The sequence below is a fragment of the Actinoplanes ianthinogenes genome, from assembly GCF_018324205.1.
GTDB lineage: Bacteria > Actinomycetota > Actinomycetes > Mycobacteriales > Micromonosporaceae > Actinoplanes > Actinoplanes ianthinogenes.
In genome coordinates this window covers 3,622,470-3,734,669 of sequence record NZ_AP023356.1, presented here as the reverse complement: position 1 = coordinate 3,734,669, position 112,200 = coordinate 3,622,470, and the positions used below count along the sequence as shown (strand labels likewise).

Annotated in this window: 111 protein-coding genes and 1 tRNA gene (2 of these 112 running past the window's edge); 66 read left to right on the top strand and 46 right to left on the bottom strand. The window is 71.3% G+C overall.

Annotated features, from left to right (window positions below):
* From Aiant_RS16680 to Aiant_RS16670, 3 genes are all read left to right on the top strand, one after another.
* A protein-coding gene (locus Aiant_RS16680; protein WP_189328626.1) for a S1C family serine protease crosses the window boundary here: on the top strand, positions 1–1,219 show its 3' portion. Its footprint begins 359 nt before the window's first position; only the last 1,219 of its 1,578 coding nucleotides appear in the window; its start codon lies off the left edge, out of view; the stop codon is at positions 1,217–1,219.
* Between the two features lie 234 nt (positions 1,220–1,453).
* Positions 1,454–4,621 (top strand): cyclic nucleotide-binding protein, encoded by a 3,168-nt coding sequence (locus Aiant_RS16675; protein ID WP_189328627.1) that lies wholly within the window; start codon positions 1,454–1,456, stop codon positions 4,619–4,621.
* 16 nt (positions 4,622–4,637) lie between these two features.
* Positions 4,638–4,853: a hypothetical protein gene (locus Aiant_RS16670; RefSeq protein ID WP_189328628.1), complete on the top strand. Its 216-nt coding sequence runs from the start codon at positions 4,638–4,640 to the stop codon at positions 4,851–4,853.
* A 9-nt stretch (positions 4,854–4,862) separates the two neighbouring features.
* On the opposite strand, the gene Aiant_RS16665 is transcribed toward Aiant_RS16670, so the two are convergent.
* Both Aiant_RS16665 and Aiant_RS16660 read right to left on the bottom strand, forming a co-directional pair.
* A complete protein-coding gene (locus Aiant_RS16665; RefSeq protein WP_189328629.1) occupies positions 4,863–5,210 on the bottom strand; it encodes a thioredoxin family protein in 348 nt (115 codons plus the stop codon).
* Positions 5,192–5,575 (bottom strand): MerR family transcriptional regulator, encoded by a 384-nt coding sequence (locus Aiant_RS16660; RefSeq protein ID WP_229829824.1) that lies wholly within the window; start codon positions 5,573–5,575, stop codon positions 5,192–5,194. Before Aiant_RS16660 ends, Aiant_RS16665 begins: the two co-directional genes overlap by 19 nt.
* Before the next feature lie 76 nt (positions 5,576–5,651).
* On the opposite strand from Aiant_RS16660, the gene Aiant_RS16655 reads away from it, so the two are divergent.
* A complete protein-coding gene (locus Aiant_RS16655) occupies positions 5,652–6,506 on the top strand; it encodes a patatin-like phospholipase family protein (protein ID WP_189328957.1) in 855 nt (284 codons plus the stop codon).
* Complete coding sequence (locus Aiant_RS16650) at positions 6,506–7,543, top strand: 1-acyl-sn-glycerol-3-phosphate acyltransferase (RefSeq protein WP_189328630.1); 1,038 nt, start codon at positions 6,506–6,508, stop codon at positions 7,541–7,543. The genes Aiant_RS16655 and Aiant_RS16650 overlap by 1 nt, the downstream gene beginning before the upstream one ends.
* Here Aiant_RS16650 and Aiant_RS16645 read toward each other — a convergent pair.
* Positions 7,540–8,340, bottom strand: a complete 801-nt coding sequence (locus tag Aiant_RS16645) for an SCO4651 family lipoprotein (protein WP_189328631.1) — start codon at positions 8,338–8,340, stop codon at positions 7,540–7,542. The genes Aiant_RS16650 and Aiant_RS16645 overlap by 4 nt on opposite strands.
* Positions 8,341–8,515: 175 nt before the next feature.
* On the opposite strand from Aiant_RS16645, the gene Aiant_RS16640 reads away from it, so the two are divergent.
* Positions 8,516–9,664: an FHA domain-containing protein gene (locus tag Aiant_RS16640; RefSeq protein ID WP_189328632.1), complete on the top strand. Its 1,149-nt coding sequence runs from the start codon at positions 8,516–8,518 to the stop codon at positions 9,662–9,664.
* A gap of 305 nt (positions 9,665–9,969) precedes the next feature.
* On the opposite strand, the gene rocD is transcribed toward Aiant_RS16640, so the two are convergent.
* From rocD to Aiant_RS16620, 4 genes are all read right to left on the bottom strand, one after another.
* A complete protein-coding gene (gene rocD / locus Aiant_RS16635; RefSeq protein WP_189328633.1) occupies positions 9,970–11,184 on the bottom strand; it encodes an ornithine--oxo-acid transaminase in 1,215 nt (404 codons plus the stop codon).
* Positions 11,181–11,975: a dimethylargininase gene (gene ddaH / locus Aiant_RS16630; protein WP_189328634.1), complete on the bottom strand. Its 795-nt coding sequence runs from the start codon at positions 11,973–11,975 to the stop codon at positions 11,181–11,183. Before ddaH ends, rocD begins: the two co-directional genes overlap by 4 nt.
* Before the next feature lie 290 nt (positions 11,976–12,265).
* Positions 12,266–12,841 carry a hypothetical protein gene (locus Aiant_RS16625; RefSeq protein ID WP_189328635.1) on the bottom strand — a complete coding sequence of 192 codons (576 nt, stop codon included), beginning with the start codon at positions 12,839–12,841 and terminating at the stop codon, positions 12,266–12,268.
* A gap of 115 nt (positions 12,842–12,956) precedes the next feature.
* Entirely contained in the window at positions 12,957–13,562 is a 606-nt protein-coding gene (locus tag Aiant_RS16620) for an ATP-dependent Clp protease proteolytic subunit (RefSeq protein ID WP_189328636.1), read from the bottom strand.
* Between the two features lie 169 nt (positions 13,563–13,731).
* Here Aiant_RS16620 and Aiant_RS16615 point away from each other — a divergent pair, with 169 nt between their 5' ends.
* Positions 13,732–14,547 carry an Fpg/Nei family DNA glycosylase gene (locus tag Aiant_RS16615; protein WP_189328637.1) on the top strand — a complete coding sequence of 272 codons (816 nt, stop codon included), beginning with the start codon at positions 13,732–13,734 and terminating at the stop codon, positions 14,545–14,547.
* Here Aiant_RS16615 and Aiant_RS16610 read toward each other — a convergent pair.
* Positions 14,537–15,925 carry a polysaccharide deacetylase family protein gene (locus tag Aiant_RS16610; RefSeq protein WP_212847094.1) on the bottom strand — a complete coding sequence of 463 codons (1,389 nt, stop codon included), beginning with the start codon at positions 15,923–15,925 and terminating at the stop codon, positions 14,537–14,539. The genes Aiant_RS16615 and Aiant_RS16610 overlap by 11 nt on opposite strands.
* 139 nt (positions 15,926–16,064) lie before the next feature.
* The gene (locus Aiant_RS16605) at positions 16,065–17,225 is read right to left on the bottom strand and encodes a carboxylate-amine ligase (RefSeq protein ID WP_189328638.1); all 1,161 of its coding nucleotides are present in this window, start codon (positions 17,223–17,225) and stop codon (positions 16,065–16,067) included.
* A gap of 69 nt (positions 17,226–17,294) precedes the next feature.
* Between Aiant_RS16605 and Aiant_RS16600 the strand changes: the two genes are divergently transcribed.
* The 5 genes from Aiant_RS16600 (at position 17,295) to Aiant_RS16580 (ending at position 23,452) form a co-directional block, all read left to right on the top strand.
* Positions 17,295–17,567, top strand: coding sequence for a DUF6412 domain-containing protein (locus tag Aiant_RS16600; protein ID WP_189328639.1), 273 nt, complete (start codon positions 17,295–17,297; stop codon positions 17,565–17,567).
* Positions 17,568–17,720: 153 nt separating this feature from the next.
* The gene (locus Aiant_RS16595; protein ID WP_189328640.1) at positions 17,721–18,419 is read left to right on the top strand and encodes a YidC/Oxa1 family membrane protein insertase; all 699 of its coding nucleotides are present in this window, start codon (positions 17,721–17,723) and stop codon (positions 18,417–18,419) included.
* Between the two features lie 949 nt (positions 18,420–19,368).
* On the top strand, positions 19,369–20,781 hold the full coding sequence (locus Aiant_RS16590) for a carbohydrate-binding protein (protein ID WP_189328641.1): 1,413 nt from the start codon (positions 19,369–19,371) through the stop codon (positions 20,779–20,781).
* Between the two features lie 168 nt (positions 20,782–20,949).
* Positions 20,950–22,227, top strand: coding sequence for a chitinase (locus Aiant_RS16585; RefSeq protein ID WP_189328642.1), 1,278 nt, complete (start codon positions 20,950–20,952; stop codon positions 22,225–22,227).
* A gap of 28 nt (positions 22,228–22,255) precedes the next feature.
* Positions 22,256–23,452 carry a glycosyl hydrolase family 18 protein gene (locus tag Aiant_RS16580; RefSeq protein WP_189328643.1) on the top strand — a complete coding sequence of 399 codons (1,197 nt, stop codon included), beginning with the start codon at positions 22,256–22,258 and terminating at the stop codon, positions 23,450–23,452.
* Here the strand turns inward: Aiant_RS16580 and Aiant_RS16575 are convergent.
* A complete protein-coding gene (locus tag Aiant_RS16575) occupies positions 23,436–24,092 on the bottom strand; it encodes a DedA family protein (protein ID WP_189328644.1) in 657 nt (218 codons plus the stop codon). The genes Aiant_RS16580 and Aiant_RS16575 overlap by 17 nt on opposite strands.
* Positions 24,093–24,164: 72 nt before the next feature.
* On the opposite strand from Aiant_RS16575, the gene Aiant_RS16570 reads away from it, so the two are divergent.
* From Aiant_RS16570 to Aiant_RS16530, 9 genes are all read left to right on the top strand, one after another.
* Complete coding sequence (locus Aiant_RS16570; protein WP_189328645.1) at positions 24,165–24,512, top strand: PadR family transcriptional regulator; 348 nt, start codon at positions 24,165–24,167, stop codon at positions 24,510–24,512.
* Complete coding sequence (locus tag Aiant_RS16565; RefSeq protein WP_189328646.1) at positions 24,509–25,510, top strand: hypothetical protein; 1,002 nt, start codon at positions 24,509–24,511, stop codon at positions 25,508–25,510. The genes Aiant_RS16570 and Aiant_RS16565 overlap by 4 nt, the downstream gene beginning before the upstream one ends.
* Positions 25,503–27,149 (top strand): alpha-amylase family protein, encoded by a 1,647-nt coding sequence (locus Aiant_RS16560; protein WP_189328647.1) that lies wholly within the window; start codon positions 25,503–25,505, stop codon positions 27,147–27,149. The genes Aiant_RS16565 and Aiant_RS16560 overlap by 8 nt, the downstream gene beginning before the upstream one ends.
* Positions 27,150–27,202: 53 nt before the next feature.
* Positions 27,203–27,967: a 3-oxoacyl-ACP reductase FabG gene (gene fabG, locus Aiant_RS16555; RefSeq protein WP_189328648.1), complete on the top strand. Its 765-nt coding sequence runs from the start codon at positions 27,203–27,205 to the stop codon at positions 27,965–27,967.
* A 48-nt stretch (positions 27,968–28,015) separates the two neighbouring features.
* Entirely contained in the window at positions 28,016–28,435 is a 420-nt protein-coding gene (locus Aiant_RS16550) for a hypothetical protein (protein ID WP_229829825.1), read from the top strand.
* An 8-nt stretch (positions 28,436–28,443) separates the two neighbouring features.
* Positions 28,444–28,998: a hypothetical protein gene (locus tag Aiant_RS16545; protein WP_189328650.1), complete on the top strand. Its 555-nt coding sequence runs from the start codon at positions 28,444–28,446 to the stop codon at positions 28,996–28,998.
* The gene (locus Aiant_RS16540) at positions 28,995–30,461 is read left to right on the top strand and encodes a glutathionylspermidine synthase family protein (RefSeq protein ID WP_189328651.1); all 1,467 of its coding nucleotides are present in this window, start codon (positions 28,995–28,997) and stop codon (positions 30,459–30,461) included. Before Aiant_RS16545 ends, Aiant_RS16540 begins: the two co-directional genes overlap by 4 nt.
* A gap of 122 nt (positions 30,462–30,583) precedes the next feature.
* Complete coding sequence (locus Aiant_RS16535; RefSeq protein WP_189328652.1) at positions 30,584–30,961, top strand: hypothetical protein; 378 nt, start codon at positions 30,584–30,586, stop codon at positions 30,959–30,961.
* A gap of 89 nt (positions 30,962–31,050) precedes the next feature.
* The gene (locus Aiant_RS16530; RefSeq protein WP_189328653.1) at positions 31,051–32,037 is read left to right on the top strand and encodes a calcium-binding protein; all 987 of its coding nucleotides are present in this window, start codon (positions 31,051–31,053) and stop codon (positions 32,035–32,037) included.
* 9 nt (positions 32,038–32,046) lie between these two features.
* Here Aiant_RS16530 and lepB read toward each other — a convergent pair whose 3' ends face one another.
* Positions 32,047–32,664, bottom strand: a complete 618-nt coding sequence (gene lepB / locus Aiant_RS16525; protein WP_229829826.1) for a signal peptidase I — start codon at positions 32,662–32,664, stop codon at positions 32,047–32,049.
* A 42-nt stretch (positions 32,665–32,706) separates the two neighbouring features.
* Positions 32,707–35,223 carry a valine--tRNA ligase gene (gene valS, locus Aiant_RS16520; RefSeq protein ID WP_189328959.1) on the bottom strand — a complete coding sequence of 839 codons (2,517 nt, stop codon included), beginning with the start codon at positions 35,221–35,223 and terminating at the stop codon, positions 32,707–32,709.
* Between the two features lie 104 nt (positions 35,224–35,327).
* Here valS and Aiant_RS16515 point away from each other — a divergent pair, with 104 nt between their 5' ends.
* The gene (locus Aiant_RS16515) at positions 35,328–36,359 is read left to right on the top strand and encodes a glycoside hydrolase family 18 protein (RefSeq protein ID WP_189328655.1); all 1,032 of its coding nucleotides are present in this window, start codon (positions 35,328–35,330) and stop codon (positions 36,357–36,359) included.
* On the opposite strand, the gene Aiant_RS16510 is transcribed toward Aiant_RS16515, so the two are convergent.
* A complete protein-coding gene (locus Aiant_RS16510; protein ID WP_189328656.1) occupies positions 36,349–37,098 on the bottom strand; it encodes an isocitrate lyase/PEP mutase family protein in 750 nt (249 codons plus the stop codon). The two genes, Aiant_RS16515 and Aiant_RS16510, sit on opposite strands and share 11 nt — an antisense overlap.
* 59 nt (positions 37,099–37,157) lie before the next feature.
* Here Aiant_RS16510 and Aiant_RS16505 point away from each other — a divergent pair, with 59 nt between their 5' ends.
* Positions 37,158–38,138: an ArsR/SmtB family transcription factor gene (locus tag Aiant_RS16505; protein WP_189328657.1), complete on the top strand. Its 981-nt coding sequence runs from the start codon at positions 37,158–37,160 to the stop codon at positions 38,136–38,138.
* Here Aiant_RS16505 and Aiant_RS16500 read toward each other — a convergent pair.
* Positions 38,092–39,546 (bottom strand): serine/threonine-protein kinase, encoded by a 1,455-nt coding sequence (locus Aiant_RS16500; RefSeq protein WP_189328658.1) that lies wholly within the window; start codon positions 39,544–39,546, stop codon positions 38,092–38,094. The genes Aiant_RS16505 and Aiant_RS16500 overlap by 47 nt on opposite strands.
* 102 nt (positions 39,547–39,648) lie before the next feature.
* On the opposite strand from Aiant_RS16500, the gene Aiant_RS16495 reads away from it, so the two are divergent.
* Positions 39,649–41,280: a CocE/NonD family hydrolase gene (locus Aiant_RS16495; RefSeq protein WP_189328659.1), complete on the top strand. Its 1,632-nt coding sequence runs from the start codon at positions 39,649–39,651 to the stop codon at positions 41,278–41,280.
* Here the strand turns inward: Aiant_RS16495 and Aiant_RS16490 are convergent.
* A complete protein-coding gene (locus tag Aiant_RS16490) occupies positions 41,237–41,605 on the bottom strand; it encodes a nuclear transport factor 2 family protein (protein WP_189328660.1) in 369 nt (122 codons plus the stop codon). The genes Aiant_RS16495 and Aiant_RS16490 overlap by 44 nt on opposite strands.
* A gap of 230 nt (positions 41,606–41,835) precedes the next feature.
* Here Aiant_RS16490 and Aiant_RS16485 point away from each other — a divergent pair, with 230 nt between their 5' ends.
* Entirely contained in the window at positions 41,836–42,294 is a 459-nt protein-coding gene (locus tag Aiant_RS16485) for a hypothetical protein (RefSeq protein WP_189328661.1), read from the top strand.
* A 2-nt stretch (positions 42,295–42,296) separates the two neighbouring features.
* Here Aiant_RS16485 and Aiant_RS16480 read toward each other — a convergent pair whose 3' ends face one another.
* The gene (locus Aiant_RS16480; RefSeq protein WP_189328662.1) at positions 42,297–42,626 is read right to left on the bottom strand and encodes a winged helix-turn-helix transcriptional regulator; all 330 of its coding nucleotides are present in this window, start codon (positions 42,624–42,626) and stop codon (positions 42,297–42,299) included.
* Between the two features lie 69 nt (positions 42,627–42,695).
* Here Aiant_RS16480 and Aiant_RS16475 point away from each other — a divergent pair, with 69 nt between their 5' ends.
* Both Aiant_RS16475 and Aiant_RS16470 read left to right on the top strand, forming a co-directional pair.
* The gene (locus Aiant_RS16475) at positions 42,696–43,505 is read left to right on the top strand and encodes an alpha/beta hydrolase (protein WP_189328663.1); all 810 of its coding nucleotides are present in this window, start codon (positions 42,696–42,698) and stop codon (positions 43,503–43,505) included.
* Positions 43,506–43,576: 71 nt separating this feature from the next.
* On the top strand, positions 43,577–45,139 hold the full coding sequence (locus Aiant_RS16470; RefSeq protein ID WP_212847093.1) for an MDR family MFS transporter: 1,563 nt from the start codon (positions 43,577–43,579) through the stop codon (positions 45,137–45,139).
* Between the two features lie 115 nt (positions 45,140–45,254).
* Here the strand turns inward: Aiant_RS16470 and Aiant_RS16465 are convergent, their stop codons facing one another.
* The gene (locus Aiant_RS16465; protein WP_185037655.1) at positions 45,255–45,611 is read right to left on the bottom strand and encodes an STAS domain-containing protein; all 357 of its coding nucleotides are present in this window, start codon (positions 45,609–45,611) and stop codon (positions 45,255–45,257) included.
* A gap of 288 nt (positions 45,612–45,899) precedes the next feature.
* On the opposite strand from Aiant_RS16465, the gene Aiant_RS16460 reads away from it, so the two are divergent.
* Positions 45,900–46,895, top strand: coding sequence for a helix-turn-helix transcriptional regulator (locus tag Aiant_RS16460; protein WP_189328664.1), 996 nt, complete (start codon positions 45,900–45,902; stop codon positions 46,893–46,895).
* 190 nt (positions 46,896–47,085) lie between these two features.
* On the opposite strand, the gene Aiant_RS16455 is transcribed toward Aiant_RS16460, so the two are convergent.
* Positions 47,086–47,445: a hypothetical protein gene (locus Aiant_RS16455; protein WP_189328665.1), complete on the bottom strand. Its 360-nt coding sequence runs from the start codon at positions 47,443–47,445 to the stop codon at positions 47,086–47,088.
* A gap of 305 nt (positions 47,446–47,750) precedes the next feature.
* Between Aiant_RS16455 and Aiant_RS16450 the strand changes: the two genes are divergently transcribed.
* Positions 47,751–47,939, top strand: a complete 189-nt coding sequence (locus tag Aiant_RS16450; protein WP_189328666.1) for a hypothetical protein — start codon at positions 47,751–47,753, stop codon at positions 47,937–47,939.
* A 49-nt stretch (positions 47,940–47,988) separates the two neighbouring features.
* Here the strand turns inward: Aiant_RS16450 and Aiant_RS16445 are convergent, their stop codons facing one another.
* Complete coding sequence (locus Aiant_RS16445; protein ID WP_189328667.1) at positions 47,989–48,885, bottom strand: Gfo/Idh/MocA family protein; 897 nt, start codon at positions 48,883–48,885, stop codon at positions 47,989–47,991.
* An 80-nt stretch (positions 48,886–48,965) separates the two neighbouring features.
* Here Aiant_RS16445 and Aiant_RS16440 point away from each other — a divergent pair, with 80 nt between their 5' ends.
* The 3 genes from Aiant_RS16440 to Aiant_RS16430 all read left to right on the top strand — a co-directional run bounded on the left by Aiant_RS16440 (position 48,966) and on the right by Aiant_RS16430 (position 51,450).
* Positions 48,966–49,331 carry a hypothetical protein gene (locus tag Aiant_RS16440; protein ID WP_189328668.1) on the top strand — a complete coding sequence of 122 codons (366 nt, stop codon included), beginning with the start codon at positions 48,966–48,968 and terminating at the stop codon, positions 49,329–49,331.
* Between the two features lie 205 nt (positions 49,332–49,536).
* Positions 49,537–49,938, top strand: a complete 402-nt coding sequence (locus tag Aiant_RS16435; RefSeq protein ID WP_189328961.1) for a hypothetical protein — start codon at positions 49,537–49,539, stop codon at positions 49,936–49,938.
* Between the two features lie 276 nt (positions 49,939–50,214).
* Positions 50,215–51,450, top strand: coding sequence for a sigma-70 family RNA polymerase sigma factor (locus Aiant_RS16430; protein WP_189328669.1), 1,236 nt, complete (start codon positions 50,215–50,217; stop codon positions 51,448–51,450).
* A 45-nt stretch (positions 51,451–51,495) separates the two neighbouring features.
* Here Aiant_RS16430 and Aiant_RS16425 read toward each other — a convergent pair whose 3' ends face one another.
* From Aiant_RS16425 to Aiant_RS16400, 6 genes are all read right to left on the bottom strand, one after another.
* Entirely contained in the window at positions 51,496–52,431 is a 936-nt protein-coding gene (locus Aiant_RS16425; RefSeq protein ID WP_189328670.1) for a nucleotidyl transferase AbiEii/AbiGii toxin family protein, read from the bottom strand.
* Positions 52,428–53,033, bottom strand: a complete 606-nt coding sequence (locus Aiant_RS16420) for a type IV toxin-antitoxin system AbiEi family antitoxin domain-containing protein (protein ID WP_229829827.1) — start codon at positions 53,031–53,033, stop codon at positions 52,428–52,430. The genes Aiant_RS16425 and Aiant_RS16420 overlap by 4 nt, the downstream gene beginning before the upstream one ends.
* Positions 53,034–53,360: 327 nt before the next feature.
* Positions 53,361–54,077: a creatininase family protein gene (locus tag Aiant_RS16415; RefSeq protein ID WP_189328963.1), complete on the bottom strand. Its 717-nt coding sequence runs from the start codon at positions 54,075–54,077 to the stop codon at positions 53,361–53,363.
* Positions 54,078–54,480: 403 nt separating this feature from the next.
* A tRNA-Arg gene (locus Aiant_RS16410) sits at positions 54,481–54,552 on the bottom strand.
* Positions 54,553–54,617: 65 nt separating this feature from the next.
* The gene (locus tag Aiant_RS16405) at positions 54,618–55,271 is read right to left on the bottom strand and encodes a DUF305 domain-containing protein (protein ID WP_189328964.1); all 654 of its coding nucleotides are present in this window, start codon (positions 55,269–55,271) and stop codon (positions 54,618–54,620) included.
* Positions 55,271–56,080, bottom strand: coding sequence for a thioredoxin-like domain-containing protein (locus Aiant_RS16400; RefSeq protein WP_189328671.1), 810 nt, complete (start codon positions 56,078–56,080; stop codon positions 55,271–55,273). The genes Aiant_RS16405 and Aiant_RS16400 overlap by 1 nt, the downstream gene beginning before the upstream one ends.
* 86 nt (positions 56,081–56,166) lie before the next feature.
* Here Aiant_RS16400 and argS point away from each other — a divergent pair, with 86 nt between their 5' ends.
* The 5 genes from argS (at position 56,167) to thrC (ending at position 62,010) form a co-directional block, all read left to right on the top strand.
* Positions 56,167–57,828: an arginine--tRNA ligase gene (gene argS, locus Aiant_RS16395; protein ID WP_189328672.1), complete on the top strand. Its 1,662-nt coding sequence runs from the start codon at positions 56,167–56,169 to the stop codon at positions 57,826–57,828.
* A gap of 3 nt (positions 57,829–57,831) precedes the next feature.
* Positions 57,832–59,217, top strand: a complete 1,386-nt coding sequence (gene lysA / locus Aiant_RS16390) for a diaminopimelate decarboxylase (RefSeq protein ID WP_189328673.1) — start codon at positions 57,832–57,834, stop codon at positions 59,215–59,217.
* The gene (locus Aiant_RS16385; RefSeq protein WP_189328674.1) at positions 59,214–60,512 is read left to right on the top strand and encodes a homoserine dehydrogenase; all 1,299 of its coding nucleotides are present in this window, start codon (positions 59,214–59,216) and stop codon (positions 60,510–60,512) included. The genes lysA and Aiant_RS16385 overlap by 4 nt, the downstream gene beginning before the upstream one ends.
* On the top strand, positions 60,512–60,883 hold the full coding sequence (locus Aiant_RS16380) for a VOC family protein (RefSeq protein ID WP_189328675.1): 372 nt from the start codon (positions 60,512–60,514) through the stop codon (positions 60,881–60,883). The genes Aiant_RS16385 and Aiant_RS16380 overlap by 1 nt, the downstream gene beginning before the upstream one ends.
* A 77-nt stretch (positions 60,884–60,960) precedes the next feature.
* Positions 60,961–62,010 (top strand): threonine synthase, encoded by a 1,050-nt coding sequence (gene thrC, locus Aiant_RS16375; protein WP_189328676.1) that lies wholly within the window; start codon positions 60,961–60,963, stop codon positions 62,008–62,010.
* Here thrC and Aiant_RS16370 read toward each other — a convergent pair.
* Positions 61,996–62,406 carry a MarR family transcriptional regulator gene (locus tag Aiant_RS16370; RefSeq protein WP_229829829.1) on the bottom strand — a complete coding sequence of 137 codons (411 nt, stop codon included), beginning with the start codon at positions 62,404–62,406 and terminating at the stop codon, positions 61,996–61,998. The genes thrC and Aiant_RS16370 overlap by 15 nt on opposite strands.
* A 173-nt stretch (positions 62,407–62,579) precedes the next feature.
* On the opposite strand from Aiant_RS16370, the gene Aiant_RS16365 reads away from it, so the two are divergent.
* The 6 genes from Aiant_RS16365 to Aiant_RS16340 all read left to right on the top strand — a co-directional run bounded on the left by Aiant_RS16365 (position 62,580) and on the right by Aiant_RS16340 (position 72,280).
* Positions 62,580–65,825 (top strand): efflux RND transporter permease subunit, encoded by a 3,246-nt coding sequence (locus tag Aiant_RS16365; protein WP_189328678.1) that lies wholly within the window; start codon positions 62,580–62,582, stop codon positions 65,823–65,825.
* 93 nt (positions 65,826–65,918) lie between these two features.
* The gene (locus Aiant_RS16360; protein ID WP_189328679.1) at positions 65,919–67,169 is read left to right on the top strand and encodes an MFS transporter; all 1,251 of its coding nucleotides are present in this window, start codon (positions 65,919–65,921) and stop codon (positions 67,167–67,169) included.
* A gap of 25 nt (positions 67,170–67,194) precedes the next feature.
* Positions 67,195–68,139 carry a homoserine kinase gene (thrB, locus tag Aiant_RS16355; protein ID WP_189328680.1) on the top strand — a complete coding sequence of 315 codons (945 nt, stop codon included), beginning with the start codon at positions 67,195–67,197 and terminating at the stop codon, positions 68,137–68,139.
* Between the two features lie 297 nt (positions 68,140–68,436).
* Positions 68,437–70,431 (top strand): transcription termination factor Rho, encoded by a 1,995-nt coding sequence (gene rho, locus Aiant_RS16350; protein ID WP_189328681.1) that lies wholly within the window; start codon positions 68,437–68,439, stop codon positions 70,429–70,431.
* 133 nt (positions 70,432–70,564) lie between these two features.
* Entirely contained in the window at positions 70,565–71,734 is a 1,170-nt protein-coding gene (locus tag Aiant_RS16345) for a nitric oxide synthase oxygenase (RefSeq protein WP_189328682.1), read from the top strand.
* 9 nt (positions 71,735–71,743) lie between these two features.
* Positions 71,744–72,280, top strand: coding sequence for a hypothetical protein (locus tag Aiant_RS16340; protein ID WP_189328683.1), 537 nt, complete (start codon positions 71,744–71,746; stop codon positions 72,278–72,280).
* Here Aiant_RS16340 and Aiant_RS16335 read toward each other — a convergent pair.
* The 4 genes from Aiant_RS16335 to Aiant_RS16320 form a co-directional block, all read right to left on the bottom strand.
* Entirely contained in the window at positions 72,277–72,897 is a 621-nt protein-coding gene (locus Aiant_RS16335) for an RNA ligase family protein (RefSeq protein WP_229829830.1), read from the bottom strand. The two genes, Aiant_RS16340 and Aiant_RS16335, sit on opposite strands and share 4 nt — an antisense overlap.
* A gap of 1 nt (position 72,898) precedes the next feature.
* Complete coding sequence (locus tag Aiant_RS16330) at positions 72,899–73,795, bottom strand: phosphatase domain-containing protein (RefSeq protein WP_189328684.1); 897 nt, start codon at positions 73,793–73,795, stop codon at positions 72,899–72,901.
* Positions 73,792–74,862, bottom strand: a complete 1,071-nt coding sequence (locus Aiant_RS16325; protein WP_189328685.1) for an RNA ligase — start codon at positions 74,860–74,862, stop codon at positions 73,792–73,794. Before Aiant_RS16325 ends, Aiant_RS16330 begins: the two co-directional genes overlap by 4 nt.
* A 107-nt stretch (positions 74,863–74,969) precedes the next feature.
* Positions 74,970–75,809 carry a helix-turn-helix domain-containing protein gene (locus tag Aiant_RS16320; RefSeq protein ID WP_189328686.1) on the bottom strand — a complete coding sequence of 280 codons (840 nt, stop codon included), beginning with the start codon at positions 75,807–75,809 and terminating at the stop codon, positions 74,970–74,972.
* A gap of 253 nt (positions 75,810–76,062) precedes the next feature.
* Between Aiant_RS16320 and rpmE the strand changes: the two genes are divergently transcribed.
* Together rpmE and prfA are read left to right on the top strand one after the other, a co-directional pair.
* A complete protein-coding gene (rpmE, locus tag Aiant_RS16315) occupies positions 76,063–76,287 on the top strand; it encodes a 50S ribosomal protein L31 (RefSeq protein ID WP_189328687.1) in 225 nt (74 codons plus the stop codon).
* 83 nt (positions 76,288–76,370) lie between these two features.
* Positions 76,371–77,462 carry a peptide chain release factor 1 gene (gene prfA, locus Aiant_RS16310; RefSeq protein WP_189328688.1) on the top strand — a complete coding sequence of 364 codons (1,092 nt, stop codon included), beginning with the start codon at positions 76,371–76,373 and terminating at the stop codon, positions 77,460–77,462.
* Here the strand turns inward: prfA and Aiant_RS16305 are convergent.
* The 4 genes from Aiant_RS16305 to Aiant_RS16290 are packed head-to-tail and all read right to left on the bottom strand — an operon-like array spanning position 77,446 to position 82,813.
* Positions 77,446–78,750 carry an outer membrane protein assembly factor BamB family protein gene (locus Aiant_RS16305; RefSeq protein ID WP_189328689.1) on the bottom strand — a complete coding sequence of 435 codons (1,305 nt, stop codon included), beginning with the start codon at positions 78,748–78,750 and terminating at the stop codon, positions 77,446–77,448. The genes prfA and Aiant_RS16305 overlap by 17 nt on opposite strands.
* A gap of 26 nt (positions 78,751–78,776) precedes the next feature.
* A complete protein-coding gene (locus tag Aiant_RS16300) occupies positions 78,777–80,063 on the bottom strand; it encodes an outer membrane protein assembly factor BamB family protein (protein ID WP_189328690.1) in 1,287 nt (428 codons plus the stop codon).
* Entirely contained in the window at positions 80,060–81,316 is a 1,257-nt protein-coding gene (locus tag Aiant_RS16295; protein ID WP_189328691.1) for a PQQ-binding-like beta-propeller repeat protein, read from the bottom strand. The genes Aiant_RS16300 and Aiant_RS16295 overlap by 4 nt, the downstream gene beginning before the upstream one ends.
* The gene (locus Aiant_RS16290; RefSeq protein WP_189328692.1) at positions 81,317–82,813 is read right to left on the bottom strand and encodes a GGDEF domain-containing protein; all 1,497 of its coding nucleotides are present in this window, start codon (positions 82,811–82,813) and stop codon (positions 81,317–81,319) included. It abuts the gene before it with no gap.
* A gap of 83 nt (positions 82,814–82,896) precedes the next feature.
* On the opposite strand from Aiant_RS16290, the gene prmC reads away from it, so the two are divergent.
* The 4 genes from prmC to Aiant_RS16270 are packed head-to-tail and all read left to right on the top strand — an operon-like array spanning position 82,897 to position 86,001.
* Positions 82,897–83,757: a peptide chain release factor N(5)-glutamine methyltransferase gene (gene prmC / locus Aiant_RS16285; RefSeq protein ID WP_189328693.1), complete on the top strand. Its 861-nt coding sequence runs from the start codon at positions 82,897–82,899 to the stop codon at positions 83,755–83,757.
* Positions 83,758–83,781: 24 nt separating this feature from the next.
* Positions 83,782–84,426, top strand: coding sequence for an L-threonylcarbamoyladenylate synthase (locus Aiant_RS16280; RefSeq protein WP_229829861.1), 645 nt, complete (start codon positions 83,782–83,784; stop codon positions 84,424–84,426).
* A 34-nt stretch (positions 84,427–84,460) separates the two neighbouring features.
* Positions 84,461–85,024, top strand: coding sequence for an arsenate reductase/protein-tyrosine-phosphatase family protein (locus Aiant_RS16275; protein WP_189328967.1), 564 nt, complete (start codon positions 84,461–84,463; stop codon positions 85,022–85,024).
* A complete protein-coding gene (locus Aiant_RS16270; protein ID WP_189328694.1) occupies positions 85,021–86,001 on the top strand; it encodes an L-threonylcarbamoyladenylate synthase in 981 nt (326 codons plus the stop codon). Before Aiant_RS16275 ends, Aiant_RS16270 begins: the two co-directional genes overlap by 4 nt.
* Here Aiant_RS16270 and Aiant_RS16265 read toward each other — a convergent pair.
* Both Aiant_RS16265 and Aiant_RS16260 read right to left on the bottom strand, forming a co-directional pair.
* Positions 85,998–86,372, bottom strand: a complete 375-nt coding sequence (locus tag Aiant_RS16265) for a RidA family protein (RefSeq protein ID WP_189328695.1) — start codon at positions 86,370–86,372, stop codon at positions 85,998–86,000. The two genes, Aiant_RS16270 and Aiant_RS16265, sit on opposite strands and share 4 nt — an antisense overlap.
* Positions 86,369–87,829 (bottom strand): SDR family oxidoreductase, encoded by a 1,461-nt coding sequence (locus Aiant_RS16260; protein ID WP_189328696.1) that lies wholly within the window; start codon positions 87,827–87,829, stop codon positions 86,369–86,371. The genes Aiant_RS16265 and Aiant_RS16260 overlap by 4 nt, the downstream gene beginning before the upstream one ends.
* Before the next feature lie 82 nt (positions 87,830–87,911).
* Here Aiant_RS16260 and Aiant_RS16255 point away from each other — a divergent pair, with 82 nt between their 5' ends.
* From Aiant_RS16255 to Aiant_RS16190, 14 genes are all read left to right on the top strand, one after another.
* Entirely contained in the window at positions 87,912–89,201 is a 1,290-nt protein-coding gene (locus tag Aiant_RS16255) for a serine hydroxymethyltransferase (RefSeq protein WP_229829831.1), read from the top strand.
* Positions 89,198–89,656 (top strand): hypothetical protein, encoded by a 459-nt coding sequence (locus Aiant_RS16250; RefSeq protein WP_189328698.1) that lies wholly within the window; start codon positions 89,198–89,200, stop codon positions 89,654–89,656. The genes Aiant_RS16255 and Aiant_RS16250 overlap by 4 nt, the downstream gene beginning before the upstream one ends.
* 277 nt (positions 89,657–89,933) lie before the next feature.
* Entirely contained in the window at positions 89,934–90,095 is a 162-nt protein-coding gene (locus Aiant_RS16245) for an AtpZ/AtpI family protein (protein WP_229829832.1), read from the top strand.
* A gap of 15 nt (positions 90,096–90,110) precedes the next feature.
* Entirely contained in the window at positions 90,111–90,896 is a 786-nt protein-coding gene (atpB, locus tag Aiant_RS16240) for a F0F1 ATP synthase subunit A (RefSeq protein WP_189328968.1), read from the top strand.
* 77 nt (positions 90,897–90,973) lie between these two features.
* Entirely contained in the window at positions 90,974–91,210 is a 237-nt protein-coding gene (locus tag Aiant_RS16235) for an ATP synthase F0 subunit C (RefSeq protein ID WP_189328700.1), read from the top strand.
* Between the two features lie 36 nt (positions 91,211–91,246).
* Positions 91,247–91,792 carry a F0F1 ATP synthase subunit B gene (locus Aiant_RS16230; RefSeq protein ID WP_425322699.1) on the top strand — a complete coding sequence of 182 codons (546 nt, stop codon included), beginning with the start codon at positions 91,247–91,249 and terminating at the stop codon, positions 91,790–91,792.
* Positions 91,792–92,613 (top strand): F0F1 ATP synthase subunit delta, encoded by an 822-nt coding sequence (locus Aiant_RS16225; protein WP_189328702.1) that lies wholly within the window; start codon positions 91,792–91,794, stop codon positions 92,611–92,613. Before Aiant_RS16230 ends, Aiant_RS16225 begins: the two co-directional genes overlap by 1 nt.
* A gap of 76 nt (positions 92,614–92,689) precedes the next feature.
* Positions 92,690–94,255: a F0F1 ATP synthase subunit alpha gene (atpA, locus tag Aiant_RS16220; protein ID WP_189328703.1), complete on the top strand. Its 1,566-nt coding sequence runs from the start codon at positions 92,690–92,692 to the stop codon at positions 94,253–94,255.
* A gap of 2 nt (positions 94,256–94,257) precedes the next feature.
* The gene (locus tag Aiant_RS16215) at positions 94,258–95,190 is read left to right on the top strand and encodes a F0F1 ATP synthase subunit gamma (RefSeq protein WP_189328704.1); all 933 of its coding nucleotides are present in this window, start codon (positions 94,258–94,260) and stop codon (positions 95,188–95,190) included.
* A complete protein-coding gene (gene atpD, locus Aiant_RS16210) occupies positions 95,190–96,632 on the top strand; it encodes a F0F1 ATP synthase subunit beta (RefSeq protein WP_229829833.1) in 1,443 nt (480 codons plus the stop codon). The genes Aiant_RS16215 and atpD overlap by 1 nt, the downstream gene beginning before the upstream one ends.
* 130 nt (positions 96,633–96,762) lie before the next feature.
* On the top strand, positions 96,763–97,953 hold the full coding sequence (locus tag Aiant_RS16205; protein ID WP_425322698.1) for an LCP family protein: 1,191 nt from the start codon (positions 96,763–96,765) through the stop codon (positions 97,951–97,953).
* Between the two features lie 74 nt (positions 97,954–98,027).
* Positions 98,028–98,309: a F0F1 ATP synthase subunit epsilon gene (locus Aiant_RS16200; RefSeq protein WP_014694384.1), complete on the top strand. Its 282-nt coding sequence runs from the start codon at positions 98,028–98,030 to the stop codon at positions 98,307–98,309.
* 8 nt (positions 98,310–98,317) lie between these two features.
* Positions 98,318–98,785, top strand: a complete 468-nt coding sequence (locus tag Aiant_RS16195; RefSeq protein ID WP_189328706.1) for a DUF2550 domain-containing protein — start codon at positions 98,318–98,320, stop codon at positions 98,783–98,785.
* A 57-nt stretch (positions 98,786–98,842) separates the two neighbouring features.
* Positions 98,843–99,703 (top strand): PhzF family phenazine biosynthesis protein, encoded by an 861-nt coding sequence (locus Aiant_RS16190; protein ID WP_189328707.1) that lies wholly within the window; start codon positions 98,843–98,845, stop codon positions 99,701–99,703.
* A 55-nt stretch (positions 99,704–99,758) separates the two neighbouring features.
* Here Aiant_RS16190 and Aiant_RS16185 read toward each other — a convergent pair whose 3' ends face one another.
* Complete coding sequence (locus Aiant_RS16185) at positions 99,759–100,334, bottom strand: cob(I)yrinic acid a,c-diamide adenosyltransferase (RefSeq protein WP_189328708.1); 576 nt, start codon at positions 100,332–100,334, stop codon at positions 99,759–99,761.
* A gap of 265 nt (positions 100,335–100,599) precedes the next feature.
* Between Aiant_RS16185 and murA the strand changes: the two genes are divergently transcribed.
* Entirely contained in the window at positions 100,600–101,889 is a 1,290-nt protein-coding gene (gene murA, locus Aiant_RS16180; protein ID WP_189328709.1) for a UDP-N-acetylglucosamine 1-carboxyvinyltransferase, read from the top strand.
* Here the strand turns inward: murA and Aiant_RS16175 are convergent.
* Positions 101,886–102,227, bottom strand: a complete 342-nt coding sequence (locus tag Aiant_RS16175) for a hypothetical protein (RefSeq protein WP_189328710.1) — start codon at positions 102,225–102,227, stop codon at positions 101,886–101,888. The genes murA and Aiant_RS16175 overlap by 4 nt on opposite strands.
* 119 nt (positions 102,228–102,346) lie before the next feature.
* Between Aiant_RS16175 and Aiant_RS16170 the strand changes: the two genes are divergently transcribed.
* A complete protein-coding gene (locus tag Aiant_RS16170) occupies positions 102,347–103,195 on the top strand; it encodes a 3-hydroxyacyl-CoA dehydrogenase family protein (RefSeq protein WP_189328711.1) in 849 nt (282 codons plus the stop codon).
* A gap of 327 nt (positions 103,196–103,522) precedes the next feature.
* Here Aiant_RS16170 and Aiant_RS16165 read toward each other — a convergent pair whose 3' ends face one another.
* The 4 genes from Aiant_RS16165 to Aiant_RS16150 are packed head-to-tail and all read right to left on the bottom strand — an operon-like array spanning position 103,523 to position 108,879.
* A complete protein-coding gene (locus Aiant_RS16165) occupies positions 103,523–104,287 on the bottom strand; it encodes a hypothetical protein (protein ID WP_189328712.1) in 765 nt (254 codons plus the stop codon).
* Complete coding sequence (locus Aiant_RS16160; RefSeq protein ID WP_189328713.1) at positions 104,274–106,880, bottom strand: FtsK/SpoIIIE domain-containing protein; 2,607 nt, start codon at positions 106,878–106,880, stop codon at positions 104,274–104,276. The genes Aiant_RS16165 and Aiant_RS16160 overlap by 14 nt, the downstream gene beginning before the upstream one ends.
* A gap of 47 nt (positions 106,881–106,927) precedes the next feature.
* Positions 106,928–108,262: a hypothetical protein gene (locus tag Aiant_RS16155; RefSeq protein ID WP_189328714.1), complete on the bottom strand. Its 1,335-nt coding sequence runs from the start codon at positions 108,260–108,262 to the stop codon at positions 106,928–106,930.
* Entirely contained in the window at positions 108,259–108,879 is a 621-nt protein-coding gene (locus tag Aiant_RS16150) for a DUF4126 domain-containing protein (RefSeq protein WP_189328715.1), read from the bottom strand. Before Aiant_RS16150 ends, Aiant_RS16155 begins: the two co-directional genes overlap by 4 nt.
* 60 nt (positions 108,880–108,939) lie before the next feature.
* Here Aiant_RS16150 and nucS point away from each other — a divergent pair, with 60 nt between their 5' ends.
* The gene (gene nucS / locus Aiant_RS16145; RefSeq protein WP_189328716.1) at positions 108,940–109,599 is read left to right on the top strand and encodes an endonuclease NucS; all 660 of its coding nucleotides are present in this window, start codon (positions 108,940–108,942) and stop codon (positions 109,597–109,599) included.
* Here nucS and Aiant_RS16140 read toward each other — a convergent pair.
* The 4 genes in view from Aiant_RS16140 to Aiant_RS16125 are tightly spaced (at most 13 nt apart) and all read right to left on the bottom strand, a layout consistent with a single transcriptional unit that may run on beyond the window.
* The gene (locus Aiant_RS16140) at positions 109,586–110,014 is read right to left on the bottom strand and encodes a hypothetical protein (RefSeq protein ID WP_189328717.1); all 429 of its coding nucleotides are present in this window, start codon (positions 110,012–110,014) and stop codon (positions 109,586–109,588) included. The genes nucS and Aiant_RS16140 overlap by 14 nt on opposite strands.
* 13 nt (positions 110,015–110,027) lie before the next feature.
* Positions 110,028–111,521, bottom strand: a complete 1,494-nt coding sequence (locus Aiant_RS16135) for a DUF6297 family protein (protein ID WP_189328718.1) — start codon at positions 111,519–111,521, stop codon at positions 110,028–110,030.
* Positions 111,518–112,156 (bottom strand): ABC transporter ATP-binding protein, encoded by a 639-nt coding sequence (locus tag Aiant_RS16130; protein ID WP_189328719.1) that lies wholly within the window; start codon positions 112,154–112,156, stop codon positions 111,518–111,520. The genes Aiant_RS16135 and Aiant_RS16130 overlap by 4 nt, the downstream gene beginning before the upstream one ends.
* A gap of 9 nt (positions 112,157–112,165) precedes the next feature.
* On the bottom strand, positions 112,166–112,200 hold the 3' end of the coding sequence (locus Aiant_RS16125; RefSeq protein ID WP_189328720.1) for an aldehyde dehydrogenase family protein. The gene runs 1,459 nt beyond the window's last position; 35 of the gene's 1,494 nt are visible here — the last part of the coding sequence; the start codon falls outside the window, past its right edge — the gene reads right to left on this strand; its stop codon occupies positions 112,166–112,168.

The window sequence follows — 112,200 nt, the reverse complement described above, 5'->3', positions numbered from 1 at the left end:
TTACCAGCCCTATCAGCAGCCGCACTGGGGGCAGCCGGGCTGGCCGCAGACCCCGCCCGGCGCCACCCCGCCCGAGGGCGTCGTCCCGGTCTGGGCCCAGTCGCCCGCCGGCGAGCCGCCCCGCAACGGGCGCAGCCGCAAGTTCCTGCTGGCCGGCGCCGCGGCGGTGCTCGTCGCGCTGCTGTCCGGCGGGGTCGGCGCGGCCACCGCGCTGGCGCTGCACGACGACAGCGGCACCCCGGCCGTCCAGTCCGGCAACTCGTCGGTCACCCGGGTGGTGGACCGCTCGTCGCTGGCCCAGATCGCCTCCGCGGTGCAGGACAGCGTCGTGTCGATCACCACCGAGTCCGGTGAGGGCTCCGGCGTGATCCTCAGTGCCGACGGCTACATCGTGACCAACAACCACGTGTTCGCCAGTGCCACCGGCAACACCGTGAACATCATCTTCGCGGACGGCAAGAAGGCCTCGGCCACCATCGTCGGCACCGACCCGCGGACCGACCTGGCCGTGGTCAAGGCCACCGGGGTGAGCAACCTGAAGGCCGCCACCTTCGGCGACAGCTCGAAGATGGAGGTCGGCGACACCGTGCTGGCGCTCGGCAGCCCGCTGGGCCTGGAGGGCTCGGTGACCGCCGGCATCATCAGCGCCAAGGACCGCACCATCGAGTCCGGCGGCGAGGACGACCAGCAGGGCCAGGGTCAGGATCCGTTCGGCCAGTCGCAGCAGCAGCGGCAGTCGGGCACCACCACGATGACCGGCCTGTTGCAGACCGACGCCCCGATCAACCCGGGCAACTCCGGCGGCGCGCTGGTCAACACGAACGGCGAGGTCATCGGGATCAACTCGGCGATCGCCACGTCCGGTCAGAACTCCGGGAACATCGGCCTCGGCTTCTCCATCCCGAGCAACAAGGCGAAGGCGGTGGCCCAAGCGCTGATGGCGGGCAAGAAGGTCAGCCACCCGGCGCTCGGCGTCAGCGTGACCACCGCGGAGAACGGCGGGGCCCTGGTCAGCCAGGTGGTGGCGAACAGCGCCGCCGGCAAGGCCGGTATCCAGAAGGGCGACGTGATCACCAAGGTCGACGGCAAGGAGATCGCCCAGTCCGACGACCTGGTCGCCGCCGTCCAGGCCGGCGAGGTGGGTCAGAAGATGACCATCGACTTCACCCGGAACGGCGCCGCCAAGACGGTGACCGTGACTCTCCAAGAGTCCCAGTAAGCCGCAGTCCCTTTCGCTACGGCGGGTGACGTGACCAGGGGTGGGCACGTCACCCGCCGTATTCCTATCTATGCCGTGATTCTGGACTTTCCCGACGAACGGCTAGGTTTCGTCAGCGGGGACTCGCGTTTGCCCAGGCTTCCTTCTAATCTCCTTTCGCCATGGGCAGCGCCATGCCGGTGGCGCGGTTTCGCTTCGGCGGAGTGAGAGGCGCGGAGTGAGAGGCCCAGCGAGTTGACGTACGTCGAGACCCGGACCAGTGTCTGGGAAGCCCTGGCCGGCCGGTCCCCGGGAGCCCCGGCGGGCCCCGCCGACTCCGGCCTCTGGCACGCCGTCGCCGACCGGCTGAACCCGGCCAGCGCCCGGCCCGAGCTGCGCGGCGGCATCGAGGTCCGGCACCGCACCACGGTCCGCGGCGGGCGATACGTGATGCTCCGCTCGCCCGAGGACGGCGGTCGCAGCTGCTATCTCCGGCTCACCCCGGAGGAGTACCAGCTCGCCCTGATGATGGACGGCGCCAGCACGGTGGCCCGGCTGGTCGCCGAGTTCGCCCGGATCGCCGGCCGGCTCGCCCCGGACCAGGTCCGCCGGGTGGTCGCCGACCTGGCCGGCAACCGGATGCTGGAGGACCTCCCGCGGGACGCCTTCCGCCCGCTGCGCGAGCTGCACCAGGAGCCGTTGCCGAAACGGGTCGGCGGCTCGGTGCTGTCCGCCGTGCGCGGCCGCCGGGTGCTGTCGCTGCCCGCCGACGGCGCGCTCACCGGCCTCTACAACAGCGCCGGCAAGCTGCTCTTCACCCGTCCGGCGGTCTGGATCGGCACGCTGCTGGCACTGACCGGCGCGGTGCTGTTCCTCGGCACCTGGCAGCGCGGCAGCCAGGCGCTGTTCCTGGCGGGTGACTCCTACCTACTCGGTGCGATCGCCTTGTTGTTACTCAACGTGGTCGCCCAGGGCCTGTACGAGCTGGGGCACGCGCTGGCCGCCAAGCGGGTCGGCCGCGAGGTGCCGTCCGCCGGGCTGATGCTGCACTTCGGCCTGCCCGCCGTCTTCGTCGACACCAGCGACGTCTGGATGGCCGGCCGCCGGGCCCGGATCGCGGTCACCGCCGCCGGCCCGGCCACCGGGCTGGCCCTGGCCGGCCTGATCCAGCTGATCGGCCTGGCCGTGCCTGCCGCCGGCGGCCTCGCCTTCAAGCTGGCCTTCCTGTTCTACCTGCACGCCTTCTTCAACCTGAGCCCGTTGCTGCCGCTCGACGGGCAATACCTCCTGATGGACTGGCTGGAGATCCCGGACCTGCGGGCCCGCGGCCTGGCCTGGCTCGGCGGGCGGCTGCGCCGGCGCGGCCCGCGCTGGTCGACCCTGGACCGGGAGGGCCGCCTCATCGGCCTGTACGGCCTGCTCGCCCTCTTCTGGCTGGTCGCCGCCGTGGCCCTGGGCTACCGCCTGTGGACCGACCGGGTGCACGGTCTCGTCGTCGGCCTCTGGTACGAGGGCGCCGCCGCCCGCGTGCTGCTCGCCGTGATGCTGCTCGGCCTCACCGCCCCGCCGCTCTACTTCCTGCTCGGCCGTCTCGGCGCGGGCTGGCGCCGGTGGCGGCAGCGCGCCGCCGAGCGCGACCAGGAGAAGGACATGCCCCGCCGGATGGCCGCGCTCTACGCGTCCGACCTGGGCGGCCTGCCCGAGCCGTCGCTCCAGTCGCTGGCCGCCCGGGCCCGCTGGGAGCACCCGCCGACCGGCCGCCACCTGGTCCTGGCCGCCGAGCACCAGGGCGCGGTCTACGTGGTGGTCGAGGGCGCCCTGCACGGCCGCCGCCCGGGTGACCCGGGCGGCAGCATCCGGCACCACGCCGGCCCGGGCAGCGTGGTCGGCCTGGCCGCCGCGCTCACCGGGCGTACCGCCAGCCTGGACTGGCACGCCGCCGCCGGCGCCACCCTGCTGGCCGTGCCCACCTCGACGGTGGCCACCGTGATCGGCCCGCTGCCCGGCCCGCCGCCGATGGAGCGGGCCGAGGCCGAGGCGCTGTTCGCCGACACCCCGGCGCTGGCCGGGCTGGAGGAGGACCAGCAACTCGCGCTGATCGCCGCGGCCCACCCGGTCGACCTCGACCCGGGCGCCCCGGTGATGCTGCACGGACCCACCCACGCCGTGGTGGTCGAGTCCGGGGTGATCGCCATGGCGGACGGCACCGAGCTGCGCCGCGGCACCCTGGTCGGCCCGGTCGGCGACGGCAACCCGGGCATGGTGGCGCAGAGCCGGACCCCGGTCCGGCTCTGGATCATCCCGGACGCCTCCGACCTGCCGCCGCTGATCGGCCTGGAGGCCCGCCCCGGCGCGCCGATGCCGAGCGTCCGGCCCAGCGCCCCGCTCGCGGTCCGGCCCGGCGCGGTGCACCCGCCGCTGGCCGTGCCGCCCGGCCCGCCGCCGGAGGGCGACGACGAGTTCGACGTCGACCGGCACTTCGAGAAACGGATGTGGGTCTTCGTCAGCCTGGTCGTGGTGGTCCTGGTCGGCGGCCTGGCGCTGGACCTGGGCGCCGGCCCGGCCTGGGCGGAGATGCCCACCGAGCGGGCGCTGCTCACCGTCGACCGCGGCACCGCGGTGGCCACGGCGAGCGGCAGCGGCGCCGTGACCCTCGAGGCCGGCGATCAGCGCTACCTGGGCTCCGGCGCGCAGGTCGTGGCGCAGGGCAAGGGCCGGGCCCGGCTCACCTTCCCGGGCGGCGGCGCGGTGCTGCTCTGCCCGGGCGCACGGGTCACCCTGAACGCGGCCGCGGTGGCGACCGGCCGGGAGTCGGTCCCGTCCGGGCGGCTGACCCTGGAGAGCGGGCGGGTGCTCGCCGCCACGGGGAGCACCAGCGGGGCGTACCGGCCGCTCGGCCTGACCATCGGCCGGGTGCAGGGCGACGTCACCAGCACCGGCAAGGCCTGGTACGCGGTCGACCTGGCGGCGATCACGGTGGCCGACGGCACGGTCACCGCCGGCGGCGTGGCGAGCGAGCCCACCGGCGGCGACCTGAACTGCGGCGACGGGGTCAAGGTGAGCCCGCCGGCGGTCACCGAGGGCGACCAGCCGTCCGAGGCGCCGTTCCCGTCCGAGACGGCCGCGCCGGTCACCAGCGCGCCGAGCGCCGCACCGAGCAGCGCGTCGCCGAGCCCCTCCGCCTCGTCGAGCACCAGCGCCACGCCGACGGCCGGCGTGACCACCACGCCGAACAGCCCGACCACGAGGACGGCCAGGCCGACGACGAGACCGACCACCAGGCCGACCACCAGACCGACCACGACCACGGCGCCGACGTCCGTCCCGACGACGACCACCGCCTCGACGCCGACCTCGGCGCCGACCACGACGACGGTGCCGGAGCAGACCACGTCGCCGACGGACGGGACGACGACGGGCTAGCCCGGGGAGGGGCTGCATGCTGTGCTGGTTCTGCGCCGAGGGGGCGCGCGCCGCCTGCCGGTTCTGCGGGCGGGGGGTGTGCGCGGAACACGCACGGTTCGGGCCGTACCTGCTGGAGATCAGCCGGTCGGTGCTGCGGGACCGGGCCGAGGCGCTGGTGGTGGAGGACGCCGTGCAGTGCGGCACCTGCCACCCCAGGCCCCAGCCGGTCGCCATGCCCGAGCTGGATTAGGGCGTCGTCTCAGACATTCGCGTACGGCGTGAGCGCCCCGGCCAGCGCCGCGCGCAACATCGACTTCGGCCGTGCGCCGACGATCGACCGGGTGACCACGCCGTCCCGGAAGAACAGCAGGGTCGGCATGGCCATCACCTGGTAGGCGCGCGTCGCCACCGGGTTCTCGTCGGCGTCCAGCGTGCCGATCACCAGCCGCCCGGCGAACTCCGGCGCCAGCTCGGCCAGCAGCCGTGACATCGGGCCGCACGGCGGGCACCACTGCGCCCAGAAGTCGACGACCACCGGCAGCGTGGCCCGGCGGACCAGCTCGTCGAAGGTGGCGTCGGTGATGGTGATCAGGGCGTCGTCCGGCATCGCGTCTCCCGGTGCTCGAGGGCCTGGCTCAGTTGGTCGTGCAGCCGCTCCCGGACCGCGGTGAGCTGGCCGAGGTAGTCGTCCACCTCGGCGATCTTGCGGCGGAGCACCGCCACCGAGTCCGGGCAGACGTGACCGGCGCTGTTGCCGGCGCGCAGACAGGCGACGAAGGGCCGGATGTCGTCCAGGCCGAAGCCGGAGGCCAGCAGGGTGCGGATCTCGTGCACCACGCGCAGCTCGCCGTCCTCGTACTGCCGGTACCCGTTCGCGTCCCGGGTGGCCCGGACCAGCCCGTGCTCCTCGTAGTAGCGCAGCGTGCGGGGACTCGTCCCGGCCAGCTCCGCCAGCTCTCCGATCAGCAGCATGGCGCCGACGGTATGCCTTGACACCGGCGTCAAGGCAACCCCGGTGTCACGGCAGCACCGTGACAGCATGGACGGCATGGTCGACGGTCCGGTGGCGTTCGTGCTCGGCGGCGGTGGAGTGCTCGGGGCGGTCGAGGTGGGAATGCTCCGCGCCCTGTTCCGGGCCGGTTTCCGCCCCGACGTGGTGGTCGGCACGTCGATCGGCGCGGTCAACGGCGCCCTGGTCTGCGCCGAGCCGGGCGAGGCGGTCACCGACCGGCTGGTCCGGCTCTGGGCGTCCCCGGAGGCGGCGGCCGTCTACGGCGACTCGATCGGCCGGCAGCTGCGCCGGTTCGCGGCCCGCACCCACCTGCACTCGCCGCTCCCGCTGCGCCGGCTGCTGGAGGGTGAGCTGGGCGAGCACGCCACGTTCGCCGACCTGAGGGTGCCGTTCCACTGCTGCGCGGCCAGCATCGAGCGGGCCGCCGAGCACTGGTTCGACAGCGGGCCGCTGGTCGACGCGGTGCTCGCCTCGTCGGCGGTGCCCGGCCTGCTGCCGCCGATGGAGATCGGCGGGGAACACTTCGTTGACGGCGGGATCGTAAACTCGATCCCGATCAGTGAAGCGGTCCGGCTCGGCGCGAAACTCATCTTCGTGCTCCAGGTGGGCCGGGTGGAGCGGCAGCTCAGTGTGCCCAGACGGCCGTGGGAGGTGGCACAGGTGGCGTTCGAGATCGCCCGTCGCCATCGGTTCGCGCGGGACATGTCCTCGCTGCCCGACGGCGTCCGGGTGCACGTGCTGCCCAGCGGCGGCGGCGAGAGCGGTGACGACTCGCCCTGGGCCTATCGGGACATGGCCCTGGTCGGCCGCCGGATCAGCCGGGCCTACACCGCCTCCCGGCGCTATCTGACCGCCAATGTGCATCCGCTGCCGGAGCCGGGCGGCCGCTGATGGGATTGCCGCCGGTCTGGGCCCGCCGTCTCGTGATCGCCCCGGCCGTCGTGCTGCTCGCCGTGACGTTGCTCACCACCCTGCCGATCTGGCTGCTCTTCGCGCTGGCGGTGTCCCCGCTGGTCCCGGGCCGGCTGCGGGTGCCCCGGCTGGTCTTCCTGCTGATCGTCTACGTGGTTTGGGACGCCGCCGCGCTGATCGTGCTGGGCGTTCTCTGGCTGGCGTCCGGCTGTGGCCGGTGGATCCGCGGCCCGGTCTTCCAGCGCGCGCACTACGTGGTGACCGGCTGGTTCCTGCGCACCCTGTTCTGGTTCGCCCGGTGGTCGCTGCACCTGGCGATCGACGTGGTCGGCACCGACCCGGACACCGCGCAGCCGGGCCGGCCGGAGATCGTGGTGAGCCGGCACGCGGGGCCCGGCGACTCGTTCACCCTCATCCACGCGCTGGTCAATTGGTTCGCCCGGGAGCCGCGGATCGTGCTGAAGGCCGCGCTCCAGTGGGACCCGGCCGTCGACGTGCTGCTCAACCGCCTGCCGAACAGGTTCATCTCGCCGGGCCGGACCACCACGGCGACGCTGGAGGAGCAGATCGGCGACCTGGCCACCGGCCTGGACGAGAACGACGCCTTCGTGATCTTCCCGGAGGGCGGCAACTTCACCCCGCGCCGCAAGCTCACCGCGATCGCCCGGCTGCGGGCCAGCGGCCTGGAGGAGATGGCGGTCAAGGCGGAGAACCTGCGTAACCTGCTGCCGCCGAAACCCGGCGGCCTGCTCGCCGCGATCGACGCGGCCCCGGACGCCGGGGTGATCTTCGTGGCGCACACCGGGCTGGACCGGATGATCACGGTCGGCGACGTGTGGCGCGAGCTGCCGATGGACAAGCGGCTGGTGATGAGGTTCTGGAGTGTCCCGCCGGAGGAGGTGCCGGTCGGCGAGCAGGAGCGGATCGACTGGCTCTATGCCTGGTGGGCGCGGATCGACGGCTGGATCGAGGAGAACAAGCCGGCGCCGCGCCCACTGTGGATCGACCGCTCCTAGCTGCCGCCCAGCGCCTGGTAAACGCTGGCCGGCGCCTCGGTGATCTGGCCGGCCGGGGGCCGCTGCACGGTCACCGGCTGCCCATACCCGGAGTATTTGATCACCAGCGGCTGCGCCTCCCGGTTGTCCACCGCGGGCAGCCGCAGGGTGAGCTGCTCCAACCGGTCCTGCGAGTCCAGGATGGCCTCGAACGGCACCCGCTGGGCGTCCGCGCCGTACCCGTCGACGGTCACCTTGCTGATCCCGGCCACGCCGGCCGCCTTGGTCAGATCCAGCGTCCCGGAGTACGAGCTCTCCCCGCTGCGGCGCACGTCGGTGGTGGCGCGCAGCAGGTCGGCGGTGTTCGCCGGGTCGATCTGGCCGGGCTTGAGGCCGATGTTCGCGCCGTCCGGCAACCGGGCCATGTCCAGGTGGGTCCAGGTGTTCGCCTGGGTGACGCCGGGGATCTGGGCGTACAGGTCCTGGCCGAGCAGCAGCGTCTTGACGGTGAGCGAGGTGTTCGCCCCCTTCGCCGCCATCTCCGCGGTCCCGGCGCCGTGCGGCGCGTCGAGGTTCGCGGTCAGCTGGAAGCCGGCGCCGCTCGTCATGGTCATCGTGAAGCTGGTGCTGCCGAGCGTGGCGGCCGCGTCCGAGAGCGCCTGGACCGCGGCCGGGTCGGCGCTGGTCGAGGGAGCGGCGGCGGAGGCCGGCGCCGAGCTCGCGGAGGTCGCGGGTGTGTCCGCCGAGGCGCAGCCAGCCACCGCGAACGCGGCCGTGGCCGCCGCGAGGCCCAGTCCGGCGAGCCGTGGTGTCCGCATGATCGCTCTCCTTTTCGTCAACGCCTGTCGATAGCGGGAGTTCCCGATCGTGGGACTCGGCAAACGGACACCCACGGGCAAACCATGGCGTGCCGCACGCCCGGTTGGCCGCGCAGATCATGGCCGGGGCATGATGAGTCGGGTATTCCGCGCACGCACGACAGGGGGAGGACTCGTGAGATTCGAGGTCAGCAAGGTCCTCGACGCCATCGAGGCCCGGCTCACCACCGACCCGGCGCTGGCCCGGGCCGTGGTCGATCTGTCGGAGGTGGTGCGATACGCCGACCTCGACGGTGGTCGCCCGGCCAGCCTGGTCCGGCTCGGTCTGTTGGTCGACGCCCTCGGCCGCTACGTCGCCGAGGAGAACGTGCCGGTCTACGTGATCGCCCCGCGCGGTCTGCTCTCCGACACCGACCTCACCTCGAACGAGCGGATGGTCGTCCGCCGTTGGGCCGACGACGGCAAGGTCGAGGTCGTGCCGCAGATGGAGGACCGGGTGCTGGAGGTGGCCGAGATGCTCGGCCTGCCGGTGCTCACCCGCGACCGCGAGGACCGGTTCCGCGCCGGCCGCCCGTGGGTGGCCGAGCCCGGCCGGCTGCTCGCCCTGGTGTCCCAGCAGGGCGGCCCGACGCTGGTGGCCCGGGTCGGCCGGGGCGAGGCGGTTCCGCCGACCCCGCGTTCGCCGCTCGGTGAGCGGCTGCTCGCCCGGATCTGGAAGTGCCCCGACTTCAACTGCACCACGTTCGGCACCGGCGGCGACTCGGACAGCCCGTTCGCCGACATGCGCACGTTCACCAGCCCGGTCGCCCAGCCGCCGCCCGCCCTGCGCGCCGGCGTGCCGACCTGCCCCCGGCACGGCGAGCGGCTCAAGGACGCCGGCCCGCGCCCGGCCACCGAGGTCCTCTCGGTGCGCATCGACGGCGTCATCCGCCAGCGGTTCACCGTCTCGGAGGACCAGCCGGTGGTGGTCGGCCGGGCCCCCGAGGGCGGCGGCGGGGTGATGCTCGGCCAGTGGCTCACCCAGGACGCTCGCAAGTGGATCAGCCGCGGCCACGTCCGCTTCGCGCTGCGCGCCGGCGAGATCACCGCGAAGGACATCAGCACCAACGGCACCGGTGTCCGCCCGGGCGGCTCACCCGACGACGACCAGCGGATCACCCTGCACCGCGACGAGAGCCGCGTGCTGGCGCCGGACGACATCGTCGAGCTCTACGCCAACGTGCACGTGGGCCGCGCCAAGCTCTGGTCCAACGGCGGCGTCGTCCAGCCGCAGTCGGTGATGGCCGAGGCGCCCACCATGGCGATTCGACCCGTCGGCCGCTGAAAATCCTTCATTGACGCAGGTCCGCCGGGGTGCGGATCGCATGCTCCCGCGCGGGCCGGGCGGGCTGATCTGGCCGCTGGCGCGTCCAGGGCGATCAGCCCGCCCTTCACGGTCCGCGGCTGGTCACCGAAAACCCGAAGGCGCCACTGCCGACCCGGCGAAGGGTCCCGGCGGTGGCGCCTCGGTTCGGGTGGTTCCCGGTCAGGGTTTTCCACAGTTCCGGGTTGTCCACAGGCTCCGTGCGGGAGCCGGCGGATCCGGGTCACACTGAGCCGGGGTCAGCCCCCAGGGCGGGTGGGGACTGATCAGGCGGCGAGGACGGCGGCGAGCTGGGCGACCGCGTGGTCCAGGTCGGCCTCGGTGATCACCAGCGGCGGGGCGAGGCGGATCGTCGAGCCGTGGGTGTCCTTGGCCAGGACGCCGCGTGCGGCCAGCCGTTCGCACGCCTGGCGGCCGGTCATCAGCGCCGGGTCGATGTCGACGCCGGCCCACAGGCCGCGGCAGCGGACCCCGGCCAGGCCTTTGCCGATCAGCGCGGACAGGCCCGCCTCCAGCCGCTCGCCGAGGCGCGCGGACCGCTCCTGGAACTCGCCGGTGCGCAGCAGGTCGACGACCGCGGCGCCGACGGCGCAGGCCAGGGCGTTGCCGCCGAAGGTGGAGCCGTGCTCGCCCGGCTTCAGCACGCCGAGCACGTCGCGGTTCGCGGCGACCGCGGAGACCGGGACGATGCCGCCGCCGAGCGCCTTGCCCAGCACGTACATGTCCGGGACGACGCCCTCGTGCTCGATCGCGAAGGTCTTGCCGGTCCGGCCCAGGCCGGACTGGATCTCGTCGGCCACCAGCAGCACGTTGTTCTCCGTGCAGGCCTCGCGGACCGCGGCGAAGTACCCGGCCGGCGGGATCAGCACGCCGCCCTCGCCCTGGATCGGCTCCAGCAGCACCGCGACCGTGTTCGGCGTGATCGCCGCGGCCAGCGCCGCCGCGTCGCCGTAGGGCACCACCACGAAGCCCGGCGTGTACGGCCCGAAGTCGGCCCGCGCCTCCGGGTCGGTGGAGAAGCTGACGATGGTGGTGGTCCGGCCGTGGAAGTTGCCGTCCGCCACGATGATCTCGGCCTGCCCGTCCGGCACGCCCTTGACCTGGTAACCCCACTTGCGGGCCACCTTGATGGCGGTCTCCACCGCCTCGGCGCCGGTGTTCATCGGCAGCACCAGGTCCTTGCCGCACAGCTCGGCCAGGCCCTTGCAGAACGTGGCGAACTGGTCGTGCACGAACGCGCGGCTGGTCAGCGTGAGCCGGTCGAGCTGGGCGTGTGCCGCGCCGATCAGGCCGGGGTGCCGGTGCCCGAAGTTCAGCGCCGAGTATCCGGCGAGCATGTCCAGGTAGCGGCGGCCGTCGACGTCGGTGACCCAGGCGCCCTCGGCCTCGGCGACGACGACCGGCAGCGGGTGGTAGTTGTGCGCGGTCCAGCGCTCGGCGTCGGCGAGAGCCTCCGGCGTACGAAATTCAACAGTCGTCACGAGCGCACCTCCAACGTGCAGCACTTGGGTCCGCCGCCGGCCTTGCGCAGCTCGGAGACGTCGACCCCGATCGGGTGGTAGCCGGCCTTGCGCAGCTCCTCGGTCAGGTGCGTGGCCTGCACCGGCAGAACCACGTTACGGCCGTCGCTGACCGCGTTGAGGCCGAGCACCTCGGCGTCCTCCGGCGTCGCGATGATCGCGTCCGGGAAGAGCTGCCGGAGCACGGCCTGCGAACCGGGGGAGAACGCCGACGGCAGGTACGCGATGTTCCGCTCGTCCAGCACGCAGAGCGCGGTGTCCAAGTGGTAGTACGCCGGGTCGACCAGCTGGAGAGTGATCACCGGGCGGCGCAGGAACTCCTGGGTCTCGGCGTGCGACGCGTGCGCGGTCCGGAACCCGGTCCCGGCCAGCAGCAGCCCGCCGGCCAGCAGGATGTCGCCCTCGCCCTCGTTGTCGTGCTTCGGCATCGTCACCTCGAAGCCGTTCTCCCGGAACCAGGCAGCGTACGCCGGAGCCTCGTCGGCCCGCTCGGCGTCGCGGAACTGCACGCCCAGCGCGCGCCCGTCGATGATCGTCCCGCCGTTCGCGGCGAAGACCATGTCCGGCAGGCCGGGCAGCGGCTCGACCAGGTCGACGGTGTGACCGAGGTCGAGGAATGCCTGGCGCAGCGTCTCCCACTGGCGGACGGCCAGCGCGTTGTCATACGGCGCGGTGGGATCCATCCACGGGTTGATCCGGTAGGTGACGGCGAAGTGGGTGGGCCGGCACATCAGATAGCGCTTGGCGGTCATCAGGCAACGGTAGGTGCGAGAAGGTTTCATCCGCCCTGCTAAGACCATGCGTCCCGGGCGGGAATCGTTGCGTGATCACCGGGGTGCGCGGCGATTCGTTGCGCACATGCCACACGGGCGCCCGGGAGCGACGTTCCCACGTCGCTCCCGGGCGCCCGTGCGGTTGTCCGGCGAACCGCCGGAGCCGACCGGCGAACCGCCGGAGCAATTTCGGGGCGGGCCGGCGAGAGCCGGCCCGGTTCCGAGAGGTGACCGTCAGCGTATCGCCGTCGGTAAATGTCAGTTACCCGTCAGAAGCGGTTCGCAAACTGTGCGTCAAGCCACTCCCGCAGATGCGACGCCGGCTGGGTGTCGGTGCCCAGCCAGGCCAGCGAGCCGTTCAGGGCGAGCACGCCGAGCACGATCGCGCCGATCGCGACCAGCACGCCGATCAGCGCGTCCGTCTTGCCGGCCACGTGCTGCTTGCGGGTGGCGTTCAGACCGGCCAGCGAGAGGACCAGGCCGAGCCCGGCGACGCCGATGCCCCAGCCGGCCAGCGGGCCGGAGAGCACCAGCGCGATGCCGGCGACGCTGACGATCAGGCCGAGCGTGGCGAGCAGGCTGGCCCGCGGGCGCCGGGCCGGTGCGGGCTCGGTGGCCGGGCGGCCGACCGCGACCGGCTTGCGCTCCGCCTCGGTCGGCGGGGTGACCGTGCTGACCCGCGGCGGGTTCACCGCCCGCGGCGTGTTGATGTCGCGATTCGTGTCGGTGGTCCGCGGCTTGGTGATGTCCTGCGTGGTGTCGTCGTCCCGGCGGGGCTGCACCGGCACCCGGGCCGTCTCCGCGGTATCGGTCGTGGCCGCACGCGAGAAGGTGGGAATCCTCACGTCAGGACCTCCTTGGGGGATCTCGGGGGTTGGCTGACCTTGCTCTATACCCGGGCCGCCCGGAAACGACACGAGGGATGCACAAGCACTGTGCATCCCTCGGGTGAAAGGTGGGTCAGACCAGCGAGGAGACCGCGTTCACGTCGGAGGCCTTGCTGATCACGTGGTCGACGATGCCGTACTCCTTGGCCTGCTGGGCGGTGAACCAGCGGTCCCGGTCGGAGTCGCGCTCGATCTCCTCCGGGGTGTGCCCGGTGTGGAAGGCGATCCGATCGTTCATCACCGACTTGATGTGCAGCATGCTCTCGGCCTGGATGGCGATGTCGGCCGCGGTGCCGCCGATGCCGCCGGACAGCTGGTGCATCATCACCCGGGCGTGGGGCAGCGCGTACCGCTTGCCGGGGGTGCCGGCGCAGAGCAGGAACTGGCCCATCGAGGCGGCCATGCCCATCGCGATGGTGGCCACGTCGTTCTTGATGTACTGCATGGTGTCGTACACCGCCATCCCGGCGCTGATCGAGCCGCCGGGCGAGTTGATGTACAGCGCGATGTCCCGCTCGGCGTCCTCGGAGGCGAGCAGCAGCATCTGCGCGCAGATCCGGTTGGTCACCTCGTCGTTGACCTCGCTGCCGAGGAAGATGATCCGCTCGCGGAGCAGACGCTCGAAGACCTGGTCGTCGAAGGACGCGCCGCCACCGCGCATGGTCGTGTCAACACTCATGGGGTCAACCCTTTCGCATCCGCTCTTCTACGTCTCACACCTTCTCTCACAGGGCGTGTCGAAACCCAGCGATTCCCCTCAGGGCGAATCCGCTCACGGCAGAACGGCACCGTGGTGGCACTGATCACGCCCGGCTGAGCAGCACGACGAAGACGGATACCTTTGGCTCGTGCCGGAGGGACATACCATTCACCGCCTCGCCACCCGCCACCGCGAGCTGTTCGCCGGGCACCCGGTGGCCGTCTCCAGCCCGCAGGGCCGGTTCGCGAGCGGCGCCGCGCTGCTCGACGGCCGGGTGCTGCACGACACCGAGGCGTATGGCAAGCACCTGCTGCACCACTACGAGGGCGATCGCACCCTGCACGTGCACCTGGGGCTCTACGGCAAGTTCACCGAGGGGGAGCCGCCGCTGCCCGAGCCGGTCGGCCAGATCCGGATGCGGGTGGCCGGGCCCGGCCACTGGCTCGACCTGCGCGGCCCGACCGCCTGTGAGGTGCTCGACCCGCCCGCGGTGGACGCGTTGCGCGCCCGGCTCGGCGCCGACCCGCTGCGCGACGACGCCGAGCCGGACCGGGCGTACCGAAAGATCCGGTCCAGCACCAAGCCGCTCTTCGCGCTGCTGCTGGACCAGTCCATCGTGGCCGGCTGCGGCCTGATCTATGCGAACGAGGTGCTGTTCCGGGCCGGGCTCTCGCCGCTCACCCCGGGCACCGCGACCGGCCGGGAGCTCTGGACGGCCCTCTGGGACGACCTGCGCGCCCTGATGAAAGAGGGCGTGGCCCGCGGCCGGATCGACACCGTGCACACCCGGCACACCCCCGAGGCGATGCGCCGGGCGCCGCGCGTCGACCGGCACGGCGGCGAGGTCTACGTCTACCGCCGCACCGGCCAGCCCTGCCTGGTCTGCGGCACCCCGGTGGCCATCGGCCCGCTGGCGGGCCGCAACCTCTACTGGTGCCCGACCTGCCAGGAGCCTAGGAGGTAGCGGCCGGGGTCGCCGTCGCGGTGGTCGTCGGGGTCGGCTCCGCCGCGGGGGCGGTGGTCGTGTCGGCCGACGGCGTCGGCGTCGCCGGGGTCGGCGCGGTGGTCGCCGGGGTGAGCGGGGTCTCGCCGGTGCCGGACGGCACGCCCAGCTGGAAGTTCTCCACCAGCCAGGGCAGCAGTTCCTGGTAGGCCGCGACGGTGTCCGGCTGGTTGAAGTCGTGGGACAGGATGATCGAGCCCGGCGCGGTCTGCTTCTTCACGGTGGCGATCACCCGCTTGATGTGCGCGGCGTCGCTCTCGCCCTCGAGGTGCTCCCAGTCCCGCGGGTCGACCGCCCAGTAGAGCGAGGACATCCCGTCGGCGTACGCCACCTTCACCAGTTTGTCGCTGAAGTTGCCGCCCGGCGCCCGGAAGAACGGGATGGGCGCACCCGGCGCCGCGTCGTTGATCGCCTTGTTCGTCTTCGCCAGGTCGGCCCGGATCTGCGCGGCGGTCTTCTTCCCGATCGACAGGTCGTGGTCGAAGGTGTGGTTGCACAGGGTGTGCCCGGCCGCCACGATCTCCCGGACCAGCTCGGGGTGCCGGCGCGCCTGCGAGCCGACCAGGCAGAACGTCGCCTTGACCTGGTATTTCGCGAGCATCTCCAGAATCTTCGGGGTCTGCTCCGGGTCCGGCCCGTCGTCGAAGGTCAGCGCCACCTGCTGCCCGCCGGTGGTGAGCAGCGACTTGCCGGGTCCGGCGCCGGCCGGCACGGGACGCACCGGCTTGTCCTCGGCGGGTTTCCCGGTGACGGTCGCCTGCGGCGTCGGCGTGGCCGGGCCACCGCCGGCCGGCTGGCCCTGCTGCGGCGTGCCGCCGCCGCTCTTCTGCCGGCCGCCCGCCTGGGCCGCCTTGTCGCGCTGCGCCGCCTGGGCCGAGGCCGCCGCCTGCGCGGCCGCGGTCAGCGCGGCCGGGTCGCTCTTGCTCGGCTGGGACAGCGGCACCGCGGTGATCAGCAGGCCGGCCACCACCAGGGTGCCGAGCACGGTGGTCGGCCGGTTCTTGGCCGCTTCCAGCCAGGTCTCGAGCGGCAGCGTGTTCGGCGCGCGGTGGCTGCCGACGACCGGGCGCTTGGCACGGGACCGCCGGGAGTGGGCCGGCGGCTGCGCCTCGTCCCGGGGGCGGACGGTGCTCCACGATCCGGTGTCGCCACCCGCGCGGTGCCGGGCGGACCGGGTCCGCGGCTTGGCGGCGGGGTCCACCGCAGAGCGAAGGGACGGCTCCAGGAACGCGGCACGGGGCGCGACCTGCTCCGGCCCGGAATCCGGCCGACGGTGCCGCCCACCCGTCGCGGCTGCGTCGCCGGAGCTCGTCAGGTGCGGCGAGGTGTACGGCGGCATCCGTCATGCCTACCGGTTGGCAAGATCCGGCGCGATACCAGATCGGTCATCGCGCCGTCACCTATGGTGGTTTTTCCTGCTCACCGGCCATATCGACGTGGGCAATATCTGTTGTGTTTCATCCGAGATTCTCGTTGCGTCACATCTCGCCACGAGTTGTCCGGGCGAGCCAGTCGACCACCCCGGCGACCGGCGTTCCCTTCGCCAGCAGCGCCCGTTGCCGGGCCGCGCCGGAACCCCGCGAGCGCAGCCGGTCGAGCAGGACGGTCACCATCTGCAGGTCGCCGTGCCGCTCCAGCTCCGGGCGCACGTAGTCGACCAGCTGCCGCAGCAACCGCCAGGCCGGCCGCGTCTCCCGGGTGGCGAGGTCCAGCCCGAGCCCCTCCAGGCCGTCCTTCGCCGCCCGCCAGTGCGCGGCCATCAGCAGCGGGTGCGACACCTCCGGCCCCTCGGTCCCGGAGCGCACCTCGTGCAGCAGCGTCGCGACCAGGGCCCGGGCCAGCGCGGCGAGCAGGATGGCGTCGTCCAGGGTGGGCGTCACGTCGCCCATCCGGATCTCCACGGTCGGGTAGTTCGCGGACAGCCGGGCGTACCAGTACAGCATGCCCTCGTCGAGCATCGCGCCGCTCGCCTCGAGGTCCGCGATCAGCGTCAGGTAGTGCTCGTGCGACCGGAGATACGGGGTCGGGCCCACCGTCGGCCAGCGCTCCCACATCATCGAGCGCCAGCTGGCGTACCCGGTGTCCCGCCCGCCGAACAGCGGCGAGTTGGCGGCCGCCGCCTGGAGGGTGGGCAGCCACGGCCGGAGCAGGTTCAGCACCCGCACACCGGTCTCCGGGTCCGGGATGCTGACGTGCACGTGCGTGCCGCACAGCCCCTGACCGGGGGAGAGGTCGCCGAACCGCTCCCGCATCCGGTGGTACCGCGGGTCGTCGACCAGCCGGGTGTTCGGCCCGGCGGCCGGTCCGCAGCCCACCGCGAGCAGCCGGGATCCGGCCCGCTCGGCCGCGTCGGCCAGCCCGGTGCGCAAGGTCACCATCGCGTCGTAGAGGCCGACCAGCTCCAGTTGCGGGGGACTGGCCACCTCGATCTGGCTGCGCAGGTACTCGTGCTGCACCCCGGGCCGCAGCTCCTCGGGCACCTCGTCGAGCACCGCCTCGACCGTCTCCACACCACGTGGTTCGACCGCGTCGACCAGCAGATACTCTTCCTCGATCCCTAGCGTGAGCAGGTCGTGCCGCTCGGCGCGGGCGGCGAGCTGGGGCGAGATCGTCGTCGTGCCTTCGGCAGCGGCTTCCATGCGCGCAGCCTTACCCGCCGGGTCTCGCCGGAAAACCGGTCGTTGCCCCGGCGAGCTAGGCTTGCCGCCATGCTGCTTCTCGGGTACTGGGCACTGGCGGGCACCGCCCTGCTCGAGCCCGGCCTCAGCAGCGGCCCGCGCCTGGTCCTGGCGCTGGCCCTGGTCACCGCGGCTCTGCTGGTCGTCGCCGCGGTCGCCCTCCCGGTCCTGACCACCGGCCTGCTGCCCGGCATGCGCGCGTTCACCCGCCGCATCCGCGGGTCAGCGCCGCGCCTGCTGGACCCGGACGCCGCCGGGCGCCCCCGCCCCCGAGCACCCACCGCGTACCCCGCGGCCGCGTAACCCCGCGCGCTCGTCCCCGTTTCTCCCGGTCTGCCCCGATTGTCGCTCGACGCTGCGCGTCGCGACGAAGGGATCCAGGGTGAGCGCGGGTCGAGGTGGGCGTTTCGCTGCCGGCTCGGTGTCCCTTCCGCTTCGGACCCTTGGGGTACGTCCATGTCTGTCACCGGTCTCTTCCACGCTGTCGTCGGCGCCGCTCACTCCGCCATCACCGGCCTCGCCGCCGCCCTCGACCCGCTGGGCGGCCTCGCCCCGGCGCTCGCCATCGTCCTGTTCACCCTGCTTGTCCGTGCCTGCCTGACCCCGCTCACCTACCTGCAGATCCGCACCGAACGCCGCCGTGCCGCCCTGGCCCCGGAGATCGCGAAACTCCGGAAGAAGCACAAGGACCCGATGGAGCTGGCCACCGCGACGCTCACCCTGCAGCGTGAGCACGGCATCGGCCCGTTCGCCGGCCTGTTGCCCGCCCTGGTCCAGGCACCGTTCTTCATGGTCATGTACCGGGTCGCGATGGACCCGCCGGCCGGTGCGATCGCCGGGGTCCCGCTCACCGCGCACCTCTCCGCCGGGCTTCCGGTCTTCGCCGTCCTGCTCGCCCTGGCCGCCGCGATCGCCTGGTGGTCGTCCCGCCGTGCGGCCGCCCTGGCCGCCGCGAACCCGCCGGCCCTGCCCACCCCGTCCGGCTCGGAGAACGCCCAGCAGGCCGCCGCCGTCACCGCCACGATGCTGAAGTATCTGCCGTGGCTGAGTGTTCTGGCCGTCGCCTGGTTGCCCCTGGCCGGCGGTCTCTACCTGGTCACCTCGTCGGCCTGGACCGCCGCCGAACAGCTGGTCCGGAGGAGCTGGCTGGGCTAGCTTTGCTTCGCTTCGCTCCGCGCACAAAACGCCTTGTAACCGGTGAGATGGGCGCGTCTTTTCCGCCACCGCAAACCCCGCGGCGTCGGAAAAGCCGAGCCCATCTCACCGGCGGCGTTTCGTGAGAAACCTAGGGGGCCTGAGCGCGTTCCGGGGTTCGGTGAGCACCGCGGAAAGCGAAGACATCCCCTGCACCAGGGATGTCAAGCGGCTTGGCCCTATCCCGCGTCTGCCCAAGGCGTTGGCGGCCAGCCGAGGAGTGCCCGGCTGGTCCTGGTGGCCCTATCCGGGAGTGGGATAGGGCGCTGGGGGCCAGCCGAGCAGTGTCGGGCTGGTCCTGGTGGCCCTATCCGGGAACGGGATAGGGCGCTGAGGACCAGCCGGGGAGTGTCGGGCTGGTGCTGGTGGCCCTATCCGGGAACGGGATAGGGCGCTGAGGACCAGCCGGGGAGTGTCGGGCTGGTGCTGGTGGCCCTATTCGGGCATGGGATAGGGCGCTGGAGGCCAGCCGAGGGGTGTCGGGCTGGCCCTGATGGCCCTGTCCAGCAACGGGTTAGGGCGCGGGGGGCCAGCCGGGGAGTGTCGGGCTGGCCTGATGGCCCTGTCCAGCAACGGAATAGGGCGCTGGAGGCCAGCTGGGGAGTGTCGGCTGGTCCTGGTGGCCCTATTCGAGGGTGGGATAGGGCGCTGGGGGCCAGCTCGGGGGTTGATCTCCGGGAGCAGCTGCGGGCAGTGAAGAGGGCGGCGATTGGTTTGGACGCGTCAGCGGCCAGATCGCCGGCCTCGGCCCGCGCGGGAGCGTGCGATCTGTACACCGGCGGACCCGCGTATATGAAGATCTTTAAGGGTGGCATCGACGCGCATTGAAGTTTTTGAAACAAGCGTGCAATCTGTATGACATAGAGAGCGCTCTCACGTCCCCCCTCCCCCTTGGAAAGGCGTGTCCCCCATGGCAGCTCCACGAAGATTTCTCGCGGTGGGTGCCGCGGTCCTCGCGGTCGTCGCGTCAGTAACGGTCGTCGCCCAGGCCGAAGCGGCCGCGCCCGCCCCACCGTCCGGGATGTCGCTGGTGTTCAGCGACGACTTCACCGGCGCGTCCGGCACCGGGCTGAATCGGTCGAACTGGCTCTACGACATCGGCACCAGCTACCCGGGCGGCGCGGCCAACTGGGGCACCGGCGAGGTCGAGACGATGACCGACTCGACCGCGAACGTCTACCAGGACGGCGGCGGCAACCTGGTGATCAAGCCGATCCGGGACTCGGCCGGGCAGTGGACCTCCGGGCGGGTCGAGACGCAGCGCACTGATTTCGCCGCGCCGGCCGGTGGCAAGCTCCGGATGGAGGCCCGGCTGCAGCAGCCGAACGTGAGCGGCGCGGCCGCCGCCGGGTACTGGCCGGCGTTCTGGGCGCTGGGCGCCGCGGCCCGTCCGGTGGGCGCGACGAACTGGCCGAGCATCGGCGAGTGGGACATCATGGAGGACATCAACGGCCGGTCCTCGGTCTTCTCCACGCTGCACTGCGGCACCGGCTCCGGCGGCCCGTGCAACGAGACGACCGGCCTGAGCAGTGGTGAGCGGGCCTGTTCCGGCTGCCAGACGGGCTTCCACACGTACGCGGTGGAGTACGACCGCAGCACCTCCCCGGAGCAGCTGCGCTTCTACCTCGACGGCGCCAACTACTTCACCCTCAACTCGTCCCAGCTCGACGCCACGACCTGGAACAACGCCACCCATCACGGCATGTTCCTGATCCTCAACGTGGCGATCGGCGGCGGTTTCCCGGCGGCGTTCGGCGGCGGCCCGACCGCGGCGACCCAGTCCGGCGTGCCGATGCTCGTCGACTACGTGGCGGTCTATCAGTCCGGCGGCGGCACCACCACGCCGCCGACCACCACGCCGCCGACCACCACGCCGCCGACGTCCACGCCGACGACCACGCCGCCGACCGGTGGCACGCGGGACGCCTACGGGCAGATTCAGGCGGAGTCCTACAACGCCGCGGGCGGGGTGCAGGTGGAGACCTGCTCCGAGGGCGGGCAGGACGTCGCGTACGTCGCGAACGGTGACTGGTTGCAGTTCGACAACGTGAACTTCGGGACCGGTGGGGTGCGGGACTTCGTGGCCCGGGTCGCCTCCGGCGCGGGCGGCGGGGTGAGCGGCCTGGTCGAGGTGCGCGTGGACAGCCGGAGCAACGCCCCGATCGGCAGCTTCGCGGTGGCCAGCACCGGCGGCTGGCAGGCCTGGACGTCGATCCCGGGGAACGTGTCGAATGTGTCCGGAACACACACCGTATACCTGACGTTCACCAGCGGTCAGCCCGCGGACTTCGTCAACGTGAACTGGATCCAGTTCCGGCGGTAATCATTTTTATCGATGGGCCGTGACCTCTGACCTGGGGTCACGGCCCATCGTCGCGTCGTGGTGACGGATCGAGTTTTAAGGATTTTTAAGGTTGTGAACCCCTTTACTTTTACTGTTAACAGTCCTAAAGATTGACGTATCTCACCGGAGGCGCATGGAAGGACAGCTATGAAGCGCTCCCGATCGGTACTTCTCGCGACGGTCACCGCGGTGGCCGCCGCCGGCACAGCGACGTGGTTCGCGGGTGACGCGTCCGCGGCCGCGGCCTGTGCCGCGGCGTGGAGCTCGTCCGCGACCTACGTCAAGGACAACGTGGCCTCGCAGAACGGCCACAACTACACCGCGAAGTGGTGGACCCAGAACGAGTCGCCGGCCACCCACAGTGGTCAGTGGGATGTCTGGATCGACAACGGGGTGTGCGGCGGCAGCACGCCGACCTCGTCGCCGACCAGTTCGCCCACCAGCAAGCCGCCGGTCACGTCGTCGCCGACCACCTCGCCGACGACGCCCACCACCCCGCCGACCACGCAGCCCACCGGTACCGGCAACCTTCCGGCGCACTTCCTCACCGGGTACTGGCAGAACTTCGACAACGGCGCGACCCCGCTCAAGCTGGCCGCCGTGCCCAGCACCTACGACCTGATCGCGGTCGCGTTCGCGGACGCCACCTCGACCCCGGGCGCGGTCTCCTTCACCCTCGACGCCGGGCTCGCCACGGCGGTCGGCGGTTACACCGACGCGCAGTTCAAGGCGGACATCGCCACCCTGCACTCGCGCGGCAAGAAGGTCATCATCTCGGTCGGCGGCGAGAAGGGCTCGGTCAGCGTGGCCAGCGCCGACGCGGCGACGAACTTCGCCAACTCGGTGTACTCGCTGATCCAGAACTACGGCTTCGACGGCGTGGACATCGACCTGGAGAACGGGCTCAACGCCACGTACATGGCCAGCGCGCTGCGCAGCCTGCGGGCCAAGGCCGGGGCGAGCCTGATCATCACGATGGCGCCGCAGACCATCGACATGCAGAGCACCGGGTCGTCGTACTTCGCGCTGGCACTGTCGATCAAGGACATCCTGACCGTCGTGCACACGCAGTTCTACAACTCGGGCGCGATGCTCGGCTGCGACCAGATGAACGCGTACAGCCAGGGCACCGAGAACTTCCTGACGGCGCTCGCCTGCATCCAGACCCAGGGCGGCCTGCGGCCGGACCAGGTCTCGCTCGGCCTGCCGGCCAGCACCCGGGCCGCCGGCGGCGGCTACGTCGCCCCGTCGGTGGTCAACGACGCCCTCGACTGCCTGGCCCGCGGCACCAACTGCGGCACGTTCAAGCCGCCGGCCACCTACCCCGGTATCCGCGGCGCGATGACCTGGTCGATCAACTGGGACGTCGCGAACGGCAGCGGCTGGGCGAACACGATCGACCCGCACCTCGCCACTCTCCCCTGATCCCCTCACACCCCTCTCGGAGATCCCCGTGAAGCTGAGCAGAAAGATCGCCCTGGTCTCGGCAGTCGCCACCGTGGGCACGGCCGCCGCCGTCCTCCCGATGACGGTGTCGAACGCGGCCGCCGCGTGCGCCGCCGCCTGGAGCTCGTCCGCGACCTACGTCAAGGACAACGTGGCCTCGCAGAACGGCCACAACTACACCGCTAAGTGGTGGACCCAGAACGAGTCGCCGGCCACCCACAGTGGTCAGTGGGACGTCTGGATCGACAACGGCACCTGCGGCGGCACCACCACCCCGCCCACCACCACGCCGCCGACCGGCCCGACCACCCAGCCGCCGACCACCGGCACCAAGATGGCCTCGGCGCCGTACGTCTACCCGGGCTGGGGCAACCCGCCGGCCCCGTCCACGGTCGTCAGCGCCACCGGCATCAAGTCGTTCACCATGGCGTTCGTGCTGGCCAGCGGCGGCTGCAACCCGGCATGGGACGGTGAGTCCGGCCTGACCGGCGGCGTGCACGCCAGCTACATCAGCCAGATCAAGGCGGCCGGCGCGGACGTCGTCCCGTCGATCGGCGGCTGGAGCGGCAACAAGCTCGGCCCGAACTGCTCGACCGCCGAGGCGCTCGCCGGCGCGTACCAGAAGGTGATCAACGCCTTCGGTCTGAAGGCGATCGACATCGACATCGAGAACACCGACGAGTTCGAGAACACCGCGGTCCAGGACCGGGTGCTCAACGCTCTGAAGATCATCAAGGCGAACAACCCGTCGGTGAAGACCATCGTCACCTTCGGCACCACGCCGACCGGCCCGAGCTACTACGGCACCCGGCTGGTCCAGCAGGCCAAGGCGCTCGGCGCGAACATCGACATCTTCACCCAGATGCCGTTCGACTTCGGCGGCGGCTCGGACATGTACGCCGCCACGACCGGCGCCACCGAGGGCCTGAAGAACCTGGTGAAGACCACCTTCGGGTACACCGACGCGCAGGCGTACTCGCACATCGGCATCTCCGGCATGAACGGTCTCTCCGACCAGCAGGAGGTCACCACGGTCGACACCTGGACCCGGATCCGCGATTACGCCAAGAGCAAGGGCCTGGCCCGGTTCACGTTCTGGGCGGTCAACCGGGACCGGGGCTGCGCCGGCGGCGGCGTGGTCTCCGACTGCTCCGGCATCGCGCAGGACACCTGGGCATTCACCAAGGTCAGCGCGGGTTTCTGACCTGATCGCCGGTGCGCGGTCGCTCGTTGGTCGAGCGGCCGCGCACCTTTTTCACGATCCACCAGCCGATCGCCCCGGCGAAGAACGCCCAGACCGCGTAGTCGAACCAGTGGCTGTACCTCGCCACGTCCTGCCACTGCGAGCCGAGCGCGTACCCGGCGCCCACGAAGATCGCGTTCCACACGCCGCTGCCGATCACCGTGCAGAGCGTGAACCACCCGAGCGGCATCCGGTTCGCCCCGGCCGGGATCGACACCAGGCTGCGCACCACCGGCGCGCACCGGCCGACCAGCACCGCCGCCCGCTCGTGCTTCTCGAACCACCGGTCCGCCCGGTCCAGGTCGTCGAGGTCGACCAGCGGGATCCGGTCCAGCCAGCGCCGCAGCCGCTGTTCGCCGAGGCCCCGCCCGAGCCAGTAGAGCAGCAGGGCCCCGGCCAGCGCGCCGAGCGTCGCGGCCGCCCAGACCAGCACCAGGTTGACCCGGCCCTCGCCGGCCAGGAAGCCGGCCATCGACAACACGATCTCGCTGGGGATCGGCGGGACGAGGTTTTCCAGCGCGACGAGCAGGCCGACGCCGGCCGCGCCGAGCGCGTCGATGACCGAGGCCACCCAGCCGGCCAGCCCACTCAGTTCTGCCATTCACTTCTCCTACCCGGCACGCCGCCGCGCAATCACTTCCGTATATACCGTTCATCGTTATATTCTTCCGCCATGACCGACGTTCCGATGCGGGAGCCCACGTTCCTGGTGCTCACCGCCCTGGCCGCGGAGCCGCGACACGGTTATGCCGTGATCGAGGATGTGGCCGAGATGACAGGCGGACGGGTCCGGCTGCGCGCCGGGACGCTGTATGCCGCCCTCGACCGGCTGCGCGTCGACGGCCTGATCGAGGTCGACCGCGAGGAGGTCGTCCAGTCCCGGCTGCGGCGTTACTACCGCCTCACCGGGGCGGGCGAGCAGAGCCTGTCCGCCGAGACCGCCCGCCTGCGCGCCCAGGCCGCCATCGCCGACCGCCGCCTGCGAGCCCGCCGCGCCACCCTCGGCGGAGCGACCACGTGACCACTCTGGAGAGTCGTTACCGCACTCTGCTGCGGGTCTATCCGGCGGCACACCGGGCCGCCTACGAGGAGGAGATGCTGGGGGTGCTGCTGGCGGGTTCGCCGCCGGACCGCCGGTTTCCCAGCCTCGGCGATGCGCTGGACCTGCTCCGCGCGGGCCTCACGGCACGCTTCGCCAGATCAGGCCCCGCTTCGCGTACGGGTTGGCACGACGCCGCCGCCGTCGCCGGTGTGCTGGTCGCCCTGCTGCTCGGCGGCTTCGCCCTGGCGACGTTCGCCGAGGCGACGATCGACCTGACCCACGGCTCCCCGAGACAGCTCGCCGGCGTCGACGGCCTGATCGACCCGGCGCTGCGAGCCGTTGCCTGGCTCGCCGTCGCCGCCGTGGCGGTCGCCGGCCGCTACCGCGCCGCCGCCGTGCTCTCCGCGGCCGCGCTCCTGGTCGAGCTCGGCACCCTGACCTTCTGGCTGGGCCTGACCCCGTGGCAGTCGATGCGCCTGGCCTGGACGCCGATCGTGGCGATCCTGGTGACCGCCGCCTTCGTCACGGCCCGGACCGCCCGCCCGGTCCGCAGCGTCGTCGGTGGTTTCGGCCTCGCCCTGCTGGCTGTCGCCGCGCTCACCCCGGCCTTCGCGGCCTGGGCAGCGGAAACACCCGTGTTCGAGTGGGACGATCTCGCGGTCTGGCTGCCGCTGGCCCTGTTCGCCGGCGTGGTGATCGGCATCGACCCGCCGGTGCGCCGCCGGGTGGCGCTGCTCTTCCCGGCGATGCTGCTGGCCCCGATCGCCCTCCTCGAGACCTGGGACGCGACGGTGCTGGCCGGTTACTCCGGCAGCCGGATCCCGGAGATGATCACGGCGCGGGAGACGCTGCTGTCCCTCGCCCCGGTCGCCATCGTCGCCGCCGTCGCGCTCGCGGTGATCCTGACTCGCACGGGCGACGAGCAGCCGTCAGGTTTCCCGGGTGCGGGTGGCGGTCAAGAAGGGGTGTATGAGTGACCGGTGGTACACGAAGGCGGTCATCTACTGCCTTGACATCGATACCTTCGCCGACTCGAACGGGGACGGCTGCGGTGACATCCCGGGGCTGATCGGCCGGCTCGACTACCTGGCCCGGCTGGGTGTCACCTGCCTCTGGCTGAACCCGATCCACCCCTCGCCGGACCGCGACGACGGGTACGACGTCGCCGACTTCTACAACGTCGATCCGCGGTTCGGCACCCTGGGTGACTTCGCCGAGCTGCTGCACCAGGCCGGCAACCGCGGCATCAAGGTGATCATCGACCTGGTGGTGAACCACACCTCCGACAAGCACCCCTGGTTCGTCTCGGCGCGGTCGTCGCCGGACTCGCCGTACCGTGATTGGTATGTCTGGAGCGAGACCGCTCCGGCGGACCGCAACCAGGGCATGGTCTTCCCCGGCGAGCAGGACGAGACCTGGAGTTACGACCGGACCGCGAAGCTCTGGTACTACCACCGGTTCTACAAGTTCCAGCCGGACCTCAACATCCGCAATCCCGAGGTGCGCGAGGAGATCAAGAAGATCTGCGCGTTCTGGTTGCAGCTGGGGGTGGCCGGGTTCCGGATGGACGCCGTGCCGTTCATCATCGAGGAGACCGATCCCGGCAATCCGGACTCACCGAAGGACTTCGGCTTCCTCACCGAGCTGCGCCAGCACATCCAGTGGCGCAAGAGCGACGCGGTGCTGCTGGCCGAGGCCAATGTGGAGCCGGCGCAGCTGGTCAGCTACTTCGGCGACGAGGGCGGCTCGGGCAACCGGATCCACATGCTGTTCGACTTCATGCTGAACGCCAAGATGGTGCTCGCGCTGGCCCGCGAGGATCCGGAGCCGATCATCGACGGGCTGCGGGACACCCCGGCGCTGCCGCCCGGCGGGCAGTGGGCCACCTTCCTGCGCAACCACGACGAGATCGACCTGTCCCGGCTCACCGCCGAGCAGCGCGCCGACGTCTTCGCGAAGTTCGGCCCGGACGAGAACATGCAACTGTACGGCCGGGGCATCCGCCGCCGGCTGGCCCCGATGCTGGGCAACGACCGCCGTCGCCTGGAACTGGCCTACGCCCTGCAGTTCAGCCTGCGCGGCACCCCGGTGCTGCGGTACGGCGAGGAGATCGGGATGGGCGACGACCTGCGTCTGGAGGGGCGCGACGCGATCCGCACCCCGATGCAGTGGTCCAACCTGCCCAACGCCGGCTTCTCCACGGCGGATCCGGGCGACCTGGTCCGGCCGGTGGTCACCGACGACGGGTTCGGCTACGACACGATCAACGTGACCCTGCAACGGCACGACCCGCAGTCGCTGCTCGCCTGGTTCGAGCGGATGATCCGGACCCTGCGCGAGGCGCCCGAGATCGGCAGCGGCAGCTGCACCTACGTCGACGTGCCGGCGCCCAAGGGGCTGCTGGTGCACCGCGCCGACGACGGCACCGGGACCATGCTGTTCCTGCACAACCTCGGGCCGGACGAGGTGACCGTCGATCTGAGCAGCATCGCCGGCGAGGCGGAGATGCCCAACGACGTGCTGGCCGACACGGATTACCCGGATCCGGGCAAACTCGCCGACCTGCCGGTCACCGGGTACGGATATCGCTGGATCCGGCTGCGCAGAACCGCGTGACCGCGACTAGCATCGGCCTCCGGGAGCAGCGAAGATCACAACCGGAGGCCGCAGTGTCGCAGTCCGCATCGTCCAGGGTCGCCATCGTCACCGGAGCCGCGCGCGGCATCGGCGAGGCCATCGCGCTCAAGCTCGCCGCCGACGGCCTGGCCGTCGCGGTCGTGGACCTGGACGAGGGCGCCTGTGCCAACACGGTCACCGCGATCCACGACGCCGGTGGCACCGCGGTCGCGGTCGGCGCCGACGTGTCCGACCCGGCCCAGGTGGCCGCCGCGGTGGAGCGGGTGGTGGCCGAGTTGGGCCCGCCGACCGTGCTGGTCAACAACGCCGGTGTGCTCCGGGACAACCTGCTGTTCAAGATGAGCGAGGACGACTGGGACACCGTGATGTCGGTGCACCTGAAGGGCTCGTTCCTGTTCACCAAGGCGGTGCAGAAGCACATGGTGGACGCCGGTTACGGCCGGATCGTCAGCCTGTCGAGCACCTCCGCGCTGGGCAATCGCGGACAGGCCAACTACGCGGCGGCCAAGGCCGGCCTGCAGGGCTTCGTCAAGACGCTGGCGATCGAGCTGGGCAAGTTCGGCATCACCGCGAACGCGGTGGCGCCCGGCTTCATCGTCACCGACATGACCCGGGCCACCGCGGCCCGGATGGGTGTGGAGTTCGCCGACTTCGAGAAGGCGATGATCGGTCAGATCCCGGTGGCCCGCGCGGGCCGTCCCGAGGATGTGGCGAACACCGTCTCGTTCCTGGTGAGCGAGGGTGCCGGATTCGTCTCCGGACAGGTGATCTACGTGGCCGGCGGGCCACGGGACTGATGCTGGCAACTTGCTGAGAACGGCTACAAAGAAGTGATGAATCGGCGCATGAGTTCCCGCAGCGTCACGTTGACCAGCACATTCCTGCTGCTCGCTGCGGGTGGTGCGGCGGCGTGCGACAACGACGACGACTATTCGTACCAGTACACCGACGAGGGCTTCTACTGCGCCGACGAGAACGGCGTGGTCGTCGACGAGGACTACTGCGACGACGATGACAGCTATCACGGTGGCAGTGGCTACTACATCTACCACTCGCCGAGCTACCGCTCCGGCTACCCGGTGGGCTACAAGCTGCCGTCCGGGGGGAGCCGGTTCGCGTACAACGACAAGGCGTCGCGCAGCACGTACGGCCTGCCCAGCAGCGGCCGGGTGGGCAACGGCACGGTCAAGACCAGCGTGGTCGGCAAGGGCGGCAGCGGCAGCAGCGGGCACGGGTCGTCCGGCCACGGCTCGTCGGGCGGCTGACCACCGAGATGACGCGACGCTGGACCTCGAGGGCCGTCGTTCTGACGGCCTCCTTTCTTGCCCTGACCGCCTGTGACGCCCCGGCTGAGGAGCCCTCCTACGAGCCGGACGTCTACGCCGCGAACGACGACCAGCCCGAGGACTTCACCGTCCCGCCCACCACCGCGCCGGCGAAAACCAGGACCAAGGCCACCACCGCGCCTCCGAAGGCCACCACCGCGCCCCCGAAGGCCACCACCGAGCCCGCCGAGGTCTTCTACTGCGCCGACCAGGACGGCGTGATCGTCGACCCGGACCTCTGCGAGGACACCGGCGAGGGCGACGGCGCGGAGTACCTGTTCTGGCACTCCCCGAACTACCCGCGAGGGCTGAAGCCGGGACGGACACTGAGTGGCGGAGAGTCGTTCGCGCGGGACGACATCGACTCCCGGACCTACTACGGGCTTCCGGCGAGCGGTGTGGTGCGCAACGGGAGCACCGTGAAGAGCAACGTCATCGGCCGGAGCAGCACCACGACCGGGAGCGGTGGGATCGGCACGGTGAGCGGGACGGTGGGGGGATGAAGCGGATTGCGTACGGGCCGGTCCGGGACGGTTGGCGGCTGACCAATTTCAGTCTCGGGCTGACGTACAACGACGAGGTGCTGCCGGACGGGTCGATGTACTCGTACTGGCAGGAGGGGCCGTACTACGACTTCACCGCGGCCGAGATCGAGGAGCTGGAGACGGCCACCGCGACGCTGTACGCGATGTGTCTGGAGGCCGGCGACTGGATCGTCGAGCAGTGCCCGCGGCGCACCGCCGAGGGCCGCCGCCGTGGCTACTTCGACTCGGTCTGCACGCCGGACATCTGCTTCCTGACCCGGATCGGCGTGCCCGAGTACACCCACGAGCAGATCATCCGGACCTGGTTCGACGGGGACGCGGACACCTGGACGCACCGCGACAAGGACCCGGACGGCCGGGTGCCGATGCAGACCCCGGACTTCTCGCCGAGCGTCTACGGCCGTTTCGACTTCTGGTACAACGGCGCCGGCACCACGCCGCGGCTGCTGGAGTTCAACGCGCAGACCCCGACCGCGCTGGTCGAGGCCGCGGTCATCCAGTGGCACTGGATGGACCAGACCGGGATCAGCAAGCACCCGTGGCGGCAGTGGAACTCCATCCACGACCGGCTGGTCGGCTGGGAGGCCACCCCCGACGGTGAGCCGGCCGATCCGGGCGCCTGGCGGCGCAACATCGCCAAGCTGCGCGAGGCCCGGCCCTGGCTCCCGGAGAAACCCAAGATCTTTTTTGCGTACGAGACGTCGGACACCTCGGGCGAGGACCGGATGAACGTCGCGTACCTGATGTCCACCGCCGAGGAGGCCGGCTTCCCGGTCGAGCTGATCGCGATGAGCCAGATCGGCTGGGACGTCAGCGACGACCGGGTGGTGTACGTGCCCGGCCCGGGGCGCGAGCACGAGGCGCAGCCGATCGACGTGATCTTCATGCTCTACCCGTGGGAGTGGTTCTGGCACGAGGAGGGCGGCAAGGCGTTCTTCCGGAACATGGCCGACCCGGCGAAACGCGGGACGGTGTGGATCGAGCCGCCGTACAAGGCCGCGCTGCTCGGCAACAAGGCGCTGCTCCCGGTGCTGTGGAAGCTGTTCGGTGACGATCCGGAGCGGGGGAAGTACCTGCTGCCGTCGTACTTCGCCGACTCCACCGGGGCGAAGAAGCTGACGTCGTACGCGAAGAAGCCGGTCTGGGGCCGGGAGGGCGGTTCGGTGACGCTGTTCCGGGACGGGGTGCCGATCACCGAGAACCCCTCAGAGTACGGCTCGGACGGTCTGTACGTCGTGCAGGAGCTCTGTGAGCTGCCGTCCTTCGACGCTCTGGAGGGCACCGTGCACCCGGTGATCGGCTCCTGGCTGATCGACGGGGAGCCGGCCGGGATGGGCATCCGTGAGGACCTCGGCACGGCCGGCCTGGTCACGAAGAACCACTGCAACTTCCTGCCGCACGCGATCGAGACGGACTACTGACCGTTCGGCCGATCCCGGGCTGCCTGCTGGGTACTGTCATGAAAATAGACAAAGTGGTATGATTAGTGGGACGGCCTCCTAATCTGGGCGACGTTCATCGTCGTTCTCAGGAGGCCTTTTCCGTGGACCGCATCGACCAGTTCTTCCGCACGTTCACATCACCGGCTCCCGGCGCGATCGGAGCCTGCTTCGCCGACCCGTTCCTCGTCGCGGACGCCACGGGCGCGCGGACGGTGACCCGGGCGGCGTTCCTGCGGGCCCTGCCCCGGCGGGCCGAGATGTTCGCCGGCCTGGGGATCGGCCGGGCCGAGCTGGTGTCGCTGAGCAGCAGTCGCCTGGACGACCACTACGTCCTCGTGCGCACCGGGTGGGCCGCGTCCCGGCTGGACGGCGGCGCACCGGTCCCGATGACCTCGTCCTACCTGCTGTACGACGACGGCGCCCGGCTGGAGATCGTCCTTTACCTGAACCACGAGACCCCGCTCCCGCTGCGCGGCTGACGCCGTTACCCATCCGTTATCCGGGCTCCCGAACCACCTCGCTCCGGGTGGCATCGCACCTGATGTCAGCAACGAGAGCGGGGGAGATCATGAGAATCCGTATCAAGCCGATCGCGGTGGCCGTGGCGGTCGTCGCCGGGGCCGCGTTCCTGCCGGCCCCGGCCCAGGCCGCGGCCACCACCGGGTCCGCCTGGGTGACCAGCGACGAGGTGTACTTCCGAGCCGGTCGTGGCGCCGTCAACGATGTCGTGCTCACCCGATCCGGGCGCACCGTGACGATCGACGACCGGGTCGCGATCACACCCGGCCGGGGCTGCGCCACGGTCGGCGGGGACCGGACCAAGGTGCGGTGCACGCCGAGGTCGCTGGACGGCATCCAGGCGAAGCTCGGCGACAGGAACGACCGGATCGTCAACAAGACCTCGGTGGCGCTGCTCGCCTGGGGCGGCGCCGGCGCCGACCGGCTCATCGGCGGCACCGGCATGGACGATCTGGACGGTGGCAGCGGCAAGGACACGCTGACCGGCGGCCGGGGCGCCGACGTGCTGGCCGGTGGTAGCGGCGACGACCGGCTCAGCGGCGGTCCGGGAGACGACGTGCTCTGGGCCGATGCCGGCCGTGACGTGCTGCGCGGCGGCAGCGGGCGGGACACCGCCTATTACGGCGACCGCCGGGCACCGGTCTTCGTGGACCTCGACGGCGCCAAGGGGGACGACGGCGCGCGCGGCGAGGGGGACACCGTCGGCGCCGACGTGGAGAACGTGGTCGGCGGATCGGGCGCCGACCGGCTGATCGGCAATGCCGCCGGCAACCACCTCTGGGGCGGCCCCGGCAACGACCACCTCGCCGGCGGGGCGGGGCCCGACATCCTCGTCGGCCAGGGCGGCGACGACACCCTGCGCGGCGGCGCCGGTGACGACCACCTCATCGGCGAGCAGGAGGACGACTCGTACATCGAGAACAACCCGCGGGCCCGGGACCGCCTCGACGGCGGCCCGGCCGCGCGGCGCGGCGACATCTGCGTGACCGGCCCGGTCGGCACGATGGTGAGCTGCGAGATCCGCCGCGCGCAGTGACCCCGGCGGTCAGCCGGCGTCGGGGACGCCGCTGAAGGTGGGCGGGACCGACAGGCTGCGCCAGCGCGACGTCGGCCAGTAGATCGCGAACGCCCGCCCGGCGACCCGGTCGACCGGCACGGTGCCCAGGTCGGACTCCAGGTGGGCGCGGGAGTCCGCGGAGTCCGACCGGTGGTCGCCCATCACCCAGAGCCGCCCCTCCGGCACGGTCACGTCGAACTTGTCGTCGGAGGGGGCGTCGCCGGGGAACAGGTAGGTCTCGTCGAGCGGGTGCCCGTTCACGGTGATCCGGTTCTGCGGGTCGCAGCAGACCACCCGGTCCCCGCCGACGCCGATCACCCGTTTGATGTACTCCTGCTCGCTGGGGCCGGCGCCCCACCCGATCGGCGGCTCGAACACGATGATCTCCCCGCGCTCCGGGTCCCGGAAGCGGTAGACCGCCTTGTTCACCAGCACCTTGTCGTTCAGGAGCAGGGTCTGCTCCATCGACCCGGACGGGATGTAGAAGGTCTGCACCAGGAACGTCCGCACGCCGGCCGCGACCACCACCGCCACGACGAGCAGGATCAGGAACTCGAGCGGCTTCGACCGAGGAAAACGGCGAGCATTGATCTTGTCGTCGGGCACGGGCGGAGCGTACAACAGCCGGCGGGCGGGCGCTGGGACAACCTAGAGCGTCACGTCGGCGGTCAGCGGGCCGCCGACCACCTCGGTGGTCACCTCCCGGACCACCCCGGCGGCCCGGACGTCCTGGCTGACCAGGCCGAACGAGACCACGTCGGGGTCGGTGCCGCGTACCGTCAGCCGGGCGACCTCGGTGCGCATCGACTGCCGGGCCTCCGACTTGGCCTTGCGCACCAGGCCGAGCACGGTCCCGGCCAGCGGGAGCAGGCCGGCCGGGGCGCCCGGGTCGAGCGCCGGGGCGAACTCGGCGGCGTCCGGCCACGGCGCGCGGTGCACCGAGCCCTCCTGCCACCAGGACCAGGCCTCCTCGGTGACGAACGGCAGCGTCGGCGCGAACAGCCGCAGCAGGCTCCGCAGCGCGATCGCCAGGGCGGCGTGTGCGGACCGGGTCGCCGGGTCGCCGGCGGCGCCGTAGGCCCGTTCCTTGACCAGTTCCAGGTAGTCGTCGCAGAACGTCCAGAAGAACTGCTCGGTGCGCTCCAGGGCGCGGGCGTAGTCGTACCCCTCGAAGTGCTTGGTGGCGTCCGCCACGACGGCCGCGAGCCCGGCGAGCATGGACCGGTCCAGCGGCTCGGTGACGTCACCGGCCGACAGACCCGGCGAGACGCCGAACCGCAGCACGAACTTCGTCGCGTTGAGGACCTTGATGGCCAGCCGGCGGCCGACCTTCATCTGCCCGGTGTCGAACGCCGTGTCGGTGCCCGGCCGCCCGCTCACCGCCCAGTAGCGGACCGCGTCCGACCCGTACTCCTCCAGCAGTCCCATCGGGGTGACCACATTGCCCTTGGACTTGGACATCTTCTTGCGGTCCGGGTCGAGGATCCAGCCGGAGAGCAGCGCGGTACGCCACGGCAGGCTCCCGAACTCCTGGTGGGCGCGGAGCACCGTGGAGAACAGCCAGGTCCGGATGATCTCGTGGGCCTGCGGGCGCAGGTCCATCGGGAAGACCCGGGCGAACAGGTCGTCGTCCAGGCCCCAGCGCCCGGCGATCTCCGGGGTCAGCGACGAGGTGGCCCAGGTGTCCATCACGTCCGGGTCGGCGGTGAAACCGCCCGGCTGGTCGCGCTGCTCCGCCCGGTACCCGGGCGGGGTGTCGCTGCTCGGGTCGACCGGCAGCGTGTCCGGCGTGAGCGGCGACGTGTAGTCCGGCTCGCCGGCCGCGTCGAGCGGGTACCAGACCGGGATCGGGACGCCGAAGAACCGCTGCCGGCTGATGATCCAGTCGCCGGCCAGGCCCTCCACCCAGTTCTCGTAGCGGCTCCGCATGAAGCCGGGTGACCAGGTCATCTCGCGGCCACGGTCGAGCAGGGCGGAGCGCAGCGCGGCGTCCCGGCCGCCGTTGCGGATGTACCACTGCCGGGTGGTGACGATCTCCAGGGGCTTGTCGCCCTTCTCGTAGAACTTCACCTGCTGCGTGGTCGGCCGGGGCTCGCCGTCCAGGGCTCCGGCCGAGCGGAGCAGCTCGACCACCGCCTCCTTGGCGGAGAAGGCCGTTTTCCCGGACAGGTGAGCGTAGGCCTCGGGGTCGGCGCCCGCCGGTGGCGCCGGCAGCAGGCGCCCGTCCCGGCCCATCACCGGCCGGGTGGGCAGATCCAGCTCCCGCCACCAGATCACATCCGTCAGGTCACCGAAGGTGCAGATCATCGCGATCCCGGAGCCCTTGTCCGGCTGGGCCAGCGGATGCGCCTTGATCGGCACCTCGACCCCGAACACCGGGGTGGTCGCCGTCGTGCCGATCAGGTGCCGGTACCGCTCGTCGTCCGGGTGGGCGACCAGCGCCACGCAGGCCGGCAGCAGCTCGGGCCGGGTGGTCTCGATGTGCACCGACCCGCCGCCGGACAGGCCGAAGGCGAGCCGGTAGTAGGCGCCCTGCCGCTCCCGGTCCTCCAGCTCGGCCTGGGCGACCGCGGTCCGGAACGACACGTCCCAGAGCGTCGGGGCATCCGCGAGATACGCCTCCCCCCGCTCCAGGTTCCGCAGGAACGCCCGCTGCGAGATGGCCCGGCTGTCCTCCCCGATCGTCGTGTACTGCAACGACCAGTCCACCGAGAGCCCGAGCTGCCGCCACAGGTCCTCGAACGCCTGCTCGTCGACCGCGGTCAGGGTCTGGCAGAGCTCGACGAAGTTGCGCCGGGAGATGTGCACCGCCCGGCTCGGCGGGGACGACGGCGGGGTGAAATCGGGGTCGTAGGGCAGCGACGGGTCACACTGCACGCCGTAGTAGTTCTGCACCCGGCGCTCGGTCGGCAGCCCGTTGTCGTCCCACCCCATCGGGTAGAACACCTCGCGGCCGGTCATCCGCTGATACCGCGCGATCGCGTCCGCGTGGGTGTAGGAGAACACGTGCCCGACGTGCAGCGATCCGCTCACCGTCGGCGGCGGCGTGTCGATCGAGAATACGCGTGACCGCGGCGCCGACCGGTCGAAGGCGTAGGTGCCCCGCTCGGCCCATACCTGCCGCCATTTCCGTTCGAGCCCGTCGAGAGTGATCTTTTCTGGCACGGAGGTCGTCTCGGTCACGTCACGGACAATAGTCGAGCGCCACCGGGGCCATGACGTCCGCAATTCCGCACACTCGCGGCTTTTGCCGATGGGATAGTGCGAAGGTGCGCCTCCACCGTCTCGCCTGCGCCTCCACCGCCCTGCTCGTGCTTCTCGGCGGTTGTTCCGGGGACGCGAAGCGCACCGCGCAGCCGGCCCCGAGCCCGGCCGCGCAGCCCGCCCCGGAGCTGACCGGCAACGCCCTGGGCGCCACCACCGTCCCGGAGCCCCTGGCGCTCGCGCCCTACCTGGACCCCACGGACAGTGCGGTCGACGTCACCGAGGTGGGGAAGGCGACCGGGCAGAAGGACTTCACCCTCGGGTACGTGCAGGCCCGTGACGCCGAGGACTGCACCGCGACCTGGGGCGGCCGGACCCCGCTCGCCGACCAGGCGGTGGCCACGCGGGTCGCCCTGATCGACGCGCTCGGCGGGCAGACCGTGGTGGCCACCGGCGGTGAGTCCGGCGCCTACCTGGAGAGCGTCTGCCGGGTGGATCAGCTGGTCGCGGCGTACACCGCGGCGCTCGACGTGACCGGCGCCAACCGCCTGGACGTCGACGTCGAGCAGGAGGTCACCATCGACACGGTCGCCGAGGCGCTGGCCACCGTCCAGAAGGAGCGCGGCACCGCGATCACCCTGACCCTGCCCGTGGCCGGGGTCGCCGACGGCCTCACCGGCCCCGGGATCGCGCTGCTCCGGGCGGTCCAGGCGGCCGGCGTCGAGGTCACGGTCAACGCGCTGACGATGAACTTCAACGCGGCCGGCGGCGGCTGGGGCCGGGCGATGACCCGGGCCGCCGCGGCGGTCGCGGCGAACCTGGCCGCGATCTGGCCGGACAAGCCGGTCACCGAGATCTATCGGATGCTCGGCGCCACCCCGATGATCGGGGTGAACGCCACCGGCGGCACCACCAAGCCGGGCGACGCCCGATATCTGCTGGACTGGGCCCGGCACAAGGGCCTGGGCCTGCTCCGGTTCCGATCGGTGAACCGGGACAACGGCGACTGCGACAACGGCACGGTGTCCACCACGTGCAGCGGGATCACCCAGTCGAAGTACCAGTTCACCGCCGAGTTCCAGGCCTTCACTCGCTGAGCGCGTTCAACCGCCCGTAGTCCGCGGCGCCGGCCAGTCCGGTGTACGTGCCGGCCTCGAACACCTCCCGGGCCGCCCGCTCGACCAGCCCGTACGCCGCCTGCGCCACCGACGAGCCCAGGCTGATCCGGGCCACCCCGAGCGCGGCCAGCTCGCCGATCGACGGCGCGCCCGGCCCGGTCAGCACGTTGACCGGTCCCGGGATCGACGCCACCAGCTCGGCCACCACCGCCGGGTCGGTGGTGCCGGGCACGAAGATCCCGTCCGCGCCGGCGTCCAGGTACGCCTTCGCCCGGGTGATCGCCTCGGTCACGTCGCCGAGCCCGAACAGCAGGGTGTCGATCCGGGCGTTGAGGAAGACGCCCGGGGCGGCCTCCTTGGCGGCGGACAGCCGGGCCTGCTGCTCGGCGATGGTGCGGGCGCCGTCCTCCAGGTTCACCCCGGCGACGCCGGCGGCGGCCACCGCGCGCAGGGTGGCGGCCGGGTCGCCGTAGCCGGCCTCGACGTCCACCGAGACCGGCACGGAGACCGCGGCGACCACCCGGCGCGCGGCCGCGACGGCTGCCTCGCGGCCCAGGGCGTCGCCGTCCGGGGCGCCCAGGCTCCAGGCCACCCCGGCGCTGGTGGTGGCGATCGCGGCGGCCCCGGCCGCGGCGACGATCCGGGCGCTGGCCGCGTCCCAGGCGTTGACCAGGACGAGCGGGCGGCCGGGCTGATGCAGAGCGGAGAAGTCAGTCACGCGGGGAAGTCTTCGCCCCGGGCCGCCGCGGCGAGAGCTTTTTAGCCCACACTAAAAGCATGGTCGCGATCGCACTGCCGCCGGACGCCGCCACCCGGATCAGGTTCGCCGTGTCGTGCCTGTGGGAGGTGCTGGCGAGTCTGCGCGTGCTGCGGGATCGGGGCGTGCCGTCCGTACACCAGCCATGGGTCTCGCGACAGCGGTCCGCGCCGGGCCGCCTCCTTGCCGCGCTCGTGCCTGCCACCGGGGGCTATGCCCCCGATTTCCTCACCCCGCCACCCTCGGGACTCACCGCCGATCTGGACGCGGAGCTGACCGCCTTGAAGCGGACGAGTCCGGAAACAGTGCGAGCGCATCTGGACCTCATGCGCTCCTCGCACGGCGCGATCGACGATCTCTACGCCGACCCGGAGAGTGGGCTGGCCCGGCTCGCCGGGGAGATCGAGGAGTACTGGGCGACCGCGATCGCTCCGCACTGGCCCCGGATCCACGCCCTGCTCGACGCGGACATCCGCCGCCGGGCCGCCCGGCTGGCCACCGACGGCGCCGCAGCGGTCCTCAACGACCTGCACGACCGGGTCCGCTGGCAGGACGGCGCGCTGCTGGTCGACCAGCGGCACTGCACCGCGCCGGACGTCCCGGACGGCAGCGGCCTGGTGCTGATCCCGTCGGCCTTCGCCTGGCCGTCGGTGCTCACCGTGTCCGCCTGGGGCACCCCGCAGCTGGCCTATCCGGCCGCCGGGGTGGCCACCCTGTGGGAGGCGCCGCCGCCCGCGCCGGACGCCCTGGGCGCACTGCTCGGCGCCGGCCGGGCCCGGATCCTGACCGCGCTGGCCGGGCCGCTCTCCACCACCGAGCTGGCCGCCCGGACCGGGATCACCGCGGGCGGCGTCTCCCAGCACCTGCGGGTGCTGCGCGCGGCCGGCCTGATCGCCACCCACCGGGCCGGGCGACTGCTGCTGAACTCCCGCACCGACGCCGCGGAGACGCTGGTCAGAGCGGCAGCACCACCGCCGACGGCTTCCCCGCGAAGCAGGTGACCGACATCCGGTACCGGTTGACGACACCGGCGAAGACCACCGACGGGGTCAGGCCGGGGCCCGGGTCGGCGCGCTCCACCTCGAACCCCTCGGCCGGCTGCCAGTCCAGCAGCAGCGCGTTGCCCGACTCGCAGATCGCGTAGACCACGCCGCCCTTGGACTCCAGCCGGGTGCCCCCGGGCGCGGAGCTGGGCGCCGCGCCGCCGCCGCTGAGGCTCGGCGCGGGCGCCGACGAGGGCGTCGCGGACGGGGCCGCCGCCGGGACCGATCCGATCGGCGAGAGCGCCGCGGCCGGTCGTTGCGAGAGCCGGGTGCCGGTCGGGGTGGGCGTCCCGCCCGGCGACGCGGGCGCCGCACCGGGTGGCGCGGTCCCGTCCCGGGTGGCCGGCGGCGCGGCGTTGACCGGTGTCGATCGAGGTTCACCCGAGCGGGTGAGCCCCCACGCGGCGGCGGAGATCAGCAGCGCGGCCAGCACGCCGGCCAGGACGAGCCGGCGGCGCTTGCGCGCGGCCGGAACCCGGACCGGAACCGGGAGCCGGGCCGCGGCGATCGCCTCGGTCTCCTCGTCGAAACGAGTCGGAGCCGGCTCCCGGACCACCACCACGGACGCCTCCACCGCGTCGGCCAGCACCGCCGACACCTCCGCCGCGTCCGGCCGGTCCGCCGGCTCCTTGGCCAGGCACCGGTCGACCAGGTCGGCGACCGCGTCCGGCACCCCGGGCAGCTCGGGCAGCGGCATCGGCTCGACGTACATGTGCGCGCTGAGCATCTGCGTGGTGGTCTCCACCGTCCACGGTGACTCGTCCGCGAGCAGCCGGTAGAGCAGCACGCCGAGCGCGTAGATGTCGGAGGCCGGCTCGACCGCCCCGCCGGTCAGCCGTTCCGGGGCCAGGTAGGCGGGCGTGCCGAGCAGGCCCTCCTCCGGCTCGGCCGGCCCGGCCGCCGCCGCGATCCCGAAGTCGACCACCTTGGCGCCCTTCGGGGTGACCATGATGTTTGCCAGCTTGATGTCCCGGTGCACCAGGCCGTCCTGATGCGCGGCGGCGAGCGCGGCGGCCACCTCACCGCAGATCCGGAATACCCGCCGGGGCGGGATCGGCGCCTCGGACAGCAACTGTTGCAGCGTCGGCCCGTTGATCAATTCCATCACCACGTACGGGACCTCGTCCGATTCCCCGAAGTCGTGGATCTGCGCGATGTTGGGGTGCGAAAGGATCGCGGCCGCGCGCGCCTCGTGCAGGATCCGCGAGCGGAAGCGCTCGTCACCGGCGTACCGCCCGGCCAGCACCTTCACCGCCACCGGGCGGTCCAGCACCTCGTCGGCGGCGCGCCAGACCACGGCCATCCCGCCGCGCCCCAGTTCGTTCAGCAGCCGGTAGCGCCCGCCGAGTTTGCTTCCCTCGTCCACCCGACGCAGTTTGCCGAAATGCTCGCCGATTCGCACATCCGAGACCGCGGCGAATGCCATTCATCTTTCACATTCGGCGGGCCGCCGATATGGTCTTCAGGCATGAAACGGCAGCGGCTGGGCGACGCGATTCTGAGCCGATTGCTCGGCCAGGCGCCGGCGTTGAATCACTACTCCGTGGAGTCCGTCCGGACCCCGATGCGCGACGGCGTCCGGTTGCTCGGCGACCACTTCGCCCCGCACACCGACCGCCCCGGCGGCACCGTGCTGATCCGTACGCCGTACGGGCGGAATCTGCTCACCTCGGCCCTCAACGGCCGGATGTTCGCGGCCCGCGGCTACCACGTGCTGTTGCAGAGCGTACGCGGCACGTTCGGCTCGGAGGGCACCTTCACGCCGATGGCCCAGGAGGCCGCGGACGGCCTCGACACCGTCGCCTGGCTCCGCGAGCAGCCCTGGTTCGACGGCCGGTTGGCCACCCTCGGGGCCTCCTACCTGGGCTGGACCCAGTGGGCGCTGATGAGCGAGCCGCCGCCCGAGCTGCGCGCCGCGGTCGTCTACGTGGCGCCGCACGACTTCCGCGAGGCGACCTACGGGACCGGGGCCTTCACCCTCGGTGACTTCCTCGGCTGGAGCGACCAGATCGTCCACCAGGAGGACGGCGGCCTGCGCCGGGTGCTGAGCATGGCCACCGCCCCGCGCCGCCTGCGGCCCGAGCTGGACCGGCTGCCACTGACCGGGACCGCCCGGCCGGTGCTCGGCGGCAAGGCGCCGTGGTTCGCCGAGTGGGCCGGTCACCCGGACGGCGACGACCCGTGGTGGGAGCCGTACCGCGCCGGTTCCGCGCTGACCGCCGTCGACGTCCCGGTGCTGCTGATCGGCGGCTGGCAGGACCTGTTCCTGGACCAGACCCTCCAGCAGTACACGACCCTGCGCGACCGGGGCGTCGACGTCGCGCTGACCGTCGGTCCCTGGACGCATCTCCAGGTCGGGCTGCATGCGGCCGGTCTGGTCGCCCGGGAGAGCCTGGCCTGGCTCGATCAACATCTGGCCGGTGGCGCCGCGGCCCGCAAGTCACCCGTCCGAGTGCACCGGACCGGCGAGAAAGCCTGGCACGAGCTGCCCGAGTGGCCGCCGCCGTCCGAGCCGGCCACCCTGCACCTGCGGTCCGGGCGCCGGTTGACCACCATCGCACCGGACGGCGCGGAGGGCGTCGCCGAGTTCCGCTACGACCCGGCCGACCCGACGCCGTCGCTGGGCGGGCGCACCCTGACCGGCTCGATGGGGGTGAAGGACAACCGGCCGCTGGAGGCCCGCGCGGACGTGCTGGTGTTCAGCACCGATCCGCTGCCGACCGCGGTGGACGTGATCGGCTCGCCGGTGCTCGACCTCACGCTGAGCGTGGACAACCCGTACGCGGACGTGTTCGTCCGGCTCTGCGACGTCGACCCGCACGGCCGTTCGCACAACTTCGCCGACCAGCACCGGCGGCTCGACCCGGCGGTCCCGGCCGGCGAGGCGCAGCGGCTCACCCTGACCCTGGACCCGTGCTTCCACCGGCTGCTCGCCGGGCACCGGTTGCGGTTGCAGATCTCCGGCGGCGCGTTCCCCCGGTTCGCCCGCAACCCGGGCACCGGCGGGGCCGGCCTGGCCGCCTCCCGGCACACCGTCGACGTCGCGGCGTCCCGCCTCACGCTGCCGGTGGCCGTGGCACCTCCATCCACCATTCGGTGAACTGGCGGGCCTGCCCGGTGTGATCCAGCCGCAGCACCCACAGGTTGCGGTACTCCCGGTCCGGGTACGTGGTGTGCCCCTCGATCACCGCGAGCTCCTCCGTGACGATCAGCGGCTGCCAGGTGAAGGTGGTCGTGTCCGGCTCGTCCCGGTGCTCCAGCCAGCCGGCGACGATCGCCTCCCGGCCGATCCACGGTGCGGCGTACGGCTCGGTGAAGTAGGCCGCGTCATCGGCGAACAACCCCCGGATGTCGTCCGGGTCGTTCGTCTCCCACGCTTTCCGGTAACCGGCGACCCAGCCGCTCACCGCGTCCAAGTTGGTCATTCGTCACCCCACCATTCGAGATCAAAATCAAGAGATCGATGACTCGGGCCGCGCTGATCACTGATCGTCGCTCCCGCCAGGGACCCTTCCGGGCCGGGCTGGCCGCTGGCGCGTCCAGAACGCCCGACCCGAAAGGGCGACGTCCGCGGGTGGCAACGACGTGCCGAGAACCGAACCGCCGGGTGGTCTCGGCGTGCCGGCTTCGCTGTCCGCCCCGATAGGGTCGCGGGATGAGTGAGAACTGGCGGCATCTGCCGGCGCCGGCCCGTCCCGTGGCGGCGGCCGTGACCGCCGCGGTCGCCGCCGTCCGGGCGGACGACGAGGCGGCGCTGGACGAGGCCGTCGATGACCTGGCCGGGCTCGACCCCGCACACACCGGGCTGATTCTCGGCACCACGGTGCGGCTGCTCCTGGAGGACGGGCACCCGGACGGGCTGACCGCCGACGATGTCCGGGAGGCGCTGGCCTCCTGCGTCCGCGCGCACCCGGCCGCGCACCCGCAGGTGGTGCTCTGGCTGCTGGCCGGCGCGCTCGGCGTGCTCGACGAGGACGGCGCGCCGCCGCCCAAGCCGGACGCGCTGGCCCGCAACGCCGCGCTGCTGCTCACCGACCTGCTGGCCGGCCGGGACCCGCGCGCCTGGCTGACCGCCGCGCTCACCGAGATCCAGCACACCCAGCTGAACGACTGAGCTCATGGGGTGTGCTTCCGTGCCCAGTCGCAGATCGCGGCGAGTGGCTCGCGCAGCGTCTCGCCCAGCTCGGTCAGCGCGTACTCCACATGCTGCGGTGGCTCCACCTTGTACACCCGGCGGATGACCAGGCCGTCCGCCTCCATCCCGCGCAGCGTCTCGGTCAGCATCTTCGGGGTGATCCCGGGGATCCGCCGGCGCAACCGGGCCGGCCGCTGCGGCCCGTCCGCCAGCGCGTAGATCAGCAGCACCCGCCACTTGACCGCGAGCCGCTCCAGGGCCTGCCGCGTGACGCAGCCCTCCTCCAGCACGTCCGGTACGAAAAGATCCACAGCCCAGCCCCCATGGGTACCCGAAAGTGCCTTCTGTCCGGCGTCGCCCTCGCAGCCTAGCGTCAGCGTGTGACCGAAACAGTGACGTTCTTCAGCGAGGGACTCCGGCTCTCCGGTGTCCTGCGCACCGCACCGGGCAACCGTGCCGTGGTGCTCACCGGCCCGTTCACCGGGGTCAAGGAGCAGGTGGTCGCCGACTACGCGGAGCGCCTGACCGCCGCCGGGATCACCACCCTGGCGTTCGACCACCGCGGTTTCGGCGCCAGCGAGGGCCGCCGGGCTCACGAGGACAGCCAGGGCAAACTGGCCGACCTGCGGGCCGCCGTCGGCGTGCTGGACGGCTACGACCGCTCCGTCGTCGGCGTCTGCCTCGGCGCCGGATACGCGATGCGCGCCGCCGCCACCGACCCCCGGGTCCGGTCCGTGGTGGGGATCGCCGGGGCCTACAACAGCCCGGCCTGGTTCGCCGAGCGGATGGGCCTGGAGTCGTACCGTAAAGCTCTGGCCGACATGCTGGACCGTTACGACCAGGAGATCCCGGCGGTCGCCGAGTCCGGTGAGGCCGCCATGCCGGGCGAGGAGCCCTGGTCCTACTACTCCCGCTGGATCGGCCGGGGCGCCTGGGAAAACAGGGTGACCCGCGGCTCCCTGCACAGCCTGATGACGCTGGACGTGCTCGGCGTCCGCCCGCTGCTGCCGCCCAGCCTGATCGTGCACGGCAAGGTGGACGAATACTGCTCCCCGGAGCTGGCCGAGGCGATGCACGCCGACGAGACCCGCTGGCTGGACTGCACCCGCCACGTCGACCTCTACGACAACGAGGAGTACGTCGGTCAGGCCGTCGCCGCCGCCGTGGAGTTCCTGAGCCGCCCCCGATAAAAACTTTGCATTATCGGCAAAATTCGTCGTAGCCTTCCCCGCCGCCTTCAGACCACCACAGCGGGGAGCGCATGACCGAGATCGCCGAATCCGCCGAGCCCACCGGCCGGATGACCCATCGCGAGGTCGTCCAGGCCCTGTCCGGCCTGATGCTGGGCATGTTCGTCAGCATCCTGGCGTCCACCGTGGTCGCCAACGCGCTGCCGACCATCATCGCCGAGCTGGGCGGCAGCCAGTCCGTCTACACGTGGATCGTCACCACCGAACTGCTCGCGATGACCGCCACCGTCCCGCTCTGGGGCAAGATGGCCGACCTGTACAGCAAGAAGCTGCTGATCCAGCTCTCGCTCGGCCTGTTCGTGCTGGGCTCGCTGATCGCCGGCCTCGCCCCGAACGTCGAAGTGCTGCTGGTCAGCCGGATCGCCCAGGGCGTGGGCGCGGGCGGCATGTCCGCGCTCGCCATGATCGTGATGGCTGCCATGATCCCGCCGCGCGAGCTGGGCCGGTACTCCGGCCTGTTCGGCGCGGTCTTCGGCGTCGCCACCATCGCCGGCCCGCTGATCGGCGGTGTCCTGGTGGACACCTCGTGGCTGGGCTGGCGCTGGTGCTTCCTGATCGGTGTCCCGTTCTCGGTGGCCGCGATCGTCATGTTGCAGAAGACGCTGCACCTGCCGGTCACCCGCCGCGAGGTGCGGATCGACTGGCTGGGCGCGCTGCTGATCACGGCCGGCGTGTGCACCCTGCTGATCTGGTCCACGCTGGCCGGTCAGCACTTCGCCTGGGTCTCCGCGCAGACCGCCGCCTTCGTCGCCGGCGGCGTGCTGCTGCTGGCCCTGGCCGTCGGGGTGGAGTCCCGGGCGGCCGAGCCGATCGTCCCGCTCGGCATCTTCCGGCACCGCACGGTCGCCCTCTCGATCATCGCGAGTGTGCTGGTCGGCGTCGCGATGTTCGGCGGCACGGTGTTCCTGTCCCAGTACTTCCAGATCTCGCTGGGCAAGTCGCCGACCGTGGCCGGCCTGATGAGCCTGCCGATGATCTTCGGTCTGCTGGTCTCCTCCACGGTGGCCGGCCAGCTGATCACGAGGTTCGGCAGGTGGAAGATCTACCTGGTGGCCGGCGCGGTCGTCATGACCGGCGGGATGCTGCTGCTGAGCACCATCGGCGCGGCCACCTCGGTGCCGCTGATCTCGGCCTACATGGCCGTGCTGGGCATCGGCGTCGGCATGCTCATGCAGAACCTGGTGCTGGCCGCGCAGAACGACGTGCCGGCCGCCGAGCTCGGCGCCACCACCTCGGCACTGACCTTCTTCCGCAGCATGGGCGGCTCGATCGGGGTGAGCGCGCTCGGCGCGGTGCTGGCCGACAAGGTCACCTCGCTGGCCGCCGAGCGGTTCGGCGCCGCCGCCTCCGGCGGGGGCACGGCGAAGGTGCCCGACCTGGCCGCTTTGCCACCCGAGGCACTGGCAGCGATTCAGGACATCTACGGTACGGCCACCGCCCACCTGTTCCTGATCGGCGCCCCGATCGCCTTCCTCGCCGTCGTCGCGGTGCTGTTCATCAAGGAGAAGCCGCTCTCCACCCTCTCCGGGGACGAGCGCGCCGCGCAGGAGCAGGCCGGCGCGGGCCTGCACTGACACCGGCAGCACGATGGCCCGTCACCCCTGGGGGTGGCGGGCCATCGATGTTGTGCTCAATCGGATTCGGTCGGCCGCCACCCCCGCAGGGGTGAACCGCGGCGAGGACCGCGCGTCAGGAGGGCCGCAGCCCCACCGAGGTGCGCGGGGAGGGTGGCTCGGCACAGCCCAGAAGGCCGACCAGGCCGGACACCCACAGTTGCCGGTAGACCGTGGCACTGGGGTGGCTCACCACCAGCTTGATCCCGCTGGCGGCGGCGGTGTGGAAACACGCCACCAGAATCCCGATCCCGATGCTGTCGATCAGCATGACGCGCTGGAGATCCAAGCAGATCTTCGTCGGCGTCATGGTGGTCAGGACGTCGTTCACGGCGTCCCGCATGACGTGCGCGTTGTCCAGATCGATCTCCCCACTCGGGGCGATCTCGACGGTGCCGTCGGCCAGCTGGCGGGTCGTGATCGGCAGATACACAGCTGCCCTCTCTTCTGGCGTCGGGAGATCCGACGCCGACTTGCCGCGGGACACAGCGCCGGCCGAAGAAAGGTCGGTACGCACGCGACGTTCGCTGGGAGACGCCACACACAGGAGCCCGCGTTCCTACAACAATCCGCTGGTCTGCAAGTTACGCCACGTAGGCGCGGAACGCCAGAGTAGTTCATATGGCCGGAATGTGCTGGAACGGTCACTGCGTGGCGGCCACGTTGACTGTCCACTGAATCTGACCGAATACTCACCGTATGCGATGGAGCTCCGGACGGCATGCCTGAGGCGGCGACCGTGACCCCCGGTCCGGCGTCCCCCGGAGCTGTCCACGTCGACGGCATCGGGGTCCGCGAGGCACGTGACGTTCTGAATCGTTTCTTCCACCCGGTGTCGATAGGCGTGCCGGAGTGCGCGGAGGCGCTGGTCGGCGCTGAGGTGATCCAACTCGGACCACTCACCGTCGGTCATCTCACGTTCGCCGGGCGCGTAACTCTGGTGGCTCCCGCGGCGGACGCGTACCACCTGACCCTGCCGACCGCCGGGCGGGTGCTGGCCCGGCGCAACGGCCGGGAGGTCACCGCCGGACCGGCCACCGCGATCGCCTTCCGCCCCGGCGACCCGGTCTATCTGCGCCCGGAGACCCCGTCCGCGGAGATCGACCTGCGCATCGAACGGTGGGCCCTGGAGAGTGAACTTGCCGCGCTGCTGGGTCACCCGGTCGAGGGACCGATCGACCTGCCGCCGGCCTTCGACCTGAGCGGGGGACCGGCGCACAGCTGGAGCCGGCTGATCCGGCTGCTGCACGACGAGCTGGAACACGAGACCAGCCTGATCTACCAGCCGCAGATCGCCGAGCACCTGTGCAGCAGCGTGCTCAGCGGGCTGCTGCTGAGCGTCCCGCACCGCTACCACGACGAGCTGGTCACGCCGGCCGCGGCCGGGCCGCCCCGGGCGATCCGGCGGGTGCTGGACGCGATCAGCGCCGAGCCGGACCGGGCGTTCACGGTCGCCGACCTGGCCCGGGTGGCGCGGATGAGCGTGCGGTCGTTGCAGGAGGGGTTCCGGCGGCACGTCGGGTGCACGCCGATGGCGTACCTCCAGGAGGTCCGGCTGACCCGGGCGCACGAGACGCTGCGGCACGCCGATCCGGCCTCGGTCACGGTGGCGGCGGTCGCGCACCGCTGGGGGTTCGCCCACCTGGGACGCTTCGCGTCGGCCTATCGATCGCGGTTCGGCGCCTCACCGTCCGAGACGCTGCGCCGCCCGGCCTGACCGGCGGTCCCGCGCCCGGTCGGACCGATGGTGAGTGCCGGCGGTCCCGCGCCCGGTCGAACCGATGGTGAGTGCCGGCGGTCCCGCGCCCGGTCGAACCGATGGTGAGTGCCGGCGGTCCCGCGCCCGGCCGAACCGATGGTGAGCCGTTCCGCTCGGCCGGCGGTCTTGCGGCCGATCCGGCCGGGGATTATTCGCCCGGGTCGCAGCGGCGCGGCTGCGGGACCTCGTTGATCCGGCGCACGCTGCGCGTGCCGTGTCCCCGGCGGGAGCCGAACAGGTGGCCGCGCGACGGCACCCAATCCCGCCACGGGGCCAGCGACGGCGGCACCGCGACGGCGTCGCCGTCCCCGGCGGCGCCCTGGCCGTGCAGGTACTCCTGCACCCGGGCCGCCGAGGCCGCGCCGTTCGCGACCAGCTGTCGCACGATCCGCAGGGTCTCCTGGTCCGGGCCGGGGTCCGTGGCGTCCCGGCCGAGCAGGGCGGCCAGGCCGGTCAGCGCCCGCACCACCTCGCCCGCGTCGCGCTCCGCGTCCCAGAGGCCGGTCATGCCGGACCTCCGCGCTCGATGTCCCGGTCGGCCGACGTTCGCTTCGCTGCGGTGCGGTGCGTCATGCAGATTCGTCCCCTCACCTCACGCGCGCCGGGCGGCCCTGCCGGAGCCGTTGTCGGGACGATACGCCCCGGGCACTCGTGACACGCGAAAATGTATTCGGCTCGCTACCCTGCGTCCATCCGTAACGCGCAGGTTCTGTCCAGTTAGCGCTCAGTTCGGCCACCCTTGCCCCTACCCGGCGTACAGAATGGGAAACCGGGTACCGGAACCGCCTGGCCGATCACATGGAGGGGGCCACCATGAGCACGATCCGGACACCGTCGGAAGAGTCCACGCCACCGATCTGGCGCACCGGCGCCGAGCAGCCCTGGGATCCCGAGGATCTCGCTATCGCTCAGGGAAAATACCCGACGCCGGAGAACATCGCCCGAGCCCGCGCCGAACTCGAGCGGGACGGCGCCGCGGCGATCGAGCGCACCGTCCCGTGAGAACGTGTGGACCTCCGGCGCCGTCGGAGGTCCACGCTCGCGAGCGGTCTCAGCCGAGCCGGACCGCACGTCCTTCCCGGACCGCCCGGTCCGCGGCCACCAGCACCTCGGTCACCTGCTGACCGAAATTGACATCACAAGCCGGTCGCGCCCCACCGGCCGCGGCGGCCAGCAACTGGTCCACCGCGCGGGTGAAGCAATCGACCGCGGAGAAGTCCACCGCGGGCACGGTCCGCACCCCGGCCTCCCCGGCGAACTCGGCGTCCGACCGCACGGCCGCCGGCGGCGCGTCCACCGACAGCGTGAGCCGGCTGATCGCCCCGCTCTCGTGCCGCAGCACCAGCGAGGTCAGATCCCGCGCCCCGGTCAGCCCGGTCACCTCCGCCACCGGCCCGAGCACCGGCAGGACCAGCGACAACGCGTGCGGCCCGACGTCCCACAGCCCGCCGCGCTCACGCCGCCACGGCGACGCCCCGAACGGGTTGTCCGGCGTGAAGATCGACCCGAGATGATCGACCCGGGCCTCGGTCCAGCCCCCGGTCGCCACCGCGTCCGCGAGGAACGCCTCGCACTCCGGCACGAACCGCCGGGTGAAGAAGACGACCGACGCCAGGTCGCGGTCCGCGACGGCCGAGGCCAGTTCAACGGCCTCTTCGGTACGCAAGGCGACCGGCTTGTCCAGCGCCAGGTGTCGTCCGGCCCGTGCCGCGCGAACGGCGATCGGTGCCTGGATGTCCGGCGGCAGCGCGATCGCGACCGCGTCCACGTCGGCGATCAGCTCGTCCGGGTCCGCGTAGGCCCGGGTCCCGTGCTGACCGGCCAGTTCCGCGGCCTTCTCCGGGTTCCGCCCCCAGACCCCGGCGAGCTCGACGTCAGGATGCTGCGCCAGTGCCTGGGAGTGCACCATGTGCGCCCACGGCCCGGTCCCGAACAATCCGAAGCGCACCGCTGTGCCCACCTCTCCGCCGTCACGATCTCCGGGGCCGGAAGTTACCAGCCCAGGGCACCCTCAGTAACCTGTGCCGGGTGAACGGTCCCCTCTCGGTGGCGACGATCGTCGTCGCTCTCCTCCTGGCGGCGTGGTTCTTCCTGCGCTGCGCGCTCGACCGCGCGCCGAGCCGCTTCGACCTGCTGGCCATGGCCGCGCTCAGCGTCCTGGCCGCCGTCCTCGTGGTGGTCGCCGTGATCGGCCTCTTCGACGGCTCCCGCCCGTCCGACACCACCACCTTCGCCGGCTACCTGGTCACCACCGTCGCCTTCGCCCCGGCCGCCCTCTGGCTGGCCAAGCTGGAACCCACCCGCTGGGGCACCCTCATCCTCGGCGTAGGCGCCGTCGTCCTACCCGTCCTAGTCCTACGCCTCCAGCAGATAGCGTCGGTGACCGGTGCCTGAGAACCCCCTGAACCCCCCGGCCGAACCCTCCGCCACCCCGCCCGGCGACACCCCCGCGGCCCGGCCGGCAACCCCATCGCCCAGCGAATCTCCCGCCGGCGCCCCCCTGGCCGCGTCAGCAACCCCCTCGCCCAGCGAGCCTCCCGCCGGCGCCCCGGCGGCGAATCCGCAGACCCGCAAAGCCGCCCGCCCGTCGGATGCCGCCCTGGGCACCGGCCTGGGCCGGGTCCTGCTGCTGGTCTACGGAACGTTCGCCCTCTCCGCCAGCGCCCGGGCCCTGGTCCAGATCACCACCAAATTCTCCGAAGCCCCCCTGGCCTACCTGCTTTCCGCGCTGGCCGGAGCCGTCTACATAGCCGCCACCGTAGGCCTGGCCGTAGGCGGCCCCCGAGGCCGAAAGATCGCCTTGATCAGCTGCACCGTCGAACTGATCGGCGTCCTGCTGGTAGGCACCCTCAGCATCGCCGACAAAATCGCCTTCCCCGACGACACCGTCTGGTCCCGCTTCGGCAGCGGCTACGGATACGTCCCCCTGCTCCTCCCTTTCATCGGCCTCTGGTGGATCCGCCGCCACCGCCCCACCCCGACCGATTCCGCCCACTCCTGACCCACACCTTTGCGGGTGACCCGCGGCTGCCCCATGCACATCAGGGCAGCCGTGACGTCGCCCATCGGAGCCCGGCGCCGACTCGGGACCGGCTCGAAACGCTCGGGCGCGGCGATCGCGGTCTGGTAGGCCCGTGGAGCCGAAGCCGGTCGAGCCGGGCGACCAGGAGAGCATCTTTAACGAGTCAAGTCGGCGATGGTTACGCTAGGTGGACTGAAGCGTCGCTAATCGGACGTTGATGGGCCTTCGTATTGATACGGGACTAAATTTGCCGACATGACTCAAGAGAATCGGTGTGTGACGATTCCTCGGAAGATGTCGAGACGGCAGGCCGGCAGATTCTTCATTGAAGCAGTGCTGGATGCGTTGCAAATGCGGCCCGCCGAGTTGTCCGCGCTTACTGGTCATGCCCCCACCACTGTCTCGCGTTACCGCGCCGGCAAGCGGGTGCCGACGATGGGTTTCGTTCTCGATCTCATCGATGAGGCGCCCAACGCGGGATTTGCTGTCGACCAAGTCGCGCCGAGGTTGGGCCATCCGTGGAGGGGGGCCAAGGATCCGAGTGGTCATCGGAACTTCGCTGAGTTCTTCTTCACCATTCGCGTTATGGCTGGGCTGAAGCGGAATCAATTTGCGATCAGACTGGGCCTGACAATTGACTGCGTGCGGGAAATCGAGCGCGGCGTATTGCCTGACGAGGCGTTGATCAGAAGGTTTGTGCGAACCTTCCTCCGGCCCGATTATTCGAAAAGGGATGTCATCGCCGCATTCTCGCAGCTACGGCCGGACGAGCGGGCGCGAGAGCTTCGCGACAAGTTCTTCGAGTTCCAAGACTTAGCCAAAGGTGATCCGAGCCGAAAGTCCATGGAGAACGCGATAATCGAGGAATGTGTGCCGATGGCTCAAAGGATTGCCTCGGCCGTCGCCTGGCGATATCGGCGACCGGAATTGGCTGAGGAGATCTGGGGTCTGGGGTTGGTGCAGGCCGTCCGCGACCATGATCCGCGCCGAGGGTTCCTGCCGGGTTACCTGAAGGCGCGGATCCGAGGGTTGGCTCGCGGGGCCATCTGGTCACGGATGCAGAGCGGGGTCGGCACCGCGCTGCGTGATTACGGTTTTGCAGTCCGAGAGGCGGAGGAGTTTCTCCTTCAGGATTTCGGCCGGAGTCCGAGTGAGTTCGAGGTCGCCCAGCATCTCGATGTTCCCGTGGAGGTCGTGCGGGAGGTCGCGCAGGCGTTCGTGGCAAGCGATGTCTTGTATACCGAGCATCTGGACCTGTTGATGCAAGATGTCATCGACATGAGCCTTGCCTCTCGTGAGCGGGAAGGCGGCGATAGCAATCTTGTCAGAAGGTTGCGCCGGCTGTCGGGAGTGGATCAGGAGCTTCTCTATCTGTTCTACTTCGATCAATTCACCATTTCCGAGATTGCTGAAGTAACAAGATCCTCGGAGGCCGATGTCTCCAGCGGGCTCAAGTGGGCGCTGGCAAGACTGTGCTCAGAAGACACCTGATTCAGCCTGTCGGCCGACTCGCCAGAAATTTCGAAGAATGTTGCTCTATTCCTCGCTTGACGGATTTTGCGCGGCGAGTTGCGGTGTCTGGGTCCATGCTAGGTGTTTCGCGTCCCAGGTCTGGCCGGCCGCGTTGCCCAGAAGGACGGGATCGGCGAAAGTTCCGATTTCGCCGAGCAGCAGGCTGAAATCGTTGGGAAACTGGTCCGCGAGGCGCTGCTTGCGAAGCCATATGGCCCAGCGCCTCTGAGATTGGGTCGCGTAGGTTCCTAGCGTCTCTTCCAGTGATGTGAGCCGTGCGCCTCGATGCTCGGCTACCCGCCGGGTTGCCGAAGTCAGTTCGTCACCGTCGATGTCGTGGCGCCGGGAGAGGGCGTAGATGTCGACGAAATCACGCCAGCGAGTGTTTGCTGTGCCACGTTGGATGGCAGTGACCAGCTTTTCGGCGTGCACCATAGCCAGGGGATAGCCGGTCACGCGGATGCTGCCGTCCAGCAGGCGCGGCAACATCACCGTTCGAGGTTCGGGCCAGATCGGATCACCGACGTTGATGTCGACATGGAAGGTCACGCGTGCCGCCGCCAACTGCCCGGTGAGCGTGACTCGCACCCCGGTGTACTCGTCCTGATCACGGATGGTCTCAGCGGTGGCGGTGTCGGCATGCAAGACAAGACCGTCATCGATCGATGTGCTTGCGATCGTTTGCACCATCGCAAGCACATGGTCAATGTCATTGGGGAGGTGCTGGCCCTGAAAGTCGATGTCGCGCGTGGGCCGGCGGACATGAAGCGCTGCTAGCAGCACGCCGCCTTTGAGGACTAGGCGATCGGCATAGGTGGACGCAACCAGCCGTGCGAGGAAGCCCTCCAGCGCATAGATCTGGTGTAACTCGTCCGTCGGCCGCTTGGTCCGGCGGGCCAGATTCTGTAGATCCAGATACGCCCGGCCTGCGACTGAGGTGCGAGTGGGTCGATCGGTCACAGCAGGATCTCCATTGCCTCGCGCAGCGTCCGTTCAGACAGAGGGAAGTGCCTGGCCATCGCAAGCAGCTCCGACGGCGACGAACCGGGCAGGCTCAGCCAACGCCTCAGAGCGCCGTAGACAAGCTCGGAGCCCTCGCGATGGCGGAGCCGAGCTGCGTCGATGATGCTCCGCGGCACGTCGTAGATGCCGATGGACGTCTGCTCGTCGAGCGGCAGGGTGTTTCGTCCGATCTCAAACGTGCCGGCATCGAAGAGGTGCCAGGCCACGGGCGCCTGGACGGCGGGACGGTACGTGCCTCGTGGAAGGGCTACATCGATCGCCGATGGAATCTCGTCGGTCAGCCCGTGACGGGCCAACGCGCTGGTCAGGCACAACGTTGCCAGAGGTGCCCGCCGGGCGATGCCCAACAGATCGACGTCAATAAGGCCGCTGGTGTCCGTGCGGCGAAAGAGGCCGCGGCCGACAACCTCGACGACCCCGTCATCTCTCAGCTTGTACAGCCGCCGTTCTGACAGTCCAGCCTCGCGCGCCTCCGAGTACGTAAACGTGGCAGGAAGCCTCCGCAACACATCCTCGCCCGTCACCTGCTCTCCACCCACGAGGGAAACTCTACACACCTACCCGTCAGCTGTGCCGACTTTCCTTCGCCACCTTCGAGGAACCGGTGCCATCCGAGCGAGCCATCCGCCGTACCGAAAGAAGGGTCTAACTCGGCTCCGGGAGACCGTGAGCGACAAGCGGCGGGGCCCGGGATGTCCCCGGCGTGGGGTCTGGGGCTCGGACCCGGCTAGAAAGCAGGATGGCGCCGGTCCGCGCTTTCCGCGGACAAACGGCCTGCCAACCGTGCGCCCGGCAGGGCCGGATCATGCAGAAAGTTCTTACCCGGCCGTTGGTGCAGTCCGGGTTCCTGCGGACGTGGGCTTTCGCTACTTGGCGGTTCTCGTCAGGATTTCGTAGACCGGCGCGAACGACCGCACCAAGCTGGCTATGACGTCTCGGCCCTTCTCGGCGGTTCCCAGCGACGGCCGGCCTATGACGCCGGACTCGGTGTACTCGGCCATGCCGAGCGTCAACAGGTGCGGCCGGTCGTCCGCGGTCCAGTCGGCGGCTTCGTTGCCAGGCCGGACAACGTCGGGGCGGTAGGCCAGCAGGATCGACGTCTCCAACTCGCCGGCGTGCATGTCCTCGTGGCCGCCGGTCGTCAGACCGGCGTCTCGACGCGCTCGATCCCACTCCGACGACCGGGGGAAGACAGCGATGCGAGGTCCCGCAACGGATGCCTCCTGCGCGATGTTGCCCAGCACATAGTTGCCGCCATGCCCGCTGACCAGCACCAGCCGGTGTATCCCGCTTGCTGCGAGCGAGTCGGCTATGTCGGTGACAACCTGGTGCAGGGTCCGGGCGCTGATACTGACCGTCCCGCGCCAGCCCGCGTGCTCATGCGAACAGGAGATGGTGATGGGCGGCAGAGCCATCACCGGATACTCCTCGGCCACCCGCGCTGTGACGATGCCGGCAACGATCGTGTCGGTGGCCAAGGGAAGGTACCTGCCGTGCTGTTCGAAGCTGCCCACCGGCAGCACCGCCACAGCAGCATCCCGCTCCGCCTCGTCCTGTGACGTAGCCGTGCTGATGAGGTCGATCAAGCTGGCCTCCTCGACGGCTCAGACGCCCGGCTGCCCAGGCTCCGGACCCGGCCGCTCAGGTTGACGCATCCCGTCGCCATGGTGCCATGCACACGGAACCCACTCAGCCCGCTGACAGCACGGTTCGAGGTCGCGTTCCCCGCCACCTAGACCACGCTCCCGCCGACGACGCACGCCCGCCCAAGTCCTCACGCCAGCATGAGCACCGGCAACCAGCCGCAAGGAAGACTGCCCGGCGTACCGAAACAGGATCCAACCGTGCCCCAGGAAAACCGCGAGTGAACAGCGACGGGGGTCCGGGGGTGTCCCTCGGCGTGGGGTCTGGGGCTCGGGCCCCAGGCTAGAAAGCACGATGGCGCCGGGTCCGCGCTCTCTGCGGACAAACGGCGCCTGCTAATCGTGCCCCCGGCAGGATTCGAACCTGCGCTTTCGCCTCCGGAGGGCGACGCTCTATCCCCTGAGCTACGGGGGCCCAGTGGTTCAGAAGCCTAGCAGGCTCGCTGAAGCCACCGCCAATCGGTACCGCCGTGTCGGCGGTCAGCCGGCCTGGGCCTGCTTGAGCAGGTCGTCGATCAGCTGGATCTCGCCCTGCTGGGCGGTGACCATGCTGTCGGCGAGCCAGTCGACGTCCTTGTCGTCGGAGAGTTTCGCCGCCTCCTGGGCCATGTGGATGCCGCCGAGGTGGTGCGCGCGCATCAGGGTGAGGAACTGGACGTCCAGGTCCTTGCCGGTGGCTTTGCGCAGGGAGGCGAGCTGTTCCGGGGTGGCCATGCCGGGCATCAGGCCGTTGACCACCGAGCCGGCCGAGTCCGGCATCCAGGCCATCGGCTGCTGGTCGCTGGTCGGGCTGAGATCCCAGTCACGCAGCCAGGCCTGCATGTAGCCGATCTGGGCCTGCTGGGTGGTGGCGATGTCGGCGGACAGGGTGACGATGGCGGGGGTGTCCGAGCCGGCGTGCGCGATCATCGCCATCTCCACGGCCTGCGCGTGATGGCTGGACATGTCGCGGAAGAAGCCGGCTTCGACCGAGTCGTCGGCCGGGGTCCGGAAGTGCGGGATCACGAGGCCGATCGCGGCGCCGAGCACGATGCCGGCGAGCAGCAGGGCGACCGCGGCGTAGCCGAAGCGCCGCAGGGCCGGCGCCTCCCCGGGCGCCGGAGCGGCGTCCGGGGAGGTGACGTCCTGAATCATCAACTGCCGGCCGGGTCCATGCCGGTGCCGTTGCCGGCGCCGGCGGTGATCGGGCCGGTGGTGGTGTTGCCGCTGGAGCAGGCCGCGCCGGGCTCCAGCGAGGCCTTGACCCGGGCGGCCGAGATGAAGTCGTCGATCCGGCCGTCGTTCACGTCGTCGGTCTTGAGCTGGTATCCCCAGACCTGGACGGAGACGTTCTTGTCGAGGCCGGCGTAGGGCGACATGAGCATGTAGTCCTTGCCCTCGACCTTTTTCTTCAGCACGTCGACCTGGTCGGCGGCGAGGCCCTGCTTGTAGGTGATCCAGACCGCGCCGTGCTCGAGGCTGTGCACCGCGTGCTCGTTGGCGATCGGCTCGGTGTAGACGTCGCCCATGCAGTTCTGCCACGACTGGTTGTGCGCGCCACCGACCGGCGGACTGGTCACGTACGTCTGCGCGCCGTCCTTGTGGGTCCGGTCGTCGATCTTCGGGTTCTTCTGCGCGCGGTAGTTGACCACGCCGGAGATGTCGGCCATCTTGTCGGTCCACTCGCGGGAGCCCTGGACCGAGGCATACACGCCGTAACCGATGATGCCGACGGCGATCAGGACGACGACGCCGGCCACCGCGATCGGGCCCCAGTTGCGCCCGCCTGACACCTTGACCGGAGTGACCGGCTTGCGGCCCTTCTTGCCGCCCTTGGCGCCCTGGCGGTCGGAGGCGGTCCGGTTGCCGGTGGACTTGCCGGCGGGCGGCTTACCCTGGCCGGTGGTCTTGCCGACCTTGACGGTGGACGGGACCCGTTCGGGCCCCGGCGTGCTCATGCTCATCGTGCCTCGTCGATTCGTCAAAAAGGGGAAGGGCGGGGCTCGGGTGGCCGCCGAACGCTGAAGTCTACCCCCGATAGCATGGCCCAGTGACTCCCGCCAACCTTGCTGACACCGTTCTCTCAGCTGCTCGTGCCGTATTCGAGACGCGTGGCCTCGACCTGGCCGCGCTGCCCGCGACCACGGCGGTGGAGCGGCCCCGCAACCCCGAGCACGGCGACTACGCCTCGACGCTGGCCCTGCAACTGGGCAAAAAGGTCGGGGTGGCGCCACGTGAGCTGGCCGCCGCGCTCGCCGAGGAGCTGGGCCGCCGCGAGGGGATCAAGGCGGTGGAGATCGCCGGGCCGGGCTTCCTGAACATCCGGCTGGACGCCGCGGTCACCGGCGCGGTCGCCCGGGTGGTGCTGGAGGCCGGTGCCGCCTACGGCAACAACGAGCAGCTCGCCGGTCAGCGGATCAACCTCGAGTTCGTCTCGGCGAACCCGACCGGCCCGATCCACCTGGGGCACACCCGGTGGGCCGCGGTCGGCGACTCGCTGCGCCGCGTGCTGTCCGCCGCGGGCGCCGAGGTGACCAGTGAGTACTACATCAACGACGCCGGCGCCCAGGTCGACCGGTTCGCCCGGTCGCTGTACGCGGCGGCGAACGGTCAGCCGGCCCCGGAGGACGGCTACGGCGGCGACTACATCGGCGAGATCGCCCAGCAGATCCTCAGCGAGAATCCAGAATTGGCCGGGCAGCCCGCCGAGACCGCGCTGCCGGTCTTCTGGACGCGGGGCTACGCGCTGATGCTGGCCGAGATCCGGGCCAGCCTCGAGCGCTTCGGGGTGCACTTCGACGTCTGGTTCTCGGAGAAGACCCTGCACGAGGGCGGCGCGGTCGAGCACGCCATCGACGAGCTGCGCAAACAGGGTCACATCTTCGAGGAGGGTGGCGCGATCTGGCTGCGCACCACCGACTTCACCGACGACAAGGACCGGGTGCTGATCCGGTCGAGCGGGGAGAAGACCTACTTCGCGGCCGACGCGGCGTATTACATCAACAAGCGCGAGCGGGGCTTCGACCGCTGCGTCTACCTGCTCGGCGCCGACCACCACGGCTACATCGGCCGGCTCAAGGCGATCGCCGCGTGCGCCGGGGACGATCCCGAGAAGAACATCGAGATCCTGATCGGTCAGCTGGTCAACCTGGTCCGGGCCGGGCAGCCGGTGCGGCTGTCGAAGCGGGCCGGCAACATCATCACGCTGGACGAGCTGCTCGAGGCGGTCGGCGCGGACGCCGCGCGGTACTCGCTGGCCCGGTCCTCCACCGACTCGATGCTGACCCTGGACATCGAGGAGATCACCAAGCACTCCAGCGACAACCCGGTCTTCTACGTCCAGTACGCGCACGCCCGGATCTCCTCGATCCTGCGCGTCGCCGCCGAGCGGGGGATCGCCAAGGGAGAGACGTACGACCCGGCGCTGCTCTCCCACGAGCGCGAGGCCAACCTGCTCAAGACGCTCGGCCAGTTCCCGGCCGTGGTCGCCACCGCCGCCGAGCTGCGCGAGCCGCACCGGATCGCGGTGTACCTGGAGGAGCGGGTCGCCACCGACTGGCACCGGTTCTACGACGCCTGCCAGGTCGTGCCGAAACCGGAGGAGCCGGTCGAGGCCGTGAACCTGGCCCGGCTCTGGCTGGCCGAGGCCACCCGTACGGTGATCGCGAACGGTTTGGGCCTGCTCGGGGTCTCCGCGCCGGAGAGGATGTAGGGCATGCGCGCACACGAGGCCGGGGCGCTGCACGGCGACCTCGGCAACCGCGGGCCGGCCTGGTTGCGTACCCCGGAGGACGTCAACGCCCTGGTGCCGCAACTCTGGCCGCGGACCGTGACCCGCGACGAGTCCGGATCCTTGCGGGTCGGCGGCGTGGACGTGGCCGACCTGGCGGCCGACTACGGCACGCCCGCCTACTTCCTCGACGAGGAGGACCTGCGGGCCCGCTGCCGCGACTTCGCGTCCGCGTTCGCCGAGGCGGACGTCTACTACGCCGGCAAGTCGTTCCTGTGCAAGGCCGTGGTCCGGGTGGTCGACGAGGAGGGGCTGTTCCTCGACGTGTGCTCCGGCGGCGAGCTGGCGGTCGCCCTGGCGGCCGGGTTCCCGCCCGAGCGGATCGGCTTCCACGGCAACAACAAGTCGGTCTCCGAGCTGCGCCGGGCGCTGGACGCCGGGGTGGGCCGGATCATCGTCGACTCGTTCCACGAGATCGCCCGGCTGACCGAGCTGTCCCGGGAGCTGAGCAAGCGCCCGGGCGTGCTGGTCCGGGTCACGGTCGGCGTCGAGGCGCACACCCACGAGTTCATCGCGACCGCGCACGAGGACCAGAAGTTCGGGTTCTCGCTGGCCGGCGGGGCGGCGTTCGCGGCCTGCGCGCAGATCCTCGACGAGGGCGTGCTCGACCTGCGCGGGCTGCACTCGCACATCGGCTCGCAGATCTTCGACACCAGCGGGTTCGAGGTGGCCGCCCGGCGGATCCTGGAGCTGCAGGCGCAGATCCGGGACGCGCGCGGGGTGGAGCTGCCGGAGCTCGACCTGGGTGGTGGGTTCGGCATCGCGTACACGACTCAGGACGACCCGTCCACGCCGGGCGACCTGGCCAAGCGGATCAACAAGATCGTCGAGTCGGAGTGCGAGCTGGCCGCGCTGCGAGTGCCGCATCTGTCCATCGAGCCGGGCCGGGCGATCGTCGGGCCGTCCGTCTTCACCCTGTACGAGGTGGGCACGGTCAAGGACGTGGACGGGATCCGGACGTACGTGAGTGTGGACGGCGGGATGAGCGACAACATCCGGACCGCTCTCTACGACGCGTCCTACTCGGCGACGCTGGCGAATCGGCGCTCCGACGCCGAGCCGATGCTCGCCCGCGTTGTGGGAAAACATTGTGAGTCCGGGGACATCGTCGTGAAGGATGAATTCCTGCCCAGCGACGTGCAGCCCGGAGATCTTGTTGCGGTGCCGGGCACCGGCGCCTATTGCCGGAGCATGGCCAGCAACTACAACCACGTTCCTCGGCCGCCGGTGGTGGCCGTGCGCGACGGCGCGGCCCGCGTCATCGTGCGCCGGGAGACCGAGGACGACCTGCTTGCATTGGATGTTGGATGAGCCCAGCGAAACCGGTCCGCCTGGCCCTTCTGGGGTGCGGCACCGTCGGTACCGAAGTGATCCGTCTGCTGCACGAGCAGGCGGAGGATCTGACCGCCCGGATCGGCGCCCCGCTGGAGATCGCCGGCATCGCCGTGCGCCGGCTCGGCCGCGACCGCGGCGACCTGCCGATCGAGGCGGACCTGTTCACCACCGACGCGCTCGGCCTGATCAAGCGCGACGACGTGGACATCGTGATCGAGGTGGTCGGCGGCATCGAGCCGGCCCGGACCTGGCTGGTCGAGGCGCTGCGGGCCGGCAAGAGCGTGGTCACCGCGAACAAGGCGCTGCTCGCCGAGGACGGCGGCACGCTGCACGACGCGGCCACCGAGGGCGGGGCCGACCTCTACTACGAGGCCGCGGTGGCCGGCGCGATCCCGCTGCTGCGCCCGCTGCGCGAGTCGCTGCACGGTGACCGGGTCACCGCGGTCACCGGCATCGTGAACGGCACCACCAACTTCATCCTCTCCTCGATGTTCTCCACCGGCGCCGGCTTCAACGAGGCCTTGGAAGAGGCCACCGAGCTGGGGTACGCGGAAGCCGACCCGACCGCCGACGTCGAGGGCTTCGACGCCGCCGCGAAGGCCGCCATCCTCGCCTCGCTGGCGTTCCACACCCGGGTCACCGCCGCCGACGTGTTCCGTGAGGGCATGACCGGGGTGACCGCCGGCGACATGGCCAGCGCCAAGGAGATGGGCTGCACCATCAAGCTGCTGTGCATCGCGCAGCGGACCGCTGATTCCGTCTCCGTCCGGGTCCACCCGGCGATGATTCCGCTGAGCCACCCGCTGGCCGGTGTCGGTGACGCGTTCAACGCGGTGTTCGTCGAGGCCGAGGCGGCCGGGCCGCTGATGTTCTACGGCCGCGGCGCGGGTGGCCGCCCGACCGCCAGCGCGGTGCTGGGCGACCTCGTCGCGGCGGCCCGCAACAAGCTGACCGGCACCCGGGCGCCGAGCGAAAGCAACTACGCCGAGCTGACCGTCCGCCCGATCGGCGAGTCGATGACCCGGTACCACATCAGCCTCGACGTGGCCGAGCGGCCGGGCGTCCTGGCCACCGTGGCCGGGGTCTTCGCCCAGCACGAGGTGTCGATCGCGACGGTCCGGCAGTCCGGCCGGGCGGACGACGCCAAACTGGTCATCGTGACCCACAGTGCCCCGGACGCCGCACTGGCGGCTACCGTCGAATCCTTGGCGCAGCTGGACATCGTCCGCTCGATCGCGAGCGTGCTGCGCGTCGAGGGAGGAGCCGGCTAGTGCTCGACCACGTGGGGTTCCAATGCGGCGACCTGGCCGCCAGCGCCGCGTTCTACGACGCGGTGCTGGCCCCGCTGGGCGTGAGCCGGCAGATGGACTTCCAGGTCGCGATCGGCTACGGGAGCGGTGACCACGCCGACTTCTGGATCGGCGGGCTGAGCGAGGGCGACGGGTTCCGCGAGTCGCACATCGCGTTCGCCGCCGCCGACCGGGCCGCCGTGGACGCGTTCTTCGGGGCCGCCGTCGCCGCCGGCGCCGAGGTGCTGCACGAGCCGAAGCTGCACCCGGAGTACCACGAGCACTATTACGGCGCGTTTGTCCGTGATCCGGACGGCAACAACGTCGAAGCGGTGTGTCACCGTCCTGAATAATGGACATCCGGTCCCAAAGATCGGATGACTCGGGCACGCTGTGCGCGATTGCCCGGCGTGAGTGAGGGAGTACGACCATGTGGCGGGGTTTGATCGAGGCGTACCGGGACCGGCTCCCGGTGACCGAGGCCACCCCGGTGGTCACCTTGCACGAGGGCAACACGCCGCTGGTGCCGGCGCCGGTGCTGTCCCAGCGGGTCGGCGCCGACGTCTACCTGAAGGTGGAGGGCGCCAACCCGACCGGTTCGTTCAAGGACCGGGGGATGACCATGGCGGTCTCCAAGGCGGTGGAGGAGGGCGCCAAGACGATCATCTGCGCGTCCACCGGCAACACCTCGGCCTCCGCGGCGGCCTACGCGGCCCGGGCCGGGATCGGCTGTGCCGTGCTGGTGCCGCAGGGCAAGATCGCGCTCGGCAAGCTGTCCCAGGCCCTGGTGCACGGCGCCAAGCTGCTCCAGGTCGACGGCAACTTCGACGACTGCCTCTCGCTCGCCTCGAAGCTCTCCCAGGACTTCCCGGTCGCCCTGGTGAACTCGGTGAACATCTTCCGCCTGCACGGGCAGAAGACCGCGGCCTTCGAGATCGTCGAGGCGCTCGGTGACGCCCCGGACATCCACTGCCTGCCGGTCGGCAACGCCGGCAACATCTCCGCCTACTGGATGGGCTACCAGGAGGACCAGGCGGCCGGGAACAGCACGAGGCTGCCGAAGATGTTCGGATTCCAGGCCTCCGGCGCCGCCCCGATCGTGACCGGCAAGGTGGTCGAGCAGCCGTCCACCATCGCCACCGCGATCCGGATCGGCAACCCGGCGAGCTGGACCAAGGCCCTGGACGCGCGGGACTCCTCGGGCGGCCTGATCTCGGCGGTCACCGACCGGGACATCCTGAACGCGTACCGGCTGCTGGCCCGGGAGGTCGGCGTCTTCGTCGAGCTGGGCAGCGCGGCGAGCGTGGCCGGTCTGCTCCAGCAGGCGGCGGCCGGCCAGATCCCGGCCGGGTCGCGGGTGGTCTGCACGGTCACCGGGCACGGCCTCAAGGACCCGGAGTGGGCGATCTCCACCGCGCCGTCCCCGACCGTGGTGGCCAACGACGCGCTGATCGCCGCGAAAGCCCTAGATCTGGCCTGATCCCGCTTCGCGGACCAGGATTTCCATGGCTTGAGACACGACCGTCAGCTCCTCGGCTGTGAGCCGGCTGAGGAGCTGACGGTGTTTCGCCATCCCGGCGGTGATGATCCCGTCGATGAGTTCGGCGCCCGCTTTCGTGAGCCCGATCCGGCGGACCCGCCGGTCGTGCAGATCCTCCGTGCGCGTCACCAGGTCCTGCACCACGAGCCGGTCGATCATGCCGCTCAGCGCGGCGGCCCCGACGCCGACCAGGCGGGCCAGCTCGCCGCCGGCCAGCGTCCCGTGCCGGGACAGCAGCAGAAGTATTTTCAACTGCGACATCGTCAGATGTGACGAGAACAGCGGATCCGACCGGTCGTCCGCGAACAGGTGCTGCAATCGAACCTGCGCACCCATGATCTCCGCGATGAGCTGTTCCTTCTCGCTCAGCGCCCACTCCTTAGTGACGTGCCGATGGCCGTTGTGAGTCCGGTTGATGACGGACCTTATCAACCCACCCCCATCGAAAATCATTTGTTCGCGTCATGCAAACTATCAGTGTCGGACGAAATTATCTCGGGGGAGCGCCCATGTCAGCTCTGACACGGCTCAGCCTTGCCAACCGAGGTCTGGTCGCCCTGATCGCGATAGTGATCAGCGGCTTCGGCCTCTTTGCGATCCCGTCCTTGAAACAACAGTTGTTCCCGTCGATCGAGCTGCCCGCCGCCTTCGTCAGCGCGGTGCTGCCCGGCGCGTCGCCGGAGACCGTCGAGGAACAGGTCACCAAGCCGCTCGAGGAGGCGGTCAAGGGCATCGACGGCATCGACACGGTCACCTCCACCTCGCGGGAGAACGTGTCGAGCGTCGTGGTGATGTTCGAGTACGGCACGGACATCGAGTCAGCCGTCAACCAGGTCACCACCTCGATCAACCGGATCCAGTCGCAGCTGCCGGACAACGTCGACCCGCAGGTCTTCGCCGGCGGCACCGACGACATCCCGGCGATCGTGCTCGCCGCCTCCGGCGGGACCGACGAGAGCGACCTGCTCGCCAAGCTCAACGAGACCGTGGTCCCGGAGCTCAACGGCATCGCCGGCGTCCGCGACACCCAGGTCACCGGCGCCCGCGCCAAGCAGGTCGTGATCACGCCGGACCTGGCCAAGCTCGGCGCGGCCGGGGTGAGCCCGGCCTCGCTGACCACCGTGTTGCAGGCCAACGGCGTCTCCATCCCGGCCGGCGCGGTCACCGACGGCACCAAGTCGCTGACCGTGCAGGTGGGCACCCCGATCACCACGGTCGAGCAGTTGCAGGACGTCTACCTGACCGGCGCCCGCGGCCCGGTCCGCCTCGGTGACGTCGCCAAGGTGGAGAGCAAGCTGCCGGCCGCCGAGTCGTACACCCGCACCGACGGGGTGAACAGCCTCGGCATCGCGGTCACCGCCCGCCCGGACGGCAACCCGGTGGAGATCTCGCACCAGGTCCGGGACATGCTCGACGACCTGGAGAAGGACACCGGTGCCACGCTCACGGTGATCACCGACCAGGCGCCGTACGTGGAGCGGTCGATCAAGAGCCTGACCACCGAGGGCCTGCTCGGCCTGGCGATGGCCATCGTGGTCATCCTGATCTTCCTGCTCAGCGTCCGCTCGACGCTGGTCACCGCGGTCTCCATCCCGCTCTCCGTACTGGTCGCGCTGATCGCGCTCTGGGTCGGCGACTTCACCCTCAACCTGCTCACCCTCGGCGCGCTGACCATCGCGGTCGGCCGGGTGGTGGACGACTCGATCGTCGTGCTGGAGAACATCAAACGGCATTTGGAGTACGGCGAGGAGAAGTCCCACGCCATCCTGGCGGCGGTCCGTGAGGTGGCCGGCGCGGTGACCGCGTCGACCCTCACCACGGTCGCCGTCTTCGCTCCGATCGCGCTGGTCGGCGGCCTGGTCGGGCAGATCTTCGCGTCCTTCGCGATCACCGTGACGGTGGCCCTGCTGGCCTCGCTGTTCGTCTCGCTGACCGTGGTGCCGGTGCTGGCGTACTGGTTCCTCAAGCCGCCGGGCGAGGACGTCGACACCGAGGCGATCCGCAAGGCCGCCGAGGAGAAGGAGGCGCGCAGCCCGCTCCAGCGCTCCTACCTGCCGGTGATCCGGTTCGCCACCACCCGCCGCTGGACCACGGTGCTGATCGGCATCGTGGTGCTGATCGGCACGTTCGGCCTGTCCACCGCGTTGCAGACGAACTTCCTGGACCAGTCCGGCCAGGACAGCATCACCATCAACCAGGAGATGCCGGTCGGCACCAGCCTGGCGGCCACCGACGAGGCGGCCAAGAAGGTCGAGGCGATCCTCGCCGACCGGGACGACGTGACCACGTACCAGGTCACCGTCGGCGGCAACTCGGCGAACCCGTTCGCCGGTGGCGGCGGCGCCGGCACGGCCACCTACCAGGTGGCGCTCGCCGAGGACGCGGACGCCGAGGTGGTCACCGACCAGCTGCGCGACGAGTTCGCCAAGCTGACCGGCGCCGGTGAGATCAAGATCGGCCAGGAGAGCTCCGGGCTGGGCAGCAGCCAGCTCTCCGTCGAGGTCACCGCGGCCGACAACGACGTGCTGACCACCGCGACCGAGCAGGTGCGCACCGCGATGGCCGGGACCTCCGGCGTGGCGGACGTGGACACCACCCTGGCGGCCAGCGTGCCGCGGCTCGACGTGGTGGTGGACCGCAAGGCCGCCGCCGAGGCCGGGCTCACCGAGGCGCAGATCGGCCAGACCGTGGCAGGCATGTTCCGCTCCGCCCCGGCCGGTCAGATCACCGTCGACGGCGCGAGCCAGGACGTGGTGATCTCCTTCGGTACGCCCCCGGCCAGCCCGGACGCGCTCCGGACGATGCCGCTGACCACCCCCAAGGGCGTCGTGCCGCTCGGCCAGGTGGCCCAGGTCAAGCAGGTCAACGGCCCGGAGCAGGTGACCCGCACGGACGGCAACCGGACCGCGACGGTGACCGGCACGGTGACCGGCTCCGACCTGACCGCGGTCACCAAGGACCTGACCACGAAGCTGGACGGGCTGACCCTGCCGGCCGGCGCGTCGTACTCGATCGGCGGCGTGAGCGCCGACCAGGCGGAGGCGTTCAAGCAGCTCGGCCTGGCCGTGCTGGCGGCCATCGCGATCGTCTTCATCATCATGGTGGCGACGTTCCGCAGCATCCTGCAGCCGATCATCCTGCTGGTGTCCATCCCGTTCGCGGCGACCGGCGCGATCGGCCTGCTGCTGGCCACCGGCACCCCGCTCGGCGTGCCGGCCCTGATCGGCGTGCTGATGCTGGTCGGCATCGTGGTCACCAACGCGATCGTGCTGATGGACCTGATCAACCACTACCGCGCGGCCGGCATGGGCGTGCAGGAAGCGGTGATCGAGGGCGGCCGGCACCGGCTGCGGCCGATCCTGATGACCGCCATCGCGACGATCTTCGCGCTCATCCCGATGGCGCTCGGCCTGACCGGCGAGGGCGGCTTCATCTCGCAGCCGCTGGCCATCGTGGTGATCGGTGGTCTGATCAGCTCGACGCTGCTCACCCTGGTGCTGGTCCCGGCGCTCTACACGATCGTGGAGCGGCGCAAGGAGCGGCGGCGGGAGAAGCGGGAGGCGAGGCGCGAGGCCCGGCGGATCGCCAAGGGCGGCGCGCCGGCCACCCCGCCGGCCACGCCCGAGCCGCCCGCCGAGGAGCCGGTCACCGTGCCGGACGACGCGAAGCCGGCCGGGAACGGCGCGCTGCGCGGGTACACCGACCAGTTCGAGGTGCTGAAGATGCCCAAGGGGCCGGCGAAGCCCGAGGAATAGGGCGTACAGAAATAAGCAAGAAATAAGGTGGGGCGGTGCCCGGTGTTCGCTGCCGGGCACCGGCCCCTTTTGCGTACGACGTAGATTCCGTACGTGCCAGCAACGCTCTCGGTCCTTACCCGCAACCGCGACTTCCGCCGCCTCTTCGCAGCTGAGCTGGTGGTTTTCGGGGCCGACTGGTTCGTGATGGTGCCGCTGCTGGTGCTGCTCCCGGAGCTCACCGGGCACGGGTTCTGGGGTGGCCTGGTACTGGCCGTGGACACCGGGATCAACGCGCTGCTGCTGCCGTACACCGGAACCGTGGCCGACCGCCTGGACCGGCGGAAGATCCTGATCGCGGCGAACCTCGCCTCGTTCTTCGCCGTGCTGGTGCTGTTCGCGGTCCGGTCGGCGGTCACCGCCCCGCTCGCCCTGGTCGCGATCGGGGCGATGGCCGTGGCCAAGGCGTTCTACCAGCCGGCCAGCTCGGCCGCCCTGCCGAACGTGGTGGACCCGGCCGACCTGCCGGCCGCGAACGCGATCGCCGGCTCGGCCTGGGGCACCATGACCGTCCTCGGCGCGTCCCTGGGTGGCGTCGTGAGCAGCGCGTTCGGGCCGTACGCGAGTTTCACCGTGACCGCCGTCTGTCTGCTGGCGGCCAGCCTCCTGACCGCGCTGGTCCGCCGCCCGCTGCAAGCGGAGCGCGCGGCCGTGGCCGCGCCCGAGGCGTCCCGGCGCGCCCTGCGTGAGGCGTTGCGCTACATCGTCGCCCGGCCCCGGATCCGGGCGCTGGTCACCGTGAAGTCCGCGGTCGGCCTGGGCAACGGGGTGCTGACCGTGTTTCCGCTGATCGCCGCCGCGCACGGGGCCGGCCCACTCGGCGCCGGGCTGCTCTTCGCGGTCCGCGGTCTGGGCGCGCTGGTCGGCCCGTTCGTGATGCGGCCGGTGCTGGCGCGCCCGTCCTGGCTGTTCCCCGGCCTGGCCCTGTCGATGAGCCTGTACGGCCTCGGCTACCTGGCTGTCGCCGGGACCCCGTGGTTCGCGCTGGTGCTGCTCCTGGTCTTCGTCGCGCACTTCGCCGGCGGCACCAACTGGGTGCTCTCCAACTACGCGTTGCAGGCCGAGGTGCCGGACCGGCTGCGCGGCCGGGTCTTCGCGACCGACATGATGCTGGCGACGCTGGCCATCGCGGTCAGCCAGCTGGGCGCGAGCGCGGTCGTCGACCACGTCGACCAGTCCGTCGTGCTGGCCGTCTGCGGCCTGATCACGGTGGGGTACGCGTTCGGCTGGTGGCTGGCCACCCGGCGGCAGGCCCGCCGTGCGGGGGCCGGGAATGAGATTCCCGGGGCGCGGCAATCACCCTGAGATGATCAAGCCCTAGCATGTGGCGATGGGCCTGACCTTCGTCACCGATCCGGTTTCCGTCAGCACCCCGGCGACCAGCGCCAACCTGGGACCGGGGTTCGACGCGCTGGGCCTGGCGCTGACCTTCTACGACGACCTCACCGCGCGGGTGACCGAGTCCGGATACACCGTCGAGGTCAGCGGCCAGGGCGCCGGTGAGCTGCCGTCCGACGAGTCGCACCTGGTCGTGCGGGCCATGCTGGCCACCTTCGACGAGCTCGGTGAGCGGCCCCCCGGCCTGGCCGTCACCTGCGTCAACCGGATCCCGCAGGCGCGCGGCATGGGCAGCTCGTCGGCGGCCATCGTGGGCGGCGTGCAGCTGGCCCGCGGGCTGGTCGAGGGCGGCCTCGAGCTGATCGACGACGCGGCCGCGCTGCGCATCGCGGCGCGGATCGAGGGGCACCCGGACAACGTGGCGCCCTGCCTGCTCGGCGGGTTCACCGTGGCCTGGACCGAGCCGGGCGGCGCCCGGGCGGTCCGGCTCACCCCGGCCGAGGGCGTGCGCCCGACGGTTTTCGTCCCGTCCGAGCGTGGGTACACCGCGACCGCGCGCGCCGCGCTCCCGGCCGAGGTGCCGCACCGGGACGCGGCGTTCAACGCGGGCCGGGCCGCTCTGCTGACCCACGCCCTGACCAGTGATCCGTCCCTGCTGTTCCCGGCCACCGAGGACCGGCTGCACCAGGGATACCGGGCCGCGGGGATGCCGGGCACGGCGTCCCTGGTGGCCGCTCTGCGGTCGGTGGGCGTCGCCGCCGTGGTCAGCGGCGCCGGCCCGACCGTGCTGGCATTGACCGAGGTCCCGGGCGATTTCCACCCGGGCGCGCACTGGCACAGCGAGGTGCTGGGCGTGGACGGCGTCGGTGCTGTTGTGAAAGGGGGTATGGTGGAACACGCCGAGCGGGGTCCTGTTGCCGCAGGTCGCAAGAGTTGATTACGCTCTAGACCGAGCACAGCCGCGAAGCAAGCGATCTCTGCGGTTCGGCGCACCCCCGAGATTTCTGGGCCGTCCAGGTCTGTCTCAGCTATCACCAAGGCTCACGCCGCTCAGCAGTCCATAGATCGCTGCACTCGCCGAGACCTACCCGTCAAGGTATGACGGGCAGGGATACCGTCGAGCTGCCGTGCTGCACGAAACTCCCGCGCCGCTGCTGCGAAGCGGGTTCCGAGGGCACCCGGCCCAGGCTGCACATTCCGGGTGGACTCGGGTTTTTCCGACGGAAGGAATCCATTGAGCGACACCACCGACGTGACGTCGGGTGTTTCTGACGTCGCTGACGGCGCCGGCACCACCGCGACCGCCACGAAGCGCCGCCGCGGCGGCACCGGGCTGTCCGCGATGCTGCTGCCCGAGTTGCAGAGCCTCGCCGCCTCCCTGGGCATCTCCGGCACCGCCCGGATGCGCAAGGGCGAGCTGATCACCGCGATCACCGAGCGGCAGAGCGGCGGATCCGCCGCCGCCGAGCCGGCTCCCCGGCCGCGGACCGAGGCCGCTCCGGCCGCCGCCCCCGCGCAGCCGGCCCCGGCCGAGAAGCCGAAGACCGCAGCCGCCCCGGCCGAGACCACCCCGGCCGCACCGCCGGCCGCCGAGGCCGCCCCGGCCGCGGAGCGCCCGTCCCGGCGCAGCCGCGAGCGGGCCGCCCGTGAGTCGGCGCCCCGCGAGACCGCCCCGGCGGCTCAGCCGGCCGTCGAGACCGCGCCGGCCCCGGCCGCCGCGGCCACCGAGACCGCGCCGGCCGACACCACCGAGCGGGTCGAGCGGGGCGAGCGCCCCGAGCGCAGCGACCGTAACCGTGACCGGCAGCGCAACCAGCGCGACGGCGAGCGGGGCGATCGCGGGGAGCGCTCCGAGCGTGGCGAGCGGGGCGAGCGGAACACCGATCGCAACGACCGCACCGACCGCACCGACCGGTCCGGCGACCGGGGTCCGCGCGCCGACCAGGGTCACGACGACGACGACAACGACGGCGAGGGCGGCCGCCGGAGCCGGCGCAGCCGCTTCCGGGACCGTCGCCGCGGCCGCGACCGCGACGACAACCAGCGTGACGACAGCCGTCGTGACGGTGGCCGGGAGCCGCACGTCGCCGAGGACGAGGTGCTCGTCCCGGTGGCCGGCATCCTGGACGTGCTGGACAACTACGCGTTCGTCCGGACCACCGGTTACCTCTCCGGGCCGAACGACGTCTACGTGTCGATGTCGCAGGTCAAGAAGTACGGGCTGCGCCGCGGCGACGCGGTGACCGGCGCGGTGCGCTCCGCCCCGCGCGACGGCGAGCAGCGGCGGGACAAGTACAACCCGCTGGTCCGCCTGGACACCATCAACGGGATGGAGCCCGACGAGGCCCGCCGGCGTCCCGAGTTCTACAAGCTCACCCCGCTCTACCCGCAGGAGCGCCTGCGGCTGGAGACCGAGCCGCACATCCTCACCACCCGGGTCATCGACCTGGTCATGCCGATCGGCAAGGGCCAGCGCGCGCTGATCGTCTCCCCGCCCAAGGCCGGTAAGACGATGGTGCTCCAGGCCCTGGCGAACGCCATCACCCGGAACAACCCGGAGTGCCACCTGATGGTGGTGCTGGTGGACGAGCGTCCGGAAGAGGTCACCGACATGCAGCGGTCGGTGAAGGGCGAGGTCGTCGCGGCCACGTTCGACCGTCCGCCGCAGGACCACACCACGGTCGCCGAGCTCGCCATCGAGCGGGCCAAGCGGCTGGTCGAGCTGGGTCACGACGTGGTCGTGCTGCTCGACTCGGTGACCCGCCTCGGCCGGTCGTACAACCTGGCGGCGCCGGCCTCCGGCCGGATCATGTCGGGTGGTATCGACTCGACCGCGCTCTACCCGCCGAAGCGGTTCCTCGGCGCGGCGCGCAACATCGAGAACGGTGGCTCGCTCACCATTCTCGCGACCGCGCTGGTGGAGACCGGGTCGATGATGGACACGGTGATCTTCGAGGAGTTCAAGGGCACCGGCAACGCCGAGCTCAAGCTGGACCGGAAGATCGCTGACAAGCGCGTCTTCCCGGCCGTGGACGTCTCCGCCTCCGGCACCCGTAAGGAAGAGATCCTGATGGGCAAGGAGGAGCTGGCGATCATTCACAAGCTCCGCAAGGTGCTCAGCTCGCTGGAGTCCGGCGCGGCTCTGGACCTCCTGCTGGACCGGCTCAAGCAGACCCGGACCAACATCGAGTTCCTGATGCAGATCGCCAAGTCGACGCCTGGCGAGTAAACGCATAAAAGCCGCGAGGCCCACCCGATCGGGTGGGCCTCGCGGCTTTTATCGCACAGCTTGTCTGATTCAGCCCGTACGTGGTCGTGCGAACCTCCGGTATCCCCATCCCTCGATCCGCCGGAGGACCCCGATGATCGTGCCTGGTTACCGGGACAACCCGACCGAGCCCTGGGACCCTGACGCACCCGTCGACCCCGGTGAGGCGGAGGACTTCCTGCGCCGGTGCTACACCGAGAACCCCCGGCTCGGCCCGGTCGAGGCACGCCTGGCCATCGTCCGCGCGCAGATCGCCGCCACCGGCACCTACACGCACACCCCGGACGAGCTGACCCACGGCGCCCGGATGGCCTGGCGCAACGCGAGCCGGTGCATCGGCCGGCTGTACTGGCGCAGCCTGCTGGTGCTGGACCGGCGCCGGGCCCGGACCGCCGACGAGATCTACTCGCTGCTGGTGCAGCACCTCCAGACCGCCGGGGACACCCAGATCCGGCCGGTGATCAGCGTCTTCGCGCCGGCCCAGCCGGGCCAGCCGTACGCCCGGGTGTGGAACGAGCAGCTGATCCGGTACGCCGGATACCGCACCGAGGGCGGCGAGTCGGTCGGCGATCCGCGGTTGCGCGAGTTCACCACCGCGGTCCGGGCGTTCGGCTGGCAGGGCAAGGGTGAGGCGTTCGACGTGCTGCCCCTGGTGATCGAGACCCCGGCGGACGGGATCCGGCTGTACGAGCTGCCCGAGCGCGCCATCCGCGAGGTCCCGATCACCCACCCCGAGCTCGGCTGGTTCACCGAGCTGGGGCTGCGCTGGCACGCCGTGCCGACGATCGCCAACATGCGGCTCACCATCGGCGGCGTGCACTACCCGCTGGCCCCGTTCAACGGCTGGTACCTGGGCACCGAGATCGGCGCCCGGAATCTGGCGGACGCCGACCGGTACGACATGCTCCCGGTCGTCGCCGACCGGCTCGGCCTGGACACCAGCCGGGAGTCCACGCTGTGGCGCGACCGGGCCCTGCTCGAACTGAACCGGGCCGTGCTGCACAGCTTCGAACAGGCCGGGGTGAAGATGAGCGACCACCACACCGAGTCGCAGCGCTTCCTCAAACATCTGAGCAACGAGGAAAAGGCCGGACGACCCGTACCGGCTGACTGGACGTGGATCGTGCCGCCGATGTCCGGCGGGATCACCCCGGTCTTCCACCGCTACTACCAGGAGCTCGACCTGCGGCCGAACTTCTATCTGGACGACGAGGCCGCCGCGCTGGCGCGGGAGGGTATGCGGAGATGCCCGCATCATCAGTAGTTTGTCCGGATGGGTTTGGACTATGCGTATGAAATCCACCTTCCGGCCACGAGGGTCCGCCGGGCCCTGGAAGCCGTCGTGGACCTCGCGCCACCGGGGGAGAAGGCGGCCACCCCGGTCCTGCTTCCCGGCGGCGCCCGGCTGACCGTGCCGTTCACCTCGAACTTCCGGGGCGACCCGGTGGACTGCTCGGACGGGCGCACCCTGAACCTGGACACCTCACTGATGTTCGAGGTCGGTGACGACGAGATCCGCGAGTTCCTCGACGAGCCGGGCGGTGACCGGGCCGCGATCGGCTACATCTACCTGACCGTCTTCTTCGAGGGCGGTCGCCGGCCGGGATACGCCAAGCTCGACTTCACCGCCGCCACCACCGGGATGAGCCTGCTCTTCGAACGCTCACCCAGCGTGCGGCGGCTGTTCACCGGCCTGGCGGAGGAGGCCGGCGCGGCCTGCTGCCTGCTCGACAAGGAGCACAACGGGTACGAGGTCTGCTGGACCGACGGCACCGACCCCACCGGCTTCCTGCCGCCGGACCACGCCTAGGCGAACTCGTTGACCGCGAAATCGTCGCGGTGCCGCCAGGACGCCTCGGTGCGGACATGGTCCGCGCGCACCCACTTCAGCAGCTTGACGGGGAACTCGGCGGCCGGGATCCGGCCCGCCGCACGCACCACGAACCCCTCGGAGTCGTCCGGGGTCCGCCGCGCCGACCAGGCGGACCGGGCCTCGGACAGGCTGCCCCCGCGGTACAGCACCGGGACCATCGGCAGCTCCAGCCGGCGCGCCCAGTCCACGGTGTCGTCCCAGCCCAGCAACGTGTCCGTCTCGTCCCAGATGCCGAAGACCAGGAACACCCCGGGCAGGTCGGTGTAGGCGACGCTGCGGCGGGCCCACATGGACTCGCCGCAGACCCGCCACCCGTCCGGGATCTGCCAGGACGTCATCGCCCACAGCGCCTTGGCCGGCCGGTCCCACGGCTGGGTGCCGGAGTCGACCGAGCGGGCGTACATCGCGTCCCGGGTGAAGGTGAGGTTCCCGCCGTCCATCTTCTCGGTCACCACCAGCTCGCCGTCCAGCCACGACAGGTCCGTCTGGATCCGGTCGTCGTCGGAGGCGCCCGGTGAGTCGGGCAGATGGAACGTACGCGGATACTTCACCACCTCAGAAGTCCCCCTCCGCGACCTGGAAGACGGTCAGGCCCAGCGCACGCCACATGCGTACCACCCGCTGCCGGTCGTCGAACACCCCGACCACCCGCCAGCGGTCCCGGATCTCCCGGTCGAAGATCTCCCGCTTGACCACCGCGTCCTTGCGGCTGTCACCCTCCGGGCGCATGAACAGAGCTTCGTACGGCACGCCGACGAACAACTCCAGCCACGCCTCGGTCTCCGCGCGGCACCCCTCGTCCCGGCCGGAGCAGAAGACCACGGCGTGCCCGGCCGCGTGCATCGCCCGGACCGCCTCGATCACCGCCGGGTTCGGGGCGTCCTCGCCGACCCGGCTCCAGTCGTACGGACTGCGGCCGGTCATCAGCGCGACCGTCCCGTCGATGTCCACCAGCACGACCGGCGGCAGCTCGGGGTCGGGCTCGTAGACCAGCCCCGGACCGCCCGGGTCGACGAACGGCACCGGCAGCGGCAGATTACGGCCGGCCAGGTAGCGCTCGTGCATCCGGCGGATGGAGCCCTCGCCCACCCGGTCGTCCTCCGGCCGGTCGGCGTCCCGCCGGAGGCACTCCTCCAGCGGGACGTCGGTGAAGTCGTGCACCTCGAACGACGCGCCGAACCGGGCGGCCGTCTCGGCCCACTCGCGCACCACCTTGGCCCGCAGGTTGGTGTCGTCGACGATGACGCTCGCCCGGGCACGCAGCAGCGCCTCGACCGCGGCCCGCTGGGCGTGCGTCACCTGCGCCTCCGCCCACTGGGTGAACAGGCGCTGCCCGTGCAGCATGCGGCGCAGGTCGTCCCGGTTGACCCGGACCACGCCCGGCTGGAGCTTGCGGGCGAACGTGGTCTTCCCGGACGCGGGCAGGCCGCGCGTGATCAGCAGTCGTGTCATTCCTCGGCTCCTCGGGCGGGCGTCCGGTCGGCCGACGGCCGGACCCGCTGCCACAGGCCAGGACGGTAGTCGTGCCCGTCCAGGCGCTGGAACAACTCACCCCGGTGCGGGCTGCGCACCGCGGCGAGCGCGAACTCCTTGCGGCCCCATCCGTCCGGCAGGCCGGCGACGATCTCCGCGTAGGCCGCCTCGACCGCGGCGGCGCGCGCCTCGACCTCGGCGGTCAACCCGGCGGCGACGCCCCGGGCCCAGGTGTGGAACTCGTCCGGCAGCGGCTCCAGGAGGGCGTCCAGGTCGCCGCCGGTGACCAGGATCTCCCACACCGACCGCGGGGTGAGTCCGGTCACCAGGCGGTGCAGCCGCACGTAGTCCGCGTACTTGATCTTCACTCGCTGGTCGGCGTCGGTGAAGTGCACGACCAGGCCCTCCCGGCCGTCGCGCGGCGGCGCGGCGAGCGCTTCGGCCAGCGTGGCGTAGCCGAACGTCTCGACCACCGGGCCCGGCCAGTCCGGCACCGCGTCCGGGCCGTGCGACCGGCCGGTGGCGATCTCCACCGCGCCGAGCAGCACCAGATCGTCGAGCCCCTGATAGTCCACGACGATCTTGTTGCCCGGGTAGATGATCTCTACCAGCACGGTCAGGCCCTCCGGCGGCGTGAACGACGCGTATCGCGTACGCAAGATGTCGGTCGCGTGAATCGCCTGGTCGGACGCGAAAGATCCCCTGGTCGCGACGGCGAAGCCGGAGCCGTCGTGATAGATGATGCCGAGGCTGCCGTCCGCCTTGTCGGTGACGGCGACCGCCGCTTCCGGGTCCAGGGCGGGCGCGTGCGACTCGGAATGGTTGAAGAACTTTTCGTACGCGCGCGCCAAAACCCGTCCCGAGGCGTCCACGACAAGGCCCCGGCAGGTGAGCGTGACCGGAGTCCACGCGGCGGAGTACTGGCAGGCTTCCGTGTAGTTGTAGATCGTCAGCGGCAGGCGGGGATGACGCTGCGGCCGGACCAGCCCGGTGGCGACCGCCTCGGCGAGTTCCGCCGGATCGAGGATGTCGTGGAGCAGCGTCATGGAGCGCCCTTTCAGGGTGAGATTCCCGGAGGAGCGCTCACGTTAGCGAGGCTGAAATCGGTTGTACCTCGCGATTTGTGCCTGGTACGACGGGCCGCTGCGCGTGATCAACGGCCGTTTCGCCGACGGGCGAGCCAGGTGTAGACGGTTTGCTCGCACACGCCGGCCGCCTCGGCGGCGGCGGCGACAGTCTCGCCTGCGCCGAGGTGTGACATCGCGACCGCCCGCTGTCGTGCCCATTCGTGCCAGGCGGGCGGATCCGTTTCCAGAACCGCGCGGTAACGGTCGACGTTTCGTGCCTTCTCTGACCGGAACAGGGCCGCGTCGGAGAAGATCCAGTTGGCCGCCCGCCACGCGTGCCGCCCGTTGTAGCGAGCCTCCGCCAATGATTTGCAGCGTTTGATCACGCGGTAGAGGCCGTGCGCTGGAACGGTTCGCATCGCGCCCTGGATGAAGTGGGGTGTACCGGCGAAGGACAGATGCAGCATCGGGTTGCCCTGAGGCGTGGGGTAGATGCCCACGCATCCGTCACCGTCGACATAGCCCCGCAGGAAAGCGGTGGTGAGGTGGCCGGGCGGGTCGGGCCACTCGTACGTCAGTGACTTGCGTGTGGTTATCCGGAAGCGTTGCTGGAGGTCGCTGACCATCTGCGCGGAACTGAAGTGGATCGAGTAGGAGGGTCGTCCCCGTGCGGGTTGCTGCACGGATATGGCCAACCTGTGATTTGTCAGTCGGCGGATCTCTTCGATCAACGCTCGTCCGCCGGGCCCCGATTGGGCGATGGTGAGGCCCTTCAGGTTTGTGCTGATATGTCCGTCCGCGGCGAGGAGTCCGGCGAGCCAGGCAGAGCTGGGCAGATCCTCGGCGAAGATGTCGTGCTTCAGGCGGGCGGTGCGCGGATCGGGAAGGAATCGGCCGTTCTGTCGCGATCGCATGAGCGAAGACATGTCGTGAGACTAGTTGCCGTGAGACTATGAGAGCAGTGATGCGCATCACGGTCGAACGCCGGTGGGAGGTGGCTCGGGAATTCCGGGAGGGGCGCTCACGTTATCGACGGCGAAACCAGTTGCACCTCCTGATTTCCGGCCGGTACGGGAGGCATGGCAGACTGGTACATCGGCCAGTAAGGGTTCCGGTTCCCGTCCTCATACATCACAGGACGACCCGGCGGCCCGACATTGCGAGAGGGACCGAGAAGACATGAAGAGCGGTATCCACCCGGAGTACACGACCACCGAGGTCATCTGCTCCTGCGGCAGCAGCTTCACCACCCGTAGCACCGCCAAGGGCGGCGAGATCCGCGTCGAGACTTGCAGCGCCTGCCACCCGTTCTACACCGGCAAGCAGCGCGTTCTCGACACCGCGGGCCGGGTCGCGAAGTTCCAGGCGAAGTACGCCAAGGTCAACGCCGCGAAGAAGAAGTAACTGCTTCAACGGCGCCCGTCCCGGGAAACCGGGGCGGGCGCCGTTCGCATGTGGCCGCTTGTCCGCAGACCTTGGAGAGATCGATGAGCAACGACCGTTTGACCATGCTTCTCGCCGAGTACGCGGACCTCGAGAAGCGGATGGAGGACCCGTCGATCCACGCCGACCAGGCGCTGGTCCGCCGGGTCGGCCGGCGGTTCGCCGAGCTCGCGCCGATCTATTCGGCGCACGCCGAGCTGGAGGCCGCGCGCGAGGACCTGGCCGCCGCCAAGGAGCTCGCTGCCGAGGACCCGGCGTTCGCGGCGGAGGCCGAGGCGGTCGCCGCCACCCTCCCGGCGCTGGAGGAGAAGCTCGGCGAGATGCTGATGCCGCGCGACCCGAGCGACGCCAAGGACGTGATCATCGAGATCAAGGCGGGGGAGGGCGGCCAGGAGTCCGCGCTCTTCGCCGGTGACCTGCTGCGGATGTACACCCGGTACGCGGAGCGCCGCGGCTGGGTGGTCGAGGTGATCGACTCGCAGGAGTCGGACCTGGGCGGGGTCAAGGACATCTCGGTCGCGGTGAAGACCAAGGGCGCGCCCGAGGGCGGCCACGGCGTCTGGTCCCGGATGAAGTGGGAGGGCGGCGTGCACCGGGTGCAGCGCGTCCCGGTCACCGAGTCGCAGGGCCGGATCCACACGTCGGCGGCCGGCGTGCTGGTGCTGCCCGAGGCGGAGGACGTCGACATCGACATCCAGCCCGGCGACCTGCGGATCGACGTCTACCGGTCGTCCGGGCCGGGTGGGCAGTCGGTCAACACCACCGACTCCGCGGTGCGGATCACGCACCTCCCCACCGGCACCGTGGTGAGCTGCCAGAACGAGAAGAGCCAGCTGCAGAACAAGGAGTCGGCGATGCGCATCCTGCGGTCCCGGCTGCTGGCGCAGGCGCAGGAGGCGGCGGACGCGGCGGCCGGTGACGCGCGCAAGGCGCAGGTGCGGACCGTGGACCGGTCGGAGCGGGTGCGGACGTACAACTTCCCGCAGAACCGGATCACCGACCACCGGATCGGCTACACGGCCTACAACCTGGATCTGGTGCTCGGCGGCGAGCTGGACGGGGTGCTGGACGCGCTGGCCGCGGCGGACCGGGAGGCCCGGCTGGCCGGCGACACCGAGCTCAGCCGACGGCAGTGACGCGGAGCTGGTCGACGCTGTCCACGCAGACCAGGTAGCGTCCGACCGGCTGGCAGTTGCCGCCGATGTACGGGGTCGAGCCGAGCGCCCTGGTCCGGCCGGTCTCCGGGTCCAGCTCGACGATCGCCGTCCGCATCACCGGGTATCCGTACGGCCGCAGCACCAGCAGCGTGCCGTCGTCCCGGGGGAGGCCCAGCACGGTCCCGTCGATCTTGCCGGTGCGTGGCCGCCCGGTCGTGGCCTCCACCAGCATCGAGCTGTTCGCCCCGGGCGCGCTGGTCAGTAGCAGGTGATCGTTGATCGGTGAGGCGCCCAGCTGCGGGATCTCCCAGACGGATTTGCCGGTCTCCGGGTCCAGCGCGTGCATGACCATGCCGGTGCCCACGCAGAGCACCGGGCCGCAGGGCGAGGGGTTGAGGTCCGGGCTCAGGCCGGGAAGGTTCCACAGCACGTCCAGGGTGTCCGTCCGGTACGCCGTCACCGCGGGCGCGGCGCCGAACCGCATCAGCACGAGCCGCCCGTCGAGCAGCACGGCAGACCACTCCGGGTCGGTGAGCGGGGCGATCCGGCGGCCGGCCAGCGGCGTGCCGTCGGTGTAGCGGAACGTGGTGAGCGCCCCGGCCGCCGAGACGGTCACGACCCGGTCCGGAGCGTCCAGGTCCTCCGGGATGATCAGGGCCTGCGCCGGGTCGACGACGCGGTCCCAGACCGGGGCGCCGTCGGCGGCCCGGACCAGGTGCAGCGCGGTGATCCGGGCCTGGTCGTCCCGGTCGGCGAGCAGGGCGGTCGTCGCGTCGCCGGTCATCATCTGCCCGGCGTGCCGCCAGCGGACCGCCCCGGTACGGCTGTCCAGCGCCAGGGTGTCGGTGGCATAGGGAACGCTGTAGTCGCCCTTCTCCAGGGAACGGCTGTGCCCGGCGACGTAGAGCCGGTGGGCCGCCTCACCGGGGATCACCCAGGTCGCCTCCGGCCCGGTCGGGGTCGTCCAGCGGACCCGGCCGGTGCCCAGGTCGTACGCGGTCAGCGACGCCCCGCCCGGATCGACCTGGAAGAGCACCGCCTGGTCGTCGACGTAGTTCGGATACCCGCCGTCGCGCAGCGGCATCGACCACAGCTCGTGGACCCGGGGCGGACCGGGTCGCGCGGAGCCGGTCAGGCCGACCGCGCAGAGCACCGCGAGGACGGCGACCGCGGCCCGGGACACGGCGCGCCACCGGAACCGGAGCGGCGCGACCGGCGCCTCGGGGGCGCCGGGCCCGCTGACGTCGCCCAGGTCGATCATCGTCATGGTGTGGCCGATCCTAGGTGTCCCGGTCACCCGACCGCGGTGACCACGATCTGGCCGGCCCGCAGGCAGACCAGGTGGCGGCCGGCGACGGAGCAGTAGAAGCCCTCGGTCGACTCGATCGTGCCGAGCGTGACGGCCCGGCCGGCGGTCAGGTCCATCCGGCTGAGCACGGTCCGGAACGGTGCGGTGGTGGTCCTGCGGATCAGCAGGTCGTCGGCCGGCCAGCCGGTGCCGAGGGAGGCGAGCACCCGGCCGGTGCCCGCGTCGACCAGCATCTGGACCGGATCGTCCGCCTCGGTGCCGGCGGAGAGCAGCCGGTCGGCGCCGACCCGGTTGACGACACCCTGCCCGGACAGCACCCAGCGGATGGCGCCGGTGGCCGGTTCGAGCCCGGCCACGTCGGCGCCCCGGGACAGGCAGAGGACCGGTCCGCAGTCGGTGATCAGCGACGAGCGCAGCGTCCGCTGGCTCCAGGCCGGGCTCAGGTCGCTCAGCGAGTACGCGGTGACCGTCGCCCCGAGCGGATCGGTCCGCGTCACGATGAACCGCCCGTCGTGGACCAGCGCCTGGGTGCCGAGCTCGTCGCCGGTGCTCCAGGCCACCCGGCCCCGGGCGATCGGCACGCCGTCGGAGTACCGGTAGACGCCGACCTCGCCGGCCTCGGAGGTGGTGATGACCCGGGTCGCGTCGACGTCCACCCGGAACACCCGGGTCACCGGCCGCGTCCAGTGCGTCTGTCCGGTGTACGCCGAGACCAGCCGCAGGGTGGTCAGCTCGCCCCGGGTGTCCCGGTCGGCGAGCAGTACGTTCTCCGGGGTGGTCTGCTGCACCTCGCTCGTCGTCCGCCAGCGGACCTCGCCGGTGGCGGCGTCCAGCACCGTCGCGCCGCCCGGGTACATCGCGCCGGTGGGCGGGTCGCCGAGCGCCACCCGGGGCATGTCGCCGATCAGCAGCATGCCGTCGGCCGCCTGGAAGCTCGCCAGGTTGGTGCCGGAGATCCAGGGCAGGTCCCGGGTCCACCGGAGCGCTCCGGTGGCCAGGTCGTACGCGTACACCACGGTCCGGCCGTCGGTGGCGCGGGAGTAGTAGAGCGTGTCCCCGGTGGTGGCCAGGTTGTCCTGCTGGTCGGCCGGGAGGCGCCACACGTCGTGCACCAGCGCGGGCCCCGGGGTGGCCGACGCGCCCAGGACGAGCGCGCAGAGCAGGGCGACCAGCGCGGCGACGGCCGGGCGGCGATGCCGGAACGCCGGTGGTGGCGGCTCGTCGCGAGGGGCGCTGAGATCGCTGAGGTCGCCGAGGTCGATCATCGTCATCCGGGCACCGTCATCGCGTACATGAGGGCGTTCTCCTGACAGAAGAGCAGCGCGCCGGCGGTGGTGCACCGGTTCGGGTCGCCGACCGGCGGCACCAGGCCGAGCAGGCGCCAGGACCCGGTGGCCAGGTCGAGCCGGACCACCGAGGTCTGCCCGGCCGGGGTGCCGGTGGCGCGCAGCAGCAGCACCGAGGCGGGCCGGGCGGTGTACTCGGTGGTGGCGTTGCCGGGCACGTGGCTCGCGAGCACCCGGCCGGTCGCCGTGTCCACCAGGGTGCGGGACAGGCCGTCCGGGTCGGACAGCAGCACCCGGTCGGCGGTGACCAGGTCGATCTGGGTCGCGCCCGGCAGGCGCCACACCTCCCGGCCGGTGAGCGGGTCGGTCGCGCTCGCTCCGCCGGCGTCGATCCGGCAGATCAGCGGGGTGCAGCCGATGACCTGGGCGATGGTGGTGCCGCCGAAGGTGCCGAGGTCGCGGAAGCCGCCCAGGTCGTACAGGCGCAGCGCCGCGCCGATGCTGGCGTGCAGGTCGCCGTCGACGGCGTACAGGATGTCGGTGGCCCGGACCGGCAGCCGGCCGGAACCGTCCGGCGTGCCGTCCGCCCAGTGGTAGAGATCGATCCGGCCGTCGGTCGCCGCGAGGATCCGGCTCGGTGTGCCCGCCATCCGGTTCTCCAGCTGCACCACGTCGGCCGGGGCGATCGGGCGGCGCCAGACCGGGGTGCCGTCGGCGAGCCGGACCCGGCTGAGCCGGTCCGTCCGGCCGTGCGCGTCGTGCTCGGCGATCAGCACGGCGTCGCCGTCCCAGGTCACCGCGGTCCCGGGGCGGTGCCACAGGACGCCGCCGTCGGTGGTGCGCCGGGCCGTGACGGCGCCCGCGGCGTGGCCGGGTACACCGATTTCCGGGTCGGTGACCAGCAGCACCACCGGTCCGGCGGCGAGGAAGCGGTCGAAGGGCACGTCGCCGGTGCCCCACCGCCGGGCGCCGGTGGTCAGGTCGTAGAGGACCAGGTCGGACTGCCAGCCGGTGCGCCTCTGGAAGACGGTGTCGCCGGCGACGCTGATCAGATCGTCCATCCCGGACGGCGCGGACCAGAGGACCCGGCCGCCGGCGTCCTGGCGCGGGCGGGCCGAGCCCGTGACGGCGAGCAGGGTGAGCACGGCGAGCAGGGCGCAGAGCAGGGGACGCGGCCGGATGCGGGAGTCCTGGACGGGGTGCTCCGTGGTCAGCTCGCCGAGCTCGATCACGGCCATCTAGGTGGGTTTCCGGCTCGCCGCGGCGGCGGCCAGGGCGGCGCTCAGCCCGCGGCCGTTGGCGCCCACCTCGGACCAGCCGGCGGCCAGCCCGATCGGGGTGCCGGGGACCAGCACCTGCCAGTTCTCCACCGCGGCGGCGGCGCTGATCCGGCGGGCCACCTCGGCCGCGTGGTGCGGGCCGGCGCCCGGCAGGACCAGCACGAACTCGTCACCGGCGAACCGGGCCACGAAGTCGCCGCGGCGCATCACCCGGGCCAGCACCCCGGCGATGCGTTGCAGCACCAGGTCGCCGCAGTGCCGGCCGTGCCGCAGGTTGACCGTGGTGAAGCCGACGATGTCGCAGACCCCGACCGCGGCCCGTTCGCCCCGGGTCAGCAGGCCGTCCACGTAGTGCTCCAGCGCCCGCCGGTTGGGCAGGCCGGTGAGCGGGTCGCTGAGGGTCTCGTCGCCGTACCGCCCCGGGTCGCGCTGGGTCTCCTGGGCGTCCAGGCGGGCCGCGACGCCGTCCAGGTAGCCGTCCCGGAGCTGGTCGACGCGCTGGGCGACGAGGCGGAACGCGTACCGGTCGGCGGCGTGCGCGGCGGCGTGGTCACCGGCGCTGGCGTGGCAGATGCTGCGCAGCCGGGCCGGCTCGGGGGCGCCGAGCACCTCGGCCGAGACCGGGATCGCCTCCAGCATGGTCAGCGCCCGCTCCGGCTTGCCGGCCGCGATGGTCAGGCAGACCGCGCCGAGGTGTTGCAGGTCCCGGGTGCGGACGCTGTCGCCGCCGCCGGTCAGCCAGGTGGCCGCGCCGGCCTCGGTCGGCTCGCCCAGGGCGGCGCGGCGGGCCAGCGCGTAGCCGTACACCGCGCGGCTGCCCGGGCGCAGCTGGTCGGTCGCGAGGTACCGGGAGAGCTCGGCGTCGATGTCGCGGAGCACCCGCAGGCAGCCGTCGGTGTCGCCCTGGTGGTCGAGGGCGACCGCGTTGCGCAGCCGGATGCCGGGGGCGGCGAACACCTCCGGCGCCAGCCCGGCGCTCGCGCCGACCTCGCGGGCCTGCTCGATCGCGGTCAGCGCCTGCCCGTGGAAACCCAGATAGGAATAGGCCATGGCCAGGTCGTGCCAGCCCCAGGCGGTCTCCTCGTCCCGCTCCGGCACCGCGGCCAGCGCGCGGGAGGCCTGCACCAGGTGGGTGACGCCCCGGTCCAGATTGCTCTGCAGGTGGGCGCCGAGGGCCGCGAACGCGTGCATCTGGCCGCGCAGGTAGGGATCGGGCACCTCGCGGACCGCCTCGGCGACAGCCGCCATCGCGGTGGCCAGCTCCGCCACCCGGCCCAGGTTGATCAGCGCGCCGAAGCGCTGGACCAGCGCGTACGCCCGGGTGGTGGGATCGGTGGTGTCGGCCAGCACGGCGTCCAGGATCGGCAGGGCCCGTGCCGAGCGCCCGTCCTGCTGGAGCCGCCCGGCCCGGCGCAGGTCGTCGACATGTTCCGCGAGCTGGTCCAACCAACCCACCAGGCGCCTCCCACGGCCTCGGCGCGATCGCAGGGTGACCCGGCCGATCCCCGGCGTGCGCGACGTCTCATGATTATGCCGTGATGCCGCCTGACGAACACCCCCGCCGGACCCGTCTGGCACCCGAGCTGGCATCGGCGGCCGCCGTTCTCTCGGCGTCCGGTGTGTCCTCGCCGCGCGTCGACGCCGAGCTGCTGGCCGCGCACGTGCTGGCGGTGCCGCGGGGCCGCCTGCTGCTGATCGACGGCATCCGCGACGACGAGGCCGCGCGGTTGCGCGAGCTGGTCGCCCGGCGCGCGGAACGGATCCCGTTGCAGCACCTTCTCGGCACGGCGGCGTTCCGCCACCTGGAGCTCGCGGTCGGTGACGGCGTCTTCGTGCCGCGTCCGGAGACCGAGCTGCTGGCCGGGTGGGGCATCGAGCGGACCGCGCCGGGTGCCACCGTGGTCGACCTGTGCAGCGGCAGCGGGGCGATCGCGCTGTCGGTCGCCGACGAGTCGCCGGCCGCCCGGGTGATCGCGGTGGAGCGTTCGCCGGCCGCGTTGCGCTGGCTGCGGCGCAACGCCGCCGGGTTTTCTCAGGTCACGGTCGTCGAGGCGGACGTGACCGATCCCGATCTGTTGTCCGACTTGCACGGACAGGTGGACGTGCTGCTCTGCAACCCGCCCTACGTCCCGGACGGCACCCCGGTCCCGCCCGAGGTGTCCGATCACGACCCGGCCGAGGCGGTCTTCGGCGGCGCCGACGGCCTGTCCGTGATCCGGCCGGTGATCGCGCTCGCCGCCGCGGTGCTCAAACCGGGCGGATGGGTCGGTATCGAGCACGACGACGTGCACGGCGCCGCGGTGCCCGCGTTGCTGCGCGCCGACGGCCGGTTCACCGAGGTGACCGCCCACGACGACCTCACCGGCCGCCCCCGATACGCGACCGCCCGTCGCGGGTGACGACATGGCAGACTGCACGTCGTGATGCTCTACGACTGCACCGCCATCGCCGATCGTGATCGCGGCGTCGCCGCGGCGGTCGAGGCGGCCAAGAGCGGTGAGCTCGTGGTGATGCCCACCGACACGGTGTACGGCGTGGGCGCGGACGCCTTCACCGCACACGCGATCACCCAGCTGCACCATGCCCGCGGCTCGGACCGCCGGGTGCCGCCGCCGGTGCTGGTCGGCTCCCGGCACACCCTGGACGGCCTGGTCTATTCGCTGCCCCGGGCCGCGCGGGACCTGGCCGACGCGTTCTGGCCGGGCGCGCTGACCATCATCGTGGAGCACTCCCCGAGCCTGCAGTGGGACCTCGGCGACACCGGCGGCGTGATCGCGGTCCGGATGCCGCTGCACCCGGTCGCCCTGGAGGTGCTGCGCGAGGTCGGCCCGATGGCGGTGACCACGGCCAACAAGGTCGGCTCCCCGTCGCCGCTGACCGCCGAGGAGGCCCGCGAGCAGCTGGAGTATTCGGTGCGCGTCTACCTGGAGGCCGGCCCGGCCGTCGACCCGTGGCCGAGCACCGTGGTCGACGTGACCGGCGACGTGCCCCGGGTGCTGCGGACCGGCTCGATCCCGGTGGAGAAACTGCGCGACGTGGTGCCGGACATCGTCGAGGGGCAGGCCTGAGGTGGCGGCGCCGTTCACCGTCCTGCACGTCTGCATGGGCAACATCTGCCGGTCCCCGATGGCCGAGCGCCTGCTCGACCGGGCGGTCCGTGACCGTGCCGGCGGCACCGAGGAGCAGCTCGTCCGCAGCGTCAGCGCCGGCACCGGCGGCTGGCACGAGGGCGAGGAGATGAACCCGCCGGCCGCCCGGCAGGTGCGCGCCCGGCGCGGGACCGACGCGGGCTTCCTGGCCCGCAAGCTGCGCGGCGACTTCATCGACGAGGCCGACCTGATCCTCACCGCCACCGCCGATCAGTACGACTACGTGGTCGCCCTGCGCCCGGACGCCGCCGAGCGGACCTTCGTGCTCGGCGAGTTCGGCCGGCTGCTCGGCGCCGTCGACCGCGAAGCTCTGCCTCCGGCCGGGCCCAAGCCCGAGGTGGTCCGGCAGCGTGGCGCCGCCATCGTGGCGGCCGTGCACCGGCTGCGCGACGGCGAGGCGCCTCTGCTCACCGACGATCTGGACGACCCGTGGGGCCGCGGCGACCAGACGTTCCAGCGGGTCGGCGACGAGATCGAGGACACCACCGTCCCGCTCGCCGCGTTGTTGCTTCCATGAGCCGTGTCGTTCCTCCCGACGCTGACGGGCTGCGCCGGGCCGTCGAGATCCTGCGCGCCGACTCGGTCGTCGCCTTCCCCACCGAGACCGTCTACGGCCTCGGCGCCAACGCCTTCTCCCGCCAGGCGATCGCCGAGGTCTACCGCCTGAAGAACAGGCCGAGCTGGAACCCGCTGATCGTGCATGTCGCCTCGGTCGAGGCGGCCCGCGAGCTGTCCGCGGAGTGGCCGGCGGTCGCCGACAAGCTGGCCGCGCACTTCTGGCCGGGCCCGCTGACGCTGGTCGTGCGGCGTGCCGCGCACCTCACCGGGGCCGGCGCCGACAACGACACCATCGCCGTCCGGGTCCCGGCGCACGAGGTGGCGCTGCGCCTGCTGGAGGCATCCGGCCTGCCGCTCGCCGCACCCAGCGCGAACCGGTCCGAGTCGATCTCGCCGACCACCGCCGGGCACGTGGTGCGCAGCCTGCCGGACGTGCCGCTGGTGCTGGACGGCGGCCCGTGCTCGTGGGGCATCGAGTCGACCGTGCTGGACCTGACCACCGAGGTGCCGACCCTGCTGCGGCCGGGTGCGCTGAGCCTGCGCGCGCTGCGGGACGTGACCGGCGCGATCGCGCTGCGGGACGCGGAGACCGCGGACGGTGCGGCCCGGCCGTCGCCCGGGATGAGCCGGCGGCACTACGCGCCGCGCGCCAAGGTCGTGCTGCTGCCCGACGTGCGGGAGGCGGACCGGTCCGGGTTGCCGGCGCCTTCGGCGATTCTGACGTACGAGGGCAGCACGCTCCCGTCCGTTCCCGGTCAGCCGGGCGCCGAGCTCGTCGAGGTCCTCTCCGCCGACCCGCGCGAGTACGCGGCCGACCTGTATGCCGCCCTGCACCGTCTCGACGATGCCGGTGTGGCCACCATCCTGGTGCAGGAGCCACCGCGGACGGAGGACTGGCTGGCCGTCCGGGACCGGCTCTCCCGCGCCGCGGCCTAACCGCGGCGGCGGGCGTCGACCTCGATCTCGATCCGCATCCGCTCGTCCAGCAGGCCGCAGACCAGCATCGTCGCGGCCGGGCGGACGTCGCCGAAGGCCTCGCGCAGGGCCGGCCCGCAGGCCGCGAAGTCGGCCGGATCGGGCAGCAGGTAGCGAACCCGGACCACGTCGGCGAGGCTCGCGCCCGCCTCGGCCAGCACCGCCGCGATGTTCCGCAGGCACTGCGCGGCCTGGTCGGCCACGTCCTCCGAGATGGTCATCGTGGCGTAGTCGAAACCGGTCGTCCCGGAGACGTAGACGTGGTCCCCGTCGACCACCGCCCGGGCGTACGCGAACTCCTCTTCGAAGGGCGAGCCACTGAGAATCCTCATCCGGTGAAGCTAGCCTCCGCGCCGCGGGCGATGTTGCGGGCCATCCCGCTGAAGACGATGCCGTGGAACGGCCAGACCGACGCCCAGTACAGGTGACCGGCCAGGCCACGGGGCAGGAACACGGCCCGCTGGCGGTACACCGACCCGCCGTCGCCGTCCGGCTCGGCGCACATCTCCAGCCAGGCGCGGCCGGGCACCCGCATCTCCGCGCGCAGCCGCAGCAGCCGGCCGGGTTCGATCTCCTCGACCCGCCACCAGTCCAGGGCCTCGCCGACCCGCAGCCGCTGCCGGTCGCGGCGGCCCCGGCGCAGGCCGACCCCGCCGGCCAGCCGGTCCAGCCAGCCGCGTACCGACCAGGCGAGCGGGAACGAGTACCAGCCGTTCTCCCCGCCGACCCCCTCGATCACCCGCCACAGCCGGTCGGCCGGGGCGTGCACCTCGCGGGAGCGTTCGTCGAGGTAGACGCTGCCGCCGGACCAGGCCGGGTCACTGGGCAGCGGCTCGGCGGCGGCGTCCCGGCCGGAGGCGTTGGACCAGCGGGTCTCCACGTTGGCGTCGCGGATCTTGCCGAGCGCGAGCCGGACGGCGTCGTCGAAACCCAGCGGGGGCGGGCCGGGGAGCAGGACGGCCAGGTCGTTCTCGCGGGCGATCGCCTCGTGGATCAGGCTGGCGACCAGTGGACGGGCGATCGCGTTCGGCACCGGGGTGATCAGGCCGACCCAGTGCGCGGAGAGCCACGGGCTGAGCACCCGGGTGGGCAGGATGATCCGGCGGGGGAGACCGGCGACCCGGGCGTACCGGCGCATCATGTCGGCGTAGCTGAGCACGTCGGCGCCGCCGATGTCGAAGCCGCGGTGCACCTCGGGTGGCAGGCCGGCCGCGCCGATCAGGTACCGCAGCACGTCCCGGACCGCGATCGGCTGGATCAGGTTCTCCGCCCAGCGCGGGGTGATCATGGCGGGGAGCCGCTCGGTCAGGTAGCGCAGCATCTCGAACGAGGCGGAGCCGGAGCCGATGATCACCGGGGCCCGCAGCACCGCCGTCGGCACGCCACCGGCCAGCAGGATCCGGGCCACCTCGGCCCGGGAGCGCAGGTGCGCCGACGGGCGGTCGCCGGGCGGGGGCTCGGGGCCGCCGAGGTAGACGATCCGGCGTACCCCGGCGGCGCGGGCCGCGGTGGCGAAGTTCGCGGCGGCCTCGCGGTCGCGGTGCTCGAAGTCCGGCTGGCCGAGGGAGTGCACCAGGAAGTAGGCGACGTCGATGCCGTCGAAGGCGGGACGCAGGCTCGCCGGGTCACCCAGATCGGCCTCGACGATCTCCACCTGATCGGCCCACGGGACGTCGCGCAGCCGGGCGGCGCTGCGTGACAGGCAGCGCACCTGATGCCCGGCTTCGACCAATCGGGGTGCCAAACGACCGCCGATGTACCCGGTAGCTCCCGTGACGAGACAGCGCATAACTTCAGACTGTGCCCCGAATGGCGGCACTTCAGCCATATGCTCGATCCAGGCCGCGTCACACCAGCTCGGGGAGGCCCAGGTGAGCACGTTCTGGGGTCCGGATTTCGCCGCGCTGGAGCGCGACGATCCGGCGATCGCCGAGGTGCTGCTCGACGAGCTGGCCCGCCAGCGCGACACGCTCACACTGGTCGCGAGCGAGAGCTTCACCTCACCGGCCGTGCTGGCCGCGCTCGGCTCCACGCTGGCCAACAAGTACGCCGAGGGCTACCCCGGGCAGCGTTACTACGGCGGCTGCGCGCAGGCCGACCGGGCCGAGGAGCTGGCCGTCGAGCGGGCGCGGGAGCTGTTCGGCGCCGACCACGCGAACGTGCAGCCGCACTCCGGCGCGTCGGCGAACCTGGCGGCGTACGCCGCGCTGGCCGAGCCGGGTGACCCGGTGCTGGCCATGGGACTGCCGCACGGCGGGCACCTGACGCACGGGAGCAGGGCGAACTTCTCCGGCAAGTGGTTCCATCCGATCGCGTACCGGGTGGCGCCGGACACCGAGCTGATCGATTACGACGAGGTGCGTGACCTGGCCCTGGCGCACCGCCCGAAACTGATCATCTGCGGCTCGATCTCCTACCCCCGGCTGATCGACTTCGCCCGGTTCCGGGAGATCGCCGACGAGGTGGGGGCATACCTGCTGGTCGACGCGGCACACGTCATCGGCCTGGTGGCCGGCCGGGCGGTGCCGTCCCCGGTCCCGTACGCCGACGTGGTCACCTGCACCACCCACAAGGCCCTGCGCGGCCCGCGCGGCGGCATGATCCTCTGCCGGGCCGACCTGGCCCAGCGGGTGGACAAGGCGGTCTTCCCGTTCGCCCAGGGCGGTCCGATGATGCACACGGTGGCGGCCAAGGCGGTGGCGCTGCGCGAGGCGGCCCTTCCGGCCTTCCGGAGGTACGCTTCCCAGACCGTGCGCAACGCACAGGCGCTGGCCGCTGGGCTGGCCGCCGAGGGGATGCGTCCGGTCACCGGTGGCACCGACACCCATCTCGCCGTGCTCGATCTGCGCGAGCTGGGGGTCAGCGGCCGGGAGGCGGAGGCGCGCTGCGCCGCCGCGGGGATCGCGCTCAACAAGAACCCCATTCCGTACGACCCGGAGAAACCGGCCGTGGCGTCCGGGATCCGGGTCGGCGCGCCGGGTGTCACCTCGCAGGGCATGGGGGAGGCCGAGATGCGCCAGGTCGCGGAGCTCATCGGGGTGGCGGTGCGGTGCGATCCGGAGACGGCCGGCGGGAGGTCCCGCTCGGCCGCTGTCCGCGAGGAGGTGACCGAGATGGTCCGGCGCTTCCCGTTCTACACGTCCCAGGAGGTTCTGGCTTGAGCGGCGTCGCCCCCGCACCGGAGAAGGACGACCTTCCGCTGCCCGACCTGCCCCCGTTGCCGGCGGATCCGCGCTGGAAGACCGAGCACCTCGGCTTCCTCACCGCGGTCTCGTTCCTGCTGCTCACCTGCGCCGCCTCGATCGGCTTCCTGGTCAGCGGCCCGACCGCCGCGATCGCCGCGGCCGGCGGCGTGCTGATCGTGACGGTCAGCCACACCCTCACCACGTTGGTGGTCGCCTGGGCCGACACGGTCCGCCCGGCTCTGGTCATGCCGCTGGGAATGCTGACGTATGTCGTCAAATACTCTTTGCTGGGCGTTATCCTTGCTGTCGGAGTCTCGTCCGATTGGTCGGGAAAGAAGGCCCTCGGGCTCGGCGTGGTGGCCGGCGTGATCGTCTGGACCGCGGTGCAGGCCTGGTGGGTCACTCGCCGGACTCTGCGAAAAGTGATCTGAGGCACGCGCGTTCCCGCTGGTCAGCGGAGGTTTGGTAGCTGGACTGCCACGAACCGGTGATGTGTCCGGTCGTGCCGTGTTCCGTTTTGGCGCGACAGGAGTACCGTGTGCTTCCAGTTGCGAGACCCCTGACGCCTGGACAACTGCGGTTGTGCGGGGGGTCCCGCTTAGCTTCGTATCACCTGCTGATATCGTTCGGGCCGTCATGACCGGCCAAGAACCTCCTCACGACAAACGCGGTGACCAAGGCCCGACCCCACCGGATTCCGGTGCGGGCATGACGGCAGTCACCTACCTCATCGCGGGCATGTTGACCTGGGGCGGGATCGGGTGGCTGGTTGACCACTGGGCCGGGACCAAGGGCATCTTCGCCGGTATCGGTGCCGTCCTCGGCATCGGCCTTGGTGTGTACCTCATCGTGCGCCGTCTCGGCGCCTGACAGGAAAGGGCCATGGTGATCGGTCAGACGGTCCTCGCGGCGGAGTTCCCGCCCAGCGTCGAGGATTTCTACCTGCCCAGCATCCTGCCGTGGGGCGTGGAGAACAACTACTGGTTCACCAAGATCACGTTCCTGATCTGGGTGGCGGTGGCGGCGATCATCATCTTCTTCCTCGTGGCGTACCGGAAGCCGGAGCTCGTCCCGACGAAGAGGCAGTGGATCGCCGAGAGCATCTACGGATTCGTGCGGAACAACGTCGCGGTCGAGATGATCGGCCCGCGCGGCGTCGCCTTCGCGCCGTACCTGACGGTGCTGTTCATGTTCATCATCGTGAACAACTTCTTCGGGATCGTGCCCTTCGTGCAGATCTCGCCGAACTCGCACATCGCCTTCCCGGCGATTCTCGCGGCCATCAGCTATGTGATGTTCATCTATGTGGGCATCCGGCACCACGGCTTCGTCAAGTACTTCAAGACCGCCCTGGTCCCGCCGGCGCCGTGGTTCATCCTGCCGCTGCTGGTCCCGATCGAGTTCTTCTCGAACTTCCTGGTCCGCCCGTTCTCGCTGGCCGTCCGTCTGTTCGCCAACATGTTCGCCGGGCACATGCTGCTGCTGGTGTTCACGCTCGGCGGCTTCGCGATGATCAGCGCCAACGGGTTCCTCGCCCCGGTCTCGATCCTCTCCTGGGCGCTGACCATCGCGCTGACCTTCCTGGAGTTCCTGGTGATCTGCCTCCAGGCCTACGTCTTCACGGTGCTGACCGCGAGCTACGTCCAGGGCGCGCTCGCCGACGAGCACTGAGTTTCACCCCGCACGAAGTACCACCCCGTTTTGTCGTCCCGCGTGACAGTCACGCGAGATACCAGGAGGAACTGAGAATGCTGCTCTCCGAAGTTGTTGGTAGCACCGCCGCCATCGGTTACGGCCTCGCTGCCATCGGCCCCGGTATCGGTGTCGGTCTCGTCTTCTCGGCCTACATCCAGTCGACCGCCCGCCAGCCGGAGTCGTCGCGCCTGACCCTGCCGTACGTCTGGATCGGCTTCGCCGTCGTCGAGGCGCTGGCGCTGCTGGGTATCGCGTTCGGCTTCATCTGGGCCGGCAAGCCGATCGGCTGATTTCGGCCTAGCTGACCTCGACAGGAGGTTCACATGATCAACTTTTACCTGGCCGAAGCGGCTGAATCGCACAACCCGATCATTCCTGCCTGGCAGGAGCTGATCGTTGGCTCGGTCGCGTTCGCGGTGCTCTGCTTCGTCCTGATGAAGTTCGTCTTCCCGCAGATGGAGAAGACGTTCCGCGCTCGCGTGGACGCGATCGAGGGCGGCATCAAGCGCGCCGAGACCGCGCAGGCCGAGGCGAACGAGCTGCTCGAGCAGTACCGCGCGCAGCTCGCCGAGGCTCGGACCGAGGCCGCTCGCATCCGCGACGAGGCCCGGGCCGACGCCGAGGGCATCCGGCAGGACGTGCTCGCCAAGGCTCGTGAGGAGTCGGACCGCATCATCGCGGCCGGCAACGAGCAGCTCGCGGCGCAGCGTGAGTCGATCGTCCGGGAGCTCCGCGCCGAGGTCGGGACCCTTGCGGTCGACCTGGCCGGCAAGATCGTGGGCGAGGCGCTGGCCGACGAGGCCCGCACCCGTGGCACCGTCGAGCGCTTCATCGCGGACCTCGACGCCGCCGGCACGGCTGGCGGGCGCTGATGGCGTCGGGCGTCACCAACCAGGCCTACGCGGACGCGGCGGAGCGGCTCAGCGCCGACACCGCCACGTCCACGGGCGCGCAGCTGGCCACCGTCGCCGATGAGATCCTCACGGTGGCCGGCCTGCTGCGCGGTCAGCCCCGGCTGCGCCGGGCGCTGACCGACCCGTCCCGGCCGGGCGACGACCGCGGCGACCTGTTCCGCTCGCTGCTGACCGGCAAGGCCGCCGAGGTGACCGTCGACGCGCTGGCCACTCTGGTGGGCGGCCGGTTCTCCAAGCCGAGCGATCTGCTGGACGCGACCGAGCGGCTGGGTGTCGACACCCTGCTGGCCTCGGCGCAGAAGGACGACGCGCTGGCGGAGATCGAGGACGAGCTCTTCCGGTTCGCGCAGATCGTCGCTGGGACCCCGCAGCTCGCGGCCACGCTCAGCGACATCGGCGCTCCGATCGCCCCCCGGGCTAAGCTGGTCGGGGACCTCCTCGACGGCAAGGCCAAGGCGATCACCGTGCGTCTCGTCCAGGTCGCGCTCGAGGGTTTCGGCGGCCGTGGCTTCGAGGCCTCGCTGGGCCGGCTGGTCGAGCTGACCGCCGCACGCCGCGACCGCGAGGTGGCTTATGTGACGGTGGCCAAGCCGCTCGGCGACGCCGAGGAGGCGGCCCTGGCCGGCAAGCTCGCCACCATCTACGGCCGCGAGGTCTCGCTGAAGGTGGACGTCAATCCCGCGGTCATCGGGGGTGTCAGCGTCCGGGTCGGCTCCGACCTCTACGACGGCACGATCCTGCGCCGGTTGAACGCCGCCAAGCAGGCGTTCGCTAAATAGTCCTTTCCCCTCGATCTCCTGATCGAGAAGCCCCTCGGTGGCGGCGACGTCCCGAGCTAGACAGAGAAGGCAGAGGATGGCCGAGCTGACCATCTCCTCGGACGAGATCCGGGGGGCGCTAGAGCGCTACGTCTCGTCCTATTCGCCCGAGGTCTCCCGCGAGGAGGTCGGCATCGTCTCCGATGCGGGCGACGGTATCGCGCACGTCGAGGGCCTGCCCTCGACGATGGCGAACGAGCTGCTGGAGTTCGCCGACGGTACCCTGGGTGTCGCGTCGAACCTCGACGTCCGCGAGATCGGCGCCGTGATCCTGGGCGACTACGCGAACATCGAGGAGGGCCAGCCGGTCAAGCGCACCGGCCGCGTCCTCTCGGTCCCGGTGGGCGACGCCTTCCTGGGCCGCGTGGTCGACGCCCTGGGCCAGCCGATCGACGGTCTCGGTGAGATCGCCAACGAAGGCTTCCGCGAGCTCGAGCTCCAGGCGCCGAACGTGATGGCGCGCCAGCCGGTGAAGCAGCCGCTGCAGACCGGCATCAAGGCGATCGACGCCATGACGCCGATCGGCCGCGGCCAGCGCCAGCTGATCATCGGCGACCGCAAGACCGGTAAGACCACGGTCGCGCTCGACACGATCATCAACCAGAAGGCGAACTGGGAGTCCGGCGACCCGCAGAAGCAGGTCCGTTGCATCTACGTCGCGATCGGCCAGAAGGCCTCCACCGTCGCCAGCATCCGGGGCACCCTGGAGGCGCAGGGCGCGCTGGAGTACACGACCATCGTGTCGGCTCCGGCCTCCGACCCGGCCGGCTTCAAGTACATCGCGCCGTACACCGGTTCCTCGATCGGTCAGCACTGGATGTACAACGGCAAGCACGTCCTGATCGTCTTCGACGACCTGACGAAGCAGGCCGAGGCGTACCGCGCCGTGTCGCTGCTGCTGCGCCGCCCGCCGGGCCGCGAGGCGTACCCGGGCGACGTCTTCTACTTGCACTCCCGCCTGCTGGAGCGCTGCGCCAAGCTCTCCGACGAGCTGGGTGGCGGCTCGATGACCGGCCTGCCGATCATCGAGACGAAGGCCAACGACATCTCGGCCTTCATCCCGACCAACGTCATCTCGATCACCGACGGCCAGATCTTCCTGGAGACCGACCTGTTCGCCTCGGGTGTCCGCCCGGCGATCAACGTCGGCACCTCGGTGTCCCGCGTCGGTGGCTCGGCGCAGGTCAAGGCGATGCGCTCGGTCTCCGGCCGCCTGCGTCTGGACCTGGCCCAGTTCCGTGAGCTGGAGGCCTTCTCGGCCTTCGCCTCCGACCTGGACCGCGCCTCGCGTGCCCAGCTGGAGAAGGGCGTGCGGCTGGTCGAGCTGCTCAAGCAGCCGCAGTACTCGCCGTACTCGACCGTCGAGCAGGTCATCGCGATCTGGGCCGGCACCACCGGTCAGCTCGACGACATCCCGGTCCGCGACGTGCGCCGCTTCGAGCAGGAGTTCCTGCAGTGGTTCAAGTCGCACCACAGCGAGGTCTACGGCGCGATCGAGTCGACGAACCTGCTGAGCGACGACAACGTCGAGAGCCTGAAGTCGGGCGTCACCGAGTTCAAGAAGTCGTTCCAGTCGAGCGCCTCGACCGAGAGCGGTAACTGAGCATGGCCGGTCAGGTACAGGCGCTGCGTCGGCGTATCAAGACGGTCAAGTCGACCAAGAAGATCGCCAAGGCGCAGGAGCTCGTCGCGACCAGCCGGATTGCGAAGGCCCAGGAACGGGTCAACGCGTCCCGGCCGTACTCGGTGGCGATCACCAAGGTGCTGGCCGCCCTGGCGTCGAACGCTTCGGTGGACAACCCGCTGCTGGTCGCGCGTGAGCGCGTCCAGCGGGCGGGTGTCCTGCTGATCACCAGTGACCGGGGCCTGGCCGGCGCCTACAACGCCAACGCCATCCGGACCGCCGAGGAGCTGATCGCTCGGCTGAAGTCGGAGGGCAAGGAGGTCGCGCTGTACGTGGTGGGCCGCAAGGGCTCCGGTTACTACCGGTTCCGTGGGCGGGACATCGCGGCCAGCTGGACCGGCTTCTCGGAGCGCCCGACGTTCGCCGACGCCAAGAAGATCGGCGACGCGCTGATCGAGGGCTTCGCGGCGGGTTCGGAGACCGAGGGCACCTTCGGCCCCGACGGCATCGCCGGCGTGGACGAGCTGCACATCGTGAGCACCGAGTTCAAGTCTCTGATGACGCAGACGGCGAACGCGAAGCCGCTGGCGCCGGTGCAGGTGGACGCGGACGACGAGGAGCGGTCCGAGGGGCTGCGCCCGGCGTACGAGTTCGAGCCGGACGCCGACGAGCTGCTCGACGCGCTGCTGCCGAAATACCTCAACACGCGTATCTACGCGGCGTTGCTGGACTCGGCGGCGAGTGAGTCGGCATCCCGGCGGCGGGCGATGAAGAGCGCGTCGGACAACGCCGACGACCTCCTCAAGCGGTACACGCGCGAGATGAACTCCGCGCGGCAGGCTGCGATCACCCAGGAAATCAGTGAGATCGTCGGCGGCGCCAACGCGCTGGCCGCGGCGGGAAGTGATGTGTGATGACTGCTGTTGCTGAGCCCACCAAGGCGGAGACCGCTGTCGGCCGTGTCGTCCGGGTCATCGGCCCGGTCGTCGACGTCGAGTTTCCCCGTGACGCCATGCCCCCGATCTTCAACGCGCTGCACGTCGAGGTCACCCTCTCCGAGGGCACCAAGAAGCTGACGCTGGAGGTCGCCCAGCACCTGGGTGACAACCTGCTCCGCGCGATCTCGATGCAGCCGACCGACGGTCTGGTCCGCGGCAAGGAGGTCACCGACACCGGCGCGCCGATCTCGGTGCCGGTCGGTGACGTGACCAAGGGCCACGTGTTCAACGCCCTCGGCGAGGTGCTCAACGTCGACCCGTCGACGCTGGACGTCCAGGAGCGCTGGGCGATCCACCGCAAGCCCCCGGCGTTCGCGGACCTCGAGCCGAAGACCGAGATGCTGGAGACCGGCATCAAGGTGCTCGACCTGCTCGCGCCGTACGTGCGCGGTGGCAAGATCGGCCTGTTCGGCGGCGCGGGCGTCGGCAAGACCGTTCTGATCCAGGAGATGATCATCCGGGTCGCCCGGAACTTCGGTGGCACCTCGGTGTTCGCCGGCGTCGGCGAGCGCACCCGTGAGGGCAACGACCTCATCCTGGAGATGGACGAGGGTGGCGTGCTGGACAAGACCGCCCTGGTCTTCGGCCAGATGGACGAGCCGCCGGGCACCCGTCTGCGGGTCGCGCTGACCGCGCTCACCATGGCGGAGTACTTCCGGGACGTGCAGAACCAGGAGGTGCTGCTCTTCATCGACAACATCTTCCGGTTCACCCAGGCCGGTTCCGAGGTCTCCACCCTGCTCGGGCGTATGCCGTCGGCCGTGGGTTACCAGCCCACCCTGGCGGACGAGATGGGTGAGCTGCAGGAGCGGATCACGTCGGTCCGGGGCAAGGCGATCACCTCGCTGCAGGCGATCTACGTGCCCGCCGACGACTACACCGACCCGGCGCCGGCCACCACCTTCGCCCACCTGGACGCGACCACCAACCTCGAGCGGTCGATCTCCGACAAGGGCATCTACCCGGCCGTGGACCCGCTGGCCTCCAGCTCGCGGATCCTGGCCCCGGAGTTCGTCGGCGCCGAGCACTACGCGGTGGCCCGTGAGGTCCAGCGGATCCTGCAGAAGTACAAGGACCTGCAGGACATCATCGCCATCCTCGGTATGGACGAGCTCTCCGAGGAGGACAAGGTCACGGTCGCCCGGGCCCGTCGCATCGAGCGGTTCCTGTCGCAGAACACCTACGCGGCGGAGCAGTTCACCGGCGTCCCCGGCTCGACGGTCCCGCTGAAGGAGACCATCGAGGCGTTCAAGAAGATCTCCGAGGGTGAGTACGACAACTACCCGGAGCAGGCCTTCTTCATGTGCGGTGGTCTCGAGGACCTGGAGAAGAACGCGCACGAGCTGATGAAGGGCTGATCTCGGCCTTCGCATCACTCTGACGAAAAGGAAGCCGTGCCGGTGCCCACCGGCACGGCTTCTCGTTGTCTACAGGTCCCCCCGGAATTCGGACATTCCGCCCTGGGGTGGCGCGGCGTTCTGCTTGGGTATGCTTGGCCGCGCTCTTGAGGTAGTCCCGTGTTCATGTTCCGGCAGGGTTGGGGATCGGGTGGCTAAGTCTGCGAAGCGCCGAGCACCGCTGTGGGCCCGGCTGACCGCCGTCTTCGGCGCGGTGCTGATGGTGACCAGCGGCGTCGTCCTGGTCGGTGGTAACGCTCTGATCTCGAAGTACACCGGGTCCCTGGACGCGGGCACCAAACTGGTCGGCGACCCGGCCAACGGCGCCACCAAGGCCGGCGCCAAGGAGATCAAGGGCCCGCTGAACATCCTGATGGCCGGCATCGACCCCCGGGACAACAAGACGGCCCCGCTCTCCGACTCGATCATCGTGGCGCACATTCCGGCGAGCATGGACCAGGTCTTCCTGTTCTCCATCCCCCGCGACCTCTACGTGGACATTCCGGCGTTCCCGACCACCGGCTTCGGCGGCGGCAAGTCGAAGATCAACGCCGCGATGTCGTTCGGCAGCTCGGTCGGCAACGGCAAGCACGACGTCGAGCAGGGCTTCCAGCTGCTCACCAAGACGGTCAGCCAGCTCACCGGCATCAAGCAGTTCGACGCCGGCGCGATCATCAACTTCGGCGGGTTCAAGAAGATCGTCGAGGCGATGGGCGGGGTGACCATGACCGTCGACATGACGGTCAAGTCCGAGCACCTCAAGCCGAACGGCAAGCCCCGGGACCGCCTTCCGTCGTGCGCCGACAACACCTGCGAGCACCCGTACATCGGTGTGCAGAAGGTCTACAAGCCCGGGACGTACCACCTGGAGGCCTGGGAGGCCCTCGACTACGTCCGCCAGCGGTACGGCCTGCCGCACAGCGACTACGACCGTCAGCGGCACCAGCAGCAGTTCATCAAGGCGATGGCCAAGCAGGCGATGAGCAAGGGCGTGGTGACCGACCCGGCCAAGATGCTGAAGATCCTGAACGCGGCCGGCGACGCGGTGAAGTTCGGCGCGGCCAACGGCACCAGCGTCCTGGACTGGGGACTCGCGCTGCGCGGGCTCGACACCGACACCATGGTCTCCATCAAGCTGCCCGGCGGCGGCATCTTCGAGGGCGGGAAATACCGCGGTGAGGGCCTCGGCCCGAACACCGACAAGTTCTTCGAAGCGGTGAAGAACGACAAGATTCCGGAGTTTCTGCTGGCCCACCCGGAGTTCGTGAACACGAACAGCTAGACCCGGTCGGTTGCCGGCCGGCGGCGCCGATTAGACTTTCACCCATTCGGTTCGCAGCGTCAAAGGGAGACAGCGTGGCCAACCAGCTTCACGTCGAGGTCGTCGCCGTCGAGGAGAAGGTCTGGGCCGGTGAGGCCGAGATGCTCGTCGCGCGCACCACCGAGGGTGAGATCGGTGTGCTGCCGGGCCACTCTCCGCTTCTCGGCCTGCTCAAGGAGCCGTCCCAGGTCCGGGTGAAACTCGCCGGTGGCGAGCAGCTCACCTACGACGTCGCCGGTGGCTTCCTCTCCATCGACGCGAACGGCGTCACCGTGCTCGCCGAGAGCGCGACGCCGGCCACCCCCGAGCAGCACTGACACCGACGATGCGGGTTCTGGAAGTCTTCGGAATCTGCCTCGTCGCGCTGCTCGCGCTGCTGTTCGCCCTCTTCTTCCGCCGCCGCCTGCTCATGCTCGGCGGCGGCACCATCCGGCTCCAGGTCCGCACCAACACGCTGGTGCCCGGCCGCGGCTGGTCGCCCGGCCTGGGCCAGTTCGTCGGTGACGAGCTCCGCTTCCACAAGATGTTCAGCTTGGCCTTCCGGCCGAAGCGGGTGCTCGACCGGCGAGTGCTGATCATCGCCGAGCGGCGCCTGCCGACCGGGCCGGAGCGGCTCACCATGCCCGGGCACTGGGTGGTGCTGCGCTGCGCCATGGGCGGCACCGAGGTGGAGATCGCGATGGCCGAGACCACGGTGACCGGCTTCCTCTCCTGGCTGGAGGCGGGCCCGCCGCGGGACCCGGGCAGCGTGCCCGGCCGGTCGATCTTCGGCCCGCGCCCGATGGAGAGCTGACCACGGTTCGCCGATTGGCCGTCGCGGCCGTCCGGTCCGGTGCCTAATGTCGGGACCATGCGGATTCGTATCGTCGACGCCTTCACCGACCGCCCGTTCGCCGGCAACCCGGCCGGCGTGCTGATCCTGGACTCCGTTCCGGCCGGCTCCCCGGCGGCCGGTGCCTTCCCGGACGGCGCTTTCCCCGCCGAGGAGTGGATGCAGCGGGTCGCCGCCGAGGTCAACCTCTCCGAGACCGCCTTCCTGCACCGCCTGCCCGCCGGCGGCGACGCCGACTGGGCGCTGCGCTGGTTCACCCCGGCCGCCGAGGTCGCGCTCTGCGGTCACGCCACTCTGGGCACCACCCACGTCCTGCACCAGGACGGGCTGGCCAGGGGACCGGTCCGGTTCGCCACCAGGAGCGGCATCCTGACCGCCACGGTGGCCGAGGACGGCCTGATCACCCTGGACTTCCCGGTCGCGCCGCTCACCGCGATCGACACCGACCCGGCGCTGGCCGCCGCGCTCGGCACCGACCCGCTCACCACGTTCTGGACCGGTCCGAACACCGACGACGTGCTGGTCGAGGTGGCCGACGAGAAGACCGTGCGGGCGCTCACCCCGGACTTCGGCGCGCTGGCCAAGGTCACCAGCCGCGGCGCGGTCGTCACGGCCCGGGCCGAGGACCCGTCCGCCGGATACGACTTCGTCTCCCGCTTCTTCGGCCCGGCCGTCGGCGTGAACGAGGATCCGGTCACCGGCTCCGCCCACACCGCCCTGACCCCGTACTGGAGCGAGCGCCTCGGCCGCACCTCCCTGACCGGTTACCAGGCGTCGCCGCGCGGCGGCCTGGTCCAGGTCACCCACCGCGGCGACCGCGTCGACCTGGCCGGCCGAGCTGTCACCACGATCGACGGCAACCTGCTGATTCCCGCCTGAGTTCGGTATCACCCGGCCGGCCCGCGGAGACCTCCACGTGCCGGCCGGGTGGGTGTCAGTCGCGCCGGCCGCCGGGGACCCACTTCACGTCGCCGTCCGGGTTGGCGACCCGGGACAGGATGAAGAGCAGGTCGGAGAGACGGTTCAGGTATTTGGCGGGGAGCGGCGAGGTGCGCTCCGGGTCGGTCTCGATCAGGGCCCAGGCCGAGCGCTCCGCCCGCCGGGCCACCGTCCGGGCCACGTGCAGCAGGGCCGCGCCCGGTGTGCCGCCCGGGAGGATGAAACTGTCCAGCGCGGCGAGGCGCTCGTTGAACTCGTCGCACCAGCCCTCGAGCCGGGTCACGTAGTCCTCGGTGATCCGCAGCGGCGGGTACGGCGGGTCCTCGGCCAGCGGGTTGCCCAGATCCGCCCCGAGGTCGAAGAGGTCGTTCTGGATCCGGGACAGCACCGTCCGGACGTCGTCGGGCAGCGCGCCCAGGGCGATCGCCACGCCCAGCGCCGCGTTGCACTCGTCGGCGTCGGCATACGCCGCGATCCGCGGATCGGTTTTCGCCGCCACCTCGTTGTTGACCAGCCGGGTCTGCCCGGCGTCCCCGGTACGGGTGTAAATCCTCGTGAGATGCACAGCCATACCCGGAGCCTAGCCACGCCTCGACCGCGGGACGTGCCGGGCGGGGTGTGGGGTTGATTTGTGGTACTGGCGGATCGTCACCACCCGCGGACGCCGCCCTTGCGGGCCGGGCGTTCTGGACGCGCCAGCGTCCTGCCCGGCCCGGAAGGGTCCCCGCGGGAGCGGCGATCAGTTATCAGCGCGGACCGTGGCAAGGAAGAATTTGATCTTGATCTTGGGTTGAAGAAGGAGCCCTACGCGCCATGAGTGGGCGGCGGACCATACGATGGCCCGCGTGGATGTGATCAGGGTCAAGGGCGGCAGCCCGCTCATCGGTGACGTCTCGGTCGGCGGCGCGAAGAACTCGGCACTCAAGCTGATGGCGGTCGCGTTGCTGGGCGAGGGGCGCAGCGTGGTCTCCAACGTGCCCCGGATCACCGACATCGCGATCATGGCGGAGGTGCTGCGCCGGCTCGGTTGCGCGGTGACGCTGGACGGCACCGAGGCGGTGATCGACGTTCCGTTCGAGCCGGGCGCCGAGGCCGACTACGACCTGGTCCGGCGGCTGCGGGCGTCGATCTGTGTGCTCGGTCCGCTGCTGGCCCGCCGGGGTTACGTGCGGGTCGCGCTCCCCGGTGGCGACATGATCGGTTCCCGCGGTCTGGACATGCACGTCGCCGGCCTGGCCCGGATGGGTGCGGAGATCTCCAACGAGCACGGCTTCGTGATCGCGTCGGCGCCGGCCGGGCTGCGCGGCACCAAGATCTGGCTGGACTTCCCGAGCGTCGGCGCCACCGAGAACCTGTTGATGGCCGCGGTCCTGGCCAAGGGCGTCACCGAGATCGACAACGCGGCGCGCGAGCCGGAGATCGTGGACATCTGCGAGATGCTCACCGCGATGGGCGCCCGGATCGACGGCGCCGGCACCTCGACGCTGATCGTCGAGGGGGTGGACGGGCCGCTCAAGCCGGTCCGGCACACCACCGTCGGCGACCGGATCGTCGGCGGCACCTGGGCCTACGGCGCGGCGATGACCCGGGGCGACGTGACCGTGCACGGCGTCCGGCCGGAGTTCCTGGACATCGCGCTGGACAAGCTGGTGGCGGCCGGCGCGACGGTCGAGCCGGGGGACGACTGGTTCCGGGTCCGGATGACCGAGCGGCCCAAGCACGTCGACATCGTCACGCTGCCGTTCCCGGGGTTCGCCACCGACCTGCTGCCGATGGCGATCGGCCTGGCCTCGGTCGCCGAGGGCGCGTCCCTGATCACCGAGAACATCTTCGACGGCCGGTTCATGTTCGTGAACGAGATGGTCCGGCTGGGCGCGGACATCCGCACCGACGGGCACCACGCGGTGGTGAACGGGCGGGAGCGGCTCTCCGGTGCCCCGGTGCGGGCCACCGACATCCGGGCCGGCGCCGGCCTGGTCATCGCCGGGCTCTGCGCCGACGGGGTGACCGAGGTGGGCGAGGTGCACCACATCGACCGCGGTTACCCGGACTTCGTGGCCGACCTGGCCCGGCTGGGTGTCGAGGTGGAGCGCACCGACGTGCCCGAGCCGACCTTCGACTTCTAGCTCGACCCGACCAGGCGCCGGGCCTCCTCGACCTCTTCGGCGAAGACCAGCACGCACACCCGCCCGTCCCGGCGGGTCGCCTTGGTGGCCCGGATGCCCGCGTCCGAGAGCAACCGCCGGATCTCGTCGGCGACCTCGGGCCCGTCGGTGACCGCGGCGGGCCACAGGAGGCCGTAGTCCTCCGGCTCGCCGTGCTCTCCGAAGATCGCCAGGCCGTCCGCGAGGCCGTCCGGGGGACCTGGTTGCAGGCCCATGCGCCAGAAGACGGCGCCGAGGAAGCCGACCAGCCCGACGGCGATCAACGGTCCGATGAGGTACCAGCCGTCGCTCGTGGCCATGTGCACAGTCTGGCATCGCGCCGGGCGGTTTTCTGCGGCTTTGCCCCGATCGGGAACGGGCCTAAGTTTCCGTTAAGTAACCCCGTTAGACTGAGGCGCCTCTAACAAAGGAGTGGAGCATGGCGGGTCGTCTCGCGGTCATCGGGTCCGGACTCATGGGTTCCGGCATCGCGCAGGTCTCGGCGCAGGTTGGTTGGCAGGTCACCATGCGGGACGTCGACGACGCCTCGCTCAAGCGCGGACTCGGCGCGATCCGCGACTCGCTCTCCCGCTTCGCGGCCAAGGGCAAGATCGCGGAGGAGGACGTCGAGGCCACCCTCCAGCGGATCACCCCGACCACCGACCTGGACGCGGTCGCCGAGGCCGACGTCGTGGTCGAGGCGATCTACGAGAAGGTGGAGGCCAAGCACGAGGTCTTCAAGGCCCTCGACAAGATCTGCAAGGCCGGCGCGGTGCTCGGCACCAACACCTCGGCCATCCCGATCACCCAGATCGCCGCGATCACCGCGCGCCCGGAGTCGGTCGTCGGCATCCACTTCTTCTCACCGGTCCCGATGATGAAGCTGGTCGAGCTGGTCCGCGGCTACCAGACGTCGGACGAGACCCTGGCGGCCGCCCGCGACTTCGCCGAGGGCGTCGGCAAGACGTGCGTCGAGGTCAAGCGCGACGTCGCCGGCTTCGTGTCGAACCGGCTCTTCTCCGCCCTCCTGGTCGAGGCGATCAAGCTGGTCGAGTCCGGCGTGGTCTCCGCGGCCGACCTGGACACCGTGATGAAGCTGGGCTTCGGCCACGCGATGGGCCCGCTCGCGACGGTCGACCTGACCGGTCTGGACGTGATGCTGAACGCGGCCGGCAACATCTACCGCGACACCCAGGACGAGAAGTTCTTCCCGCCGGAGCTGCTCCAGCGGATGGTGACCGCGGGCGACCTCGGCCGCAAAACCGGCAAGGGTTTCTACAGCTACTGATCTGTTGCTGTTCGCTGAGAAGCCCCGGGTCGCTGCGGCCCGGGGCTTTTCCACCCCGATTCTGTACGGTCCCGGGCTGCCCCAACCGCAGTCGACCTGTCCCGTGGCTACGCGCGACGTGGTCCCGGTGCCGGATCGCTGGGCCGTTCCGGGCTGGAGCTGTTGGTCGCGGCCGCGGAGACCGCCGCCGGTCCGGGCCGTGCCGCGCGTGCCGGGCCGTGTCGCGCGTGCCGGGCCGTGCCCGCGCGTGCCGGGCCGTGACGTGCCCCGGGCCGTTTCGGAGCCGTTCGTTGCCGCGGCCCGCGGCCCGCGGCCCGCGGCCCGCGGTCAGTGGGAGGCGGCGAAGGTCAGGGACAGGGCCGTGGCGGCGACCATGCCGCCGAGCAGGGTGAGCCCGATGCCACCGACGTCCAGCCGGGCCCGCAGCCGGCGGTGGGCCAGGAAGGCGGCGGCCGGCACGCCCGCCGACGGGGCGACGATGAAGGCCAGCCAGCCCAGCCCGCGGATGACCGCGCCGCCCCAGACGGCCTGCTGGCCGAACGTGACCAGGCCGGCCGCGACCAGCCCGGCCAGCGCCGAGGCGAGCGCGCCGATCAGTGGGAGCAGCGGCAGCGACCAGCGGGGCAGCGACCGCCGGCCGCCGGGCCGGACGCGGTCGTCGATCCGGTCGGCCGCGCGGGCCAGCAGCGCCCGGGGTGACTGGCGGCCGGCGGCGTCCCGGTCGGTGATTCCGTCGACGGAGGACGGCCGGCGTTGCAGGGCGACCCGGGGCAGCGCCTCGACCGGCGCCGGCTCCGGCACCTCGCCGAGCGCCCGCACCCGCAGCCCGCGCGCCCGGCGCAGCTGGTCCCAGAGCCGCGCCGCCTCCCTGTCGACGTCCAGCACCTGCGCGGCGGCCGCGCCGGCCCAGCGGTCGGCGGCCAGCGCGTCGTTCTCCGCCCGGGCCAGCTCGCCCGCGGCCCGCGCGGCGTTGTCCTGATACGCCTGCTCCGCCTGATCCAGCTCGGCGTCGCGCCGCCGGGTCACCTCGGCCAGGGCGCTCACCATCAACTGGTAGTCGCGGCTGGGCGGCTGCCGGTCACGTGTGGTCACTGTTCACCTCGTACGGGATGATCACTTCGGGTGTGCGGTGCACCGAACGGTCGAAGAACAGCGCCCGGCGCGGTCGCGGGTACCAGACCGGGCCGCCGGGTTGCGGGTAGAGCGGGGTGAGGTCGGCGCCCTGCACGTCGAGCGCGACCCAGGCGCCGATGGCGTCGAACCGCGCCCCGATGCCGCCCAGGTCGTCCCGGAGCCGGGCCACCGAACGCCACCAGCCGAGCACGTGGGTCCGCTGCTCCGGCCCCTCGCCCAGCAGCTTCTTCAGCCCCGGGTCCCGAGCCGCGTCGAGCGCGTACCCGATGACGTAGTGCGGAATGTCGAGATAGTCGAGGTCGAAGCGGGCGTCCGTGGCGTCGTACCAGTCCGCCGACGGCAACTCGGCGACCAGCCGGGCGGCGGCCGACGAGGCGCCCGGGTCCAGGCAGATCACGCTGAAGTGGGCCGGACCCTGCGCCGCCAGGCTCAGCGCGGCGGCCGCGAGCACGTCGCACGCCTCCTCGGCCCGGGTCCCGAGGACCGCCAGGTTCCGCCCCGGCATCCGCCCCAGCCGCAGCCGCGCCGGCTGGGCGGCCACGTCGATCCGCTCGCCGAGCACCGCGCCGGGTGACGAGCCGATCGGCGCGTCCGCGGACGGCACCCGCCCGGCCGGGCGCAGCGCGGCCGGCAGCCGGGGCACCGCGTCGCCGTCGAAGAGACGCGGCTCGGCGCACCCGGCGGGCCGGGTCCGCCACAGTTTGCGCTGCACCGCGCGCCAGACCGCGCGGTCGCCGGCGTCCGGCAGCCGTACGATCCGGTTCGCCCCGGACATCCCGGACTCGGTGTTCACCACCGCGTGGAAGCGGGGGATGACCGCGGCGGCCAGGTTGTCGTCGGCCAGGATCCGGCGCGCCTTGGGCAGCGCGATCCGCAGGGTGAACTGGGCGATCAGCCCGGGCCGGCCCCACAGCGCCTGGATCCCGGCCACGTCCTGGCTGGCCAGGATCAGGTGGATGCCCTGCGAGCGGCCTCGCCGGGCGAGGTCCTCCAGCAGGTCGACCGCCTCGTCGGCGACCGCGTCCCGCCCGGCCAGCAGCACCTGGAACTCGTCGATCACGGCGACGATCCGCGGCCAGTGCCCGGTCGGGTCCTCGGCGCGCAGCTCGGCCAGCTTGCCGGCGTCGTAGCGTTTGGCCGCCTGGGCCCGGGTGCGCAGCTCCTCGCTCAGGTGCCGGAGCATGGCCAGGCCGAACTCGCGGTCCCCGTTGACGTTGATGCCGGCCAGCCGCACCTGGGGCAGCCAGCTCGGGTCCCGCTGCCCGGGGGCGTACCGGGCGAAGGACACCCCCTCCTTGAAGTCGAGCAGGTAGAGCGCGAGCTCCTCGGGCCCGTACCGGGTGGCCAGCGAGCCCAGCCAGGTGTAGATCAGGTTGGTCTTGCCGGAGCCGGACGGCCCGCCGATCAGCGCGTGCGGCGGGTCGTCCCCGAGCGGCACCTCGACCAGCGTCCCGTCGGTGCTGTCCCCGATCGGCGCGACCAGGCCGTAGACCGACGACTCGGCCCACTGCTTGGCCGGTTCCAGGTCGGCCAGGCTGGCCGGGCCGGGTCCGGCGCGCAGCCGCTCGGCGGTGGTCCGGCAGAACGCCGCGATCCGGTCCGGCGGGGGCGGCGGGTCCAGCCGGATCTCCAGGCTGCCCAGCGAGCCGCAGGTGGCCAGCTGGTCCCGGAGCACGGTGATCCGCTCCACCGTCGGGTCGTCGTCCAGCTCCAGTCCGCGCACCACCAGGTGCACCCCGCAGGCCACCCCGGTACGCACGATCCGCCCCAGCTGCGCCCGCTGCCCCGGCGTCATCTCCACCGAGGTGGCCCGGTCGGCGAGCAGTACCACCAGCCGCCACGGCTCCGGGCGCGGGCCGGGCCGGGCGGCGGCCAGGTCGGCGAGCGACGGGTACTGCCCGCCGAGCGACTCGTTCACCCGGCAGATGTGCTCGGCCAGGTCGTCGAGGAGCGAGCCGAGCCCGCCCGGCCCGACGAAGGTCGGGTTCAGCGGGGCGAACGGGGCGAGCGTGCCGCCCAGGTTCTCCGGGTCGTAGACGGTCAGCTGCACGTCGCCCGGCCGGGTGCTGCCCAGCGCCCGCAGCAGCACCCCGGTGATCAGGTCGTCCACCTGCGGCGACGGTCCCGAGACGTGCAGGTGCACGGCGTCCAGCAGCGGGATCAGGCCGGGCAGCGCGGCGGTCTCCTCGAAGGTGATCGCGCCGATCCGCAGCAGGCCGGGCCGGGCGCCGGGGTCCGGCTCGCTCGGTGACCACAGCCGCCAGGGCGCGCCGGCCGCGCCGGTGGCGCTGGAGGTGGCGAGCCCACGCAGGTGCCCGGCGAGCTGGGTGGCCTCGCCGCGGAACCGGCGCTGGATGTCGTCGCGGGCGGCCTCCCGGGCGGCGGCGAGCTGGGTCAGGCAGGTGGCGTACGCGTCCCGGACCAGCCGACGCCGGCTCTGCGCCTCGCCGCGCGCCGACTCGGCGGCGGCCAGCACCGCCCGAGCGGAGCCGCGAGCCTCGGCCAGTTCCTGCCGAACCGCGGCGACCAGCGCGTTCCGGTTGCTACCCACGCCACCCCCCGGACTCCATGTGGGGGGATTTTAGCGATTTTCCACCATTAAGACGGATTAGCCATTGCGTGTCGTGATCTGTAGTCAGAAAGGGCTTCCCAGAGCTGGGCCGCCACCACCATCGCGGCCTCTCGCTGCCACTGCCGCATGGTGTCCCGCGGGACGGTGCGCCGGAACCAGTCGACCGCCATCCGCGCCTCCCGGCTCAGCCCGTCCAGCCGCTGCCGCCGGGAGTACGGATTCAGCCCGAGCACCGCGACGAACTGAAGCGTGTTGTAGTACCGCCACTCGTCGGTGGTGCTGAACGGACCCGGCGGCCGGAGCGCCGACACCGCCTCGCGCAGGACCGCCCGCAGCTCCCGGGCCCGCGCGCGAGGCTGGTCGTCGCCGCGCCCGGCGATCCGGCGGCCCACCACCGGCAGGTCGGTGAGCGGGCTGCGGGACAGCCGGTTCAGATCGTTGAAGTCGGCGAGGGCCCGGCGGGTCAGTCGCAGGAACTCCGGCTCGCCGATCTCGGTCAGCTTGCGCCGTTCCCGCCGGCGCAGCAGCGCGTCCGCGTTCACGAACAGGGCCGCCCGATCGTTGCGCAGCCGCTTGTCCCCGCCCAGCGCGACCCGGTCGAGCAGCCGGCTCAGCCGCCCGGTCAGCCCGGCCGCCACCGAGGCCACCGCGACCACCACGAACTGGAGCACCAGCACGGTGCCGTCACCGTCTGCGGCGATCATGGTGAAGGTCACCGGAAGACCGATAAGGATCAGCACGGCGACGACCGCGGCGAGCGACCGCCGCAGATCGGGACGGAGCCGTTCGCCGCCGGCCACGGCGTGTGCCACCGCGATCAGGTAACCGAAGACGAGCAGATCGAGGCCGCCCGCGGCGAGCGCCAGGGCCGGGCCGCCGGCGTCCATCGGGACCAGCAGCACGGCCAGGCTCGCCGCGTACAGCCCGGCGATCGTGCTCAGCGCCAGGGGCAGGCTGCGCGGCACCACCTCGGCGCGCACCCGCCAGAGCAGGATCAGGACGCCGGCCAGCGGGGTCAGGCCGACCAGCTTGCCGGCCCCGGGCAGCGCGATCACCAGCACCTGGAAGGTCACGCCCAGGGCCAGCGCGCCGATGTCCACCGGGCGCCGCTCGGCGGGCGACAGCGGCAGCAGCGCGACCACGCTGCCGGCCCAGGCCAGGGCCGGCAGGCAGATCAGGATCTCGGCGGTCCGGCCACCGGGCGCGACGGTCCAGGCGACCAGGCCGACCGCGTACGACGTGAGGGCGCCGGCCGCCCAGCGCAGCGCCGGCCGCCCCGGATCCCGGCCGAGCAGATAACCGGCGAGCCACCAGCAGAGGGCGAAGACGGGTACGGCGAGCGCGGGCACCCGGAGAGTCAACCAAACAGGCGACGCGTTTCGACAGTCGCCAGTTTCGCTTCCCGGCGGCGTTTCCGGCGCCGGAACACCCAGACGGTGACCCACACCATGGCCGCGAGACCGAAAAGGACCAGAATCGGCAGGAGGATCGCGAGCACCGACATCGTGATGCTGCCGATGTCCTCGGCGGTGCTCGCCACCGGGGCGCCGAACCCGGCCGTGGTGACGTTCACGACCGGGCGGGCGGCCGCCTTGACCCCGTGCACGCAGAGCGCGATCAGCACGCCGGCGGCGACCGGGATCCACTGGTGCGAGGAGAAGAACGAGCCCGGGTCGGAGACGGTGACCGTCTGCGAGGCGGAGCCGGCGCCGAAGGCCAGGCCACCCGCGGTCGGGCGGACGACGGTCTGCACCACGTCGTTCACGTGGTCGACCACCGGCACCTTGTCGGCGACCACCTCGATGGCGAACAGGATCGCCAGAATCGTCAGTGTCCAGCCGTTGGCCAGCCACGACCAGCCGGACGGCAGGTCGATCGCGTCGGTGTACCGGGCCAGCAGGCCCATGGTCAGCAGGGGGATGTACGCATTCAGGCCGGCGGATGCCGCCAGGCCGGTGCCGGTCAATGCTTCGAACACGTTGCCAGCATGGCATCGCCGTGCACATCGCGCTCAGCGGACGTCCGGTAGGGTCGCCGGGTGCGTCTGGTCATCGCGAAATGCTCCGTCGACTACGTCGGCCGGCTCTCCGCTCATCTGCCCCTCGCCACCCGGCTGCTCATGGTCAAGGCCGACGGCTCGGTCTCGATCCACGCCGACGACCGTGCCTACAAGCCGCTGAACTGGATGAGTCCGCCCTGCAAGCTCCAGGAGGCGGAGGGCGTCTGGAAGGTGGTGAACAAGGCCGGCGAGGAGCTGCGGATCACCCTGGAGGAGGTCTTCCAGGATTATTCGTACGAGCTGGGCGTCGACCCCGGCCTCCAGAAGGACGGCGTCGAGGCGCACCTCCAGGAACTGCTGGCCGAGCACCCGGAGACCTTCGGCGAGGGGCACACCCTGGTCCGCCGCGAGTTCATGACCGCGATCGGCCCGGTCGACCTGCTCCTCAAGGACCCGGACGGCGGCTCGGTCGCCGTCGAGGTGAAACGCCGCGGCGAGATCGACGGCGTCGAGCAGCTCACCCGGTACCTCGAACTGATGAACCGGGACCCGCTGCTCGCCCCGGTCAAGGGTGTCTTCGCGGCCCAGGAGATCAAGCCGCAGGCCCGGGTGCTGGCCACCGACCGCGGCATCCGCTGCGTGGTCGTCGACTACGACAAGCTGCGCGGCATGGAGCGCGACGAGCTCACGCTGTTCTGAGCGCCCGGGCGACCCGCTCGGCGGCCTTCCGCCCGGCGTGCTGGCGGATCAGCCCCTCCTTGGCCACCCCGCGGATCCGGGCCACTGTCGCCTCCCACCCCGCGCCGGTCAGCGAGACGGTCACCACCGCGGGGTTGAGGTTCAGCGCGCCGGCGCCGATCATCGCGCGCAGCGTGCGGCCGCCGTGCGAGGTCATCGGGACCGGGATGCCCAGACCGGCCAGAATCCGTCCGACCTGACCGACCGCCTCGCCGACCGGCCGGGGCAGCGTCACGCTGGTCTCGAAGATGTCCGGCCGCAGCAACCGGCCGGCCAGCCGCGCGCCCAGGCCGCCGCCGTGATGTGCCGCCTCGCCGATCGCCGCCAGGCGCTGGAGCAGCAGGGCGTTCTCGTCCGGAGTCAGTTCGTTCGGCATGTCCGCTCCCCGGTCAGCGCGAGGACAGCTCGACGCGGTCCGGGTCGGTGGTGGCGACCAGGTAGCCGCGGGTGCCGATCAGGGCCAGCGCGAACTGGAAGACGATCAGCGTCAGGCTCAGCGGGTCGCCCACGATCAGCCCGACCACCGTCGGCACGGCCAGGATCAGGGCGTCCGGGCCGGCGAACGCGTACACCAGCGGCCCGGTCGACACCGTGCCCATCGGCGTGTCCAGCGGCAGCAGGTCGTTGCGGACGAACCCGGACCGCGCCCGGCGCACCGCCGCCACGCCTCCGGCCACGCCGAGCGGCAGGCTGAGCAGCCACCACGGCCCGGGCGGCAGCTTCCCGGCCACCTCCAGCAGGAGCAGGGCGGCCAGCGACCAGAGGAAGGCCAGCGCGCCCGGGATCCAGAGCCGCTGCACCAGCGCGCGCCGGGAGCCGAGCCCGAGCAGCCGGGCCAGCACCGGGTTGCCCGCGTCGGTGTTGACGGTCCCGGTCGTGGTGCCCGCGGCGACCATGGCGCCGAGCGGCACGGCGACCGCCGGGACCCAGGCCGGCCCGCCGGCCAGCAGCAGCGGGATCGGGGTGGCGGCCAGCAGCCAGAGCAGGCGGGGCAGCCGCCGCCGGGCCATCAGGAAGTCCTGCCCGGTCAGCACCGGCAGGCGGGCCGGCGGCCGGGCGGACCGCAGTCGCCGGCCCGCCCAGTAGCGTCGCTCCACCATGTCGGTGAGAAAAGAAGGTTCCACACCGAACGCGCTGTCGAAGAGGGTTCCGGTGAGCTTCGCGGCGTCCAGGACGCGATCGGCAGGGGTCAGAGCCAGTTTGCGTACGACAAGAGCACTCCCCGCCGCGACCACCACCGCGAGCGTGGCAGTCACCGTGAGCAGCGCCGATCTCGACGGCCATCCGCGCAGCGGTGGCGAATCCACCCCGCCGATCGTGTCGGCGACCAGCAGCGCCAGCCCGCCGGCGACCGCCGCCGTGGCCAGCCGGTCCAGCACCGTCGCCCAGCCCCGGGAACGCTGCGCCACCACCGCGACCAGCAGCAACCCGATCCCGAGCAGCGCACCGCCGCCGATGATGGCCGGCGCCAGGTCGTGCGGCGCCGCGTGCCCGGCGATCGCGGTGGTCACCAGCGCCGCCACGACCGCCGCACCGGCCGCCGCCAGGCGCAGCGACGGCAACAGCAGGCGGCGGCGGCTGACCGGCGCGGTGAGCAGGAAGTACGCGGCCGGGCGGCCGAGCGTGACCGGGCCGATCGCGCGCAGCGCCAGCAGCAGGAACCCGGCGCCGAGCAGGGCCAGCGCGAGGGCCGGCAGCGCGCCCAGGTCGGGGACCGGCGGCCAGAAGATCGTGGCGAGCTGCCGGTGCAGCATCGCGCCGACCACCGCGACGAACAGCACGGCGACGTACAGGTTGCCCAGGGTGGCGCCGCGTTCCCGATGGGACGCCTGCCGCTGGTGGATCCAGCGACGGACCGGGCGCAGCGGGACGAGGACCGTCATGGGTGCAGCGACTCCATGGTGGTCAGTTCGGCGCCCGAGGCCACCGCGAACTTGTCGTCGTGGCTGGCCATCAGCAGCGACCCGCCGGTCGACAGGTAGTCGGCGAGCATCTCGGCGACCGCGATCCGGCCCTCCGGGTCGAGGCGCTGCTCCGGCTCGTCCAGGATCAGCAGCGCGCTCGGGCGCAGCAGCGCCATCGCCAGGGTGAGCCGCTGTTTCTGCCCGGAGGAGAGCGACGGCGGGATGGCGTCGGCGTGCCCGGCCAGCCCGAAGCGCTCCAGGGCCTCGTCGACGCCGGCCTCGTCCGGATCCTGCCCGTGCGCGCGGCAGATCAGCTCGGCGTGCTCCTTGGTGGTCAGTCCCGGATACCAGGTCGGTGGCTCGACCGTGGTGACCACGGCGGCCCAGAACTCCGGACTGCCGCCCGGCGTGCCGCCGAACACCCGGATCCGCCCGGCGTCCGGCCGTTGCAGCCCGCTGACGCAGCGCAGCAGGGTGGACTTGCCGATGCCGTTCTCGCCGGTGACGCAGACGCCCGTGCCGGCCGGCACGGTCAGCTCGACACCGGCCAGCACCGGCGCCGAGCCGTAGCTCACCGTGAGATCGCTTACCTCAACCGCGGGGTGGTCGGCCACCCGGACAGACTACGGTTTCCGGCCGTAGAGCAGGCGCAGGGCCT

Coding starts and splice junctions, on each gene's coding strand:
- atpA (WP_189328703.1), top strand. CDS start 92,690: ATGGCCGAGCTGACCATCTCCTCGGACGAGATCCGGGGGGCGCTAGAG.
- Aiant_RS16235 (WP_189328700.1), top strand. CDS start 90,974: ATGCTGCTCTCCGAAGTTGTTGGTAGCACCGCCGCCATCGGTTACGGC.
- Aiant_RS16530 (WP_189328653.1), top strand. CDS start 31,051: ATGAGAATCCGTATCAAGCCGATCGCGGTGGCCGTGGCGGTCGTCGCC.
- Aiant_RS16195 (WP_189328706.1), top strand. CDS start 98,318: ATGCGGGTTCTGGAAGTCTTCGGAATCTGCCTCGTCGCGCTGCTCGCG.
- Aiant_RS16225 (WP_189328702.1), top strand. CDS start 91,792: ATGGCGTCGGGCGTCACCAACCAGGCCTACGCGGACGCGGCGGAGCGG.
- Aiant_RS16330 (WP_189328684.1), bottom strand. CDS start 73,795: ATGACACGACTGCTGATCACGCGCGGCCTGCCCGCGTCCGGGAAGACC.
- Aiant_RS16495 (WP_189328659.1), top strand. CDS start 39,649: ATGAAACGGCAGCGGCTGGGCGACGCGATTCTGAGCCGATTGCTCGGC.
- Aiant_RS16345 (WP_189328682.1), top strand. CDS start 70,565: ATGATCGTGCCTGGTTACCGGGACAACCCGACCGAGCCCTGGGACCCT.
- Aiant_RS16265 (WP_189328695.1), bottom strand. CDS start 86,372: ATGAGGATTCTCAGTGGCTCGCCCTTCGAAGAGGAGTTCGCGTACGCC.
- Aiant_RS16540 (WP_189328651.1), top strand. CDS start 28,995: ATGAAGCGGATTGCGTACGGGCCGGTCCGGGACGGTTGGCGGCTGACC.
- Aiant_RS16610 (WP_212847094.1), bottom strand. CDS start 15,925: ATGCCGCCGTACACCTCGCCGCACCTGACGAGCTCCGGCGACGCAGCC.
- Aiant_RS16660 (WP_229829824.1), bottom strand. CDS start 5,575: ATGCTGCTGATCGGAGAGCTGGCGGAGCTGGCCGGGACGAGTCCCCGC.
- Aiant_RS16140 (WP_189328717.1), bottom strand. CDS start 110,014: ATGCCGAACGAACTGACTCCGGACGAGAACGCCCTGCTGCTCCAGCGC.
- Aiant_RS16505 (WP_189328657.1), top strand. CDS start 37,158: ATGGTCGCGATCGCACTGCCGCCGGACGCCGCCACCCGGATCAGGTTC.
- Aiant_RS16490 (WP_189328660.1), bottom strand. CDS start 41,605: ATGACCAACTTGGACGCGGTGAGCGGCTGGGTCGCCGGTTACCGGAAA.
- Aiant_RS16595 (WP_189328640.1), top strand. CDS start 17,721: ATGTCTGTCACCGGTCTCTTCCACGCTGTCGTCGGCGCCGCTCACTCC.
- Aiant_RS16175 (WP_189328710.1), bottom strand. CDS start 102,227: ATGGCCACGAGCGACGGCTGGTACCTCATCGGACCGTTGATCGCCGTC.
- rpmE (WP_189328687.1), top strand. CDS start 76,063: ATGAAGAGCGGTATCCACCCGGAGTACACGACCACCGAGGTCATCTGC.
- Aiant_RS16450 (WP_189328666.1), top strand. CDS start 47,751: ATGAGCACGATCCGGACACCGTCGGAAGAGTCCACGCCACCGATCTGG.
- Aiant_RS16190 (WP_189328707.1), top strand. CDS start 98,843: ATGCGGATTCGTATCGTCGACGCCTTCACCGACCGCCCGTTCGCCGGC.
- Aiant_RS16280 (WP_229829861.1), top strand. CDS start 83,782: ATGCTCTACGACTGCACCGCCATCGCCGATCGTGATCGCGGCGTCGCC.
- Aiant_RS16325 (WP_189328685.1), bottom strand. CDS start 74,862: ATGACGCTGCTCCACGACATCCTCGATCCGGCGGAACTCGCCGAGGCG.
- ddaH (WP_189328634.1), bottom strand. CDS start 11,975: ATGACCGCCAAGCGCTATCTGATGTGCCGGCCCACCCACTTCGCCGTC.
- Aiant_RS16575 (WP_189328644.1), bottom strand. CDS start 24,092: ATGGCAGAACTGAGTGGGCTGGCCGGCTGGGTGGCCTCGGTCATCGAC.
- Aiant_RS16275 (WP_189328967.1), top strand. CDS start 84,461: ATGGGCAACATCTGCCGGTCCCCGATGGCCGAGCGCCTGCTCGACCGG.
- Aiant_RS16585 (WP_189328642.1), top strand. CDS start 20,950: ATGAAGCGCTCCCGATCGGTACTTCTCGCGACGGTCACCGCGGTGGCC.
- Aiant_RS16470 (WP_212847093.1), top strand. CDS start 43,577: ATGACCGAGATCGCCGAATCCGCCGAGCCCACCGGCCGGATGACCCAT.
- Aiant_RS16135 (WP_189328718.1), bottom strand. CDS start 111,521: ATGACGGTCCTCGTCCCGCTGCGCCCGGTCCGTCGCTGGATCCACCAG.
- thrC (WP_189328676.1), top strand. CDS start 60,961: ATGTGGCGGGGTTTGATCGAGGCGTACCGGGACCGGCTCCCGGTGACC.
- Aiant_RS16400 (WP_189328671.1), bottom strand. CDS start 56,080: ATGAGCATGAGCACGCCGGGGCCCGAACGGGTCCCGTCCACCGTCAAG.
- Aiant_RS16455 (WP_189328665.1), bottom strand. CDS start 47,445: ATGACCGGCCTCTGGGACGCGGAGCGCGACGCGGGCGAGGTGGTGCGG.
- Aiant_RS16170 (WP_189328711.1), top strand. CDS start 102,347: ATGGCGGGTCGTCTCGCGGTCATCGGGTCCGGACTCATGGGTTCCGGC.
- thrB (WP_189328680.1), top strand. CDS start 67,195: ATGGGCCTGACCTTCGTCACCGATCCGGTTTCCGTCAGCACCCCGGCG.
- Aiant_RS16590 (WP_189328641.1), top strand. CDS start 19,369: ATGGCAGCTCCACGAAGATTTCTCGCGGTGGGTGCCGCGGTCCTCGCG.
- Aiant_RS16670 (WP_189328628.1), top strand. CDS start 4,638: ATGCTGTGCTGGTTCTGCGCCGAGGGGGCGCGCGCCGCCTGCCGGTTC.
- lysA (WP_189328673.1), top strand. CDS start 57,832: ATGCGCGCACACGAGGCCGGGGCGCTGCACGGCGACCTCGGCAACCGC.
- Aiant_RS16650 (WP_189328630.1), top strand. CDS start 6,506: ATGGGATTGCCGCCGGTCTGGGCCCGCCGTCTCGTGATCGCCCCGGCC.
- Aiant_RS16460 (WP_189328664.1), top strand. CDS start 45,900: ATGCCTGAGGCGGCGACCGTGACCCCCGGTCCGGCGTCCCCCGGAGCT.
- Aiant_RS16365 (WP_189328678.1), top strand. CDS start 62,580: ATGTCAGCTCTGACACGGCTCAGCCTTGCCAACCGAGGTCTGGTCGCC.
- Aiant_RS16205 (WP_425322698.1), top strand. CDS start 96,763: ATGCTTGGCCGCGCTCTTGAGGTAGTCCCGTGTTCATGTTCCGGCAGG.
- Aiant_RS16645 (WP_189328631.1), bottom strand. CDS start 8,340: ATGCGGACACCACGGCTCGCCGGACTGGGCCTCGCGGCGGCCACGGCC.
- atpD (WP_229829833.1), top strand. CDS start 95,190: ATGACTGCTGTTGCTGAGCCCACCAAGGCGGAGACCGCTGTCGGCCGT.
- Aiant_RS16340 (WP_189328683.1), top strand. CDS start 71,744: ATGGGTTTGGACTATGCGTATGAAATCCACCTTCCGGCCACGAGGGTC.
- Aiant_RS16305 (WP_189328689.1), bottom strand. CDS start 78,750: ATGACGATGATCGACCTGGGCGACGTCAGCGGGCCCGGCGCCCCCGAG.
- Aiant_RS16405 (WP_189328964.1), bottom strand. CDS start 55,271: ATGATTCAGGACGTCACCTCCCCGGACGCCGCTCCGGCGCCCGGGGAG.
- Aiant_RS16620 (WP_189328636.1), bottom strand. CDS start 13,562: ATGAGTGTTGACACGACCATGCGCGGTGGCGGCGCGTCCTTCGACGAC.
- Aiant_RS16245 (WP_229829832.1), top strand. CDS start 89,934: ATGACGGCAGTCACCTACCTCATCGCGGGCATGTTGACCTGGGGCGGG.
- Aiant_RS16385 (WP_189328674.1), top strand. CDS start 59,214: ATGAGCCCAGCGAAACCGGTCCGCCTGGCCCTTCTGGGGTGCGGCACC.
- prmC (WP_189328693.1), top strand. CDS start 82,897: ATGCCGCCTGACGAACACCCCCGCCGGACCCGTCTGGCACCCGAGCTG.
- Aiant_RS16320 (WP_189328686.1), bottom strand. CDS start 75,809: ATGTCTTCGCTCATGCGATCGCGACAGAACGGCCGATTCCTTCCCGAT.
- Aiant_RS16655 (WP_189328957.1), top strand. CDS start 5,652: ATGGTCGACGGTCCGGTGGCGTTCGTGCTCGGCGGCGGTGGAGTGCTC.
- Aiant_RS16600 (WP_189328639.1), top strand. CDS start 17,295: ATGCTGCTTCTCGGGTACTGGGCACTGGCGGGCACCGCCCTGCTCGAG.
- Aiant_RS16270 (WP_189328694.1), top strand. CDS start 85,021: ATGAGCCGTGTCGTTCCTCCCGACGCTGACGGGCTGCGCCGGGCCGTC.
- Aiant_RS16260 (WP_189328696.1), bottom strand. CDS start 87,829: ATGCGCTGTCTCGTCACGGGAGCTACCGGGTACATCGGCGGTCGTTTG.
- Aiant_RS16300 (WP_189328690.1), bottom strand. CDS start 80,063: ATGACGATGATCGACCTCGGCGACCTCAGCGATCTCAGCGCCCCTCGC.
- Aiant_RS16550 (WP_229829825.1), top strand. CDS start 28,016: ATGAGTTCCCGCAGCGTCACGTTGACCAGCACATTCCTGCTGCTCGCT.
- Aiant_RS16370 (WP_229829829.1), bottom strand. CDS start 62,406: ATGGGTGCGCAGGTTCGATTGCAGCACCTGTTCGCGGACGACCGGTCG.
- Aiant_RS16185 (WP_189328708.1), bottom strand. CDS start 100,334: ATGGCTGTGCATCTCACGAGGATTTACACCCGTACCGGGGACGCCGGG.
- Aiant_RS16295 (WP_189328691.1), bottom strand. CDS start 81,316: ATGGCCGTGATCGAGCTCGGCGAGCTGACCACGGAGCACCCCGTCCAG.
- Aiant_RS16560 (WP_189328647.1), top strand. CDS start 25,503: ATGAGTGACCGGTGGTACACGAAGGCGGTCATCTACTGCCTTGACATC.
- murA (WP_189328709.1), top strand. CDS start 100,600: ATGGCCCGCGTGGATGTGATCAGGGTCAAGGGCGGCAGCCCGCTCATC.
- Aiant_RS16215 (WP_189328704.1), top strand. CDS start 94,258: ATGGCCGGTCAGGTACAGGCGCTGCGTCGGCGTATCAAGACGGTCAAG.
- Aiant_RS16570 (WP_189328645.1), top strand. CDS start 24,165: ATGACCGACGTTCCGATGCGGGAGCCCACGTTCCTGGTGCTCACCGCC.
- Aiant_RS16545 (WP_189328650.1), top strand. CDS start 28,444: ATGACGCGACGCTGGACCTCGAGGGCCGTCGTTCTGACGGCCTCCTTT.
- Aiant_RS16485 (WP_189328661.1), top strand. CDS start 41,836: ATGAGTGAGAACTGGCGGCATCTGCCGGCGCCGGCCCGTCCCGTGGCG.
- Aiant_RS16605 (WP_189328638.1), bottom strand. CDS start 17,225: ATGGAAGCCGCTGCCGAAGGCACGACGACGATCTCGCCCCAGCTCGCC.
- Aiant_RS16430 (WP_189328669.1), top strand. CDS start 50,215: ATGACTCAAGAGAATCGGTGTGTGACGATTCCTCGGAAGATGTCGAGA.
- Aiant_RS16665 (WP_189328629.1), bottom strand. CDS start 5,210: ATGCCGGACGACGCCCTGATCACCATCACCGACGCCACCTTCGACGAG.
- prfA (WP_189328688.1), top strand. CDS start 76,371: ATGAGCAACGACCGTTTGACCATGCTTCTCGCCGAGTACGCGGACCTC.